Consider the following 86,318-nt stretch of genomic DNA (forward strand, 5'->3'; position numbering starts at 1 on the left):
CGAAGCCCAGAGGCGGATGCTGAGATAGAGCACCCAGACGACGGCGGCGACCTTGGCGATGAGCGAGGCCTGCGGATAGGCCTGGAAAAATGGGGCTGCCAGCGTCGCTACTGGAATGATGACCAGCAGATAACCGCCCAGTTCGCCAAGGATCAGAGGCAGCGCCCTTGCCCAGCCGCGCGCATAACCGCCGAGCGCCATCAGCGTGTTGGTCGGGCCAGGGGTGCAAAGCAGGAGCAAGATGGCGAGGGTGAATTGAAGCGGTGTCACGTCTGGACCTGAAAGTGATCACCGGCATGGCCCGGCACTATCAGCCATAACATGGGACGTCCGGCGCTCCTTGACATCGGTCAATGCCTCCCGGCCGACGAATTATTCACCGACCGGCACGATATCATCGGCCAAGCCCCTGCCCTTTCGGTTTGCCGCGCTAGATTGGTCCTTCCGCGCCCGCCGCACCACCGGAAAAAATTCAATGGCCGACAGCAAGCACCACTGGCTCCGCAAGGACGACAAGGATTCGACCAAGGCGAGTTTCCCGGAACTCTTTTTCGATCTGGTTTTCGTCTTCGCCCTGATCCAGCTTTCGGAAACGCTGGCCTCCGACTTTTCCTTCGGCATAGCCGCCGAGGCTCTGCTTTTCATTTTTGCGCTCTGGTGGGTATGGATCCATACGACATGGGTGACCAACCTGCTGGATGCAGAAATTGAGCCGGTACGGATACTGCTGTTCGTGCTGATGTTTTTTGGCGTGGTTCTGGCCATCGCGCTGCCAAAGGCCTTTACCGATCTGGGGCTGCTGTTTGCGCTTGCCTATTCCGGCATGCAGTTGTCGCGCTCGCTGTTTGCGCTTTATGCCTTTCGCGGCACAGATGACGAATCCTATCGCACGTTTCAACGCATTACATTGTGGCTGGTGATTTCCTGCAGCTTTTGGATCGCCGGCGGCCTGATGGAGCGCGAAGCGCGCGTGATCCTCTGGGCTGCCGCACTCGTCATCGAATATGTCGCGCCGATGGTCCGTTACTGGCTACCCGGACTTGGCGCCTCGCCACAGGAAACCCTCGACGTCAATGGCGAACATCTGGCCGAACGCTGCGCGCTTTTTGTCATCATCGCGCTCGGCGAAACCATTCTCACCACCGGCAAGACGGCTTCCAGCCATTTCGACAGCACGATGACGCCGCTGGTGCTGTTCTGCGCTTTCCTGTCGACTGTACTGATGTGGTGGATCTATTTCCATGACGGACAGGAACGCGCGGCCGACAAGGCGGAAGAAGACGCCGAGCCGCAGGCAACCGCCGATTACCTGTTTACCTATGGCCACCTGCCGATCGTCGCCGGCATCATCCTGACCGCTGTCGGGGAGGATTTTTCGCTATCCGATCCGTTTGAAAAGGGCGGCTACAATCATGCCATCGCCATACTCGGCGGACCAGCGCTTTATCTCGCCGGCACGCTGTGGATGAAAACCGTATCATCACGGATGTTGCCATGGTCGCATTGCGCCGGTATCGCCATTCTTCTGGCCGGCTTTGCAGCAGTGCCTTTTGCTGCCAACTTTATGATCCAGATTCTCGCCAGCCTGACACTTCTGATGGTGGCGGTCTGGGAATATCTGGCACTGAAACGGTTTCGACGCGATGCCGCCTGAACGCTATCCGCCTCAATAATGCGGCGGGCGGGTGATGGCAGGCGCTTCCAGAGAGCTTTCTTCAAGCGACAGAAAACGCTCGGTCAGACGATCCAGCTTGGCGCGGGTCTGTTCGACAACCTTCCACTGCTCGGCCAACTGATCCGACAGTTCCTCGATGACCTTGGCCTGATGCGCCGCCAGTTCTTCCAGTTTCAGCAACCGGTCCTCATTGCTCACGGCACTCTTCCTTTTTTGCCTTTTCATTCGGGTCATGCCTAACGCATCGGGCCGGAAAACGGAATGCCCTGATCAGGCTGGCCTATGACGGCTTCGGGCCACCTTCTGCTCGATCAGGATCAGTGTACCGGCAAGCAAAACCGCCAGGCACATGGCAAGGCCACAGGCGATCCAGTGCAGCGGCTTCATGAGAATTGCCGTCGCAGCACCGCTGATCGGCAAAAAATAGTGCGACGGCGACTGGCCGCGTCTGGACATAAAATCACGCAAAACATCGGTCCGATCTGAAAGATGGATTTTCAAAATGATCTGAAATTATCGCTGGGCGCCGGACATGCCTTGGCGCGATCTTTCTTTGCCTTGATCGGCCCGATGTCGCAATACGTGATTATTGATCGGTTTGTTTTGACATGCCACCTGTTTGAGGGCTCTTTCAGGCCCGTAAACGTGGTCGCTCCTGATACGTGTTCCGGGCTGAGCGGGTGCGGAAACGCGCGACCAGCGACGCAAGCGTGTGGGAGATGCCGACAAGGCTCTGGGCGGAGGCATTCGTCTCTTCCATCAGCGCCGCATTCTGCTGGGTGATCTGGTCCATGGCTCGCACCGAGGCGTTGATCTCGTCGATGCCCGACGCCTGCTCCTGTGCCGATTGCGCGATCGAGGTGATATGTTCATCGATCGCCTTGACCCGCGTGCCGATGCCCGTCAGCGCTTCGCCGGCGCGGTTGACGAGGCTGACGCCACGCTGCACGTCGCCGGCGGAACGGTCGATCAGTTCCTTGATTTCCTTGGCGGCGGCGGCGGAGCGCTGGGCGAGTTCGCGCACTTCCTGCGCGACAACGGCAAAACCCTTGCCCTGTTCGCCGGCACGGGCGGCTTCGACACCGGCGTTCAGTGCAAGAAGATTGGTCTGGAAGGCGATTTCATCGATGGCGCCGATGATCTGCGTCATCTTCTGGGAGGATTCGGCAATATCGCCCATGGCGGCGACGGCTTGTTCCACCACCTGACCGTTCTTCTGCGTTTCGGCCGCCGATTCACGGATGATCTGCTGGACATCCTTGGTGCGTCTTGCCGCCTGGCCGGAAAGCACGGTGATTTCCTCCAGAGCGGCGGCGGTTTCTTCCAGTGCGGCTGCCTGCTGCTCCGTGCGCTTGGCCATGTTGTCGGCAGCGGACGAGATATCGCCGACTTCGGCGCGAACCTGATCGACCGACCCGGTGATATCGCGCATGGCAGTGTCGAGCGAGGCCACCGAAGAATTGTAGTTTTCGCGCAGGCCTGCGAAATTGGCCGCCAGTTCCTGACGGACTTCGGAGGTCAGGTCGCCGTCGGCCAGAGCGCGCAAGGCGGTGTCGAGGGCATTGAGCGCCGCGTCCTGTTCGGCCTTGGCGACGGCCCGTTCGGCTTCCGCCCTGGCGCGCTCGTCGCTCAGGACCTGCAGATAGACCGAGATTGCATAGTCCATGTCGACCATGGCCGCCTTGACGACGGCAGAGAGGTGTTCGGAAAGGATTTTGGCTTTCCTCTCAACGAAGAAACCCTTCATTTCATCCTGAATGACGGCACGGATGATACCGTCGAGGATCATTGCATAGCCGCCGATATACCAGCGTGGCTCCAGACCGAGACGGGCATGGGTGCGACCGATAGCAGAGACGGCTTCGACATAGGTCTCGTCGTAACGGCCGGATGCAATGACATCCCAGTGGCTTGCCTGACGCCCCTTGGCATGGGCGATATGGGCATCATTGGAGAAAAATTTGGCGGTGTGCGGGTGCGCCTTGGCCTTGCGATAGAAATTGTCCAGCGCGCCATCGACCGCCTGTGCCACCAACGGCCGCACATCGGCAAGATGGCTGCGTTCTGTGGCACCGAGACCCACAAAATCCAGACGTTCGTTCAGTGCCGATTTATTGTCGCTCATAAAATCCCCCGTCAAAAAATCTGTTTGGCGCAACCTCTCCCTGGCGCCTGCCCTCGGCGCTATTTTTGGGAGCGAGTCATTAACGTGCCGTTAGCCATGCATACTGACCTTTCGTTAATTATGAGTTTTTGTTGTTTTAGCGGATGTAGATTTCTGGAAGGCAAGTCACGTTTCGGAACGGCAGGCAGAGTCCGCCCTTGGCGATCTTCGGTTTTCAATTTTTGCCCGCTGTCGTTTGCGGGTTATGCGGCCGGGGCACGTCCTGTGCCTCCTAATTTAATTTTATAATGGCGCACGACGTGCCCCGTTCGGTGGTTTTTCCGCGCAACTCCGGTCCTTCTGCGGCGACTCGCTGTTATTGGTTATTAGATCGAGCCGGTTTGTGTGCGACACACGCACGCCCCGCCATCTTTCAGGCGAGAGGAAGACCATTTTCTGCGCAGCCCCGCATGGATCACCTGCATCAGGGTGTCCCATGCGATCACCGGCTCTATCTCGCCGGCAATGCGGACCGGTGTAGCCGAAACAGAACGCGTTGAGTGTCGCACATTCTGGAAATGCGGGGATGAACTCGGAGTCAAGATATTGATATCATTGAATTGACCCCTCAAAACGTCCCCGGGCTTTTGCCAATTTCGGGTGTTTGCGTTTGGGTCAGCCCCTCACCCTAACCCTCTCCCCGTCAAACGGGGAGAGGGGACGTGGCTCACGCACCCTCGGTTCTCATGGCACAACGGCGCGGCATATCCCTTCTCCCCGCGCGCGGGGAGAAGGTGGCGGCAGCCGGATGAGGGGCAGACACACAGACAATGGCTGCCATTGCCCCAACACAAAACTTGCTATCCGGCGCGCAAATCCTTAGCTCCTTTGCAAAGACAAGCACGAATCGCGATGGCCGAAAAAACCTCCCTGTCCCGCCTGAAGCTGACCGACTTCCGCAATTATGCGCAAGCCTCGCTGTCGCTTGACGGCCGGCATGTGGTGCTGACCGGCAATAACGGAGCCGGCAAGACCAATCTGCTGGAAGCGGTCTCCTTTCTGTCCCCCGGCCGTGGCCTGCGCCGGGCCGTGCTTTCCGATGTGACACGTGTGGGCGCGACAGGCGGGTTCAGCGTGTTTGCCGATATCGAAGGCCGCGAGGGCGAGGTTGCGATCGGCACCGGGCTGGATGGTGACGGCGAAAGCCAGACGCGGCGGCTACGCCTCAACGGCACGCCGGCACGCTCAGTCGAAGAACTGACCGACCATCTGAACGTGTTGTGGCTGACGCCGGCCATGGACGGGCTGTTTACCGGCTCTTCCTCCGATCGTCGTCGTTTTCTCGACCGGCTGGTGCTGTCACTCGATCCCGCCCATGGACGGCGCGCGGCAGATTATGAGCGCGCCATGCGCAGCCGCAACAAACTTCTGTCCGAAGGAAGGTTTGATCCGGCATGGCTTTCGGCCATCGAGGTACAGATGGCCGAACTCGGCATTTCCATGGCGGCGGCGCGGCGGGAAATGCTGGGGCTGCTGACGGCGCTGATCGCCGAGAGCGATGCCTCGCCTTTCCCCTCGCCCGATCTGCAATTGAGCGGATTTCTGGACGAGGCGGATGATCGACCGTTTGCCGATCTGGAAGAGGATTTCTGCTTCATGCTGGAAGAGGGGCGTCGCCGTGATGCCGCCGCCGGCCGTACGCTTTCCGGCCCTCACCGGGTCGATCTTCTGGTGCGCCACCGCGACAAGGATATGGAGGCGGCGCGCTGTTCCACCGGCGAGCAGAAGGCGCTGCTGGTGGGTCTGGTGCTGGCGCATGCGCGGCTGACCGCCAACATGAGCGGATACGCCCCCGTTCTGCTGCTGGACGAGATTGCCGCGCATCTGGACGAAGGTCGGCGTGCGGCGTTGTTCGATCTCGTCCACGACCTCGGCGGGCAGGCTTTTATGACCGGCACGGACCGCGAGATGTTTTCAGCGCTTGGCGAGCGGGCGCAGTTCCTGACCGTCGAGCATGGCGGCATTGCGGGATGAACGCTATCCAAACGGCGCGCGGATGTTAGGATAGTTTTATGGACGCACTGACCACGGAAGAAATCGAGCGTTATCGCCGCCATATCCTGCTGCCGGAAATCGGCGGCACGGGGCAGCAGGCGCTGAAAAATGCGCACGTGATGGTGATCGGTGCCGGCGGCTTGGGCGCGCCGGTTCTGCTCTATCTCGCCGCCGCCGGCATCGGTACGCTGGCCTTTGCCGATGACGACCATGTTTCGCTCTCCAACCTGCAGCGGCAGGTGATCCATGACACCGGCACTATCGGCGAGGAAAAGACGGCGAGTGCGCGTAAAACGATCGCGCGGCTCAATCCGCATGTCCGTGTGGTGACCTATGAGGAGCGGTTTTCGACCACATGGGCTGCGGATCATCTCAAAAAATTCGATCTGCTGATCGACGGTTCCGACAATTTCGATACTCGCTACATGGCGGCCGATGCGGCTGAGGCGGCACGCATTCCATTGGTAACGGGCGCAGTCGGACGGTTCGATGGTTCGGTGACGGTGCTGAAACCCTATGAGACCGGGCCGGATGGCGTGTTGCTGCCGACCTATCGTGACCTGTTTCCGCAAAAGCCGCCGGAAGGGTTGATCCCTGCCTGTGCCGAGACCGGCGTCATTGGCGCACTGACCGGTGTGATCGGCACGCTGATGGCCATGGAGGCGATCAAGGTGATTACCGGCACCGGAGAGCCGCTCGTCGGCCGGTTGATGCTCTACGATGCGCTCTCGGCCCGGTTCGATACGATCAAATACAAACGTCGCCGGACGAAAGACGCCGCCGAATGACCGAGATTATCCGCGTCGAAACCGGTTTCCAGCGCTGGGACGAACTTTTTGCGCTGATCCTGTCTTCCTTCGCCTATATGGACGGGGTCATCGACCCGCCGTCTTCCGCCAACCGGCTGACGCTGGCGGCACTTGCCTTCAAGGCGCAGACCGAGATCGCGTTCGTGGCGATCAAGGACGGAAAGCTGGTGGGCTGCGTGTTCTGCAAGCCGGAAGAAAAATTTCTCTATATCGGCAAGCTGGCCATCGCCCCCGCGCTTCAGGGCAAGGGACTGGGCAAAAAACTGCTGGCGAAGGCCGAAGAGGTGGCGCGTGAAAAAGGTCTGCCGGCGCTGAGATTGGAAACCCGCATCGAGCTTGTCGGCAACCATGCCACGTTCGGCCGCTGGGGTTTTGAAAAGACCGCGGAAAACCGCCATGCGGGTTTTGACCGCACGACGTCCATCGAGATGCAGAAGCGGCTGGCCTGATCAGTCCCGGCCGGGAAGCACGCGGTTCGGCGGGCGATGCCCGTCGAAATAGGCGCGGATGTTGATGATCACCTTGTCGCCCATGTCGATGCGGCCTTCGAGCGTTGCCGAGCCCATATGCGGGAACAGCACCGCCTTGCCTTCCTTGGCAAGCTTCAGCAGTTTCGGGTTTATCGCCGGTTCGTTCTGAAAGACGTCGAGGCCGGCACCGGCAATCTTGCCGTCACGCAATAGCTGGATCAATGCCGCCTCGTCTATCACGTCACCACGCGCGGTATTGACGATGATCGAGGACGGCTGCATCAGCGCCAGGCGGCGTGCCGACAGCAGATGGAAGGTGGCCGGTGTGGACGGGCAGTTGACCGAGACGATATCGACGCGTGCCAGCATCTGGTCGAGGCTGTCCCAATGGGTGGCTTCGAGTTCGGCCTCGGTTGCCGGATTGATCGGCCCGCGATTGTGGTAATGCACGGAGAGGCCAAAAGCCTTGGCGCGGCGGGCAACGGCAGTGCCGATGCGGCCCATGCCGATGATGCCGATGCGTTTTCCGCCGATGCGTCGTCCGAGCATCCAGGTGGGCGACCAGCCTTCCCATTGGCCGGGCTTGTCCATCAGCACTTGCGAGCCTTCGACAAGGCGGCGCATGACGGCAAAGATCAGCGCCATGGTCATGTCGGCCGTGTCTTCGGTCAGCACATTCGGCGTGTTGGTGACGGTGATGCCGCGTTTGGCCGCCGCATCGACGTCGATATGATCGGTGCCGTTCGAAAAGCCGGCGATCAGCTTCAATTGCGGCCCGGCCTTTTCGATCAGCTCGGCATCGATCCGGTCGGTGACGGTGGGCACCAGAACATCGACTTCGGCCATCGCGGCGGCGAGCTGTTCGCGCGTGCGCGGCGTGTCGTCGATATTCAGTTCCGCATCGAAAAGCTCGCGCATGCGGGTTTCCACCGCATCCGGCAGTTTGCGTGTGAGATAGACCCTTGGTTTTTTCTTACCGATAGCTGGGGAAGTCATGCGGTCCTTCGACGGTTTGTTCAGAGGTCCTTAACCAAGTTTTGTGATCCTGTCTGGGTTAAGCGTTTTCTACCAGACCCGTCAGCGAAGACAAACGAAACTGTTTGGCAAAGGCCGTTTCGGTTCATCTGACTGTATCTGGAAGACGCGGGGGCAGGGTCATCGCCGGAACTTCTAGGACTAACAAACATATGCGTCGCGTCATCCGCAATTCCATTCTCGCCCTTACCCTTTGTCTCACGGCAGCAGCACCGGTCTTCGTGCAGCCGGTTCTGGCGCAAGGGGCAGCCAAGGGCGCCAGCGGCCTGCCGCTTCCCCGTTTCGCCAGCCTGAAATCCAGGAAGGTCAATATCCGCATCGGCCCGAGCACGGATTACGCCGTTTCGTGGATGTATATGCGCGCCGGCACGCCCATGGAAATCATTCAGGAATACGAAAACTGGCGCCGTGTACGCGATGCCGACGGAACCGAGGGCTGGGTCAACCAGGCGCTGCTTTCCGGTACCCGCACAGCCGTTGCGGCACCGTGGATGCGCGGCAAGGGCGACGACGTTTATGTCAACATGCGCCGCGGACCGGAAGGGTCGAGCGGCATCGTTGCCAAGGTCGAACCGGGTGCGGTTCTGACCATCGGCGAATGCAATGGCGACTGGTGCCACGCCGAAGTCGGCGAAGCAGAGGGCTGGGTCAACCAGGGCGAAATCTGGGGCGCTTACCCCGGAGAAGCCTTCAAATAAGAAGGCTTCAGATCAGGCCTTCGGCCTTTGCCTTGGGCTGCATCGATTCGAGCGGTCGCGGCCCAAGCTGCTGGATGACGATGCCGGCGGCAAGGCAACCGAGCTTGCCGCATTCTTCCAGCGACTTGCCACGCGTGTAAGCCACGAGGAAACCGGCAGCGAACAGATCACCGGCACCGGTCGTATCGACCAGTTCATCGATCAGCATGGCCGGAACCTTTACCCGCTCGTTACCACGCACGATGACGGCGCCCTTTTCCGACATGGTGACGGCGGCCAGCTTGCAATCGGCGCTGATCTTGTCGAGCGCCAGTTCAAAGTCGTCGGTTTCGTAAAGCGACATCGCTTCCTGTTCGTTGGCGAACACGATATCGACCTTGCCGGACCGCATCAGATCCAGAAACTCGTCGCGGTAACGGCCGACGCAGAACGTATCGGACAGCGTCATCGAGACTTCGCGGCCGGCTTCATGGGCGATGCGGCTGCACTCGAGAATGGCTTCTTTCGCGCGCGGCGGATCCCAGAGATACCCTTCGAAATAGGTGACCTTCGAATCCTTCACCACGTCTTCCTCGACATGTTCGGGACCGAGATCGACGCAGGCACCGAGATAGGTGTTCATCGAACGCTCGCTGTCCGGCGTGACGAAAATCATCGAGCGGGCGGTCGGCGGAAAGGTGCCGTCGGGCTTGGTTTCGTAATGGACGCCCTGGGCGCGGATATCGTGCTGAAAGATTTCGCCGAGCTGGTCGGCGGCGACCTTGCCGAAATAGGCGGCCTTGCCGCCGAGATTGGCGATGCCGGCCGCCGTATTGCCGGCGCTGCCGCCGGATGCCTCGTGGGCCGGGCCCATCAGCGAATAGAGAAGTTCGGCGCGCTCGGCGTCGATCAGATTCATGGCCGCCTTGGTGATGCCGTTGTCGGTGAGGAACTTGTCATCGCAACGCGCGATGATATCCACGATGGCGTTACCGATGGTGAGGACGTCGAACCTGCTCATGTGCCGATGCTTTCTCCGCGATTGGGTTTATCCCGTCATAGCCATTTCTGACCCGAAAGAAAGCAGAAAACCGGATGTTTGATGCCATGTTTGACCAGGGTCATATGCCTGTCATGGAAGCGGGATAGCTTTGTTTTCAACGGAGGCCGCGACGCACGGCCATGAAAGGCGAAAGCCGCCGTTACCGGTTTTGCGCCCGACCACGGATGTACTGGCGGAAGTTGAACCGGACACCCGGCAGGATCGGGACGGAAAGCGGGGGCTTCCCCCGCTTTTTTGTTGGATGCGGCCTGATGACGCCGGCACCAGATAATAACGGAACGGGACGCTGAATCGTTGGCAATGCATTTGTCGCGATGCTCGATATGCGCTAGACGCAATCATACTCCCGTCTCCCGAAAGCATTTTCTGTGTCAGCTGTCTTTTTGAATGTCGCCCCGGTCTTCCTTCTCATTCTTCTGGGCTGGACACTGGCACGCACGAAATTCGTCAGTTCGAAGGTGGGGGATGCGCTCGGCGAATTCGTCTTCAAGCTGCCGCTGCCGCTTTTGATCTTTCGCACGCTGGCCGAAGCGGATTTTCATGGCGCTTCCCCTTTCCGCCTTTGGATCGCCTATTTCACCGGCGTCGCCATTACCTGGACCGTGGGACATCTGGCGGCGCGTTATCTCTTCGGCCGTGATGCCAAGATCGGCGTGATCGCCGGCATGTCCTCCGCCTTTGCCAACAATGTCTTTATCGGCCTGCCGCTGGTCGGCCTGTCCGTCGGCAATGACGGTATCGTGGCGCTCTCCATCCTGATCGCCATTCACCTGCCGTTGATGATGGTGGTGGGCACGGTGCTGATGGAAAGTGCCGCTGCCAAGGTGGATGGCGGAGGGCGTCGCAGCATCGGCGCCGTGCTGAAGCAGGTTGGTTCCAACCTGATCCGCAACCCGCTGGTCATCGCGCTGTTTGCCGGGCTGATCATGAACGGCCTTGGCCTGACCCTTCCGTCGCTGGCCAAGAACCTTGTCGATCAGATCGCATCCACCACCGCACCTTTGGCGCTGATCTCGCTTGGCATGACGCTGACGCAATATCCGATCCGTGGCAATCTGGGCCTTGCCACCGTGACGGCTTCACTGAAGCTGATGCTGATGCCGGCCTGCGTTTTCGTGGTGGCGCGTCTGTTGGAGCTTTCTCCCGCATGGACGATGGCGATCGTGATCACCTCCTCGGTGCCGACCGGCATCAATGCCTGGCTTATCGCCATGCGGTTCCGGGCCGGACAGGGCATGGCGGCTTCCACCATCAGCATCACCACGCTGTTCGGTGTGTTCACCGTCAGCTTCTGGATGTGGCTGCTCGGCTGACCTCAGCGCAACAACCATGAAAAAGCCCGGCGTCGAACCGGGCTTTTTTTTGCATTCCAGCAAGGATCAGTTGGTGGCCGGTGGCGGCGCTGCCGGATCCGGCAGAGGTTCCGGCGTATCGGCCAGCGTACGCAGGTAGGCGATCAGGTTGGCGCGCTCCTCATCCTTCTTCACACCGGCAAAACCCATGGCGGTTCCGGCGATGTAGGCTTTCGGCGCTGCAAGGAAGTGGCTGAGGTGATCGTAGGTCCACTTTTCTTCGCCGCCCTTGGAATAATCCTTCATGGCAGCGGAATAGCTGAAGCCCTCATGGGTTGCGATCGGACGATTGACGAGACCGAAGAGATTGGGACCAACCTTGTTGGGCCCACCCTTGGTCGCGTCATGACAGCTTTGACACTTCTTGAAGGCGGTTTCGCCAGCCTTTGCATCGGCGCTGGCCAGAAGCTGAGCGATCGGCACGGCTGCCGGTGCTGCGGCCTCCCCGCCGCCTCCAGCTGCTGCTTCTTCCGCAACGATTTCGAAACCGGCCTTTTCAGGCGCAGGCGAATGAAAAAGACCTTCCGACGCGATCGACACCGACATCAGGACAAAGACCGAAGCCAACAGGGCCCCCACGCCCATATTCACATAGGGATTCACGACGACACCCTCCCACTTTACCGCCAGACTGCCGACGGACTATTGAAATTGCGGAGAAGCTATGTCTTTTGCACCACGCGTGCAATTCGAATGTAGCACTCGCAACTGAGACGTTTTGCCACTATTCGCACCAAATTTGAAGGGCTTACCATCATGACTTTGGCTTCCGACAAGACGCTGGTTCTGATCCCGGCGCGCATGGCGTCGACCCGTCTTCCGGACAAACCCTTGGCAGATATCAATGGCTTGCCGATGATCATCCAGGTTGCGAAGCGCGCCACCGAAGCCAATGTCGGCCGGGTGATCGTCGCCGTCGACGACCAGCGTGTGTTCGATGTGGTGGAAAAAGCCGGTTTCGAAGTCGTGATGACGCGTGCCGACCATCAATCCGGTTCGGACCGGATTTTCGAAGCGGTGCAGCTGGTAGACCCGGATGCCAAGGCCGAATTCATCATCAACGTGCAGGGCGACCTGCCGACAATCGAGCCCGAAGTGGTGCGCGCCTCGCTGAAGCCGATGGAAAACCCTGACGTGGATATCGCCACGCTGACGGTCGAGATCACCGACGAGCATGAAAAGGCCAGCCCGCATGTGGTGAAGGTGGTCGGCTCGCCGATCTCCGACACGCGGCTGAAGGCGCTGTATTTTACCCGCACGACTGCGCCCTATGGCGATGGCCCGCTTTTCCACCATATCGGCCTCTACACCTATCGCCGTGCTGCGCTTGCGCGTTTCGTTTCGATGAAACCGTCCACGCTGGAGCAACGCGAAAAGCTGGAACAGTTGCGCGCGCTGGAAGCCGGCATGCGCATCGATGTTGAAATCGTGCATTCGGTGCCGCTGGGTGTCGACACACCAGCAGATCTCGAAAAGGCGCGGGCGATCCTCGCCGGCCGTACCAAGTGAAGGACATATTGACCGTGACCAACCGCATTTCCTTCCAGGGCGATTATGGCGCCAATTCCGACATGGCCTGCCGCGACATGTTTCCGACCATGGAGCCGCTGCCCTGCCCGACCTTCGAGGATGCGTTCAACGCGCTCGAAAACGGCGAGGCCGATCTGGCGATGATCCCGATCGAAAACACGCTGGCTGGTCGTGTGGCCGATATCCATCATCTGCTGCCGGAATCGCGCCTCAATATCATCGGCGAATATTTCATGCCGATCCGGTTCCAGCTGATGGTGATGCCAGGTGTGCAGCGCGACGAGATCCGCACCGTGCACAGCCATATCCATGCGCTCGGCCAGTGCCGCAAGATCATTCGCAGCAATGGCTGGAAGGCCGTCGTCGCCGGAGATACGGCGGGTGCCGCCAAGCTGGTTTCGGAAACAGGCGACCGCTCGATGGCAGCCCTTGCGCCGCGTCTGGCGGCCGATCTCTATGGTCTGGATATTCTCGCCGAGAACGTCGAGGATTCGGAAAACAACGTGACGCGTTTTGTTATCCTGTCGCGGGACGAGGCATGGGCAACGCGTGAGGACCCGGCTGAGGTGATCGTCACCACTTTCGTCTTCAACGTGCGCAACATTCCGGCAGCACTTTACAAGGCGCTCGGCGGTTTTGCCACCAACAGCATCAACATGACCAAGCTGGAAAGCTACCAGATCGGCGGAAAATTCATCGCCACGCAGTTTTATGCCGATGTGCAGGGCCATCCGGACGATCCGGCTTTGCGCCGCGCGCTGGAAGAGCTGCGGTTCTTTTCGGAGAAGGTGCGCATTCTCGGCGTCTACAAGGGCCACGCCATGCGCGGCACGCTGTAACCGCTTCACATTGACGGGTTTGAAGAAGGCGGCGTTTTCGAGCGCCGCCTTCTTTCGTTTTATTCCGAGACGGCGCGGGCGTAGACGCGCAGGCGGTGGCCGTCCGGATCGGTGACCATGAATGTGTAGCCGAAATCCGCATTGACCGGCGTTTGCAGCACGCGCAGGCCGCGCGCCGTCCAATCGGCATAGATGCGATCGACGTCGGCGACGGTATCGACGCGGAAACCGATTTCCGAACCGCCGCTCTGCCCCGTGACAGGCGGCAGAGCCGTGTGGCGCGACCACAGGCCAAGCTTCATGCCGGTGGACAGGACGAACAGCGAGAAGGTGGGCGAGTTTTCGACGGGCTCCGCGCCGAGCAGATCACGATAAAAGGCCGTGCTTGCGGCTGTGTTGTCGACATAGACGATGACGAAATCAGGGTGGTTCATCTCAGTGCTCCTTGGTTGGGACTGAGCGGACCTTATGGGCACCTGCTGTCAAATCCTGTCAGCAGCCGCATCAGACTGCCGGAGCAATACCTTCCGCTTCACGCCATTCCTTCAAAAGGACCGCACGTCGGCGTGGATAGCGTTTTTCGGTGGAGACGGCGGAGACGATGCGATCGGTGCGAAAATGGCGAAAGCCGTTGCGCAACTCGCACCAGGCAATCAGCACCCGGACGCTATCGAAAAAGCCGAGCGCAAACGGCCAGACATGGCGCTGTGTTGGCGCGCCCTTTTCATCCGAATAGGCAAGATCAAGAATATGTTCGGCGCGGATCGCCTTGCGGATCAGCACCAGATCGGACTTGTCCTCCGGACGGCGCGGACCCGCGACCAGAAGAGTGGACGTGTCGATCTCCTCCCTCAGTTCGGGCGGCAGGACGGCGGCGATCTTCTGCAGCGCATCGACGGCACCGGCGGCGAGGCGGACATCGGCCATTTTTGCCACCCAGCGGGAACCGAGAACCAGCGCCTCGATCTCTTCGGGGGAAAACATCATCGGCGGCAGCATGAAGCCGGGTTTCAGCACGTAGCCGAGGCCTGCTTCACCTTCGATCAAAGCGCCCTGCGCCTGAAGGCTGGCGATATCGCGGTAAAGCGTGCGCAGGCTGACCCCGGTTTCCTGCGCCAGAATTTTTCCGCTGACGGGATGGCGGTAACGCCGCAGCACCTGCAGAAGCGTCAGAAGACGTTCTGAGCGGGCAATCGTCACGGCTGCGGCCACTCGATCCAGTCGCGCATCAGCCGATAGGCGATGGCGCCCGGATGCGGGGCGAAAAACTGGTTGTCCGGCCCGGCATCCAGCATGGTCGTGACTTCGGCGCGGGAAAACCAGCGCACATCCGACATTTCCTGTGGGTCGATCTTGATCTCCGACGAGGTCGCTTCGGCATAACAGCCGATCATCAGCGAATGCGGCATCGGCCACGGCTGCGAAGCGTGGTAACGCACGCGGCCGGTTTCGATGCCGGCCTCCTCGAAAGTCTCGCGCCGCACGGCGTGTTCGATCGTTTCGCCGGGTTCGACGAAACCGGCCAGACAGGAATACATGCCCTCCTGAAAATGGTGGCTGCGGCCGAGCAGGCAGAGATCCTTTTCGACATCCACCGTCAGCATGATGACGACCGGATCGGTGCGTGGAAACATCAAGTGGTCGCAGGCCGTGCAGACGCGTTTGTAGCCGCCGAGCCTCGTTTCCGTTGGCGCACCACATTTGCCGCAGAAGCGATTGGCGGCATTCCAGTTGAGCAGGCTGACGGCCTGCGCCACCTCGCCCAGAATCTCGCCTTCCAAAAGCGCATCGCGATACAGTGCGCGGGCATCGGCGGGTTTGAAATGGCTGGCGAGATCATCGGCGGCGATACCGACCGGGACGGCGATACGCGGCTCTCCGCTTTCCTTGTAGCCAAGCAGGATGGCGTTGTCGAAATCCGGCTGCAGATCGGCCAGTTCATAGGCCGAGAACAGCGGATCGAGCACCCGGTCATCGTGCTTGAGGATCAGCTTTGTGCCGGAAAACGCAAAGATATGCGTGCCTTCGATGGCAAAAGCCTTTTCTACGCAATCATCCGCCCGGTATTCGGCCTGGCGATCGAGCATATTTCCGGCAAAGGCCGTCAGACTGCCCGGTTCGGGATGCGGGGAGTCGGTATCGAACAGCGTTTTCGTCATGTCGGCCTTCGTATGATTGCGTGCGGAAAATCAGAGTGCGTCGGTGAGCGCCTTGATGAAATTTTCGATGTCAGCCTCGTTTCGCGGTTGAGCCGAACCAAAACCCCAGATCGGGCCGGGCCAGTTCGGGTCGCCCTCGGAACGCGCGACGATATGGACATGGAGTTGGCTGACGATGTTTCCAAGCGCGCCGACATTGATCTTTTTCGCACCCGTGATTTTCTTCAGCGCGGAGGCGACCATGTTGGTCTCGAAGGTCAGCATGGTCTGGTCGAGCGGCGTCAGCTCGAATGTCTCGGAAATACCGTTACGCTGCGGCACCAGCATGACCCACGGCCAGCGGCCATCCTTCATGACGCGCAGCTGGCACAGGCCGGTGACGGTGGCCAGCACCGTATCGCGGGCCAGCCGCTCGTCCAGTTCAAACGCTGCCTTTTGCAACGATGGCATGGGGGAAATCCTCCGGTATTTTCAGTCTTTTTCTGAGGGCGATCGATGCCGTGTGCAGATTTTTACAGGCTTGGCTTGCATTTACCAGCGATATTGACGATATGAGCGGTGGGAGGTTGGTGGTGGACGAGCCACTCGCCAACCGGGTCAGGTCCGGAAGGAAGCAGCCCTAACGAGCCAGGCACGGGTCGCCGTGCCAGCCTCCCACCCTCTCATCTTGGCCAGCGTCCGGTCCGGTCAAGAACCTTGCGGCCGGAACGGCCCGTAAGCTGGCAGGATTTATATGAGCGATACCGGCACCCCTTCGACGACCAATTCGACCACCGGCAGCGGTTACCGGGTACTGGCGCGCAAATATCGTCCGAAGGATTTTTCGGACCTGATGGTCGGCCAGGAGCCGATGGTCCGCACGCTCACCAACGCATTCGAGACCGGCCGTATTGCCCAGGCCTACATGCTGACCGGCGTGCGCGGTGTGGGCAAGACCACGACCGCCCGCATTCTGGCGCGCGGCCTCAATTACAAGACCGCCGAGATGGATCGACCGACCATCGACCTGCGTGAACCCGGCGAACATTGCCAGGCGATCATGGAAGGCCGGCATGTCGACGTGATCGAGATGGACGCCGCCTCGCATACCGGTATCGACGATATTCGCGAGATCATCGAGCAGGTGCGCTACCGACCGGTGTCTGCGCGCTACAAGGTCTACATCATCGACGAAGTGCACATGCTGTCGACGCAGGCCTTCAACGGCCTCTTGAAGACGCTCGAAGAGCCGCCGGAACATGTGAAATTCATCTTCGCGACGACGGAAATCCGCAAGGTTCCCATCACTGTTCTGTCGCGCTGCCAGCGATTTGACCTACGCCGGATCAGCGCCGCCGATCTGGTCGGCCTGTTTGGCACGATCGCGCAGAAGGAAGGCATTACCGCCGAGCCGGAAGCGCTCGCCATGATCGCGCGTGCGGCCGAAGGTTCAGCGCGTGACGGCCTGTCGCTGCTCGATCAGGCTATTGCCCATGGCGGCGGCAGCGTGCATGCCGATACCGTGCGCGGCATGCTGGGTCTTGCCGACCGCGCCCGCATCGTCGACCTTTTTGGCCATGTGGTGGCTGGCGACGTGACGGCAGCGCTTTCCGAATTCACCGCGCAATACGAAGCCGGCGCCAACCCGGTCGTGGTGCTGACGGATCTTGCCGACTTCACCCATCTCGTCACCCGTTTCAAATATATCCCCGACGCCGCCAACGATCCTTCGCTCAGCGAAGTGGAGCGCACGCGTGGTGCCGAATATGCCCAGTCGGTGGCCGTGAGCACGCTGTCGCGCATCTGGCAGATGCTCTTGAAAGGCATTCCCGAGGCGGAAAACTCTTCACGCCCGGCGGGTGCCGCCGAAATGGTGCTGATCCGCCTGACGCATGCTGCCCATCTTCCTTCGCCGGAAGAAGCGGCGCGGCGCATGCTGGATATCGCCAATGGTGGCGGCGAAGGTGCCGCTCCGCGTGGTGCGCCGAACGGCAATGGCGGCGGTGGATCGCAGGCTATGCAATCTGCACCGATGGCCAGCGCGCGCGCAATCGGCATGCCGCAGGGTATTGGGGGCAATGGCGCGACGGCGCGCCTCCATTCCGTGCCGATGCCGGAACGTCAGGAGATGCCGGTTGGGCGGATCGAGCAGCAACCGGCCGAAAAGCCGGCACCGCAGGTCTCCGTCAGCTCGCTGAACGACATCGTCGATCTGTGCGTGAAAAACCGTGACGCCAAACTCAAGGCATTGGTGCGCAACTTCGTGCGACTGGTGAAGGTGGAGCCCGGCCGGCTGGACATGCGCCTGACCGAAGGCGGTCCTGCTTCGCTTCCCGGTGAACTCGGCGTGAAGCTGAAGGAATGGACCGGCATTCACTGGATCGTCTCGCTCAGCCGCGAAGAAGGTTCGGCAACGCTGGTCGAACTCGACAATTCGGCGCGGGAAGTGCGCCTTACCGACGCTCGCTCCGACCCGGATGTCATGGCCATTCTCGGCCAGTTTCCGGGCGCCAAGGTTATCGACGTGCGCATTCGCGTCGACGACACATCCGACGACGACGAGACCGCGGCCCCACCGGCCGTGATCGAAACCGCCGAAGGCGATATTCTGCCCGGCGACGACATCGACACCGATCAATAAGGAAGATTACTGATGCGCGACATCATGGGCATGATGGGCAAGGTCAAGGAAATGCAGGCCAAGATGGAGAAGATGCAGGCGGATATCGCCCTTCTCGAAGTCGAAGGCACATCCGGCGGCGGTCTCGTGACCGTGCGCCTGAACGGCAAGGGCGAAATGCTCGGCCTGAAGATCGATCCTTCGCTGTTCAAGGAAGAGGAAGTCGAGATCCTCGAAGACCTGCTGATTGCCGCCCACAAGGACGCCAAGGAAAAGGCAGAGGCCGTGACCGCGGAAAAGACCCGCGAACTGACCGCCGGCCTGCCGATCCCTCCGGGCATGAAGTTCCCGTTCTGATTCTTTTGATGGGGTCGGGTGCATCTCATCCGGGATGCGCCCGACTTTCTCTTTGCCTGGAGGAGCGCGGCCGTGACACTCACATCCATTCTGGTTTTCGCAGCCGCTCTTTTCGTAGCCGCAGGCTCTCCCGGCCCGAGCATTGCAGCCCTTGTGGCGCGGGTGCTTTCCAAGGGATGGCGCAACGTTCTGCCCTTTATTGCCGCCATGTGGATGGGCGAGGCGATCTGGCTGTCGCTGGCCGTGGCCGGTCTTGCAGCCGTGGCGGAAAACTTTCAGCCGGTTTTCGTGGTGATCAAGTGGATCGGCGTTGCCTATCTTCTCTATCTCGCCTGGAAAATGTGGTTTGCGCCTGCTGAGGTCGGTGGTGAAGACCTGCCGGAAAGCCGGTCTGCGCTAAAAATGTTTGGAGCCGGTCTGACGGTGACGCTCGGTAATCCCAAAATCATGATGTTTTACGTGGCGCTTCTGCCCTCCATCATCGACCTTGCCGGCGTGACGCTGATCGGTTGGGCGGAACTGGTGGCGGCGATGATCGTCGTTCTGGCAACCGTGGACGTTGCCTGGATGGCGCTGGCGGCCAAGGCACGGCAGTTTTTGAAAAGCCCGCGTGCGGTAAAAATCGCCAACCGCATTTCGGCCGGCACCATGGCCGGTGCGGCAGCCGCAATCGCCGCGCGCTAAACTAAAGAGAATCAGAACTTTGCCGGTTTGCCGGCGATGATGGCTTCGCGCATGTCCGCATGAATCGGCGCGGCGAGGAAACGTGCGGCATCCGCTTCGGCCAGACGTTTTCCGAACTTCTCCAGCATTTCCGGGATCGGCACGGCTGCGCCGTCATGGGGAATGTGTTCGACACCATCGCCAGCCGTGGCCATGCCGGGCCGGAGGACACGACAGTAGATGCCGGGTCGCATGGCCTGCCGGTAGGTTTTCACGATCGACGGGTCACCCATGCGCGCGGCAAGCGTGGCGCAAGGCGTGCGGGCCGACGTTGCCTGTAGTTCGAGGCCATTTTCGAACACGAAACGATCGCCGGCGCTGACGTCGCGGTTGTCGAGGCCTTCGACAACAAAATTTTCGCCGAACGTTCCGGGCTCCAACGGCCGCCCAAGCGTCTGTGACCACCATTCCATCGTCAGCGATCCTTCCAGCAGCACGGCCTGTTCCGGGCCACCATGATATTTGCCGTTGCAGACGGCATCGCCGACAAGGCCTTCGCGGTCGATCATGACCGACGTGTTGACGGCGCTCTTGTTGATGCCTGTCTTGTAGGACTTGCCCGGCAGTTTTTCCGGATGACCGAGGCAGATCGCGAGAAGTTTCATGCAAGCGGCTCCTTCGGTGATTCCGTTTCACGGACATATGGGCTAAAAGCGGCGCATGGCAAAACGCGTGACCGGTCCTGAAATCGAAAAACTCATCCAGCTTCTGGCGAAAATGCCGGGACTTGGCCCCCGCTCCGCCCGACGGGCAGCGCTTCACCTGATCAAGAAGAAGGACCAGTTGTTGGGTCCGCTGGGATCCGCCATGGGCGAGGCCTATGACAAGGTGAAAGTGTGCTCGCGCTGCGGCAATGTCGATACGATCGACCCCTGCACCGTGTGCACCGACGATCGTCGCGACCAGTCGGTCATCATCGTCGTCGAGGATGTTTCAGACCTTTGGGCGCTGGAGCGGGCGGGCGTGATGAACGCCGCCTACCATGTGCTGGGCGGCACGCTGTCGCCGCTTGATGGCGTCGGTCCGGATGATCTCAACATCAAGGGGCTGATCGACCGGGTGAGCGAAGGCGGCATCAAGGAAATCATCATTGCGGTGAATGCCACAGTCGAGGGGCAGACGACGGCGCATTACATTACCGACCGGCTGGCTGATCTCGGTGTTGCCATTACCCGTCTGGCGCATGGCGTGCCGGTGGGTGGCGAGCTGGATTATCTCGACGAAGGCACGCTGAGTGCAGCACTGCGCGCACGCACGGCGATCTGAGGAGGAAGCCATGAAAACGAAACTGGCCGCACTGCTGACCAGCGCTCTCGCCCTCCTCCCCCTCCCCGCGCTTGCCCAGAACAAGCCGGATATCGAAAAACAGTTCCAGCGATGGATCGCCAGCGATCTTTCTCCGGCGGCAAAAAAGGCCGGTGTTTCCGAGCGCACGATCGAGGCTGCATTCGATGGCGTGTCGCTGAACTGGGATCTGCCGGATCTGGTGCCGCCGGGCACGACGCCACCGAAAAAGCAGGACCAGAGCCAGGCCGAGTTTTCCTCGCCGGGTGCCTATTTCAACGAAAAGCGCCTGCAGGGACTGGCGGCGACCGGCCGCGGTCTGGCGAGCACGTACGCCTCGACTCTGAAGAAGATTGAAGCCGCCTATGGTGTGCCGGGTGAAGTGATCGTTGCCATCTGGGGCCGGGAATCCGGTTTCGGCAAGGCGCGCCTGCCCTATTCGGCCGTAGAGGTTCTGGCGACCAAAGCCTTCATGTCCACTCGCAAGGACATGTTTCGCGAGGAACTGATCGCAGCCCTGCAAATGATCCAGCGTGGCGATGTCAGCGCTTCGACAATGAAGGGATCGTGGGCCGGCGCTCTGGGACAGCCGCAGTTCATGCCGACCAGCTATTTGAAATATGCCGTGGATTTCGATGGCGATGGGCGCGCAGACATCTGGAATTCGGTGCCGGACGCGCTCGCCTCGATCGGCCATTACCTGCAAAAGGAAGGCTGGCAGCGCAGCCGCGACTGGGGTTTTGAAGTCAGCATTCCACAAAACGTGTCCTGCGCGCAGGAAGGGCCTGATCTCGCCAAGCCGGTTTCCAACTGGGCGGGCATGGGCATTACTCGCATTTCCGGCAAGGCATTTCCGTCTGCCGACCTGAAGGCCGATGGCATGATGCTGGTGCCGGCTGGCCGTGGCGGACCGGAATTTCTGGTGACGCCGAATTTTTACGTCATCAAGGAATATAACAATTCCGACCTTTATGCGCTGTTCATCGGCAATCTGGCCGATCGCATCGCTCATAGTGCGGGGCCGTTCCAAGGAAACTGGGGCGATGTCGGCAAGATGCTGCGTTCCGATGTTCTGGCCATGCAGAAGGCGCTGGTGGCAAAAGGATATGACGTCGGCAATGTCGATGGCCTGCCTGGCTTCAAGACCCGCCGCTCGCTGGGCGACTGGCAGGCCAAGAGCGGATTGGCACAAACCTGCTATCCGGATGCTTCACTGAAGGGGAAGTTACGATAGGCTGAGTTTCAGCCCTTCGTGACTGGCGACAAAACCAAGCCTTTCGTAAAAGCGGATCGCATCCGGGCGCGTCTTGTCCGAGGTGAGCTGAACAAGACCGCAGCCACGCTGCTTCGCCTGTTCCACGGCCCATTCGATGAAACGAGAGCCGAGCCCGCTGCCGCGATGGTCCGCTGAGATGCGCACGCTTTCGATCTGCGCCCGCCACATGCCGGTGCGTGACAGGCCGGGAATGAAGGAGAGTTGCAGGCATCCAGCCAAGCTGCCATCGGCGCTGACGGCAACCGCCAGCAACTGGTTGGGATCGGCGGTTATGGCGGCAAAGGCTGCGGCGTAACGCGCGTCCACCGGATCGGACAGGATTTCGCGCGTCTGGCCAAGCTTGTCGTCAGCAAGCATGTGGATGATGCCCGGCAGATCGGTTTCGCTCGCCTTTCGAAAAGAAAAGCGCGTCTCAGGCATCGCAAATCCTCAGTGCTGCAGGTCGATCGGGGCTTTGTGAAAAATGTCGTCACGCGGCGGGATGGCCTGACGTTCGATCATGCGGTGAACACGCGGGCCGACCTCGCCGACATGCAGTTCGCGGATACGCTTCCAGACATCGGCATCCGCCTGGGTGCGGCGCTGGTTGTGGCGCACATAATCGGCCCAGGTGGCAGTGTGATAGGTTTCCGTCCAGATGTCCGGGTTTTCCAGATCGCGCATCAGCGTCCATTGACGCGCGCCATCGCGAATGCGGATGCGACGGCGCTGCGACATCAGGTCGAGGAATTCCGGCACATCCTTTTCGCCGATCGTATAATCAATCAGCAGCACGATCGGGCCGCTTCGCGCCTTCAGGTCGAGACGCAATGATGGTTCGTTGAATGTGCCCAGCGGATCGAGGTTGAGGCTCTCGAATTGCGGCAGCCGCATGCGCAAACCGATGACGATACCAAGCACCATAACGGCGGCGGAACAGAGGAAGGCGATCGGTGCGCCGTGGTTTTCGGCAATAACGCCCCACATCCAGCTGCCGCCGGCCATGCCGCCGAAAACGGCGGTCTGGTAGAGCGACAGGGCGCGACCGACGACCCAGCGCGGGGTCGACATCTGCACCGTGACATTGAACAGCGACAACGCCATGACCCAGCAGGCGCCGGGAATGAGCATGACGGCCGTGGTGACCCACGCATTTGTGCTGAACGCAGTGACGGCGGCGCTGATGGCAAAACCGCAAAACGAGATGCGGACGATGGTTTCCGACGAGAATTTTTCCCGCAAACCCGCATTGGCAAAAGCGCCACCGATGGCACCGATCCCGAAGGCGCCGAGCATGATGCCGTAGGTGAGCGGACCGCCCGAGACCAGATCGCGGGCGACGATCGGCAGGAGCGCCAGAATGATGCTGGTGGAAATGCCGAAAATGAAGGAGCGGAACATCACGTTGAGAATGTTCGGTGACATCGCCACATAACCGATGCCGGCGGAGATGGCGCGCAGCATGGTTTCGCGCGGCAGCTTCGTCTTGACATATTGCGGGCGCCAGCGGGCGAGTGCGTAGATCAGCGCGAGATAGCTGACCGTGTTGGCGGCAAAGGCGGCTGCAGCACCTGCGCCTGCGACGATGGCACCGCCGATAGCCGGGCCGACGCTGCGGGTGATGTTGAACCCGACACTGTTGAGCGTGACGGCGGCGGGCAGAATGTCTCGCGGCACCATGTCGCCGACCGAGGCTTGCCAGGACGGGTTGTTGAGCGCCACGCCGCAGCCGATCAGGAAGGTGAAGGTGAGCAGCGACCATGGCGTCAAGACGTCGAGATAGGCGCAGAGCGTCAGCAGGCATGAGACGACCAGCATAAAAATCTGCGCCGTCAGCATGATGCCGCGGCGATTGTAATTGTCGGCAAGCGCGCCCGAAACCAGCGAAAACAGCATGATCGGCAGCGTCGTCGACGACTGCACCAGCGCCACCATGTCTTGCGAATTGCTGATCGAGGTCATCATCCAGGCGGCACCCACCGCCTGTATCAGCCCGCCGAGATTGGAGGAGATGCTGGCGAACCAGACCGTGCGAAATGTCTGGTGGCTGAAAGGCGCGAGAGGCGACACCCGATCGGGCACTGTGCTGTTCCTGAATGATTCTTGTTATACGCTAACCTAGAGACATGGCGCATGAGGGCAAGCCGAAAGACGGACCGATGCCGATATGGTTTAGGCGGCACTAAGGCACTGATCGTACAACCCTTGCAATCCTGCGGCTTGAGGCGTATATAGCCTTTAAATTCTTGATCGTCTGATGAAGGGTGGGCCCGCAAGGACCCGCTCTTTTTTATTAGCCGGTCGCGGGAGAAGCTTCGCTTTTAAGCGATAACACGCCGGATAAAACATGCAGCCTACCGAACTGGAGCCGCGTCTCATCGTCGAGACAGGCCTTGACCTCAGGATCGCGGAAATCATCGAACCCACGCTGATCGGCATGGGTTTTCGCTTGGTGCGCGTCCGCATGATGAACCAGAACGGCATGACGCTGCAGATCATGGCCGAGCGCGAAGACGGCACGATGGATGTCGAAGGCTGCGAGGCCGTGTCCACCGCGATTTCACCCGTTCTCGATGTGGAAGATCCGATCGATCGGGAGTATCATCTGGAAGTGTCGTCGCCGGGCATCGATCGCCCCATGGTGCGCAAGTCCGATTTTGCCCGCTGGACCGGTCATCTCGTCAAGATCGAAACCTCGATCCTGATCGATACCAAGAAGCGTTTCCGCGGCAAGATCGGCGAGACGAACGAAGACGGCTTTGTGCTTGAGCGTGACCAGGTGGCCTACGGCGAAGAGCCGCGCGTGACCATTCCGTTCTCGGCGCTCGCCGAAGGCAAGCTGATCCTGACGGACGACCTGATCCGCGACGCGCTGAAGGCCGACAAGCTTGCCAAGCAGGCGGCCAACCAGAACGACGACGAAGACGAACAAGACGCAGAATAACAACGAAACCCTGCCTGAAACGGCAGACAGCATTTCGACCTACGGAGACCAACGACTATGGCAGTGAGTGCGAACCGGCTTGAACTTCTGCAGATCGCAGATGCAGTTGCGCGCGAAAAGGTCATCGACCGGGAAATCGTTCTGGCCGCCATGGCCGACGCGATCCAGAAGGCCGCACGTTCGCGTTACGGCTCTGAGACCAATATTCGCGCCGACATCAACTCGAAGACCGGCGAAATCCGCCTTCAGCGTCTTCTCGAAGTGGTCGAAGTTGCCGAAGACTACGGCACGCAGATCCCGCTGGAACTGGCCCGCGACCGCAATGTCGACGCCAAGCTCGGCGACTTCATTGCCGATCCGCTGCCGCCAATGGACTTTGGCCGCATCGCCGCCCAGTCGGCCAAGCAGGTCATCGTGCAGAAGGTGCGCGAAGCCGAGCGTGACCGCCAGTTCGACGAATTCAAGGACCGTATGGGCGAAATCGTCAACGGCACCGTCAAGCGCGTCGAATACGGTAACGTCATCGTCGATCTCGGCCGTGGCGAAGGCATCATCCGTCGCGACGAGATGATCCCGCGTGAAAACATGCGTTACGGCGACCGCGTTCGCGCCTACGTTTACGACGTGCGCCGCGAACAGCGTGGCCCGCAGATTTTCCTGTCGCGTACGCATCCGCAGTTCATGGTCAAGCTTTTCACCATGGAAGTGCCGGAAATCTACGACGGCATCATCCAGATCAAGTCGGTTGCCCGTGACCCCGGTTCGCGTGCGAAAATCGCCGTCATCTCGAACGATAGCTCGATCGATCCGGTCGGCGCCTGCGTCGGTATGCGTGGTTCGCGCGTTCAGGCCGTTGTCGGCGAACTTCAGGGCGAAAAGATCGACATCATTCCGTGGAGCCAGGATCCGGCTTCCTTCATCGTCAACGCCCTGCAGCCGGCGGAAGTCGCCAAGGTCGTTCTCGATGAGGATGCAGAGCGTATCGAAGTCGTTGTTCCGGATGAACAGCTGTCGCTGGCCATCGGCCGTCGCGGCCAGAACGTCCGTCTCGCATCGCAGCTGACCGGCTGGGATATCGACATCATGACGGAAGCCGAAGAGTCGGAACGCCGTCAGAAGGAATTCAACGAGCGCACCAACCTGTTCATGGAAGCCCTCGACGTCGACGAAATGGTCGGCCAGGTGCTTGCTTCGGAAGGTTTTGCCGCCGTCGAGGAACTGGCTTACGTCGAACTCGACGAAATCGCCTCGATCGACGGTTTCGATGAAGACACCGCCAACGAGATCCAGACCCGCGCCAAGGAATTCCTGGAGCGGATCGAAGCCGAAAACGATGCCAAGCGCGTGGCGCTCGGCGTTCAGGACGAGTTGAAGCAGATCGACGGCCTCACCGCCCAGATGCTGGTCGCGCTCGGCGAAGAAGGCATCAAGACGGTCGAAGACTTTGCCGGCTGCGCAGCCGACGATCTGGTCGGCTGGTCGGAGCGCAAGAACAACGAGACCAAGAAGTTCGAGGGCACGTTCTCGAAGTTCGACGTGTCGCGTGTCGAAGCCGAAAACATGATCGTTCAGGCCCGCCTGCTGGCCGGCTGGATCACCGAGGCTGACCTTGCAACGGCCGAAGAAGACGTTGCCGAGACCTCGGAGGAGGCGGAAGCCGCTGAACAGGAATGATTGCCGAGGCTTCTGCCAACGGTGATCACGAAGATCAGGATGCGGACGAAGTTTTCAACGACCGCACCTGCATCGTGACGCGTGAGGCCGGATCGCCTGAAACGCTGATCCGCTTCGTGGCCGGCCCTGATGGGACGGTGGTTCCCGACCTGAAACGCCAGCTGCCCGGTCGCGGCTGCTGGGTGAAGGCGGAACGGGCTCTGGTCGAAAAGGCCGTGGCCCGCAAGATTTTTGCACGCGCCCTCAAGAACAAGGAGGTGCGTGCGGAGCCTGAACTCGCCGCCCTGGTAGACCAGCTTCTGGTCGTTCAGGTGGCAGGCATGATGAACCTGGCCCGCAAGGCCGGGCAATTCATCTCTGGCGCGACGAAAGTGGATGCAGCTGTCCGCTCGGGCGAGGCTCTGGCCGTGTTTCACGCGTCGGATGCTGCCGCGGACGGCAAACGCAAGATCGACCAGGCCCGAAAGGCCTGGCGGCTCGGAAACGATCTGGAGGAGGAGATCCCTTCCTTCTCGTTGTTCACCGCAGCCGAAATGGACGAACTGATGGGCCAGAATGCTTTTATCCATGCCGTGGCGCTTGCAGGCCAGGCAGGTGAAGGTGTAGTGAAGCGCGCAACCATGCTCGAAACGTACCGTCATAACGGTCCTTCCGGAGCAAATGGCGGCGCTGGCCGGTCAGAGACATGACACGGTTACCGGCAAAAGCCGGCTGCCGCATTGAACGACGTGTATTGAAACACAGGGTCTGATGGTCTTCATCCGAGCCTGTGCGAAGGAACAGGAACGGAATGACGGACAACAAAGACGACAAGACAGCCGGCGTGAAAAAGACCCTCACCCTGAAACCATCAGGGATGAGCCAGGGTACCGTGCGCCAGGATATGGGGCGCGGCCGTACGAAGTCGGTCGTCGTCGAAACGGTAAAACGCCGCCCGACCCGCCCGCAGGACGAAAAGCCGATCACCCCGATCACGACGCCGGCAGCACCGCGCGCTGAAACGCCGGCTCCGGCATCTGCCGCTTCGACGGCGGCTTCAACTGCCCCGGCAGCGCGCCCGGCCGCTCCGGCAGCCGCTCCGCGTCCGGCAGCACCTGCCCCGGCTCAGACGCAGACCCGCGTTCATCAGCAGACACAGGCACATCGCCCGGCCCCGACGCCGGCTCGCCAGCCGGAACGCCCGCGCGGCGCCGTGCTGCACGACTTGTCGGCCAGCGAAATGGACGCCCGTCGCCGCGCGCTTGTGGAAGCACAGGCCCGCGAAGTCATCGAAGCGCAGAAGCGCGCCGAAGACGAAGCTCGCCGCAAGGTGGAAGAAGAACAGCGCCGTATCGAAGCCGAAGCGGAAGCTGCACGCATTGCAGCCCTGCCGAAGCCTGAGCCGGTCGCAGAACCCGTCGTGGAAGCGGCTCCGGTCGCTGAAAAGCCGGCAGCTCCTGCTCCGGCCGCAGCACGCACTCAGGAAAACCGTCCGCAGTCGACCCGTCCTGCGGCACCCGGCACTGCCGCCGCCGTTCCCGGTCGCCGCAATGCCGGCGAAGACGACGATCATCGCGGCCCGGCCCGTGGTGGTCCGAACCGCGGCAAGACACCTGTTGCCATTCCGGCAAAGGCCCCGGCACGTCCGAAGGCCGACGAAGGTCGCCGCCAGGGCAAGCTGACGATCACCGCAGCCAGCACCGACGATGACGGCAACAACCGTGGCCGCTCGATGGCTGCCATGCGTCGCCGCCAGGAAAAGTTCCGCCGCAGCCAGATGCAGGAAACCCGTGAAAAGGTTATCCGCGAAGTCATCCTGCCGGAAACCATCACCATTCAGGAACTGTCGCAGCGCATGTCCGAACGCGCCGTCGACGTCATCAAGTACCTGATGAAGGAAGGTCAGATGATGAAGCCGGGCGACGTCATCGACGCCGACCTTGCAGAACTCATCGCGTCCGAATTCGGCCATACCGTCAAGCGCGTTTCTGAATCCGACGTCGAAGAAGGCATCTTCGACAAGGCCGACGATGCCGGCGAAATGGTATCGCGTCCTCCGGTCGTCACCATCATGGGTCACGTCGACCACGGCAAGACCTCGCTGCTCGACGCCATCCGTCAGGCAAATGTCGTGTCTGGCGAAGCCGGCGGCATTACTCAGCATATCGGTGCCTATCAGGTCGAACAGAACGGCCAGAAGATCACCTTCATCGACACCCCCGGCCACGCCGCCTTTACGGCCATGCGTGCCCGTGGTGCGCAGGCGACGGATATCGCGATCCTGGTGGTTGCAGCCGACGACAGCGTGATGCCGCAGACGATCGAATCCATCAACCACGCCAAGGCGGCCGGTGTTCCGATCATCGTGGCGATCAACAAGATCGACAAGCACGAAGCCAAGCCGGACAAGGTCCGCCAGCAGCTTCTGCAGCACGAGGTCTTTGTTGAATCGCTCGGCGGTGAAGTGCTCGACGTCGAAGTTTCGGCCAAGAACAAGACCAACCTCGACAAGCTGCTCGAAGCCGTTCTGCTGCAGGCCGAAATCCTCGACCTGAAGGCCGATCCGAGCCGTACGGCCGAAGGTACCGTCATTGAAGCCCAGCTCGACCGTGGCCGCGGTGCGGTTGCGACCGTTCTCGTCCAGAAGGGTACACTGAAGCCGGGCCAGATCATCGTTGCCGGCGACCAGTGGGGCCGTGTTCGCGCCCTCGTCACCGACAAGGGCGATCACGTCAAGGAAGCCGGTCCGGCCATGCCGGTCGAGATCCTCGGCCTGTCGGGCACTCCGGCTGCCGGTGACCGTTTCGCCGTTGTCGAGAACGAAGCCCGCGCCCGCGAAATCTCCGAGTATCGCCAGCGTCTGGCGCGCGACAAGGCGGTTGCCCGCCAGTCCGGCCAGCGCGGTTCGCTTGAGCAGATGATGAGCAAGCTGCAGAATACCGGCTTCAAGGAATTCCCGCTGGTCATCAAGGGTGACGTGCAGGGTTCGGTCGAAGCGATCATCGCATCGCTCGACAAGCTCGGTACAGACGAAGTGCGTGCCCGCATCGTGCATTCGGGTGCCGGCGCCATCACGGAATCGGATATCTCGCTCGCCGAGGCATCGGACGCGGCGATCATCGGCTTCAACGTCCGTGCCAACGCACAGGCACGTACCCTTGCCGACCGCAACGGTCTCGACATCCGCTACTACAACATCATCTACGATCTGGTGGATGACGTGAAGGCCGCGATGTCCGGTCTGCTTTCGCCGGAACGCCGCGAAACCTTCCTCGGCAACGCCGAGATCCTCGAAGTCTTCAACATCACCAAGGTCGGCAAGGTTGCCGGTTGCCGTGTCGTCGAAGGCAAGGTCGAGCGTGGTGCAGGCGTCCGCCTGGTTCGCGACAACGTCGTCATCCACGAAGGCAAGCTCAAGACGCTCAAGCGCTTCAAGGACGAAGTGTCGGAAGTTCCGATGGGTCAGGAATGCGGCATGGCCTTCGAGAACTACGAAGACATCCGCGCCGGCGACACGATCGAGTGCTTCCGTGTGGAACACATCACCCGTTCGCTCTAAGCCGAACAGGAATGAAAACCAAAAAGCCGCCCGGGAATCTCGGGCGGCTTTTTTATTTGGGCATCCGCATTTCCCGGCACAAAAATTCGCAGCAGTTTTTACAGGAAGGCAGCAGCGGTGACCGCGCGAAAACTTGATTCGCACAAGCATATTTTACCGTGGCGCAGCAATTTATTGTTGCCAAGAGAAGTCAAGTTTACTATCGGGTAACCGAACGGTACGAGCGTCGCCTGGGGCATGTTCGCTGACGGATTGAATGCGAGAAGCATTCTCCCGGGCATGGCACACGATGGGATGCATCGTGCGAGCCTGTTTCGAGTCCGGAGAATTTTTGAATGTCCATTGCCGAGAATTGCGTTTCGACCATCCGTGGCCGTGGCATACACCTTCTATCCTGCACAGCGATCATCGCGGCAACGTTGATGACGGCATCCGCTCAGGCACAGACGCCGCCGGCGGAGGCACCGGCCGCGTCCACGACGCAGAACAATGCGCCTGCCACGCCGGCGCCAACACCGGCTCAGGGCCAGGCCCCGGCAACGTCGCCGGCTGCTCCGACGCAGAATTCCGCACCGACAGCGTCCGACGCCGCGCCATCCCAGACGGCACCAAGCGCGCCGACCGGTCGCCTGCCGCAGGCAGGCACTCCGGAACAGCCGGCAGCGACCGATAACAATGCCGCTCCTTCGAACACGCCTGCTCCCGCGACCACACCGGCCGCTTCGCAACAGCCCGCACCGGCGCAGGCAACCGGGGAGACACCCGCAACCAACGCTCCTGTTCAGACAAGCGCAGACCAGACACCGCAGGCAACCGAGATTGCCCCGGCAGCCAGCGAGGAAGCGCCGCGCGCCGACCTGCCGCACGACCTCTCCCCCTGGGGCATGTTCATGCAGGCCGACTGGGTGGTCAAAGGTGTGATGATCGGCCTTGCCATCGCATCGCTGCTGACATGGACCGTATGGTTTGCCAAGACGCTTGAACTGGCAGGCGCCCGCGCCCGCGCAAACAGGACCATCAAGGCCATCCGCAAGGCCCGTACACTGGCGGAAGCCGTGCAGGCGACGCAAGGACGCGGTGGACCGGCCGCTGCAATGCTGCGGGCGGCCGCTGAGGAAATGGAAGTGTCCGAAGCCGCTATCGAACATGCGGACGGCGACGGCGTGAAGGAACGCGTTTCTTCCGTACTGACCCGCATCGAAGCCTTTGCAGGACGCCGCATGGCGCGCGGTACCGGCATTCTGGCAACGATCGGCTCGGTTGGTCCGTTCGTCGGCCTGTTCGGGACCGTCTGGGGTATCATGAACTCGTTCATCGGCATTTCGGAATCGAACACGACCAATCTGGCCGTCGTCGCGCCCGGTATCGCCGAAGCCTTGCTCGCGACCGCGATCGGCCTTGTTGCCGCGATCCCGGCCGTCGTCATCTATAACCTGTTCGCGCGCTCTGTTACCGGTTACCGCCAGCTTCTTGCTGATGCCGCTTCCGGCGTCGAGCGCCTTGTCAGCCGCGACCTCGATTTCCGCAAGATCCCACCGGGCGGCCGTGCCAAGCCGGTTTCGCTCGTCGCCGGGGAGTAAGACCATGGCTGGCGGTATTCGCGAACACCACGGCGAGGAAATGGCCGAAAACCACGAGATCAACGTGACGCCGTTCATCGACGTCATGCTGGTCCTGCTGATCATCTTCATGGTGGCCGCACCTCTTGCCACCGTGGACGTCAATGTCGACCTGCCCGCCTCGACCGCCAAGCCGGCCGAACGGCCGGATGAACCGATGTATCTGACGGTCAAGGAAGATTTGAGCCTCAACCTCGGCAACGATATCGTCTCACGCGAGGAATTGGCCAACACGCTGGATCGCCTGACCGGCAACAAGCGCGACACACGCATTTTCCTGCGCGCCGACAAGATGGTCGATTACGGTCACTTCATGGAAGTGATGAACCTTTTGCGGGATGCGGGTTATCTGAAGATCGCGCTTGTGGGCCTTGAAAGCCTTCCGGCCCCGATGCCCGCGCAGGATGGCGCGGCACCGGCGGCCGCTCCGGCCGCACCTGCGCCTGCCGGAGGTGCCAATCCTTGAACCCGGTGACCTACAATCCAACGCCGGCCGGGCGTTTTGGAGAGGCTGCGCTCTGGGGCACGGCGGGTCTGGTCGTACTCGCCCTGCATATCGGCGCCGGCTTCTACCTGATGCAGCAGACCGAAGTGGCGGCTGGCGACAATGCACCGCCGCCGGCGATCATGATCGAACTTGCTCCGGAGCCGGAAGCGGCAACGCCGGAGGAAACGCAGATTTCCGAACAGACGGAAAACTCCGAAGAGATAAAGAGCGACACACCCGAGCCGGTGGAACCCCAGCCGGAAACGCCGCAGGAAGTGACGCCGCCAGAACCGCCGCCGCCGGAGCCTGTCGTCGAAGAACAACCACCGGAACCGACCCCGGAGCCGGTGCAGGAGGTGACCGAGACCGTGCCGGAAGAACCGCCGGAACCGCAGGTCGATCCGATCGTGGAAGAACAGATGGCAGCGCTCGACAATGTCGAAGTGCCTCTGCCGATGATGCGGCCACCGGAACCGGTGGAAAAGAAGCCGGAAGAACCGGTGAAGAAAAAGGTGGCCGAAAAGCCGCGCCCGAAAAAACAGGCGCCGGCTTCCAAGGCGAGCCAGGAAGCCAAGGTGGACGCCAACCAGTCCAATCGCACTGCCGCACAGCAGACGTCGACAAGCACATCCAGCGCGCCCTCGATTTCGCCGCAGCGCTGGCAGGGCCGCCTCGCCGCGCATCTGGAGCGCAGGAAGAAATACCCGGCGGCCGCGCGGTCACGGCGCGAAGAAGGAACCGCCTCCGTGCGCTTCCAGATCGACAGCAGCGGCAACGTCCTGTCCGTTTCGCTGTCGCGTTCTTCCGGTTCGGATGCGCTCGATCAGGAGGTTCTGGCGCTGCTGAAACGGGCATCACCTGTTCCGGCACCGCCAGCCGGCGTCAACAAGACGATCACGGTGCCTATCCGCTTCACCATCCGCTAAAAATTCCCACCGCCGCCTTGAGAGATCAAGTGCGGCGGTGGCGCTTTAAGTTGGCACTTGCTAACTTTGCTGCATCGCAACAGGTGCAGTTCCATGAACATTTCGCTGGCGGAAGCCGAATTCCTCATTTCATCCGTTTTCCAGGACAACGGTGTCGATACGCCCGCCGCACGTTCGGTGGCGCGGGCGCTTGTGCAGGCGGAAGCGGCCGACCAGGGCGGACATGGGCTGCGGCGCGTGCCCGCTTATGTAAGACAGGTGCGCACCGGCAAAGTGGATGGGCGCGCAGTACCTTCGGCATCACGTTCCAGACCAGGGGTGCTGGCCATTGATGCGGCACATGGTTTTGCCTATCCGGCGCTTGATCTGGCAGTCGATATGCTGCCGGCGATCGTGCAGGAACAGGGGATTGCGCTTGCCGCCATCAACCGTTCGCACCATGCCGGCGTGATGGCGCTGACGGTGGAGCGCCTTGCCGAGCAGGGACTGGTGGCGATGATGTTTGCCAATGCACCGGCGGCCATGGCGCCCTGGGGCGGCAAGACGCCGCTTTACGGCACCAATCCGATCGCCTTTGCCGTGCCGGTAGCAGGCGCCGATCCGCTGGTGATCGATCTGGCCCTTTCCAAGGTCGCGCGTGGAAAAGTGATGGCGGCGCACCAGAAAAACGCCAGAATTCCCGATGACTGGGCATTTGACGCGGATGGAAACCCGACCACCGACGCGGCGGAAGCGCTGAAAGGCACGATGGCACCGGCGGGTGGTGCAAAGGGCGCGGCTCTGGCGCTGATGGTGGAGGTTCTGGCAGCCGGACTGACCGGCGCCAATTTTTCCTATCAGGCCAGTTCGCTGTTCGATGAGCACGGCCCTGCCCCCTCACTCGGTCACATGATCATTGCCATCGACCCGAATGCCGCGGCAGGCGGCGCGACGGAACGGATGGCCGCCCTTGCCACGGAGATGGCTCGTGAAGAGGGTGTACGGCTTCCGGGGCGCCGTGGCCGCGGATTACGTCAGACGGCTCTGGAGGCCGGCCTGACGATCGAAGATGACGTGATGGCCGCGATTACCGCTCTTCGTTGAGGCGAAAGTCGGCTTTGCTCAGGCCCTGAGGGCCTGAGCCGGAGATTGACGATAGGCGAGCAGTGCCGGCACGGCGGCCAGCACAGCAGCAAAGCCGAGCAGGATCAAAGCCAACCGCACATCCTCGCGGGTAAAACCGACCGGCAGGATGACGCCGCTTTTGGCGGTGAACATCTGTGCGCTGACATGGGCAGCCCCCAATCCCACCAGAAAGCCGATGCCGACGCCAAGCGCGACGAGCAGGAAAAGTTCCAGCCAGACAATGAGGAAGACCGAACTGCGCGGCGCCCCGAAGGCGCGCAGGGCGCCGATCTGGCGTCGGCGTTGACCCACGTGAATCACGGTGACCAGAACGAGTGCAGCAGCGACCAGACCTTGCGAGCCGGCAGCGACGGCGCTCAACACCATCTTGGCGTCGCCGAGCGTCGCGTAAAGGCTGGTCAAAACCTCGCCCGGAAAGACCCCGAGCGTGGAGCCTGAGCGATACTCCTGACGCAGGCGATAGGCATCCGCGATGGTTTTGGGTTTTACGAGAATGGCCGGTAGTCCAGGTGTGGACGCACCAAAGGTTTCTGCGATCGGCGCATCGGGGTCGATGCTGCCGTGATGTTCTTCCTCGACATGCTTTGACGAGGCAGTACCCAGCGCAAAAGCATATTTCTGGCCCTGCTGAACTCCTGCAGCCTGAGCAGCCGATTCCGGCTGACTTGCCTCCCCATCGGCATGGGCATCGGCCTCTTCGTGATGCGCCTCACCTTCGGCGGAATGATCGTGACCATCCGCGTCGTGGTGCTCGCCCTCATGTTCCTCCTGATGACCATGCTCTTCGCCGAGGCCGTGGACATGCCAGACGGCCTGAATGGGCACGAGGATGGCGCGATCCCAAGGCGTGCCGGTGGGCTGCAGCTTGCCGACCACCTTGTAAGCCGGCCCCGCATGCGTATGGCCACCCGTTTCGGCAGTGCCGTGCATGGGTTTGATTTCGGCGCCGATGGACAGATCGACCGCCGCGCCGAGCACGGCCTCGCCTTCCAGCGCAAACATTTTTCCCTCGGAAAAACCGGTCGTGGTGCCGCCGATCAGGCTCGTCGTCGTGCCGATGATTGGATAGCCGGCAAAAGAATCCCCGAAACCGACCGGTGCCGCCCACGATACACGCGGATCAGAGGCGAGCTTCGTCAGAACCGAACCATCCACCAGAGGCAGCGGCGCGGGCTGCAGAAAGATGGAGGAGAGGATGAGCTGCGTTTCGCTGCCGGCGGCACCGACAACGAGATCGAATTTATCCGCCGCACGCGCGCTGCCGAGGCGAAGCGAGCGTTCCTGAAGGGTGACGGCGACACCGAGCGCGGTCGCCAGTGCCACAAGGACAATGACAACGGCGCCACCCAGCCAGAGGCGACGCAGATCGGCAAGAATGAAGCGGATCATGCCGCGATCTCCCCGGTCATCGTGTCCGCGATGATGCGGCCGCTTTTCAGCGACAGACGACGATCGAGCCGTTCAACGAGACGTTGGTCATGGCTGGCGACGATGAGCGTGGAGCCGGCATCGGCTGCGACTGACAAAAGCAGGTCACCGACTGCCTCTCCACTTTCCAGATCGAGGCTGGCGGTTGGTTCGTCTGCGATGATGACGCCGGGCTTGCGCAGCAGGGCGCGGGCGATGGCCACACGCTGCATTTCACCACGCGACATGGTTTCGATGTGTTGTTCCGGGCGTTTGAGACCAACGGTTTCGAACAGCGTGTGCGCGCGCGCGACCAGTTCGGCATTGGCGACGCGCGACAGGCGAGCCGGCAGCAGGATGTTCTCGAGGGCGGAAAGGCCTGGAAACAGATGAAAATCCTGCATGACCAGACCGATATTTTGGGCGCGCCATTGGTCGCGTTTGCCTTCGGAAAGATCGGCAAGGTTCTGCTCGCCCCAAAACACGCGTCCGGTGCGGATGCGCTCGAGCCCGGCAATGATGTTGATGAGCGTGCTCTTGCCGGAACCGGAACCGCCCGTCAGCGCCACATGGCTGCCGGCGACAATTTCAAGATGATCGATATCGAGCACCGGCACCGCCAGACCGGGAAAGGCGACGGCGAGATTTTCGATTTTCAGCGGCAGCATGTTGTCAAACCGTGGCGTATTCGGCCTGCCGGATGCGCAGGAGGCTGACAAAGCCGGTTTCCGGATCCGTCCAGGAGCCCATTTCCAGCTTGCCGCGCACTTCGATCGTCTGGCTGGGCTGGGTAAAGGTCTGCTTTTCACCGAGATAGACCACGACGATATTGTCCGGCCAGTCGCTATCGGTCGAGCAGAACGGGCAGATCGACATGGGGATTTCGGTGAGCACGAAAAACTGCGCTTCGGCCTTGAGCGGCGGGGCCATGAAACCGCGCATGGCGATATCCTTGCCGTTCAACTGTTTGACCTTGTCGGAAAATTCGAGGCCAAGCACGCTGATCTTGCCATACAGTTCGTCGAACGTGATATCGTCATTGGCCTTGGCGCGGGTGGCGGCGGCCAGAAGCGGCAGGCCGGCAATGAGGCCGAGGCCCATGGTCTGAAGGGTTTGGCGGCGATTGAAACGCGCCTGAACCGGCTTGTTCATGACCATTCTCCTTTTGGAAATGTCTCAGGCATCGTGCGCTCGACAGGACAGCGACACAAGAGCCGTGAAGGCAAGGGCACGCCATTGCAGCGTGCCCTCACGATATTCAGGTCTTAGTTGGTCTGCTTTGCGCCGAGAGCAAAGGCTTCAGCCAAGCCCTTGTAGACGTCGCTCTGTTCCATGTAGCCACGGAAACCTTCGGCACCCGGGCCTTCGGCCTGCAGAACGATGTCGTCGACAGCGTGCACGCCGCTGTCAGCGCTCTTCGGGATGATGCCCTGTACGAAGACGGCACCGGGCACGTCCTTGTACTGTTCGTTGGCAACATATTCCTTCTTTTCGTTCTGGATCGACGGTGCGAACGGACCATCGAGCTTCGGACGGAAGGTTTCGTAATGGTCCGGGCCGTTATTGGCGTTCAGGAACAGGCGGCGGGAAACGTCGACCTTATCCGGGAAACCATCGCCGTTCTTGTCTTCGTAGTTCGGGAAGCCGGCTTCGGCATAGGTGCCGACCTTTTCGCGCATCTCGGTGCCCGGCTTTTCGTCATCGACGGTGCCAATGATGGAAACGCCATGGGTGTGGTCGCCGGTGACGACGATCAGCGTGTCGGGGTTCTTGGCGGCGAATTCGCGGGCAACACCGATCGCCTGGTCGAATTCGATCGTGTCGACAACGGCGCGGTCCCAATCGAGCGGGTGGGACATCTTGTCGACATTGGCGGCTTCAACCATCAGGAAGAAACCTTCCGGGTTCTTCGACAGCGTGTCGAGAGCAACCTTGGTCATTTCGACGAGGCCCGGCTGTTCCGGGAATTTGCCGACCGTGCCCTTCTTCAGGAATTCGCGGTCGAGCGTGGTGTCGAGGTTGCCCGTGTGGAACAGGCCGAGGATCTTGCCGTCATTGGCGCCGGATGCCGTTTCCAGCTCGCCCTTGCTGGTTGCCAGCTTGTAACCGGCGTCCTGGAACAGTTTTACGAAATCCTTGTCGTCCTTGCGCTTCGAGCCGGCAGTCGACTGCGGCAGGAAGTAAGCGGAACCACCACCGAGAACGACTTCCGGCTTCAGATCGAACAGCATGCCGTTGATATCGGCCTTGTCACCGCGCTTGCGGGTGTGGGCAACGACGGCAGCAGGCGTTGCGTCCTGCAGTTCGGCCGTCGAAACGATACCGATCGACTTCTTGGTCTGGCGACGCAGCGCTTCGGCGATGTTTTCGACCTTCGGGTCATCCAGCGAAGCAGGCGTACGGTCAGCGTAAACGCCGATGGCGTTCACGGCGGTCTTGTGACCGGTCATGTAGGCCGACATGGTGTTGGCGCTATCGGTGGCAACGGCGTCGGTGGCGGAGGTGCCGATGAAGGCGACCGGCGGTACCTCATCCATGTTGAGGCGGCCATTGGCCTTACCCTCGCTCATGCCCTTGGACATGATGCGGGCAGCGGTGCGATGCGCAACCGAAAGACCGTCGGCGATCAGGAAGATGACGTTCTTGGCCTTGGCCTGCGACGGCGTGCCGTAGACATTCCAGGTGACGCTCTTGGTTTCCGAACCGGCCGAAACCTCGACCTTGTAGTCACCGGCATTGGCGATGGTGATGTCGCGCAGAATGACAGCAGAACCAAGAACCTTGTCCTTGTTCTTTTCTTCAGCGACGAATTCGACTTCCTTGCCGAGGGCGGCCTTGTAGTCCTGGCCGTTGACGGTGATCTTCACGTCTTCCGGCTTTACGACGGCATCGAACTCGACTTTGAAATCGAATGGCGAACCCGAAAGGATCGTGGCGCGATCGAGCGGGAAAACTTCGGCAGCCTGGGCGGCGCCGGCAAGAACGGTCGTAGCGACCAGAGCGGCAAGAATTTTGCGCATGGTGGAACCTCGCTGAGGAGTTGTGAAAGTGAAGGCGAGGTGGGTATATCGGCGGCAGATGACACTTACGTGACGTATGGCCGCAACGGATACCGATCAGAAAAATATCTGGAATAGCGCCCTTTAGAAACAAGGGGCTGAAAATGAAAAAGCCTGCCGCGGGAGGAGGTGCGGCAGGCTTTAAACTTGACCGACAACTGGGAGGAGGAGGATGTTGTCGATCCGTATCGGGCGACGCTGGGAGGAGGAGTGCGTCGCTTCGATGATTTGCTTATAGCCATGCATTAGTAGAAAGGGAAATCAATTTGTTGCAACGCAGCAATGCGTTTTGTGCAACCCTTCCCGAAATCCTGACTCCAAACGAGGCAAACCATTTAAAGATGGCAGGACTGTTCGCGTTTGCGGTATAGCGAGGAGAGTTTCGAAAGAGGATGTTCCATGGCCCAGATCCGTTACCACGAAGGCGACATTTCAGCCGCCGACGCCGTCCGCTACACCGGCGCGGTTGCGATCGATACGGAAACACTGGGACTGGTGCCGCGCCGTGACCGCCTCTGTGTCGTACAGCTTTCCCCCGGCGACGGCACGGCCGACGTGATCCGCATTGCCGCCGGCCAGAAAGAGGCGCCCAATCTGGTGGCGCTGCTGGCCGACCCGACACATGAAAAGATCTTTCATTACGGCCGATTCGACATTGCCGTGCTGTTTCACACGTTTGGGGTAACGACGGCGCCGGTCTTCTGCACCAAGATCGCCTCGCGACTGACGCGCACCTATACGGACCGGCACGGACTGAAGGACAATCTGCGCGAACTTCTGGAGGTCGACATTTCCAAGGCGCAGCAGCAGACGGACTGGGCCGCCGACGTGCTTTCGCAGGCGCAACTGGAATATGCCGCATCGGACGTGCTGCATCTGCACGCGCTGCGTGACAAGCAGGTGAACCGCCTCATCCGCGATAAGCGCATGGAACTGGCCGAAGCATGTTTCGCTTTCCTGCCGACACGCTCGAAGCTCGACCTTCTGGGCTGGGATGAAACCGATATCTTTGCCCATAGCTGACGCTGTTTCTTGCCATGGTTATTTAAGGGAGCGTTAAGCCTGCGCGCTTAGCCTTCCGGCAACCGTAGCGACGCGAGCGCAGGACAATGCTACTCCCGACACAGATCGCGGCCAGCACCGCCATCACCGACAGCATGCAGACGATACTCGACTCGATCGAGGAGCGGCGTCAGCAGGAGCAGGAAAAGAAAACGGGTCGCAAAGATGATCCGCTCCTGAAGGCACGCATCAGCGCCAGTTCTGAAGCCAAGCATGCGCAAGGCCGTATTGCCGAGGCGCTTTTCGGCATGAACAAGATCGATATCAACGAGTTGAAGATACAGCTGATGGATAAGCTCGGCGAAAAGCTGGGTATCAGCCGCGAGGACGGCACATCGAACTACGCCTATGGTCGCGCGATTGAAGATGCACTGAAATCCATCGGCACCGCGGGCATGGGCGACCTGGGCAAAGAACTGGGTCTGGACGAACTCGACATTTCCCTCACCGAACTCGTCAACGCCATCAAGTCGCCATGGGGCGAAGAAAACGAGCGGCTGGAAAAGGCGCTTGAGCGCCAGCACGGTGACGGCAGGACCACCGCCGACCAACGAGCAAAAATACTTCAACGTCTTGACGATGCCTCCGACCCGAAGACGCTGGAGGAACTGAAACTGGGGCCACAATACAGCGACCCCAGCCGCGTGGTGGATGAAGAAACCCGCGCCGAAGAACTTGAGGACATAAAGGCCAGGGAAGCCGCCGAGAAGCTCGATGACGTCAAGGATGTTCAGGACATCATGAAGAAGCGCCTTCGCGAAGACAGCGAGAGGAGCGACGGCGAACGAAATCCTGACAATATGGAAAGCAGCGATGACCTTCTGTTGCTGAGCCTGACGGCCGAAACGGAGATCGGCGAGCAGGCGGAGGACATATCGGTCAATGAGCGGGAAACATCGGAAGAGGCTGGAACCATCACCGACATTGCGACCAATGTTTCAGATGCTACCCATGAGGAAGATGTCGAGACGCTGGAAAAACTGACGATAGGCAAGGACGATACGGCTTCGGATGCACAAACGCTTTCGGCGCGGATGCTGGTGGACGATATCGGCCTCTATGACATCCTGAAACGCAGACATACGATGTAGTGTGCATTTCAGATGACCGGCGCATTAGCAAAACGTTAGGAATGTTTCGGGCATATTAAGCAGCATTATTCGGCATGAAAGACGCCATGAGGCGCCGCGGCCGCATCTGTTCAAGATCGCGGAAATTTTGACCGACGTCGCCGGCCTGTCCCATCAACTTGAGGATTGTCCTCCTTGACGTGAGCCGGCCATGCTGCCCCCTGTTCCTGCCACATCCGTCGCACTTCAAGCAAACCAGAGACAGGCTTCGCCTCCACGGGCAGAGACCGATGCGCCGGCTCAGGACATGACCGCAGCGCCAGTCGCCCTATCGCGCGCTTCGGCAGGCCCGACGTCCAGCGTCGAATTGCTCGGCCTTTCCGGCCAGCTACGACTGGGACAGAGCCTTTCCGTTTTTGCCGAAACGCTCGGCAGCCTGCTGAAGCTGCCACGTCGCGAAGGAGAGGCCCTGACGGATTACAGCAAGCGGCTGGCTGCAGCGATCAATGCGCTGAATGCCGTCGAGCGCGCAAAGCTGCAGATACAGCTGAACCAGATCATGCAGGGGGCAACCCTTCGCCTGCTGACCGAATTGTTGAAAGACCCGTCCGGCCCAGCCTCCGCGCGATTGGCCGTGCAGATCGAGATCGCCCAGTACCAGGGAAAGGATCTGGCCGCCGGTCATGCGGTCAATTCCTACCGACAGAACAATGGCAACGAGGCAGGCCACCTTCCGGCCAACGCCAATACGGCCACCGGATCGGCAAACGATCAGAGAGGCTCGACGATAAGCGGTGTTTCCGGCACGCCCGACCATAGCGATAACGATACGAGTGCAGAATCGCCGGCGCCCCCCCGATCGGCCGGAGAGGGTACAACATCCACAAAAGCCTCAATCGAACGCGACAATAGCGGCGCAATCAAACCCGGGGCGGATGCCGCACCCCAATCGTCGCCTGAAAAGCTTGTAGTATCTGGTCGCGACGGGTCGATAGGTAACGTGGAGGGTCCGCACCTCGCCGGCGATGCAGGCAATCCGCTTGCTCACCCCAGGACCGCCAGTGCAGAGACCATCGCGACGGGCGAACCAGAGTTGATTGCCGCCGAAGAACCCGGCGTAGACGCCAGCCCGCGCTCTGCCGCGCAGACGACGGAACGCAATGAAGCGACGAGTTCGAATGCAAAGACAGGCGCCGACACGCAGACACCTGCCCGAAATGATAGCGCTCCAAGGTCGGTCGGCGGCGCAATCTATGACGCGGCAGTCCTGATTCGGCGCGCGCATGACAAAACCGACATGCCGGGTTTGCCATCTCCCGAAAGAACGGTCGATCAATTCGTGTCCGAATGGGTTTCGGAATTACCGGTGGGGAAACCGGAACCGCGCGAATGGCGGCAGGGACTGACCTCTCAGGCCAATACGGCAGCCATGGGCGAGCCCCTTGCAACAGAATTCGTTCCTGAAGATGGCAATGAAGCGGGGCCACACATCCGTACCGCCCGTACGGCGGACGGCGAAGCGGTCATCCCACAGGCCAATGCCTTTCCGACGTCGGCAACGGCGCCAAACGCGGCAACCATTGCGCAACAGACGGACGCGGCCTTCGAAAAAGCTCTGCTTGGCATGATGATGCTGCCAGCCCGCGAACCACCTGCACATCCGCTGGTGCCACATGTCGCTGCTCAGGAGTTCGATGACAGTCAAGAGCACGACATCAAACGAAAGCCGGCAGTCGGAGACGACGGCCAGCCATCGCGTCAGGGTTCTGGCGGCGGACATTCCTCGCAAGGCGAGGAGCAGACGGCACAAGACGAGGTTGCGGCGGAAACGGTGCTCTCCCAGATCTCGACAGATGCCCCCGTCGAGCTGGATATAACTCCGGTCAAACAGGACCTTCGGGCGGCACCACGTCAGCACCTGTCGAATCATCCGGCACAAAATGCCGAGGATTTTTATCGGCGGCTGGCGGTTCTGGAATAGATTTACATGGAACACCGGACTGCCGACGAAAAAGGCCGCCGGATCATCTCCGGCGGCCTCTTCATTTCAAAAGATCGAAGCTTGACGATTACTCGTTGTTGCCGCGGTTCTTCAGGGCGGCGCCCAGGATGTCGCCGAGCGAAGCGCCCGAGTCCGACGAACCGAACTGAGCAACGGCTTCCTTCTCTTCTGCGATCTCGAGAGCCTTGATCGACAGCATGACCTTACGGTCCTTTTTGGAGAAGTTCGTGACGCGAGCGTCGAGAACCTGGCCAACCGAGAAGCGCTCCGGACGCTGATCGTCGCGATCGCGAGCGAGGTCAGCGCGGCGGATGAACGAGACGATGTCTTCGTGCTCGACCAGCTTCACTTCGATGCCACCGTCGTTAACGGCGATGATTTCGCACGATACGACAGCGTTCTTGCGCAGTTCGCCGGAAGCGGCAGCGTCGCCGACCGAGTCCTTGCCGAGCTGCTTGATGCCGAGCGAGATGCGTTCCTTCTCGACGTCAACGTCCAGAACAACAGCCTTGACGATGTCGCCCTTATTGAACTCTTCGATGACCTGCTCGCCCGGACGGTTCCAGTCGAGATCCGACAGGTGAACCATGCCGTCAACGTCGCCTTCGAGGCCGATGAACAGGCCGAATTCGGTCTTGTTCTTGACTTCGCCTTCGACTTCAGTGCCGGCCGGGTGGCTGAAGGCAAATGCCTGCCACGGGTTCTCGAGGGTCTGCTTGAGACCGAGCGAGATACGGCGCTTGGACGGATCGACTTCGAGAACGACGACGTCGACGTCCTGCGTGGTCGAAAGGATCTTGCCGGGATGAACGTTCTTCTTCGTCCAGGACATTTCGGAGATGTGGATCAGGCCTTCGATGCCCGGCTCCAGTTCGACGAATGCACCGTAATCGGTGATGTTCGTGACGGTACCGGAAATCTTCTTGCCGACCGGGTACTTGGCCGAGATGCCATCCCACGGATCCGACTCGAGCTGCTTCATGCCGAGCGAGATGCGGTGGGTTTCCTGGTTGATGCGGATGATCTGAACCTTGACCTGCTGGCCAATGGACAGGATTTCCGACGGATGGTTCACACGGCGCCATGCCATGTCGGTGACGTGCAGCAGGCCGTCGATGCCGCCGAGGTCAACGAACGCACCGTAATCGGTGATGTTCTTGACGACGCCGTCAACAACCTGGCCTTCTTCGAGGTTCTGAACGATTTCAGAACGCTGCTCGGCGCGGGACTCTTCGAGAACCGTACGGCGCGAAACAACGATGTTGCCGCGACGCTTGTCCATCTTGAGGATTTCGAAGGGCTGCGGGTTGTGCATGAGCGGGGTAACGTCGCGGATCGGACGGATGTCGACCTGCGAACGCGGCAGGAAGGCAACGGCGCCGTCGAGATCGACGGTGAAACCACCCTTGACCTGGTTGAAGATAACGCCTTCGACGCGCTCGCCAGCTTCGAACTTGACTTCGAGCTTGACCCAGCTTTCTTCGCGGCGAGCCTTTTCGCGCGACAGAACAGCTTCGCCAAGAGCGTTTTCGATGCGCTCGACGTAAACTTCAACTTCGTCGCCGACCTTCAGCGAGCCGTCCTTGCCCTTTGCACCGAATTCCTTCAGCGCGATACGGCCTTCGACCTTGAGGCCGACGTCGATGACGGCAACGTCCTTTTCAATCGCCGTGACGATACCCTTGGCAACATAGCCTTCGGCGAGATCGGTCTTGGCAAAGGATTCTTCCAGCAGGGCTGCGAAATCTTCGCGCGACGGGGTAGATACTGACATGAAATCTCCTGGGCGTGTCCATTGGACACTGGGCGCCGGGGGTTCGAGTTAAAAATACCCGAAGTTAAAGTCCGCTTCCCTTAAGTTGAGAAGCAATCCGGCGCGGGGACTTGAACTGCGGGGCATGCCGGCAGCCGGACAAACCGGCAAGCCATCAATTTCGGTTCAGAGCAGCATCGACAATGCGTTTTGCCGCCTGAAACGCGGCTTCTATACTCATTTCCGAGGTATCTAGCAAGACCGCATCATCCGCCGGCCTTAAAGGGCTGTCGGCGCGGTTCATGTCGCGATCGTCGCGCTTCTTCACATCCTCGACGATAGCATCGTAATCGGCCGGCTGTCCGGCAGCGATGATCTCATCATAACGTCTTCTGGCACGCACTTCTGGCGAGGCGGTAACATAGAGCTTTACCGCCGCCTCCGGGCAGACAACCGTACCGATATCGCGGCCATCCAGTACGGTGCCCGGCGCCCTTTTCGAAAAGGCGCGCTGCGCTTCAACCAGCGCCCGGCGCACCGATGGCATGACGGCAATCTTCGAGGCAGCCTCGCCGATCTCGTGTTTCGCCAAAACGGAACGATCGAGACCGGCAAGATCGACATTGAGCGCCATCGTCCCGGCGACCGCCTCGTCATCGAAGGGCAGGCCGGCATCGATCAGGGCCTTTGCGGTGGCGCGGTAGGTGAGGCCGGTATCGAGATGATGAAAACCATAGGTCTCCGCCAGACGACGGGACAATGTACCCTTGCCGGCGGCGGCGGGTCCATCGATGGCGATCGTGATGTGTATCAAGAGAAAATCTCCCGCTTGTCCGGCTGCAAACCACATTTTTGCCGGCCTTAGCATGTGGCGCCGCGTCGGTCATGCAACATGTTGCAGAATCGGCCGATTTTGCTGCATGCTGCGGAATGGCGGGATTTTGCCGGGTCAAATTGCCTTTGACATGCCAATGGACAACGACTAAGGGGACCGGCTAGCATTTTCACCTGAATATGACGACCGCAACAATGCGGCATTGCCGATACTATTCGGCCCATTCTCACGAGGCTTTCGACAGTGGCAAAAGCGGAACTTGGTACCAAACGCGTAGACCCGGATACCGGCAAGAAATTCTACGACCTCAATCGTGACCCGGTCGTGTCGCCTTACAGCGGCAAATCCTGGCCACTTTCCTTCTTCGAAGAAAACTCGGCAGCCGCCATCATGGAACAGGCCGAGGAAGAGGACGTTCAGGAAGTCGATACCGAAAACAACGAAGCCGAGCTCGTGTCGCACGACGACAACGACGACGGTGCGGGCAACGACGACATCCCGGATGATCTGGGCGATGACGACGTCGAGCTCGACGGCGACGACGACGACACCTTCCTCGAAACCGAAGAAGACGATGACGACGACATGTCGGGCATCATCGGCGTCGGCGGCGACGACGAAGAAGGCTGATCTTCTTTTAAAATGCGGCCCGGACGAGATTTTTTCACCGGGCCGCATTTTTCGGCTTGCGCTTCTCGGAAACAGGAAGTACTTAGCCGCCACTCCCGAAGCGAACGCGCCGACGGAGTTTCCCAGGACCGGAAAATACCGGACCACCCTGATGGGGCTATAGCTCAGCTGGGAGAGCGCTTGCATGGCATGCAAGAGGTCAGCGGTTCGATCCCGCTTAGCTCCACCAATCTTCCCAAACACTTTTGCCTGACACGAGATCGTCTAACACCCTTGTGTGTCAGATCTTGAACACCTCTTCCCCACAGAACAAGATCACGTAGCCGCCCGATGGTTCGGCTTTTGCCGACCATGATTCGAGCTGGCTGCGATAGGGTTCGCTTCGCCAGATTTCCGGATGATCGGGATCGGCGAGAACCGTGATCTGCGGCCCCTGCTCATAGATCATCATTTTCGAGACTTTCGGGTCCCATTCAGGCGGCAGCGAATCATCGGTTCGCCAGAGGCAGAGAAAGTCGCGACAGAGCGACGGACGTTTCGCATAGATCGAGCAGCCCTGCCCTTCGATGCAATGGCTGCACCACGCATTCGCCGGCTTATCGAAATGGTCGATATCGGGCAGCCGGCAACAGAGCGTGCAGGTGCCGCAGCTGCGGTTTTCCGTATTTTCCATGATGGCAGACATGCGCCAGCCAATAACACCAGCGCGGCCCGGACAGAAGCGACTATTGGCGATGGACGCAGTTGCCGCCGATAAAGGTGGCGTTCATCGACAGGTCACCGTTCAGAACCACGAAATCCGCATCCATGCCGGCCAGCAAGCCACCCTTGTGCGAAATGCCGACCGCTTGCGCCGGATATACCGTCGCCATGCGCACCGCCTCTTCCAGCGGCAGGCCCAGCTTTTCATGCACGAACAGGACCGAGGACAGCATGTCGATATCGGCGCCAGCGAGCGTGCCGTCAGCGAGCGTCAGGCGACCGTCCTTGCGCAGGATTTCGCGGCCATTGAGGGTGAAGCTGGTGACCTCTGTGCCAATGGGCGACATGGCGTCGGTGACGATGAAGATGTGGCCCTGCCCCTGCTTGGCGCGCAGAGCGACCGACATGGAAGGTGCAACGACGTGGATACCGTCGGCGATCAGACCGCAATGCACCTCGGTGCTTTCCAGCGCCGCGCCGACGAGGCCGGGTTCGCGATGGCCGAGCGGGCTCATGGCATTGAACAGATGCGTGACCATGCGCGCGCCTGCTTTTTCGTAAACCCCGGCCGTCTCGAAACTCGATTCGGTATGACCGAGACTGACGATGATTCCAGCATCCGCCAGTTTTCGAACTTGCACCTCGGTGACGTTTTCTGGTGCCACCGTGGTCAGCAGCACACCGAGATCTTTTGCCGAAGACAAAAGCAGAGCGAGATCAGCCTCTTCCATGGGACGAATCAGCGACGGGTCGTGCGCGCCCTTGCGCGCAACGGACAGATGTGGGCCTTCGAGATGCAGGCCGAGGAAGCCGGCAACGCGTTCGCGCCTCGCCTGTTTGCCGGCCTCGACCGTGGCGCGGGTGGTTTCCGGCGTATCGGTGATCAGCGTCGGCAGAAGTGCCGTCGTGCCGAAACGGGCATGGGCGGTGCAGATGCGTGAAATGCCTTCGACAGTCGGCGCGTCATTGAGCATGACGCCGCCGCCGCCATTGACCTGCAGGTCGATGAAACCGGGGAGCAGAACGCCACCTTCAAGCGCAAGCCTTTCCGCGTCATCCGGCAGCGCCGTAGCAGGTACAATCGCATTCACCTTGCCGCCAGAAATCACCAGCGCCGAATCATCATGCCAGACCTCGCCGTCGAAAATGCGGGCGCCCACATATGCCTTGTCGGTCATCGTGTTTCCGTTACCTTCTTGAGCGCCACCGGCGCATCCGGATTAAAACCGCGGCTACGCGACCAGGATTCGACAAAGCCGTAGAAGGGCAGGATCAACGCCAGCGCATCGGTGAGTGCATGGCCGGTTGCCACGAAAGGCAGCGGGCGTGCTGATTTGACCTTGTCCGAGGTGGCAAAGGCGAGCGCGCGTTTGCCGGCAAGGCTTTCGACGATCTCTACGACCGAATTTTCGGCTGCGTCCCGTGCAGCAAAGGCGAGAAGCGGAAACTTGTCTTCCACCAGCGCCACCGGCCCATGCAGCACTTCAGCCGCCGAATAGGCCTCGGCATGCATGTTGGACGTTTCCTTGAATTTCAGCGCCGCCTCGCTGGCGATCGCAAGTGCGGGACCGCGGCCGAGCATATAGAGCGATTCGACATCGCCGAGTTCCGCGGCAAAATCGTCCCATTGCAGGGTGACGGCCTTACCAAAGATTTCAGGCAGATTCTGCAAGGCATTGCGCAAACCGGCGTCATCCGTCCATTCGCTGAGCAGCGCCAGACCGGCGACGATGGAATTGACGAAAGATTTGGTGGCGGCGACGGCGAGTTCAGGTCCGGCCTGGATATCGAGTGCATGGGTGCAAGCCGACGCGATGGGCGACGGCAGCGTATTGGTCAGCGCCACCGTGACCGCACCGGCTTCGGTTGCCGCTTCAGCCATGGCGACGATATCCGGGCTTTTGCCGGATTGTGAAATGGCGATTGCCGCACCACCGGCCAGTTTCAGTTTCGCGCCGTAGATGGAGGCGAGCGACGGGCCGAGCGAGGCCACCGGTCGGCCGGCGGTCAGTTCCACCGCGTATTTGATGAATGTAGCGGCGTGATCGGACGAACCGCGGGCAATGGTGACGAGAAAGGCCGGATCCTTTTCGCGTAGCGCGAGGCCTGCGGTTTTAAGGTCTTTCGCCGAGCGATCCAGAAGGCGGGCAACGGCATCGGGGATCTCGTCGATCTCGCGGCGCATATGGGTCTGGGTGGTCATCGTGGTCTCCCGGTTTCAGCGGTCGCCGAGCGTCAGCTCGGCCACGAAATCATAGGCATCGCCCCGGTAGAGGGAGCGCGTGAACTCCACCACCCGGCCGGAACCGAGATAGGAAATACGTTCGATCGACAGACCAGCTGCACCGACCGACATCTGCAACAGGCCCGCATCCGGGTTTTTCACGTTACAGGCGGAAATGCGCTGGATGGCGCGTATCGGCCGCGTATGGGTCTTTTCCAGTTCGGCATACAGCGACGTGGCGACGCGGGTCGGATCGGGCAGGAATTCGGCAGACAGACTGGCACGTTCGATGGCGAGCGGCATGTCATTGGCGATGCGCAGACGGCCGATGCGGGCAACCAGCGTGCCGGGCGCAAGGCCGAGCATGACGCTTTCTTCCGGTGAGGGATGATAAAGCCCGCGCTCCAGCCATTCCGAGCGGGTGACGAGGCCGCGACGGGCCATGTCCTCTGTGAACGACGTCAGATGCGAAAGTGGCTGCTCGACACGCGAAACCGGCTTGACCACAAAAGTGCCGGAGCCGTGACGGCGCATGAGCAAACCGTCTTTCACCAGATCATCCACCGCCTTGCGCACCGTGACGCGGCTGACGCTGGCGTAATCGGCAAGATCGCGTTCGGCCGGAAGGGCGGCCCCATGGGCAAGCCGGCCGGAACGAATGGCATCTTCCAGCGTCTGACGCAGTTTCAGATAAAGCGGGCCAGCGCTTGCCGCCTGAAAACCGTCGAGCGGCAGAAGGGCGGAAAGCGCTTCCGTCATCGCTCAAATCCCTCGGGCGTGAGTTCAGACGCAGCGAGCGAAACGGCACCCGTGAGCGCATCGGACAATGGTTCGGACAAGCGGCTGCGATGCCGTTCAGCAAGGTAAGGCGGGTAAAGACCGGCAAGACCACCGAGCAGGCACAGACGTCCCTCGCCTTCCATGACAGCCACCACGGCATCGAGTGCGGCATCGACATCGGCGGCGGCCGCGTGAAGAATACGCAATGCCGTTTCATCTCCGCGCTCCGCTGCAAAAAATACCCGCGGTGCATATCGACCAAATTCGCCGGGGCTTGCTTTGCGGGCAAACCCGACCACCTGCTCTGGATCATTGCCAAATTCGGCCAAAAGTTCGGCGGAAAGCGGCGTTACCGAACGAACGCCATCATGCGCCAGCAGGCATTCCTGCAAGGCCGCGTGACCAAGGCGAGCACCGCTGCCGAGGTCGCTGACCTGAAAACCCCAACCACCAATGGAGGTGAGTTTTTTGCCGCGACGCGCAAGGCAGATCGTGCCGGTGCCTAAAATGGCGATGGCGCCGTCTTCGCTGCCGACTGCGCCTTCAAGCGCGATCAACCCGTCATTGACGATCCTGGAACGCTGAAACGGCAGGCGGGCGAGAACATAATTGACAGCATCACCGACATTGTTGCCTGCAAGTCCCAGAAGAGCAGAGGAGTATCTGACCAGATTTTCCGACAGACCGGCGTCGCGGAACGCCAGACGGGCGGCCTCATCAATATGGCGCAGCGCGTTGTCGGGATCAGACAGGATATTGGAGGCACCGCTTTTACCACGGCCGAGAATGCGGCCATCGGTATCCGCTACCGCCGCGCGGCAGCTGGTTCCACCGCCATCGATCCCGAGAATATAGTCTGGCATACGCACCTCCGGCCAAAACAATACCAAAAAAGTACCAATAGCCAAGCGCGATTTGCAATGCGCATTTTGACTTGATCGCAATTTATTGAATTTGCGTAGTATTTTTGCGTATCGTCACATCGCGAGAAATTCAACTTATCCGATCGTTAATTTGCATCTGGACAATTGGTATTTTTTTGGCATCATTTCCGTCGAGGGAGAATTCGGATGAGCAAAAATGCCACCGAGGCCAGAGATGACAAGGCGATCGGGCTCGATCAGCTTGAGCCGGCGGCTGTGCTGCGGTTGCTGGCGACCGGTCAGCAGTCGGCAGCGCGCGCGGTAACAGATGCCATTCCGGCGATTGCTGCCGCTGCAGAACTGACGGCTGATGCACTGCGCAATGGCGGACGATTGATCTATGTGGGCGCCGGCAGCTCCGGCCTGATGGCCGTGGCCGATGCGCTGGAACTGCCCGGAACCTACGGCATAGCGCTTGACCGGATCGTGGTGCTGATGGCCGGCGGCATAACCAGCCTGGCCGATTTGGCGGGTGGTCCGGAAGATGATGTGGCTCTCGCTGAAAAAGACGCGGCTGTGATCACCGCCGCGGACTGCGTGATCTGTGTTTCTGCAAGCGGCTCAACCCCGTACTCTCTGACCATTGCGAAGATCGCTGGCGCGCGTGGGGCAAAGGTGATCGGCATTGCCAACAATGCCGGCGCACCGCTGTTCGACATTGCCGATGTCGCCGTTCTTCTGGCGACGCCGCCGGAAGTGGTGGCCGGATCGACGCGCATGGGTGCCGGCACCGCCCAAAAGATCGCATTCAACATGCTGTCGACGCTCACCGCCATCAAGCTCGGCCATGTGCATGACGGGTACATGGTGGATGTACGCGCCGACAATGAAAAGCTGCGCATCCGTGCCACGCGTATCGTTTCCGAAATTGCCGGCATCGACATGAATGCCGCGGACAAAAGGCTGCAAAGTGCCGATGGTTCTGTGAAAGTCGCAGTTCTACTGGCCGCAGGCGCGAAAAATGCCGCGGCGGCGCAGGCGGCCCTTGCCCGTTCGGGGCAGGTCCTACGGCAGGCACTTGCCGAATTCGAAAGATAATAACTGGGAACTGAAAACGCGCCCGCGGGCGCAAACAGGGAGAACGACATGACCCGCATGCTGAAAGGTTTGATGCTTGCCACGACCGTACTGGTGCCTGCGGCACTGGCCGGCGCCGTACAGGCAGCCGATACCGCGCTGACCATCGAAAGCTGGCGCAACGACGACCTGTCGATCTGGCAGGAAAAGCTGATCCCCGCCTTTGAAGCCAAAAACCCCGGCATCAAGGTGACATTCGCGCCGATGGCGCCGACCGAATACAATTCGGCCGTCAACGCCAAGCTGGAAGCCGGCACGGCGGGCGACCTCATCACCTGCCGCCCGTTCGACCTTTCGCTTGCCATGTTCGAAAAAGGCCAGTTGGCCGCTTTGAACGACCTCGACGGCATCAAGAACTTTTCCGACACGGCAAAATCCGCTTGGACCACGGACGATGGCAAAACGACGTTCTGCGTGCCGATGGCATCGGTCATTCACGGCTTCATCTACAATAAAAAGGCGTTTGAAGAGCTGAAGGTCGAGGCGCCGAAGACCGAGGACGAGTTCTTCGCGCTGCTCGACAAGATCAAGACGGACGGCAACTATATCCCGATGGCCATGGGCACCAAGGACCAGTGGGAAGCCGCCACCATGGGCTATTACAATATCGGCCCGAATGACTGGAAGGGCGAGGAAGGCCGCAAGGCTCTCATCGCCGGCACCCAGAAGCTGACAGACGCCGACTGGGTCGAGCCCTATAAGACGCTTGCCAAGTGGAAGCCCTATCTCGGCGACGGCTTTGAGGCCCAGACCTATCCGGACAGCCAGAACCTGTTCACGCTCGGTCGTGCCGCCATCTATCCGGCCGGTTCCTGGGAAATCGCGCCGTTCAAGGCGCAGGCCGATTTCGAAATGGGCGCCTTCCCGCCGCCGGTGAAGAAGGCCGGCGACACCTGCTATATTTCCGACCATAACGACATCGGCATCGGCCTCAACGCCAAGGGCAAGAACCCGGAAGCGGCAAAGAAATTCCTCGCCTGGGTCGCCTCGCCGGAATTCGCCACGCTTTACGCCAATTCGCTGCCGGGCTTCTTCAGCCTGAATTCGACGGCCGTGAAGATGGAAGATCCACTGGCGCAGGAATTCGTTTCCTGGCGCCAGAATTGCAAACCGACCATCCGCCCGAGTGCGGCAATCGTCGGCCGTGGCAAACCGAACCTCGACCTGGAAATGTGGCGCGTGTCGGCCAATGTCATCAATGGCACGCAGACACCGGAACAGGCAGCAGAAGAGACCCAGAAGGGTCTGGACAGCTGGTACAAGCCGGCGAAGTAACGCTCGTCACGAACTGTAGCCCCTCACCCTAACCCTCTCCCCGTTTTGACGGGGAGAGGGGACTTGGCTCACGCGACGTTGTGATGGGGCTGAGACCATGCGGCATATCCCTTCTCCCCGCTAGCGGGGAGAAGGTGCCGGCAGGCGGATGAGGGGCACACCCCACACCCACGAAGCAAAAAAACTGCAGCAAAACACCGGAACCAACCCATGAGCGACATCAACAGCGCCGATCCCGCGATCGCGCCGATCAGACGGCCCACCCGCTGGCATATCGCCGTGTTTCTGGCGCCGGCGGTGCTTGTCTATACGGCAATCATGATCCTGCCGCTGATCGAAACACTGCGGCTGTCGCTCTATAATCTGGTCGACGGACAGACGGCATTTGTCGGCCTCTCCAACTTCGCCACGCTGTTTTCCGATCCGCGGCTTTCGGCCAGCTTCTGGAATGCGCTGTGGAACAACCTGATTTTCTTCGTCATCCATATGGTCGTGCAGAACCCGCTGGGCATCGCGCTGGCGGCTATGCTCTCCATCTCAAAACTGCGCTTCGCCACCTTTTATCGCACCGCAATTTTCGTACCGACGCTGCTCTCCTTCGTCATCGTCGGTTTCATCTGGAAACTCATTCTGTCGCCGATTTGGGGCATTGCGCCGGGCATGATGGATTGGGTGGGGTTGAAATGGGCGTTTGCGCCCTGGCTCGGCCGCCCGGACAGCGCGTTGATCACCGTCTCGCTGATTTCCGTATGGCAATATGTCGGCATTCCGATGATGCTGATCTATGCGGCGCTGCTGAACATTCCCGAAGACGTGCTGGAGGCGGCCGAATGTGACGGCATTACCGGCTGGAGCCAGTTCTGGAAGATCAAGCTGCCACTGATCCTGCCGTCGATCGGTATCATCTCGATCCTCACCTTCGTCGGCAATTTCAACGCCTTTGACCTGATCTATACGGTACAGGGGGCGCTGGCCGGACCGGATGGCTCAACCGACATTCTGGGCACTCTGCTCTATCGCACCTTTTTCGGTTTCCAGAACCAGATGGGCGACCGCTCCATGGGCGCCACCATCGCCACCGTGATGTTCCTGATCATCCTCGCCGGCGTTTCGCTTTATCTTTTTGTCATTCAGCGGCGCATGCGCCGTTACCAGTTCTGAAGGAGGCGATCATGGCCAAGGCGCGTACTTCGCTTGTCCGCAGCGGACTGATCCATCTCGCTCTCATCAGCTACACGCTGATTGCGCTGTTTCCGGTGTTCCTGACGCTGGTGAATTCCTTCAAAAGCCGCAATGCGATCTTCCGCGATCCGATGGCGATCCCTACACCCTCAACCTTCGATCTCGTCGGTTATCAGACCGTGCTCGCACAGGGCGACTTCTTTGGTTATTTCCAGAACAGCCTGATCGTCACCGTTCTATCGATCGCTCTCGTGCTGCTGTTTGGCGCCATGGCGGCGTTTGCGCTGTCGGAATACCGGTTTCGCGGCAATCTGCTGATGGGGCTTTATCTGGCGCTCGGCATCATGATCCCGATCCGGCTTGGCACCGTCGCCATCCTGCAGGGTATGGTCGCTGCCGGTCTCGTCAACACGCTGACGGCGCTGGTTCTGGTCTATACGGCGCAAGGGTTGCCGCTTGCCATCTTCATCCTCTCTGAATTCATGCGCACCGTGTCCGATGACCTCAAGAATGCCGGCAGAATCGACGGACTTTCGGAATATGCGATCTTCTTCCGGCTTGTTCTGCCGCTGGTGCGCCCGGCCATGGCGACGGTTGCCGTTTTCACCATGATCCCGATCTGGAACGATCTGTGGTTCCCGCTGATCCTCGCCCCCGGTGAGGAGACCAAGACGGTGACACTGGGCGCTCAGATGTTCATCGGCCAGTTCGTGACCAACTGGAATGCAGTTCTCTCCGCCCTATCGCTCGCCATTCTGCCAATACTGGTTCTTTACGTCATCTTTTCACGCCAACTGATCCGCGGCATTACCTCGGGAGCCGTCAAATGAGTCCCAATACTCCCCTTCGCGTGCTTATCGCGGGCCTCGGCAATATGGGCAAAAGCCATGCATTGGCCTATCACAACAATCCGGGCTTCGAGATCATCGGCCTCGTCAACCGCAGCAGGCCGGACCTGCGGGCAGAACTTGAAGGCTACCCGTTCTTTAACGATTTCGAGGCGGCACTCAACGAACTGAAGCCGGATGTCTGCTCGATCAATACCTATTCCGACAGCCATGCGGACTATGCCATCAAAGCATTCGAAGCCGGTGCCCATGTGTTTTTGGAAAAACCGCTGGCGACGACGGTTGCCGACGCCGAGCGTGTGGTAACCGCCGCCAAGGCGGCTGGCAAAAAACTGGTGATCGGTTATATCCTGCGTCACCATCCCTCTTGGATACGGTTGATAGCAGAGGCGCGAAAACTCGGGCCGCCATACGTTTTCCGCATGAACCTCAACCAGCAGTCCTCCGGCGCCCATTGGGACGTTCACAAGGCGCTGATGCAGACGACGGCGCCGATCGTCGATTGCGGCGTGCATTATCTCGACGTGATGTGCCAGATCACGGACGCGCGCGCCGTGGAAGTGCGTGGCATGGGCCTGCGCATGACCGATGAGATCGCCGCCGATATGTATAATTACGGCCATCTGCAGGTGATGTTCGAGGATGGCTCGGTCGGCTGGTACGAAGCCGGCTGGGGGCCGATGATGTCGGAAACGGCATTTTTCGTGAAGGACGTGATGTCGCCCAACGGGTCGGTGTCCATCCGCGTCGATGAAAACGCCAGGTCTGCCGATATCGACACGCATACGAAAACATCCGTCATCCGCGTGCACCGCGCCGAAACCGGGCCGGATGGCCGCTTTCTGACACCCGACGAGGATCTCAAGATGGAAGGGGAACCCGGCCATCAGGAGCTCTGCGACCTCGAACAGGCCTATGTGCTGAAAGCCATCCGCGAAGACATCGACCTGACACGGCATATGGACGATGCCGTGCAATCGCTGCGCCTTGCGCTGGCGGCCGACGAAAGCGTGCGTACCGGGCTGCCGGTCCGTTTTTGAGATTACATGAAGGAACAAGCCCTTGGGTTCGCTGAAACTGACATCCATCCGCAAGGCCTTTGGCACGCACGAGGTGCTGAAGGGCATCGATCTCGAGGTCGAGGACGGGGAGTTCGTGATCTTTGTCGGCCCGTCAGGCTGTGGAAAATCCACCCTGTTGCGGGTCATCGCAGGCCTTGAGGATGCGACCAGCGGCAGCATGCAGATCGACGGTCAGGAGGTCGCCACCGTGCCGCCGGCCAAGCGCGGTATTGCCATGGTGTTCCAGTCCTACGCGCTTTATCCGCACCTGACGGTGAAGGACAATATGGGGCTTGGCCTCAAACAGGCTGGAGCACCCAAGCAGGAGATCGAGACACGTGTCGCCGAAGCGTCGCGCATGCTGTCGCTCGGGCCTTATCTGGCGCGGCGCCCGGCAGAGCTTTCCGGTGGCCAGCGCCAGCGTGTCGCCATCGGCCGCGCCATCGTGCGCGAGCCAAAACTGTTCCTGTTCGACGAGCCGCTGTCCAATCTCGACGCGGCTTTGCGCGTGCAGACACGACTGGAAATCGCACGGCTGCACCGGCAGCTGAAGGCGACGATGATCTACGTGACGCACGACCAGGTGGAAGCGATGACGCTGGCCGACAAGATCGTGGTGCTGAATGCCGGCGCGATCGAGCAGGTCGGATCTCCGATGGAGCTTTACAACAGACCGGCCAACACGTTTGTTGCCGGTTTCATTGGGTCTCCGCAGATGAATTTTATCGAGGCCGAACGTCTAGGCGACACACAGGCGAAAACCATCGGCATACGCCCCGAACACATCGCCCTGTCACGCGAGAGCGGCGACTGGAAAGCAAAGGTCGTACATGCCGAACATCTTGGTGCCGACACCATTCTTTATCTCGAAAGCGAAGCAACCGGCCTTTTGACTGTCCGCCTGTTCGGTGAACATCGATATGGCCCAGATGACATCGTTTTCGCCACACCAGACAAGAGCCGCATGCATCGCTTTGATGCAGATGACAAGGCGATTGCCACGGCCTGAACCGACATTTTGGGCTTGCCGGCATTCACAGGCAGGACGATATGCTTGCCGATGATGAACGGTGAGACATGATGGATTTGCAGCGTTTTTTCGACCGCTCGTCCGTCGAGGTCGCGCGTGACCTGATCGGTGCGGAACTGGTGTTTTCCGATTGCGGCGGCGTGATCGTCGAAACGGAAGCCTATGAGCCGGACGATCCGGCATCGCACAGTTTTCGCGGCATGACCGCACGCAACCGCACCATGTTCGGCCCGCCGGCACACGCCTATGTCTATAGTTCCTACGGTATTCACTGGTGTTTGAACTTTGTCTGCAAACCCGGCAGCGCGGTGTTGATCCGAGCGTTGCAGCCGACGTCTGGTCTTGGCGAAATGGAGACCCGACGGCGCCAGACGGATCCGCTCCTTCTCTGCTCCGGTCCGGGGCGGCTTTGTCAAGCGCTGGCGATCGGCAGTGAGCAGGATGGATTGCCGCTATCGCTGCCCCCATTTGCTCTGGGACTTCCGGCGATTTCGCCCATAGTCGTGACAGGCAAGCGTATCGGCATATCCAAGGCGACGGACTACCCTTGGCGTTTTGGATTACGTGATTCCGCACATGTCAGCCGAAAGTTTCGTTGATGGATTCGGCCCATGCATCAGGCGATATCGATGTATTGCCATCCACCGAAATAGCCAATGACGTTATGATCTGTGAAATTTACCCGCTTTATACCGAATAAAACACAGTATTTAACCCAGACAACTACTGTATTTTCGTAAAACTTGATGCAATATTCCGCGCAAGCTGCGTGGAGAATTCCAATGAATGACATAACCAGAGCTGAAGGAGCGGCTCAAGACCTGGCGGACCTCGCTTTGTCCGAAGATGCATTGACGGCATTCGAATGGTCTCTCTGGCGCATTTCTGCCGCCTTCCTGCGCTGGCAGTCGGAATGCTGCAGCGACCTGGCCGATACCAGCATCAGCGGACTGGAAACAGCGGTTCTACATACGATCCGCTATCGCCAGAAGCCCAAAGGATTGAGCGAGATCTGCCGTTTGCTCGGCCGCGACGACACCGCCAATGTGCAATACGCCATCAAGAAACTGCAGGGTCTAAAAATGATCGAGCGCGTCAAGGGCCGTTCGCGCAAGGATACGCTTTACATCCCGACGTCGGCAGGCGAGCAACTGACTCAGGATTATCGCGCGGTCCGCGAAAACCTGCTTGTGTCGATGATTCAGCGGATCGATCGCTCTGACAATAGCCTGCAATCCACGACCGAGATGCTGGAACTGCTGACGAGCTTTTACGAAGCCGCCACCCGCCGCGTGGCCAGCAGCACATTGCCGGTAGGCCATTCTTCCCAATCCTGAGCTTTTCTAACTCCACATGCGTGCTACGCTGCCGCGATCGAAATGTATCACAACAGGCACGCTCATGATTTTTCACGCGGTTTCCGACTGGAATGACGCCTACGCCAATGGGCCGAATATTCCGGACGGCGGCGCCTGGCCACAGGCATGGGCAGAGCCGGCCAAGGCCTACAGGGAGACGTTGACGGCCTACGGTCGTGCCGAGATCGATGTTGCGTACGGGCCAAAGCCGCGACATCGGCTTGATCTTTTCCTGCCTGACGAAACGCCGCGGGGTCTGGTCATCTATGTTCATGGGGGCTTCTGGCAAAGCCTCGACAAATCCTACTGGTCGCATCTGGCCCATGGCGCCGTGACACGCGGATATGCCGTAGCCATGCCGCAATACACGCTCTGCCCGCAAGCGCGCATTTCCGATATTACCCGTGAGATTTCCGAGGCGATCACATTGGTCGCGAACCGGTTCAAGGGCCCTGTGCAGCTAACCGGGCATTCCGCAGGCGGGCATCTGGTATCTCGCATGGTGTCAACGACATCGCCACTTGCGCCGCATATCCGCGCGCGCATCCGCAACACCGTCTCAATTTCCGGCGTACATGACCTGCGCCCGCTGCTCACCACGCGACTGAACGACAAGCTGCAATTGACGCCGGAGGAAGCAAATCGGGAAAGCCCGGCGCTTTTGATGCCGGACGAGGGCACACGCCTTTTTTGCTGGGTGGGCGCCAATGAGCGTGCGGAATTCATCCGCCAGAATGACCTTCTTGCCAATGTCTGGACGGGGCTTGGCGCTGCCACCGGCCGTTATCACGAGCCCGACCGTCACCATTTTACCGTGGTCGATGGATTGGCCGATACAAATCATCCGCTGACGATGACGCTGCTTTCCTGACATTCATCAAGACCCGCATGCAGTCACCGTTCATTTTCGCCTGATAGGACCTGCGCAAAGGAACAGCGACAATGACCATTCAAAGGCGACGCCGGATCATTCGCACCAGACGCACGAGCCTGGGCATTACTCTTGTGGCGGCAATATCCTTCCTGGCGGGGCTGACCGATGCAATCGGGCTGCAGCTTTCCGGCGATTTCGTCTCGTTCATGACCGGCAATACGACACGCGCAGCGATTTCCTTCGAACAGGGAGACTACGGTCATGCACTCGTGCTCGTCGGCGCCATCGTTACGTTCGTGTTCGGCAATGCGCTCGGCATTGTCGTTGCGCATCTGTTCGAACGGCGCATCTTCGCTGTTCTGACAACGGTTGGGTTGCTTCTGGCGATCGCTTCGGCGCTGGCTGCACCCGAACTGGTGATCTGGCGTTTCAACGCCGTCGTTCTGGCTATGGGACTGGTGAATGCGGCGGTCGAGCATATCGAGGGTTTGCCGATCGGGCTGACCTATGTCACCGGTGCCCTCTCCCGCCTTGGTCGCGGCATAGGCCGCATGATCCTCGGCGAGCGCAGTTTCGGCTGGACAGTACAGATCGTTCCTTGGCTTGGCATGGCGACTGGAGCGCTTTGTGGCGCAGCGCTGGCCATCGGACTTCCAGAGCATGCTCTGCAAATCGCGGCCTGGCTGACGCTCGGTTTTGCGGCCGTCACGCTGTTCATTCCTCGCTCGCTGCAGCATCGCTACAATCAGCGTCCGACGTCACGCCACAATGGTTCGACACCAGCAGCCTGACTATTTCTTCGATATGGTGACGAATTTGGCGCCGCGCACACGCACCGTCATCTGGCAGGGATCGCCACCGTCGCGATCGCAATATTTCGGCGCCATCTTGAACACGAAGACCATGTTGCCGAAACGCTTGATGAAATCGTAGGAAAAGATGCGGGCGGTGGCGATCATGAAATAACCGCCCTCCTTCACCTGCAGGTAAAAATTATAGGGGCAGCCTTCTTCCGCGCTGCAAGCCGGTCCCTTGGTGCCATCACAGGTGTAAGCGCCGTGATTGGCGATCGCATCGATCAGGCCATCATTGTTGATATCCAGCCGGGTGATGAAATCGGCACCGAACTCGGCCGTCTTGCACTGCTTGCGGAAATGATCTTTTTCATAGATTTCCGGATCGCTCAGCAATTGCTGCTGGGCAGACACCGGCACCGCTGCCACCAGAAAAAGCAGCGCAGAGACAATGGACAATAGCTTCATCGAAATAACCCCGGGAAACGGCAGGCATGAAAAGTCATGCGCACCGGCCTCTCGACCGGCGGCTTTGGCCCATAATCCCAGATGGTGCTTGCGTGGCGCTTGCGGGAAGCGCGCACGGGTTGCGATCAGATTTTCTTTTCGCGGAGACGGATGATCACGTCGACATGCGCGATTTCCATACCTTCAGGCGGAGCCGGCAGGTTGTCGATCGCCAGATTGTTGATCGGGATATCCAGCACTTCATTTCGTCCTTCAACGAAGAAGTGATGATGATCCGATGTATTCGTGTCGAAATAGGTCTTTGCGCTTTCGACCGCGAGAACGCGGATCATACCGGCCTCGGTGAACTGGTGCAGGGTATTGTAGACGGTGGCGAGCGAAACCGGCACGCCGGCGGATGTCGCCTCCTCATGCAATTCCTCGACCGTCAGGTGGCGGTCACCCTTGGCAAACAGGAGATCTGCGAGTGCGATACGTTGCCGCGTCGGACGCAGCCCGCATACCCGCAATCTCGTTTCCACGTCCATGCTGGCTTCAGCCATCATGCAAGCAAACTCCTGTCAGCTTTGATAAAGTTCAACACCCGATATAACTTTAGCGACGAATGGTTTCAATAGCGCACGTGTTCGCGCCGCCGCCTACGCCCTTTGCATCCGGGAAAAAACGCAGATTCGGCGTTTACGCCTCTGGTTTGGCGGCTTCGCTTCCTATATGCCCACGTGATCGAATAGGGCAGCCCCGATTGATCGGCGATAAGCGGATTGGGTCAGCTCTCTTAATTTTGTGCCGATCCTGCTCTATAGCTTCGGATGGCCGAGACAGACGGAGTAATGGATAATCCTGATGGCAACGAGACAGTCCAGCTACAGCTACGAAGAAATCATCTCCTGCGCACATGGTGAACTCTTCGGACCCGGTAATGCGCAATTGCCGTTACCGCCCATGCTGATGGTCCACCGCATCACGGATATTTCCGAAACCGGCGGCGCCTTCGACAAGGGCTACCTGCGGGCCGAATACGACGTGCGTCCGGACGACTGGTATTTCCCCTGCCATTTCGAAGGCAATCCGATCATGCCGGGCTGCCTCGGCCTTGACGGTATGTGGCAGCTGACCGGTTTCTTCCTCGGTTGGCTGGGCGAACAGGGCCGCGGCATGGCGCTTTCGACCGGCGAAGTAAAGTTCAAGGGCATGATCCGCCCGACGACCAAACTTCTCGAATTCGGCATCGACTTCAAGCGCGTCATGAAAGGCCGCCTCGTGCTGGGCACAGCCGACGGCTGGCTGAAGGCGGACGGCGAAACCATTTATCAGGCAACCGACCTGCGCGTCGGTCTGTCCAAAGACAAGACGGCCTGAACCGCTTTTCAAAAGCGGTCGACGAAAACAACAAAGGTTTGATCACATGAGACGGGTAGTAGTCACGGGCCTGGGGATCGTGTCCTCGATCGGTAACGATGCTGGCGAAGTCACCGAATCCCTGCGTCAGGCAAAGTCCGGCATTTCCTTTTCCGAGGATTTCGCCGAGCACGGTTTCAAGTGCCAGGTCTGGGGCAAGCCGAACATCGATACGACGGACCTCGTCGATCGCCGCGCCATGCGCTTCCTGTCTCAGGGCGGCGCGTGGAACCACGTCGCGATGAAGCAGGCGCTGGCCGACAGCGGTCTGGAAGAAAAAGACTACGCCGAAAATGAGCGTGCCGGCATCATCATGGGTTCGGGTGGTCCTTCCACCCGCACGCTGATCGAAGCCGCCGACATCACCATCAAGAACAACAGCCCGAAGCGCATCGGCCCGTTTGCCGTGCCGAAGGCCATGTCCTCGACGGCATCGGCAACGCTTGCCACCTGGTTCAAGATCCACGGTGTCAACTACTCGATCTCGTCGGCCTGCTCGACCTCGGCACATTGCATCGGCAATGCCGCTGAAATGATTCAGTGGGGCAAGCAGGACATCATGTTCGCCGGCGGCCACGAAGATCTCGACTGGACCATGTCGAACCTGTTCGACGCCATGGGCGCCATGTCCTCGAAATACAACGACAATGCCCCTAGCGCATCGCGCGCTTACGACGTTGATCGCGACGGCTTTGTCATCGCGGGTGGCGCCGGCGTCCTGGTTCTCGAAGAACTGGAGCATGCCAAGGCTCGCGGCGCCAAGATTTATGCCGAAATCACCGGCTATGGCGCAACCTCCGACGGTTATGACATGGTTGCTCCGTCTGGCGAAGGCGCGATCCGCTGCATGCGTCAGGCACTTTCGACCGTGAAGGGCGAAGTCGATTACATCAACACCCACGGTACCTCGACGCCAGTTGGTGACTCGAAGGAAATCGGCGCGATCCGCACCGTTTTTGGCGACAAGATCCCGCATATCCAGTCGACCAAGTCGCTGACCGGGCATTCACTGGGCGCTGCCGGCGTGCAGGAATCGATCTACGGCCTTCTGATGATGCAGGCCGGCTTTATCGGCGAAAGCGCGCATATCCAGAACCTCGACCCGGAATTCGACGGCGTTCCGATCGTGCGCAAGCGCATCGACAACGCCAAGATCGACACCGTTCTTTCCAACTCGTTCGGGTTCGGCGGCACCAATGCCACGCTCGTCTTCCAGCGCTACAACGGATAATCCCATGACAGGTATCATGCAGGGCAAACGCGGCCTGATCATGGGCGTTGCCAACAACCATTCCATCGCCTGGGGCATTGCCAAGGCGCTGGCGGCGCAGGGCGCGGAACTGGCCTTCACCTACCAGAGTGATGCGCTGGGCAAGCGTGTGAAGCCGCTGGCGGCCGAAGTCGGTTCCGATTTCGTCATTCCTTGTGACGTCGAAGACATCGCTTCCGTCGATGCCACTTTCGACGTCATCAAGGAGCGCTGGGGTTCGTTCGATTTCATCGTCCACGCCATCGGCTTTTCCGACAAGAACGAGCTGAAGGGCCAGTACGCCGAAACCACGCGCGAAAACTTTTCGCGCACCATGGTGATCTCGTGCTTCTCCTTCACCGAAATCGCCAAGCGCGCAGCACCGCTGATGACCAATGGCGGCTCGATGCTGACGCTGACCTATAACGGCTCTCAGCGCGTCATCCCGAACTACAACGTCATGGGTGTTGCCAAGGCTGCTCTGGAAGCTTCCGTGCGCTATCTGGCGGCGGACTTCGGCCCGCAGGACATTCGCGTCAACACGATTTCCGCAGGCCCCGTGCGTACACTCGCCGGCGCCGGCATTTCGGATGCCCGCGCGATCTATTCCTGGAACAAGGAAAACGCACCGCTTCGTCGTACGGCCACCATCGAGGATATCGGTGGTTCCGCGCTTTACCTGCTCTCTGACCTGTCGCGTGGCGTGACCGGTGAAGTGCACTACGTCGACGCCGGCTACAGCATCACTTCGCTGCCGACGCTCGACAAGCTGCGCAAGGCAGACGTCGAGTAATCGACTACATAGCTACTGGTTCAATTCAACGGCCGCCTGGACATTCCCGGCGGCCGCTGCTTCTTTCAGCAGCTGTTTCGCACGCTTGGGATTTTCGTCGGCCACCAGATGGGCGAGCTTCCATTTGGCCCAGTGGTCATCCGTCCGCGGCAGGCTGCGTTCGAAATAGCGCTTTGCCAGTTCTATGTCCTTCTTCACGCCCTCACCATCTGCGAGCATGAATGCCAACATATGATAGGCCCAGACATTGTCGTTTTCGGCCGCGGCGCGATACCAGATTGCCGCGATCTGCGGATCGGCTTGAACGCCGATGCCCTTCTGGTAACACCAGCCGATTTTCAGCTGCCCGTGCTTGTCGTTCCGGGCCGCCGCGCGCATATACCAGTTGAAGGCTAGGAGCGGGTCTTTTGCGACACCAATACCGTTCTCGTAAATCTCGCCAAGCTTGTAGGCGGCTGCCATATTGCCTTTCTCGGCAGCGAGGCGAAAATAATGCGCCGAAAGCCGGAGATCATCGTATCCCTTGAGCTTCCCGGACTGATAGACTTCGGCGGCATTATACCATTCCCAGGTGATCCTGGCCGGTTCGGCACGCGCATGTGACATGCCGGCCAAAAACATTCCGCAAGCAATCGATACCCGGCGCATCCAATTGCTCCCCAGCAACAACCGAACACAACCATAGACTGTAATTTTCAGATATCAATGACGGGTACTTACCCCTGACCCACGATATCGGTGGCTTCGGCTTTCATCGGCTTGTATTTGAACGCCGCGCAAACGATGCCGTGGTCGTTCGTCCCGCTTTCCTTGTGATCGTCGAAATGCAGGTGGTCGTTGTTGATGGTCAGGCCATCGAACATCCAGATACGTCGGCGGCTGTTGTCGTAAAACTCCTCGCTGACAAAGATGTGGTCGAGCGATTCCATCATGTCCTGATGGATATGGGTGTAATAGATATCGCGGGTGCTGCGGTATTCCTGCAGCGTCTGCGCCGTGTAGAGCGCCGTATCACCGCCGCCGAGGCTGTCTCCCACCAGGAAACGCGGCTGACCGGTCAGGATATTGGCGGTATTGCTGAGCTGGCCGTCGTTGACGTCGCCGAGAACCACCACGGACTTGCGGTTGCCCTTCATCTGATCCGTCAGCAGAAAACGCAATGCTGCAGCCTCCGCCGTGCGGCGGATCGTCGATATGGCAGCGCCTATTGCCGTCGAATGCTTGCTGTAGAAGGTCTTTTCGTCACGATACCAATCCTCGGCATCGATCCGTGTCGGCGCCTTGGACTTGAAATGGCAGACATAAACATGCGCGTCTTCATGGTCGGCATGCGGCTTGATGGTGAAATGCAGGACGGGGCGGGAGAAACTGTCGATGGAGACGGAGATCGCCTTCGTCTGCGGGTCGTCACCAGAACTTTCGAGGCGAAATTTGTCCGGAAAATTTTCGATCCATTCCGGCGTGCCAGTCAGCAGGCCTTTCCGGACGATGGCGGCGCAGACGATCCTTTTTCCGTCCGTATCCGGCGGCACGATGAGATCGTAATCATCGGCAAGGCCGGATGTCTTCAGCGCCTTTTCAAGTGAGGCGACGTGCCAGACTTCCTGAAACCCGAAAACATCAGGCTTCAGCTGGCTGATATTGCGTGCCGTCCAATCGATCTTGCGATCGTATTGTTCGTCTGTCCAGCCGGCGCCCGTATAGATCGGCAGGCCCGGCTCATTGAGATTGAGAAGATTGAAAGTCCCGATCGTCAGTCGCTTGAGCGCCATCACACATCCCCCTCCACGAATTCTCCACCGTGAAGGGAAATGTGCGACCTGATTTCAACAGGATGATGACGCTGGCTGGCGGGCTCGGTTACTTCTTCGCCCAGAGAACCTTGAACTTCGAATTGCGGCAGGTCTCCCCGCTTTCCTTGAAAGCTTCAGCCAGGACCGGCTCGTAGGTCAGGCCGCGATTGGCCACCATCAGCAGCTGGCCACCACTGCGCAGCGAACTGGCCGCTGCGCGGATCATTGTCTTGCCAAGCTCCGGATCAGCCGCCTGCGCCTCATGGAAGGGCGGATTCATGATGACGAGATCGTATTTTTCCTTCGGCGGCTCGGTGCCGAGATCCTGCCAGAAGAAACGGGCGCTAAGATCCGGGCAATTGGCGGCGAGGTTGCGCTTGGCGAATTCCAGCGCCTTCCAGTCGGCCTCGAACAGGTCGATGCGGTTGGTACGGCGCGATTTTTCGGCCAGCATGATGGAGAGATAACCCCAGCCTGCGCCGAAGTCGGCGGCATTGCCGTCGAAATCGCTCGGCAGGCGGCTTGCGAGCAGTTCTGAGCCCGGATCGACGTGATCATGGGAAAAGATGCCCGGAATGGTCTCGAAGCGTCCCTCGACCATGCCTGCGGTCTTGCGCAGAGCCTTGATGCTGGCCGAGGCATCTTCCGGGCGGCCGAACCAGATGGCAACGCCATGATATTTGGGCGCGTAGTCGAGAATGATGCCGAGCTTCAGCAGCGTGGTGCGGAGCGACTGGATGCCATCTTCCTTGCCACCGGCGATGACGATCACGCCGCCAACTTTTACGCGGGCCAAAACTTCGGCGACGCGGTTTTCATTCTCGCCGCGATGTTTGCCGCAGAGCACGAGACCGAAATCATAGTCCTCGCCATCCGCCTCCGGGAAAGCATTATCGCCCAGCGAACGGAACAGCGGCCGGAACGGCTGCACGGCGGTGATATCGCCCAAGAACTCCGACGGCTTAGCATGGCCTGCCTCGGCGCCAAGGAAGAGCACGCGCTCGCCCTCGCCCGGCATCGGCACCTGATCGGTGGCAAAGGGATGGAAAAGCGTCTTGAGGGCGTCTCGGCTCATGGTGTCGGACCTTGGGGTTTCTGGGCAGTGTTGTTGCTTGAACAGATAAAGAAAAGGGCGCGGAAGACAAAGCTCCCGCGCCCGGATCCTGCGATCAGCGAAAGCTTATTCGGCTGCTTCGCCTTCGGCCTTCTTGATTTCCTGGCCGGTGGCCTGGTCAACGACCTTCATCGACAGGCGAACCTTGCCGCGCTCATCGAAGCCCATCAGCTTGACCCAGACCTTGTCGCCTTCCTTGACGATGTCGGAGGTCTTGGCAACACGCTCGGAAGCGAGCTGCGAGATGTGGACCAGACCGTCGCGAGCGCCGAAGAAGTTGACGAAGGCGCCGAAATCGGCGGTCTTCACAACCGTGCCTTCGTAGATCACGCCGACTTCCGGCTCGGCAACGATCGAGTGGATCCACTTGCGGGCCGCTTCGATTTCCTTGCCCGAGGACGAGGCGATCTTGACGGTGCCGTCGTCTTCGATGTTGATCTTGGCGCCGGTCTTTTCGACGATTTCGCGGATGACCTTGCCGCCCGAACCGATGACTTCACGGATCTTGTCGACCGGGATGTTCATCACTTCGATGCGCGGAGCAAATTCGCCGAGCTGCGAACGGCCTTCGGAGATGGCATTGGCCATTTCGCCGAGGATGTGGGTACGACCGCCCTGTGCCTGGGCCAGAGCGACCTTCATGATCTCTTCGGTGATACCGGCGATCTTGATGTCCATCTGCAGCGAGGTGATGCCGTCGGCAGTACCTGCTACCTTGAAGTCCATGTCGCCGAGGTGATCTTCGTCGCCGAGAATGTCGGAGAGAACGGCAAAACGGTCACCTTCGAGGATCAGGCCCATGGCGATACCGGCAACCGGCTTTGCGAGCGGAACGCCGGCGTCCATCAGAGCGAGCGAGGTGCCGCAGACGGTTGCCATCGAGGACGAGCCGTTGGACTCGGTGATTTCCGAAACGACGCGCAGCGTGTAGGGGAACTGCTCAGCCGACGGCAGCATCGGACGGATAGCGCGCCATGCGAGCTTGCCGTGACCGATTTCGCGACGGCCCGGGGAACCCATACGACCGGTTTCACCAACCGAGTAGGGAGGGAAGTTGTAATGGAGCAGGAAGCGCTCCTTGTACATGCCGGTCAGGCTGTCGACATACTGCTCATCTTCGCCGGTGCCGAGCGTGGCAACGACGATCGCCTGCGTTTCACCGCGGGTGAACAGGGACGAGCCGTGGGTGCGCGGCAGGATGCCGACTTCCGAGGTGATGGCGCGAACGGTCGACAGGTCGCGGCCGTCGATGCGGCTCTTGGTGTCGAGGATGTTCCAGCGAACGATCTTGGCCTGCAGGTGCTTGAAGATCGCGCCGATGACTTCGGCAGTGTACTTCGGCTCGACACCTTCCGGGAAGTAATGTGCCTTGACCTTGGCCTTGACGGCGTCGATGGCGGCGTAACGATCAGCCTTCTGGGTGATCTTGTAGCCTTCGCGAAGCTCGGCTTCGAAATGCTTCAGCATGTCGGCTTCGAGTTCGGAATGATCTTCCGGCTGGAAATCACGCGGTTCCTTGGCGGCGACTTCAGCGAGCTTGATGATCGCGTCGATGACCGGCTGGAAACCCTTGTGGCCGAACATGACGGCGCCAAGCATGATTTCTTCGTTGAGTTCCTTGGCTTCCGATTCAACCATCAGGACGGCGTCCTGGGTGCCGGCGACAACGAGGTCGAGCACGGACTCGTCCATCTCGTCGAGATGCGGGTTCAGAACGTATTCGCCGTTGATGTAACCAACGCGAGCGCCGCCGATCGGGCCCATGAACGGAACGCCCGACAGCGTCAGGGCTGCGGACGTGGCAACCATGGACAGGATGTCCGGGTTGTTTTCAAGGTCGTGCTGGACGACGGTGACAACGACCTGGGTGTCGTTCTTGTAGCCTTCCGGGAAGAGCGGGCGGATCGGACGGTCGATCAGGCGCGAAACCAGGGTTTCGTTTTCGCTTGGGCGACCTTCGCGCTTGAAATAGCCGCCCGGGATCTTGCCGGCGGCGTAGGTCTTTTCCTGGTAGTTGACGGTGAGCGGGAAGAAATCCTGACCCGGCTTCGGAGCCTTGGCCGAAACGACGGTGGCGAGAACGACAGTTTCACCGTAGGTCGCGAGGACGGCGCCGTCTGCCTGGCGGGCGATCTTGCCCGTTTCCAGCTTCAGCGGGCGGCCAGCCCATTCGATTTCGACAGAGTGGGTATTGAACATATGTTGTCCTTCAATGCGGGAATGACGTGAACCCGTTTAAGGGCACCGGCACAATCGACCGCAGATGTGACACATCACGGGCAAGACAACGAGAAGCTCCTATCCCTTGAAAGGGAAACATTGGCCAAGATTTATCAAAAATCTCGGCCAACAAAGCATCCGGCAATCCTGCCCCATGACAGGTCGGGGTTAATCTGGTGAACCGGCCCATCCGGTCTCACCGACAGTTTTTCGCACACATCATGCGCGCGACAGGCATGGTCAGTCGGGCAATGGCCCTTAAAAGAGGTCCGGCGGGCGCTCTTGTCGAACGCCCGCCGGGAGATATTAGCGACGTACGCCCAGGCTGGTGATCAGCTTGGTGTAACGGGCTTCGTCCTTCTTCTTGAGGTAGTCAAGAAGCGAACGACGGCTCGAAACCATGGTCAGAAGGCCACGACGGGAGTGGTTGTCCTTCTTGTGGCCCTTGAAGTGTTCGGTCAGATTGTTGATCCGCTCGGTGAGGATAGCAACCTGGACTTCCGGGGAACCGGTGTCGCCTTCGACAGTTGCGTATTCCTTGATGAGGGCGGCCTTGCGCTCTGCAGTGATCGACATCGTATGATCCTTTATGTGAAGAGGAATAGGGGTCGCCAAAGGCCGGGATGTCGTCCAGCCTAGGCCGTGAATGCGAAGAAAATGCCAATAGGCAGCCCTTAGCTGGCGCTGCCTATAGACTATTCAGGCTTCAATTGGAAGAGGCAGGCGACGGATCAGCCGAACACCCGCTTCGGACGGAACTCACCCTGAGCGATATCGCCAATGGCAACCAGACGCCCCTTTGAGGTGGCATACACTTCCGGCGCCTCCAGCGGAGCATCGCGCCCACGCACGATGACCGGGTTGCCCATGCGGATACGATAGGCCTGGTCGTCACTGAGCGGCAGATGCGGCAGGTCGGACAATGCCTCGACCGTATCGACCATCAGCGCATCCAGGGCAGCCAGACGTTCGTCGCGATCCTCGATGCTTTCCAGTGCGACGAGATCAGCCAGCGGCACCATCTTCTCTTCTACAAACGGAGCGACAAAGGTGCGGCGCAGATTGGAAATGTGGCCGAAACAGCCAAGATCGCGGCCAAAGTCGCGCGCCAGCGCGCGGACGTAAGTGCCCTTGCCGCATTCGACTTCGAAATGTGCGCAATTCTCTTCGGCACCCAGCAGCGTCAGGCGAAAGATCTCGACTTCGCGCGACGGAATCTCGACGACTTCGCCTTCGCGGGCAAGATCATATGCGCGTTCACCGGCAATCTTGATGGCCGAAAACTGCGGCGGGATCTGGCTTATGACACCGGTATAGTTGGGCAGGATATCGCGGATATCCTGTTCGGCCGGGCGCAGTTCAGAGCTTTCGATCACTTCGCCTTCAAGATCGTCCGTCGAGCGCTGCTCGCCCCAGGTGACGGTGAATTCGTAGATCTTGCGGCCATCCATGACGTAAGGCACGGTCTTGGTGGCATCGCCCAGCGCGATCGGCAGCATGCCGGAAGCCAGCGGATCGAGCGTTCCGGCATGGCCGGCCTTCTGGGCATTGAAGAGCCACTTGATCTTGGAAACGGCCTCGGTGGAGCCGAAATCGACAGGCTTGTCGAGGATCATCCAGCCGGAGACCGGCCGGCCCTTGGGTTTACGCGGTTTGGACATTCTTCTCTATTCTTGTTCGTCGCCGGAAGCCTTAGGCTCAGAATTGGCCTCGAGATCGCGCTGCACTTCAGGCGATTTCAAAAGCTCGTCGATCTTCTTGTAATTGTCGAAGCTGGTATCGTCGCGGAAACGCACTTCGGGCATGTATTTCATCTGGCGCAGTTGACCGCCAAGGCGACCGCGAATGTATTTGGCATTGCGGTTGAGCGCTTCGATCACTGCCTGATGATCCGGCAGGCCGAGCGGCGTTACGTAAGCGGTGGCGATCTTGAGATCCGGCGACATGCGGACTTCCGATACGGAAATCACTGTCTTTTCGATCAGATCATCGCGCACTTCGCCACGCTGGAGGACCTGCGTGATGGCGGCGCGTACCTGTTCGCCCACACGCAGCATCCGCTGCGAAGGCGCGGAAGACGTTGCTTTGCTCATGTGTTGTTTTTCTTTCTTTTCATGTCCGCTTCGATGCTGATCCTATCAGAAGGATCGTCGTTTGGCGCGGGCAGGCGTGCTCCATGCCTTTTTGGCGGGCAAAGGTCAAGCTCCGCGGGTGATTGGCACGAGCTGGTGGTGACCGATCGGCTGATCATCAAACATTAGGGATCACCGTGCCCGCCCTCTTGACGAAAAGTTGAAAACAGCCAATTTTTATAGCGTCTTCGCGCGCATTACCGAGCCCGCGAAAGAAACCTGGTGCCGGGCCCCTCTGGCGAGAGTTTTTACGGCGCTCTCGCGATGTCGGTACCGCCTGCAAAACAGCCGGCGGATTATTATGTCATGACACAATCCCATCTTTTGGGGATGGATGCCGCATGCGGCATGTCCATCTCTTCCATGCCCGTTCTCCCCACCAGGGGGACACGCGCATGAGCCAGTCCACCACCACAACGCTCGGCTATTTCCGCTGGGCTTTCATCGTCACCGCGCTCGGCCTGATCCTCGGCGGCGTGCTTGGCTGGCAGTCGACCGGCACGGTCGGCGGCACGGCAACCATCTTCTTCATCTGCGTCGTTCTGGCGGTTCTGGAAATCTCGCTGTCCTTCGACAACGCGATCGTCAACGCCAACAAACTGAAGGACATGACCCCGGAATGGCAGCATCGCTTCCTGACCTGGGGCATCATCATTGCCGTGTTCGGTATGCGTATCGTCTTCCCGCTGCTGATCGTCGTGATCGCCGCCAATATCGGTCCGATCGAAGCGATCGTTCTGGCTGCCAGCCAGCCGGAAGAATATTCGCGTATCATGCACGACGCGCATCTGCCGATTGCAGCCTTTGGTGGCACGTTCCTGATGATGGTGGGCTTGTCCTACTTCTTCAATCAGGAAAAGGACGTACACTGGATCCCGTTCCTCGAAACCCCGATGGCCCGCTTTGCCGGCATCAAGGGGATCGAAATTGCCGTGGTTCTTTTGCTGATCCTTTTTTTCTCTCGTCTTCTGGATGGCGAAGACTCGGTCACTTTTGTCTATTCGGCCATTTACGGCCTTGTGACCTTCCTGATCGTGGAAGTTATCGGTGGCCTGCTCGATGCACAGCAGAAAACAATGTCTGAAGCTGCCAAGGGTGGCCTCGGTGCGTTCATCTACCTGGAAGTGCTCGACGCCAGCTTCTCTTTCGACGGCGTCATCGGCGCGTTTGCATTGACCCATAACCTGTTCATCATCGCGATCGGCCTTGGCATCGGTGCCATGTATGTTCGTTCCATGACGATCATGCTGGTTGAGAAGGGTACGCTCACGCATTACCGTTATCTGGAACACGGTGCCTTCTATGCCATCCTGATCCTGTCGGTGATCATGTATGTGCAGACGATGTTCCACATTCCGGAGGTCATCACCGGCCTCGGTGGCGCGACCCTGATCGGTATCTCGCTATGGTCGTCGATCCGCTACAACCGTCGCCATGTCGAACAGGACAAGCGTGAAGGCACATTGGATCGCCCGGTGGAAGCGAAACCGAGTGAAGCCTGATCCAGACGGATCGGTAATCTGAAAGATGAAACGGCCGGACATCACAATGTCTGGCCGTTTTTTTTTCGTTCACGACCGATATCAGTTCGCTCGGTTGAGCCCGGAACGTCGCGAAGCCAGGCGTTCGCCGAACAGTAGCGTGTCGTAGATCAGCACGGCCAGTGCTGCGACCACAATTCCACCTTGCAGGACAAAGGCAAGATTGTTGGATTGCAGGCCGGCGATGATCACCTCGCCCAATGTGCGGGCAGCCACCGTCGAGCCGATGGTGGCGGTGGCCAGACTGATGACGATCGACAGGCGGATGCCGCCGAGGATCAGCGGAAAGGCTAAAGGCAATTCAACTTTGATGAGCCGCTGCCAGCCGGTCATACCGGTACCGCGTGCCGCCTCCATGACCGAGGCAGGCAAGGTCGTCAGCCCCGTGAGAGTGTTTTCAAAAATCGGTAGAAGACCATAAAGAAAGAGCGCGATCAGCGTCGGCCACTCGCCAAAACCCAGCATCGGCACCGTCAGAGCCAAAACGGCGACAGGCGGAAATGTCTGGCCAATGTTCACCAGACTGCGCGAGAGAGGCAGAAATTCCGCACCCGATTCACGTGTGACGAGAATAGCCAGTCCGACAGCGACGATCGTGGCCGCAATGGTGGCGGCAAAGACTACCAGAAGGTGCGACAGGGTCAACGACAAGAGACTGGCCTGGACATAGATCGACGGCGCGCCGTTTTCTGTCAAAGGCTGCAGAAGCGAGGCGAACAATTCCGGCTTGACCAGAAAGGCCACCAGCACGAGCAGAACTAATAGCCGGATAATAAACGCCGGGCGGACCCTCATGCCGGCCTCGCCGCTTGTTTCAGCAAACCATCGACAGTCACCCGTCCGAGGACCTTGCCATCCTTGCTTACGACCGGCAGTGCCGGACGGCCGGACCACAGCAATTCCGCCAGAGCATCACGCTGACTGACATCGGCCTCGATTGCCATGCCTTCAGCCGCGCCTGTTTCCACGGCGGTTTCGACGCGGTTCAACGACAGAAGCCGGAATGGTCGCTCCGTGGTGCCGATCAGCGACGCCACAAAGTCCGTTGCCGGGTTAGCAAGCATTTCGGCAGGCGTTGCATATTGCAGCAGGCGTCCGCCATCCATGACGGCAATCTTGTCGGCAAGGCCAAACGCCTCTTCCATGTCATGCGTGACGAGAATGATTGTGGTGCCAAAGTGTTTCTGGATGGCGAGGAGATCATCCTGTGCCTTGGCGCGAATGATCGGATCCAGTGCGCCGAACGGTTCGTCCATCAGAAGCAGGTTGGGTTCAGCGGCAAGCGCGCGGGCCACGCCGACACGCTGGCTTTGACCACCGGAAAGCTCATGCGGAAAACGCGGACCAAAAGCAGCGGGATCGAGCTGGAACAGGTTCAGGAGCTCTTCCACACGCGCGTTGATACGCTCTTGCGGCCAGCCCAGCAGTTTTGGCACCGTGGCGATATTGTCGGCGACGGTGCGATGGGGAAACAGGCCGTGGCCTTGAATGGCGTAGCCAATGCGGCGGCGCAGTTCGTGCGGGGCAATCGCGCCATTGTCCTCACCATCAATACGAATGATACCGCTGCTCGGCTCCACCAGCCGGTTGATCATGCGAAGCAGCGTCGTTTTGCCGGACCCCGATGTTCCGACGATGACGGTGACCGACCGGGCCTCTATCGTCATTGTCACATTATCGACCACCGTGGCTTGTCCATAGGTCTTGCTGATGCCGTCGATCTCGATCATGCGGTCGCTTCCTTTCTGCCGGCATTCGTGTTTTTCGGCGCCGTCAGTTCAACCACCGCATCGAGAATGACCGCCGCGGCAAAGGCGAGCGCGACGGTCGGCACGGCACCGAGCAGGACCAGATCCATCGCCGTCTGCCCAAGGCCCTGGAATACGAAGACGCCAAAACCGCCGCCGCCGATCAGCGCGGCGATAGTGGCAAGTCCGATATTCTGTACGAGAACGATGCGGATGCCAGTGAGGATGACCGGAAAGGCGAGCGGCAGTTCGACCTGGACCAGTCGCTGGCGATCGGTCATGCCCACACCACGAGCCGCGTCGTTGGCATCACGCGGCACGCTGGCGAGGCCGCCCACCGTATTGGCTACCATTGGCAGAAGCGAATAAAGAAACAGCGCTACAAAGGCTGGCGCCGTGCCGATGCCACGAATGCCGAGATCGGCAGCACCCGGCACATTGATTGCCACCCAGGACAGTGGTCCGATGAGAATACCAAAGAGTGCGATCGACGGAATGGTCTGGACGATATTGAGCAGATTGAGAATAGCTGAACGGACAGGTTTCACGCGATGGCAGAATATGCCCAGTGGAATGCCTGCCAGAGCGGCAACGACGAGTGATCCCAAAGCAAGCGTCAGGTGCCGCCCCGCTTCAATCCAGAACGTGTCGGCGCGCGACGCATATTCCTTCATGATCGACAGTCCGCTCCACAATCCCGAGGTCAGAACGAGCGTTGTCGCGGCTGCCGTTGCTGCGAGGAATGCTATGCGCACCCACGCACCTGGCCGCATGCGGGCAAGTGAGTCCGCTGCCAAGAGCGCGAAGGCGGCGCTCAGCATCCAGAAACCGGAACCGGGAGAGACGCGCGCATAGCCATTGCCCTCTGGTGTCAGAAATGACGCGGCACTGCCGACGGCGATGGCCAGCACCGCAAGCAGGACAAAACTGGCAACCAGCCGGACCAACAAGGGCAAACGCAGAAGCGCTACGACGATGCCGGCGATAGCCAGTCCCAGAAGAACCATGCCGTGCATGGGTGGGAGTGAATCGAGCAGCGAACGCCCCTCCCCCTGCACGATGCGATTGGCGCGAAACAAGGCAAAGGGTGCAATGAGGCCATAGGCAGCAATCAGCGCGACCACCACTCCAACTCGGTCTATCCGGCTCAGGCCAAGCCTCATGCGTTTCCCTGCCCTTTGGCGGTTGGCGCTTCCATCGGCTTACTTCAGAAAACCGTTCTTCTTCAGAAAGTCGTCCGCGACCGCCTTGGCCGGTTCCCCGCCCAGCTGAACACGACCGTTCAACTCCTGCAGCGTGACGAGATCAAGCTTTTCGAAGACGGGTTTCAGCAGGCTCTCAATCTGCGGATTTTCCTTCAGCACGGCTTCACGGATGATCGGCGCCGGTTGATAGACCGGCTGGACACCCTTGTCGTCTTCCAGCACGACGAGGCCGGACGGAGCGATGCCGCCATCAGTACCGTAGACCATAGCCGCGTCGGCGCCGCTCGTCTGGTTGGCGGCAGCGGCAATGGTGGCCGCAGTATCCCCACCCGAAAGGGTGATCAGCTGGTCGGGCTTGAGGGTAAAACCATAGGTCTTCTGAAAGGCCGGCAGCGCTGCTGCCGAATTAACGAACTCGGAGGAAGCCGCAAGCTTGACCGTGCCGCCGCCGGCGACGTATTTGCCGAAATCGCTCAATGTGACGAGCTTGTTGGCGTCCGTGACATCCTTGCGCAGCGCAATCGCCCAGGTGTTGTTCGCCGGCGAGGGCGTCAGCCAGACAATCTTGTTGGCATCGTAATCGAGTTTCTTGGCCTGTTCATAGGCCTTGGCGGCATCGTTCCACGAGGTATCGCCGCTCTTTTCGAAAAAGAAGGCGGCATTGCCGGTATATTCCGGATATATATCGATCTCGCCTGCGGTGATCGCCTTGCGCACCACCGGTGTCGCACCGAGCTGGATGCGATCCGTGGTCTTGATACCGTTGGCATTCAGCACAGACAGAATGATATTGCCCAGCACACCGCCTTCGGTATCGATTTTCGAGGAGACAACCACCTGTGCCTGCGCCTGACTGACGGCAAGAGAGGCTGCGAGAACGGCTCCGGCAAGTAGTTTCGTGATCATACGCATAACGCTTCTCTCTCCCTGTGAGGCCATGTGTTGCACATCACCATTCGACTACGGACGCGCAGTGGCGTCGCGGCATGGTTTTGCAATTAGGTCTTGGCAAGAGAAAAAACAGGGCGTGCTAACGTACAGACCCGAAAAAGGATCATCGGGTCCCGCGATCCTCCGGTTTGTCGTCGGACAAAATCCGCCATGCAGCGCCATCCAGGTCCTCATACTGGCCGGAGCGCAGTGACCAGAGGAAAGCACCCAACCCTAGGGCGCCCAAAAAAAGTGCGACCGGAATGAGGTAGATCAGCATGTTCATGCGGCTCGAGCCTCCGGGGATATATCGAGATCAGCGCTCTCTGCCCTGATCGCCTCTTTTTCGCCAGCTTGTATGTGATTGAGCCGCAACGCATTGGCGACGACGATCAGCGAAGAGGTGGACATAGCAACAGCCGCAATCAAAGGCGTGGCATAACCGGCCAAAGCGATCGGCACCGCGATAACGTTGTAGCCGATGGCAAGTCCAAAATTCTGGCGGATCAGGCTGCCGGCCCGACGCGACATTTCATGCGCGAATGGCACGGCCGCCAAACTTTCATGCATGAAAACAAAGTCCGCCGCCTGACGCCCGATATCGGCCGCGGTCGCCGGTGCCATCGAGACATGGGCTGCACGCAAGGCCGGCGCGTCATTGATGCCGTCTCCGACCATCATCACCTTGTGGCCCGCGTCAGCGAAAGCAGTGACGGCATCGGTCTTGCCGCGCGGTGAGAGATCAGCCTTCCAGGTGTCCAGTGACAGGCGTTTTGCCAAGCGCTCGACAACTGCGGCACGGTCGCCGGATAGAATGACAGTCGAAAGATTTTCGGAATGAAGATCGCGAACAGCCATCTCGGCTCCGGCACGCAGCCGGTCCTCGAAACGGAAGGTCGCCAGTTCGATGCCATCGACGGCCAAAACGACTTCCGAGGAAACGGCACCGCCGACATGTTCCGTGCCGCAGGCGAAGCGCCGGCTACCAAGCCGGTAGAGCCGGCCATCGATGCTCCCCTGCAGACCTTCGCCGGGTCGCTCCTCGACTGTTTCAAACGACGGCACGGCACCGGTATGACGGGTATAAAGCGTCTGTGAAAGCGGGTGACGCGAGTGTGCGGCAAGTCCTGCGGCCAATGTCAGGTTTTGGGGCGTGATGTCACCGGCATTGAGAAGACGTGGCCGCCCGATCGTCAATGTGCCGGTCTTGTCGAAAACCACCAGATCGACATTGGCAAGCCGTTCCATCGCGGAACCGTCCTTCACCATGATGCCGCTCTTGAACAGCCGGCCGGCCGCAACGACCTGCACGACCGGAACCGCCAGCCCCAGAGCACATGGGCAGGTAATAATCAGCACCGCGATGGCAATCAGCATCGCGTGTTTCCAGTCACCTCCGAAAACACCCCAGGAGAGAAAAGCCATGATCGCCAGAAGATGCACAATCGGCGAATAAAATTGCGCAACCCGATCGGCGAGACGTCGATAACCGGCACGGCTGCCTTCCGCCGCCTCCATCAACGCCATGATTTCGGAGAGAAAGGAATCCCTGGCAGCAGCTGTCGCCCTTAACACAAGCGATCCGGTGAGACTGAGCATGCCTGCCTGCACAGCAGCACCAACGACAACCGGATGCGGCGCGCTTTCGCCGTTGACGATGGAAACGTCTAGGTCACTCGCACCACTTTCGACAATGCCATCGACGGGGATGCGTTCACCAGCCGCAATCGCGATCCGGTCGCCTGGACGGATATCCGAGACAGGACGATATTCGCGACTGTCATCCGCGCCCAATACCATGGCTCCACGTGGAGACAGGCGCGCAAGACCACTGATCGAAGCACGGGCACGTTCCCGCATGAGATGATCAAGCGTGCGGCCGATCAGCAGAAAGAACAGCAGAGATACGGTCGCATCAAACCAGGCATGCTGGCCGTGATGCATGGTTTCCCATAGCGACACGGCATAGGAGAGCGTGATCGCGAGAGCGATCGGCACATCCATATTGGTGCGACCGCGACGAACGGCATTCCAGGCCGATTGGTAATAAAAACGTCCGCCATAGATCAGCGCCGGTGCGGCGATCATCGCCGAAATCCAGTGGAACATGTCACGCGTCGAGGCATCGGCGCCAGACCAGACAGAAACCGACAACAACATGATATTGGCGGCAGCAAAACCGCAAACGGCAACGCCGCGCAGAAGCTTTGCCTTCATGGCGTCGGCGGCTTCTTCCGCATCGTTGAACAAATGCGCCGAATAACCTGTGGCGGTGATGATGGTGCGGACGATATCGACCGGATCGGTCACCTCGTTGCCCACGACCTCGCGCCAAATCACCGACACCCGCCTGGTCGACAGGTTGACTCGCGCCTTTTCGACGGAGGGCATCGCATGCAGGGCTTTTTCGATCGTGGCGATACAGGCGCCGCAATAAACCTCCGGCACACCGAGATCCGTCTGCCTGCGCCCGCCACCAAGGTCGCGTGCGGACAACATCAGTTCCTCTTTTGATGGCAACGCGCCCAAGAGATCAACGACACCTTCGGTTCCCGGCGCACAGCAACTCATGACCGTTCTCCATGGACCGAAATACGGCGAGTCTGGTGAAGGACGGGCGTGCCGTTGCGCGCGGCAATCGCTTCCACGATCCAGTGACCGGGACCAACCTCATGTCTGACGACAAAGATGCCCTCCTCCTGGGGCGCCAAGGTGAGCGAGAAGTCCTGCTGATCGCCGACCGGCCGGCGGAACGCCAGGATCAGTTCATCTGCGGCAACCAGGCCGTTCGGACCGCTGATTTCGTAGCGAACGACTGTGCCGTCGATGGTTAGCTTTCCTGTCACACCCGTCGCCGCCAGGGCTCGTTCGGCAGCGACCTTGGAATTGAACTGCTGGCTGGCAACATAAGTATTTTGCACCACCAGGCCGCTCCAGCTGCTCACCGCCTGATAGGCCATGAAGAAATTGACGGAGATGATGACGCCGAAGAACGACAGCATGATCGCCAGCATATGCCATCCGGTAAAGGTGAAGGGCTTCTTCTGAACTTGGATCATCTCTTTCCTCCTGGCAGATTGAACGTGGCCTTGTAGGCATCACTTTCGTGGCTTGAACGATCTTCGGCAACAAAGCGGAACTCGGGCTTGGATTGCGGTTTGGCATCGCGGCTGGGCGGGAGCGTCACGAACACACGCAGGGCCATTGCCTTGTCCGGTTCTGCCTGGATGGCGACGACCTGACCCGGGACATCGGAGACCCCGACCACCTTCATCGTCGCCTGCGGCAGACCATCAAGCGACAGCATGATAGTGCGTTGCTCCGGCACCATGTTGAGAAGCCGGATCGTGTAGCCGTTGCGAATCGAGCCATCCGACTCCAGCACGAATTGCGGATTGCGGTCATGGACAACATTGAGCTGGAGCCGGTCACGCGCCAAAAGCGCATAGACCAGACCCAGGCCGATCAAGGCCCAGATGCCGAAATAAACGAGCGTACGGGGACGGAAAATAACCTGCCACCGGAACTGGCGAATCCGATCTGCAAACGAGCCGTCCGGATTGCGGACGCGAGCCGGCTCGATCGCCGTCCGGCCGCCATTGGTGGCGAGCGCCATGTTGCTATCGTATTCATCCAACGTCGCATAGGCGATCAACCCGCGCGGTTTGCCGAGCTTGTCCATGACATTGTCGCAGGCATCTATACAGAGCGCACAGGTGATGCAGGCCATCTGCTGACCATCTCTGATGTCGATACCCATGGGACAGACTGCAACACAGGCATCACAATCGACGCAATCGCCGACAGGCTGGCCGGCGGCAGCCGCCTTCTTGGCATGTCGGCTGCGCGGTTCACCCCGCCAGTCATTATAGGTGACGACAAGCGAATGTTCGTCCAGCATGGCGCCCTGAATACGAGGCCAGGGACACATGTAGATGCAGACCTGCTCACGCATCAGGCCGCCCAGAATGTAGGTCGTTGCTGTCAGGATCGCGACTGTCCAATAGGCGACCATAGCCGCCTGACCGGTAGCAAAATCGAACGCGAGACCGGGCGCATCGGCGAAATAGAAAATCCAGGCGCCGCCAGTCAGAACGGCAATCAGCAGCCAGACCGCATGTTTGCTTGTCCGCTTGAAAATTTTAGCGAAGCTCCATGGGCCGGCATTCAGCTTGATCTGAGCGTTGCGATCTCCTTCGATGAAACGTTCGACGGCCAGGAAGAGATCAACCCAGACCGTCTGGGGACAGGCATACCCGCACCAGGCGCGCCCGACAGCCGATGTCAAGAGAAACAGTCCCAAGCCCGCCATGACCAGCAGACCGGCGACGAAGAAGAACTCCTGCGGCCAGATCTCGACGAAGAAAAAATAGAACCGCCGGGCCGACAGATCGATCAACACGGCCTGATCCGGCGCATGCGGACCACGATCCCAGCGTATCCAGGGCGTCAGGTAATAGATGGCGAGCGCCACGACCATGAATAGCCATTTGAACCGCCGGAAACGCCCCTTGACGCTTTTCGGGAAAATCTTCCGGCGCTTTTCGTATAGCGGTTCGGATGGCGGCACCGAACCGGAGCCGCTTCCCGCGCTGTTCCCGCCTCCTCCGGCACCGCCAGCAGGTTGAAGGTGATTGGCCGTATAGAGATTCATGGGACGATCCACTTCCTGTTCCGTCCTTGTCCCACCCGCCCGAATGGCAAACCTTGACCTAGGTCAAGTTTCAGGTGCGACAGAATTGACAAATGAAAGGCCGCGCCTTTCTGCAAAGCGCGGCCCCAGGGATTGCAGTAGAGAAAGATCCGTTTCGTTGCGGACTTACTCTCCGCCGCCCAGCGAGTGGACGTACACGGTCAGCTGTTTGACGGTATCGCTGCTCAGACGGGCCTGCCAGGCCGGCATGACGCCGTGCTTGGGGGCGCGAACCTGTTCGGCGATTTCCGCCTCACCATTGACCTTGAGCCAGATCGCATCAGCGAGATTGGGCGCACCAAGCTCACGATTGCCCTTGGCATCCTCACCATGACAGGACGAGCAGTTGTCGAGAAAAATCTGCTTGCCGGGTTCGACCATGGCAACATCTCTCGGCGTCCCCGTCAGGCTGACGACATAGGCCGCGACCTGGCGGATTTCATCAGGCTGAATTACATCAGCGAAAGGCGTCATATCGGCAATCCGGGTATCCGGATCGACGGCATCACGGATGCCGTGCGCGATAGTCTGCTGCAGCGTGTCGAGATCACCACCCCAGATCCAGTCGTCATCGTTCAGGTTGGGATACCCCTTGCTGCCTTCCGCGCCGGAGCCATGGCAGGTGACACAGTTGACCTTGAAGGCGGATGCGCCGCCGGCGATTGCAAACTGGTTCATCTGCGGATCGGCAACGATTTCCTGAAGCGTCGACTTCGAGATCTTTTCAAGGATACCGCCCTGCGCGATCTTGGCACCCGCACTCTCGGCCGCGTATTCGGCACGGCTGGAATAACCGAGAATGCCCGGAGTTGCCTCGGTCAGCATTGGCCAAGCCGGATAAAGAACCGTATATCCGAGCGCCCAGATGATGCAGGCGTAAAAGGTCCAGAGCCACCAGCGTGGAAGCGGATTGTTCAGTTCGCGAATGCCGTCCCACTCATGGCCGGTGGTTTCGACACCGCTGATTTCATCGACATGTTTTTCGGCCATGGCTTAGTCCTCATCCTTCAGAGGGATATGCGCAGCCCTGTCTGCCGATGCCTTGCCGCCCGGACGCAGGGTGAAGAAAATGACGCCGACAAAAAACAGAGCCATGGCAAGCAGGCCCCAGCTGTCAGCGAAGTGACGCATTGCTGTGTAGGTTTCCATGAAAGCCCCTCCTCAGCGATAGCCGGTGGCATCGTCATAGGTCGAGAAATCGACCAGCGTGCCGAGCACCTGCAGATAGGCAACCAGAGCATCCATCTCGGTCAAACGATTCGGATCACCGTCGAAATTGCCGATTTTTGCCTTTGGATAGCGGTCGAGCAGGCCGGACGTATCCGAATCGGGATTGGCCTGCGCCTCCAGGTCAGCCTTCGCACTGGCAAGCATGTCATCCGTGTAGGGAACTCCGACATGTTTGTTGGCGGTCAGTTCCATGGTGGCATCCGTGACCTTGAGGTTCGTCTCCTTGAGGAAGGCGTAGCTCGGCATCACCGATTCAGGCACCACCGACCGTGGATCCGACAGATGCTGAACGTGCCAATCGTTGGAATAGCGCTCACCGACTCGCGCCAAATCGGGACCTGTGCGCTTGGACCCCCACTGGAATGGGTGATCGTACATGGATTCCGCCGCAAGGCTGTAATGGCCATAACGCTCGACCTCATCGCGGAAAGGACGGATCATCTGGCTATGACAGGCGTAACAGCCTTCACGGATGTAGATATTACGGCCGGCCAGTTCGAGCGGTGAATAGGGACGCATCCCCTCCACCTTCTCGATTGTATTTTCCAGATAGAAAAGCGGCGCGATTTCCACGATGCCACCGATCGATACGACGAGCAGCGAGCCGACCAGAAGAAGAGTCGCATTGCGCTCGATGAACTGATGTTTATCCATCAAAGACATGAGTTTCGTCCTTATTCGGCGGGCTGCAGGTTGGCCGTAGCCTGACCGGGAAGCCGTTCTTCGCGTTCATGGCCGAGAATGGTCATGGTGACATTGAAGGCCATGATGATGCCGCCGGCGAGATACATGGCACCACCAAGTGCTCGCAGCAGATAGTAGGGGAACATCGCAGAGACGGTCTCCGCGAACGAATAGACGAGAAAGCCTTGATCATCGTATTCGCGCCACATCAGGCCCTGCTGGATGCCGGCCACCCACATGACGGCGGCGTAGACGACGATGCCGAGGGTTGCGAGCCAGAAATGCCAGTTGACCATGGCGAGGCTGTAGAGGCGCTTGCGGCCCCACAGTTTGGGCACGAGGAAATAGACGGCACCGAAGGAGATCATGCCGACCCAGCCAAGAGCACCGGAATGCACGTGACCGATGGTCCAGTCGGTATAGTGGCTGAGCGAGTTGACGGCTTTCACCGACATCATCGGCCCTTCGAATGTCGACATGCCATAGAAGGCGATTGCCATGACCATCATGCGCATGATCGGGTCGGTACGGATCTTGTCCCAGGCGCCCGAGAGCGTCATCAGACCGTTGATCATGCCGCCCCAGGACGGCATCCACAGCATGATGGAGAAGACCATGCCGAGCGTCTGCGCCCAGTCGGGCAGCGCCGTATAGTGCAGGTGGTGGGGACCGGCCCAGATATACATGAAGATCAGCGCCCAGAAGTGGATGATCGACAGGCGATAGGAGTAGACCGGGCGTTCGGCCTGCTTGGGCACGAAATAATACATCATGCCGAGGAAGCCGGCCGTCAGGAAGAAGCCGACGGCATTATGCCCGTACCACCATTGTGTCAGGGCATCCTGAACGCCGGCGAAGGCCGAGTAGCTTTTAATGCCGAGGAAAGAGACCGGTACCGCCAGATTGTTGACGATATGCAGCATTGCGATGGTCACGATGAAGGCGAGATAGAACCAGTTGGCCACATAGATATGGGGCTCCTTGCGCTTCAGGATCGTGCCGAGGAAGGTGATCAGATAAGCGACCCAGACAATGGTCAGCCAGATATCGACATACCATTCCGGCTCTGCATATTCCTTGCCCTGGGTGATGCCGAGAAGGTAACCAGTCGCTGCCATGACGATGAACAGCTGATATCCCCAGAACACGAACCAGGCCAAACCACCACCGAACAGGCGAGCGCGGGAGGTGCGCTGGACGACATAAAACGAGGTCGCGATAAGCGCATTTCCGCCAAACGCGAAAATGACCGCCGACGTATGCAGCGGCCGCACGCGACCGAAAGTCAGGAAGGGCTCCAGGTTCAAGGTTGGAAAGGCGAGCTGCAATGCCACAAAAACGCCGACCAGAAAACCAACGACGCCCCAAAACACCGTGGCGATGGTTCCATACCGGATGACTTCGTCGAAATAGCCGGATCGATCATCCCGGCTGTTCGCCCGGCCTGCGCCGGAAAAATCAACACGTCGCAAAACCACGACCGTGCTGATGGCAAGACAGAAGAAGAGCACCCACATATGGGCGCCGAAAAGTTCATCATGGGCAAAACCGGCTGCCAGAAGCGCAAGAAACGCCCCGGCAACAAGGCCACCGATGGTAATGGTATTGTTCATCGCGAACATCCCCCTGAAGCATATGACGGGTAGCCGACTCCAATGGCCGGGCCCCGCTCTCAGGCAGAAATGTCATTTGATGTGTTTGGAGACCTTGATTCAGATCAAGGTACAGGCCGCAGTTTAGAGGGGCTCTATCTTCGCTGCAGCGACAGGCGACCGTCGGCGTCTACATGCGTGGTGAGATCGCGGTAGTCAGCAATGGTCAGGTGGCCGGTTTCCATCGGATGCGCATGCGTGTGGCTAATGACGGCCACATCCGCGCCTGCCGCTTCACCGGCCTTGACGCCAGCCATGACGTCTTCGAATACAAGCGACCGGGCCGTGCTGACACCGACACGCTCCGCTCCCAGAATGTAGCATTGCGGGTTTGGCTTGCCGATCTTCACGTCTTCCGCCGTCACGATGAAACGCGGCTCGTTGATACCGGCTGCGGCCAGCCGACGCTTGGCCAGCGTGACCGGTGAAGACGTGACGATCGCCCATTTTTCCGGCGGGATGGATGCCAGAAACTCGATGGCGCCCGGGATCGGCACGACACCTTCGACATCATCGATTTCACCCTGCAGGATGATCGCAGCTTCAGCCGCCGGATCGATACCCGGCAGATTCAGTTCGGTGATCGTATCGATGCCGCGCTTGCCATGCATGGTGGGCAGAAATTTTTCGACATCCAGTCCGTGGCTCAACGCCCAGCGTCCCCAGACCCGCTCGGCGGACGCCAGAGAATTGAGGATCGTGCCATCCATGTCGAACAGGAAAGCGTCATAGGTTTTTTGCGGCAGGGATTGGAACATGCGGAAAACACCTCAGCGAGACAAAGTTGCCGTTCTGATTACCGGCCAACCGGTCGAGATGCAAACGCGGGAGACGTTACTTATCCGCGCAGTCTGGCGCCGTCATGAGTGCAAATCGCCTGTTTTGCATAGGCATAGCTCGTCGACCTAAGGCGGGTCGCAGCGGATCCGCACCACTCTGCCGCGAGGGATTTTTGCCAGGGCAGAGGCCCGGTCCCTTTCGGGGTTGCCTGACACGGGCCGCCTGTCGGTTCAGCCGGTTGAATATCCGATTTAGTCTAAGCCAGCAGAACAGTGCAGTTCAGCTGCGGCGCACTTAAGCATTCTTAATTTTTTGGATTTGTTTTGGTTGCGGGGGCAGGATTTGAACCTGCGGCCTTCAGGTTATGAGCCTGACGAGCTACCGGGCTGCTCCACCCCGCGTCACCAAGTGTCGGGCGTTTTGGGCCCGGAAGCAATTGTGTC

86 protein-coding genes, 2 tRNA genes and 1 other RNA gene (1 of these 89 running past the window's edge) are annotated in these 86,318 nt (G+C 59.8%); 41 read left to right on the forward strand and 48 right to left on the reverse strand.

Annotated elements, in window-relative coordinates; translation table 11 throughout:
* On the reverse strand, window positions 1-270 hold the 5' portion of the coding sequence (locus tag ACRQ1B_RS11465; protein WP_432293687.1) for a LysE family translocator. It extends 315 nt beyond the left edge of the window; 270 of the gene's 585 nt are visible here — the first part of the coding sequence; the start codon lies at window positions 268-270; the stop codon falls past the left edge of the window.
* Window positions 271-475: 205 nt separating this feature from the next.
* Between ACRQ1B_RS11465 and ACRQ1B_RS11470 the strand changes: the two genes are divergently transcribed.
* Window positions 476-1,654, forward strand: coding sequence for a low temperature requirement protein A (locus tag ACRQ1B_RS11470; RefSeq protein ID WP_432293688.1), 1,179 nt, complete (start codon window positions 476-478; stop codon window positions 1,652-1,654).
* A 12-nt stretch (window positions 1,655-1,666) separates the two neighbouring features.
* On the opposite strand, the gene ACRQ1B_RS11475 is transcribed toward ACRQ1B_RS11470, so the two are convergent.
* The 3 genes from ACRQ1B_RS11475 to ACRQ1B_RS11485 form a co-directional block, all read right to left on the reverse strand.
* Entirely contained in the window at window positions 1,667-1,873 is a 207-nt protein-coding gene (locus tag ACRQ1B_RS11475) for a SlyX family protein (RefSeq protein ID WP_432293689.1), read from the reverse strand.
* Window positions 1,874-1,945: 72 nt separating this feature from the next.
* On the reverse strand, window positions 1,946-2,131 hold the full coding sequence (locus ACRQ1B_RS11480; protein ID WP_432293690.1) for a hypothetical protein: 186 nt from the start codon (window positions 2,129-2,131) through the stop codon (window positions 1,946-1,948).
* Window positions 2,132-2,306: 175 nt separating this feature from the next.
* Window positions 2,307-3,800 carry a methyl-accepting chemotaxis protein gene (locus ACRQ1B_RS11485; RefSeq protein ID WP_432293691.1) on the reverse strand — a complete coding sequence of 498 codons (1,494 nt, stop codon included), beginning with the start codon at window positions 3,798-3,800 and terminating at the stop codon, window positions 2,307-2,309.
* An 891-nt stretch (window positions 3,801-4,691) separates the two neighbouring features.
* On the opposite strand from ACRQ1B_RS11485, the gene recF reads away from it, so the two are divergent.
* The 3 genes from recF to ACRQ1B_RS11500 are packed head-to-tail and all read left to right on the forward strand — an operon-like array spanning window position 4,692 to window position 7,092.
* On the forward strand, window positions 4,692-5,813 hold the full coding sequence (gene recF, locus ACRQ1B_RS11490; protein WP_432293692.1) for a DNA replication/repair protein RecF: 1,122 nt from the start codon (window positions 4,692-4,694) through the stop codon (window positions 5,811-5,813).
* A gap of 38 nt (window positions 5,814-5,851) precedes the next feature.
* Window positions 5,852-6,622, forward strand: coding sequence for a molybdopterin-synthase adenylyltransferase MoeB (locus ACRQ1B_RS11495; RefSeq protein WP_432293693.1), 771 nt, complete (start codon window positions 5,852-5,854; stop codon window positions 6,620-6,622).
* Window positions 6,619-7,092, forward strand: coding sequence for a GNAT family N-acetyltransferase (locus ACRQ1B_RS11500; RefSeq protein WP_432293694.1), 474 nt, complete (start codon window positions 6,619-6,621; stop codon window positions 7,090-7,092). The genes ACRQ1B_RS11495 and ACRQ1B_RS11500 overlap by 4 nt, the downstream gene beginning before the upstream one ends.
* Here the strand turns inward: ACRQ1B_RS11500 and ACRQ1B_RS11505 are convergent, their stop codons facing one another.
* Window positions 7,093-8,109, reverse strand: a complete 1,017-nt coding sequence (locus ACRQ1B_RS11505; RefSeq protein WP_432293695.1) for a 2-hydroxyacid dehydrogenase — start codon at window positions 8,107-8,109, stop codon at window positions 7,093-7,095.
* A gap of 191 nt (window positions 8,110-8,300) precedes the next feature.
* Between ACRQ1B_RS11505 and ACRQ1B_RS11510 the strand changes: the two genes are divergently transcribed.
* Entirely contained in the window at window positions 8,301-8,846 is a 546-nt protein-coding gene (locus tag ACRQ1B_RS11510; protein WP_432293696.1) for an SH3 domain-containing protein, read from the forward strand.
* 7 nt (window positions 8,847-8,853) lie between these two features.
* Here the strand turns inward: ACRQ1B_RS11510 and ACRQ1B_RS11515 are convergent, their stop codons facing one another.
* The gene (locus tag ACRQ1B_RS11515) at window positions 8,854-9,846 is read right to left on the reverse strand and encodes an adenosine kinase (protein WP_432293697.1); all 993 of its coding nucleotides are present in this window, start codon (window positions 9,844-9,846) and stop codon (window positions 8,854-8,856) included.
* Between the two features lie 410 nt (window positions 9,847-10,256).
* Here ACRQ1B_RS11515 and ACRQ1B_RS11520 point away from each other — a divergent pair, with 410 nt between their 5' ends.
* Window positions 10,257-11,201 carry an AEC family transporter gene (locus ACRQ1B_RS11520; RefSeq protein ID WP_432293698.1) on the forward strand — a complete coding sequence of 315 codons (945 nt, stop codon included), beginning with the start codon at window positions 10,257-10,259 and terminating at the stop codon, window positions 11,199-11,201.
* 66 nt (window positions 11,202-11,267) lie between these two features.
* Here ACRQ1B_RS11520 and ACRQ1B_RS11525 read toward each other — a convergent pair whose 3' ends face one another.
* Entirely contained in the window at window positions 11,268-11,843 is a 576-nt protein-coding gene (locus ACRQ1B_RS11525; RefSeq protein WP_432293699.1) for a c-type cytochrome, read from the reverse strand.
* Window positions 11,844-11,996: 153 nt separating this feature from the next.
* On the opposite strand from ACRQ1B_RS11525, the gene ACRQ1B_RS11530 reads away from it, so the two are divergent.
* Both ACRQ1B_RS11530 and ACRQ1B_RS11535 read left to right on the forward strand, forming a co-directional pair.
* Window positions 11,997-12,749 (forward strand): 3-deoxy-manno-octulosonate cytidylyltransferase, encoded by a 753-nt coding sequence (locus ACRQ1B_RS11530; protein ID WP_432293700.1) that lies wholly within the window; start codon window positions 11,997-11,999, stop codon window positions 12,747-12,749.
* Window positions 12,750-12,754: 5 nt separating this feature from the next.
* Entirely contained in the window at window positions 12,755-13,609 is an 855-nt protein-coding gene (locus ACRQ1B_RS11535; protein WP_432293877.1) for a prephenate dehydratase, read from the forward strand.
* Window positions 13,610-13,668: 59 nt separating this feature from the next.
* Here the strand turns inward: ACRQ1B_RS11535 and ACRQ1B_RS11540 are convergent, their stop codons facing one another.
* The 4 genes from ACRQ1B_RS11540 to ACRQ1B_RS11555 all read right to left on the reverse strand — a co-directional run bounded on the left by ACRQ1B_RS11540 (window position 13,669) and on the right by ACRQ1B_RS11555 (window position 16,218).
* A complete protein-coding gene (locus ACRQ1B_RS11540; protein ID WP_432293701.1) occupies window positions 13,669-14,043 on the reverse strand; it encodes a VOC family protein in 375 nt (124 codons plus the stop codon).
* Window positions 14,044-14,113: 70 nt separating this feature from the next.
* Window positions 14,114-14,809, reverse strand: a complete 696-nt coding sequence (locus tag ACRQ1B_RS11545) for a helix-turn-helix transcriptional regulator (protein WP_432293878.1) — start codon at window positions 14,807-14,809, stop codon at window positions 14,114-14,116.
* Complete coding sequence (nudC, locus tag ACRQ1B_RS11550) at window positions 14,806-15,768, reverse strand: NAD(+) diphosphatase (protein ID WP_432293702.1); 963 nt, start codon at window positions 15,766-15,768, stop codon at window positions 14,806-14,808. The genes ACRQ1B_RS11545 and nudC overlap by 4 nt, the downstream gene beginning before the upstream one ends.
* A gap of 30 nt (window positions 15,769-15,798) precedes the next feature.
* Entirely contained in the window at window positions 15,799-16,218 is a 420-nt protein-coding gene (locus ACRQ1B_RS11555) for an HIT domain-containing protein (RefSeq protein ID WP_432293703.1), read from the reverse strand.
* 111 nt (window positions 16,219-16,329) lie between these two features.
* Here ACRQ1B_RS11555 and ffs point away from each other — a divergent pair.
* The 4 genes from ffs (at window position 16,330) to ACRQ1B_RS11575 (ending at window position 19,408) form a co-directional block, all read left to right on the forward strand.
* An RNA gene (ffs, locus tag ACRQ1B_RS11560) (signal recognition particle sRNA small type) lies at window positions 16,330-16,426 on the forward strand.
* Between the two features lie 75 nt (window positions 16,427-16,501).
* The gene (locus tag ACRQ1B_RS11565) at window positions 16,502-18,388 is read left to right on the forward strand and encodes a DNA polymerase III subunit gamma/tau (protein ID WP_432293704.1); all 1,887 of its coding nucleotides are present in this window, start codon (window positions 16,502-16,504) and stop codon (window positions 18,386-18,388) included.
* Window positions 18,389-18,400: 12 nt separating this feature from the next.
* Complete coding sequence (locus ACRQ1B_RS11570; protein ID WP_432293705.1) at window positions 18,401-18,724, forward strand: YbaB/EbfC family nucleoid-associated protein; 324 nt, start codon at window positions 18,401-18,403, stop codon at window positions 18,722-18,724.
* 72 nt (window positions 18,725-18,796) lie between these two features.
* Entirely contained in the window at window positions 18,797-19,408 is a 612-nt protein-coding gene (locus tag ACRQ1B_RS11575; protein WP_432293706.1) for a LysE family translocator, read from the forward strand.
* An 11-nt stretch (window positions 19,409-19,419) separates the two neighbouring features.
* Here ACRQ1B_RS11575 and ACRQ1B_RS11580 read toward each other — a convergent pair whose 3' ends face one another.
* Window positions 19,420-20,052, reverse strand: a complete 633-nt coding sequence (locus ACRQ1B_RS11580; RefSeq protein ID WP_432293707.1) for an MOSC domain-containing protein — start codon at window positions 20,050-20,052, stop codon at window positions 19,420-19,422.
* Between the two features lie 55 nt (window positions 20,053-20,107).
* Here ACRQ1B_RS11580 and recR point away from each other — a divergent pair, with 55 nt between their 5' ends.
* Together recR and ACRQ1B_RS11590 are read left to right on the forward strand one after the other, a co-directional pair.
* Window positions 20,108-20,713: a recombination mediator RecR gene (gene recR, locus ACRQ1B_RS11585; protein WP_432293708.1), complete on the forward strand. Its 606-nt coding sequence runs from the start codon at window positions 20,108-20,110 to the stop codon at window positions 20,711-20,713.
* Between the two features lie 10 nt (window positions 20,714-20,723).
* On the forward strand, window positions 20,724-21,965 hold the full coding sequence (locus ACRQ1B_RS11590) for a lytic murein transglycosylase (RefSeq protein WP_432293709.1): 1,242 nt from the start codon (window positions 20,724-20,726) through the stop codon (window positions 21,963-21,965).
* Here the strand turns inward: ACRQ1B_RS11590 and ACRQ1B_RS11595 are convergent.
* Together ACRQ1B_RS11595 and ACRQ1B_RS11600 are read right to left on the reverse strand one after the other, a co-directional pair.
* Window positions 21,957-22,427: a GNAT family N-acetyltransferase gene (locus ACRQ1B_RS11595; RefSeq protein WP_432293710.1), complete on the reverse strand. Its 471-nt coding sequence runs from the start codon at window positions 22,425-22,427 to the stop codon at window positions 21,957-21,959. The two genes, ACRQ1B_RS11590 and ACRQ1B_RS11595, sit on opposite strands and share 9 nt — an antisense overlap.
* Before the next feature lie 9 nt (window positions 22,428-22,436).
* Entirely contained in the window at window positions 22,437-24,068 is a 1,632-nt protein-coding gene (locus ACRQ1B_RS11600; protein ID WP_432293711.1) for an MFS transporter, read from the reverse strand.
* A 265-nt stretch (window positions 24,069-24,333) separates the two neighbouring features.
* Between ACRQ1B_RS11600 and rimP the strand changes: the two genes are divergently transcribed.
* The 8 genes from rimP to ACRQ1B_RS11640 all read left to right on the forward strand — a co-directional run bounded on the left by rimP (window position 24,334) and on the right by ACRQ1B_RS11640 (window position 34,257).
* Complete coding sequence (gene rimP, locus ACRQ1B_RS11605) at window positions 24,334-24,930, forward strand: ribosome maturation factor RimP (protein ID WP_432293712.1); 597 nt, start codon at window positions 24,334-24,336, stop codon at window positions 24,928-24,930.
* Window positions 24,931-24,987: 57 nt separating this feature from the next.
* Entirely contained in the window at window positions 24,988-26,604 is a 1,617-nt protein-coding gene (gene nusA, locus ACRQ1B_RS11610) for a transcription termination factor NusA (protein ID WP_432293713.1), read from the forward strand.
* Window positions 26,601-27,293 carry an RNA-binding protein gene (locus tag ACRQ1B_RS11615; RefSeq protein WP_432293714.1) on the forward strand — a complete coding sequence of 231 codons (693 nt, stop codon included), beginning with the start codon at window positions 26,601-26,603 and terminating at the stop codon, window positions 27,291-27,293. Before nusA ends, ACRQ1B_RS11615 begins: the two co-directional genes overlap by 4 nt.
* Before the next feature lie 101 nt (window positions 27,294-27,394).
* A complete protein-coding gene (gene infB / locus ACRQ1B_RS11620; RefSeq protein ID WP_432293715.1) occupies window positions 27,395-30,142 on the forward strand; it encodes a translation initiation factor IF-2 in 2,748 nt (915 codons plus the stop codon).
* 422 nt (window positions 30,143-30,564) lie between these two features.
* Window positions 30,565-31,722, forward strand: a complete 1,158-nt coding sequence (exbB, locus tag ACRQ1B_RS11625; RefSeq protein ID WP_432293879.1) for a tonB-system energizer ExbB — start codon at window positions 30,565-30,567, stop codon at window positions 31,720-31,722.
* 4 nt (window positions 31,723-31,726) lie between these two features.
* Window positions 31,727-32,227 (forward strand): TonB system transport protein ExbD, encoded by a 501-nt coding sequence (gene exbD, locus ACRQ1B_RS11630; RefSeq protein WP_432293716.1) that lies wholly within the window; start codon window positions 31,727-31,729, stop codon window positions 32,225-32,227.
* 5 nt (window positions 32,228-32,232) lie between these two features.
* Entirely contained in the window at window positions 32,233-33,174 is a 942-nt protein-coding gene (locus ACRQ1B_RS11635) for an energy transducer TonB family protein (RefSeq protein WP_432293880.1), read from the forward strand.
* 93 nt (window positions 33,175-33,267) lie between these two features.
* Window positions 33,268-34,257 (forward strand): Ldh family oxidoreductase, encoded by a 990-nt coding sequence (locus tag ACRQ1B_RS11640; protein WP_432293717.1) that lies wholly within the window; start codon window positions 33,268-33,270, stop codon window positions 34,255-34,257.
* An 18-nt stretch (window positions 34,258-34,275) separates the two neighbouring features.
* Here ACRQ1B_RS11640 and ACRQ1B_RS11645 read toward each other — a convergent pair whose 3' ends face one another.
* From ACRQ1B_RS11645 to ACRQ1B_RS11660, 4 genes are all read right to left on the reverse strand, one after another.
* The gene (locus ACRQ1B_RS11645; protein ID WP_432293718.1) at window positions 34,276-35,688 is read right to left on the reverse strand and encodes an FtsX-like permease family protein; all 1,413 of its coding nucleotides are present in this window, start codon (window positions 35,686-35,688) and stop codon (window positions 34,276-34,278) included.
* Window positions 35,685-36,374 (reverse strand): ABC transporter ATP-binding protein, encoded by a 690-nt coding sequence (locus tag ACRQ1B_RS11650; protein WP_432293719.1) that lies wholly within the window; start codon window positions 36,372-36,374, stop codon window positions 35,685-35,687. Before ACRQ1B_RS11650 ends, ACRQ1B_RS11645 begins: the two co-directional genes overlap by 4 nt.
* Before the next feature lie 4 nt (window positions 36,375-36,378).
* Entirely contained in the window at window positions 36,379-36,807 is a 429-nt protein-coding gene (locus tag ACRQ1B_RS11655; RefSeq protein ID WP_432293881.1) for a hypothetical protein, read from the reverse strand.
* 164 nt (window positions 36,808-36,971) lie between these two features.
* Window positions 36,972-38,726, reverse strand: a complete 1,755-nt coding sequence (locus ACRQ1B_RS11660) for an alkaline phosphatase (RefSeq protein ID WP_432293720.1) — start codon at window positions 38,724-38,726, stop codon at window positions 36,972-36,974.
* 438 nt (window positions 38,727-39,164) lie between these two features.
* On the opposite strand from ACRQ1B_RS11660, the gene ACRQ1B_RS11665 reads away from it, so the two are divergent.
* The 3 genes from ACRQ1B_RS11665 to ACRQ1B_RS11675 all read left to right on the forward strand — a co-directional run bounded on the left by ACRQ1B_RS11665 (window position 39,165) and on the right by ACRQ1B_RS11675 (window position 42,878).
* A complete protein-coding gene (locus tag ACRQ1B_RS11665) occupies window positions 39,165-39,788 on the forward strand; it encodes a ribonuclease D (RefSeq protein WP_432293721.1) in 624 nt (207 codons plus the stop codon).
* Window positions 39,789-39,874: 86 nt separating this feature from the next.
* Window positions 39,875-40,918, forward strand: a complete 1,044-nt coding sequence (locus tag ACRQ1B_RS11670; RefSeq protein WP_432293722.1) for a hypothetical protein — start codon at window positions 39,875-39,877, stop codon at window positions 40,916-40,918.
* A 286-nt stretch (window positions 40,919-41,204) separates the two neighbouring features.
* Window positions 41,205-42,878 (forward strand): hypothetical protein, encoded by a 1,674-nt coding sequence (locus ACRQ1B_RS11675; protein ID WP_432293723.1) that lies wholly within the window; start codon window positions 41,205-41,207, stop codon window positions 42,876-42,878.
* An 88-nt stretch (window positions 42,879-42,966) separates the two neighbouring features.
* On the opposite strand, the gene rpsA is transcribed toward ACRQ1B_RS11675, so the two are convergent.
* Window positions 42,967-44,673: a 30S ribosomal protein S1 gene (gene rpsA / locus ACRQ1B_RS11680; protein ID WP_432293724.1), complete on the reverse strand. Its 1,707-nt coding sequence runs from the start codon at window positions 44,671-44,673 to the stop codon at window positions 42,967-42,969.
* A gap of 154 nt (window positions 44,674-44,827) precedes the next feature.
* On the reverse strand, window positions 44,828-45,457 hold the full coding sequence (cmk, locus tag ACRQ1B_RS11685; protein ID WP_432293882.1) for a (d)CMP kinase: 630 nt from the start codon (window positions 45,455-45,457) through the stop codon (window positions 44,828-44,830).
* 273 nt (window positions 45,458-45,730) lie between these two features.
* Between cmk and ACRQ1B_RS11690 the strand changes: the two genes are divergently transcribed.
* Both ACRQ1B_RS11690 and ACRQ1B_RS11695 read left to right on the forward strand, forming a co-directional pair.
* Window positions 45,731-46,117 (forward strand): TIGR02300 family protein, encoded by a 387-nt coding sequence (locus ACRQ1B_RS11690; RefSeq protein ID WP_432293725.1) that lies wholly within the window; start codon window positions 45,731-45,733, stop codon window positions 46,115-46,117.
* Window positions 46,118-46,270: 153 nt separating this feature from the next.
* A tRNA-Ala gene (locus ACRQ1B_RS11695) sits at window positions 46,271-46,346 on the forward strand.
* A gap of 51 nt (window positions 46,347-46,397) precedes the next feature.
* On the opposite strand, the gene ACRQ1B_RS11700 is transcribed toward ACRQ1B_RS11695, so the two are convergent.
* The 5 genes from ACRQ1B_RS11700 to ACRQ1B_RS11720 are packed head-to-tail and all read right to left on the reverse strand — an operon-like array spanning window position 46,398 to window position 50,686.
* A complete protein-coding gene (locus tag ACRQ1B_RS11700) occupies window positions 46,398-46,802 on the reverse strand; it encodes a hypothetical protein (protein WP_432293726.1) in 405 nt (134 codons plus the stop codon).
* A 40-nt stretch (window positions 46,803-46,842) separates the two neighbouring features.
* On the reverse strand, window positions 46,843-47,997 hold the full coding sequence (nagA, locus tag ACRQ1B_RS11705) for an N-acetylglucosamine-6-phosphate deacetylase (RefSeq protein WP_432293727.1): 1,155 nt from the start codon (window positions 47,995-47,997) through the stop codon (window positions 46,843-46,845).
* Window positions 47,994-49,022, reverse strand: a complete 1,029-nt coding sequence (locus ACRQ1B_RS11710; RefSeq protein ID WP_432293728.1) for an SIS domain-containing protein — start codon at window positions 49,020-49,022, stop codon at window positions 47,994-47,996. Before ACRQ1B_RS11710 ends, nagA begins: the two co-directional genes overlap by 4 nt.
* A gap of 15 nt (window positions 49,023-49,037) precedes the next feature.
* Window positions 49,038-49,802, reverse strand: a complete 765-nt coding sequence (locus ACRQ1B_RS11715; RefSeq protein WP_432293729.1) for a GntR family transcriptional regulator — start codon at window positions 49,800-49,802, stop codon at window positions 49,038-49,040.
* Complete coding sequence (locus ACRQ1B_RS11720) at window positions 49,799-50,686, reverse strand: glucosamine kinase nucleotide-binding domain-containing protein (protein ID WP_432293730.1); 888 nt, start codon at window positions 50,684-50,686, stop codon at window positions 49,799-49,801. Before ACRQ1B_RS11720 ends, ACRQ1B_RS11715 begins: the two co-directional genes overlap by 4 nt.
* Before the next feature lie 207 nt (window positions 50,687-50,893).
* On the opposite strand from ACRQ1B_RS11720, the gene ACRQ1B_RS11725 reads away from it, so the two are divergent.
* The 10 genes from ACRQ1B_RS11725 (at window position 50,894) to ACRQ1B_RS11770 (ending at window position 60,242) form a co-directional block, all read left to right on the forward strand.
* A complete protein-coding gene (locus ACRQ1B_RS11725) occupies window positions 50,894-51,784 on the forward strand; it encodes an N-acetylmuramic acid 6-phosphate etherase (RefSeq protein ID WP_432293731.1) in 891 nt (296 codons plus the stop codon).
* 48 nt (window positions 51,785-51,832) lie between these two features.
* The gene (locus tag ACRQ1B_RS11730) at window positions 51,833-53,098 is read left to right on the forward strand and encodes an ABC transporter substrate-binding protein (RefSeq protein WP_432293732.1); all 1,266 of its coding nucleotides are present in this window, start codon (window positions 51,833-51,835) and stop codon (window positions 53,096-53,098) included.
* Window positions 53,099-53,308: 210 nt separating this feature from the next.
* Complete coding sequence (locus tag ACRQ1B_RS11735; protein ID WP_432293733.1) at window positions 53,309-54,259, forward strand: carbohydrate ABC transporter permease; 951 nt, start codon at window positions 53,309-53,311, stop codon at window positions 54,257-54,259.
* A gap of 11 nt (window positions 54,260-54,270) precedes the next feature.
* Window positions 54,271-55,110, forward strand: a complete 840-nt coding sequence (locus ACRQ1B_RS11740; protein ID WP_432293734.1) for a carbohydrate ABC transporter permease — start codon at window positions 54,271-54,273, stop codon at window positions 55,108-55,110.
* On the forward strand, window positions 55,107-56,168 hold the full coding sequence (locus tag ACRQ1B_RS11745; protein ID WP_432293735.1) for a Gfo/Idh/MocA family protein: 1,062 nt from the start codon (window positions 55,107-55,109) through the stop codon (window positions 56,166-56,168). Before ACRQ1B_RS11740 ends, ACRQ1B_RS11745 begins: the two co-directional genes overlap by 4 nt.
* 22 nt (window positions 56,169-56,190) lie before the next feature.
* Window positions 56,191-57,198 (forward strand): ABC transporter ATP-binding protein, encoded by a 1,008-nt coding sequence (locus ACRQ1B_RS11750; protein ID WP_432293736.1) that lies wholly within the window; start codon window positions 56,191-56,193, stop codon window positions 57,196-57,198.
* Between the two features lie 68 nt (window positions 57,199-57,266).
* The gene (locus ACRQ1B_RS11755) at window positions 57,267-57,818 is read left to right on the forward strand and encodes a DNA-3-methyladenine glycosylase (protein ID WP_432293737.1); all 552 of its coding nucleotides are present in this window, start codon (window positions 57,267-57,269) and stop codon (window positions 57,816-57,818) included.
* Window positions 57,819-58,001: 183 nt separating this feature from the next.
* Window positions 58,002-58,556 (forward strand): winged helix DNA-binding protein, encoded by a 555-nt coding sequence (locus tag ACRQ1B_RS11760; protein ID WP_432293738.1) that lies wholly within the window; start codon window positions 58,002-58,004, stop codon window positions 58,554-58,556.
* A gap of 64 nt (window positions 58,557-58,620) precedes the next feature.
* Window positions 58,621-59,448: an alpha/beta hydrolase gene (locus ACRQ1B_RS11765; protein WP_432293739.1), complete on the forward strand. Its 828-nt coding sequence runs from the start codon at window positions 58,621-58,623 to the stop codon at window positions 59,446-59,448.
* Between the two features lie 71 nt (window positions 59,449-59,519).
* Window positions 59,520-60,242: a YoaK family protein gene (locus ACRQ1B_RS11770; protein ID WP_432293740.1), complete on the forward strand. Its 723-nt coding sequence runs from the start codon at window positions 59,520-59,522 to the stop codon at window positions 60,240-60,242.
* On the opposite strand, the gene ACRQ1B_RS11775 is transcribed toward ACRQ1B_RS11770, so the two are convergent.
* Window positions 60,243-60,713 carry a hypothetical protein gene (locus tag ACRQ1B_RS11775; RefSeq protein ID WP_432293741.1) on the reverse strand — a complete coding sequence of 157 codons (471 nt, stop codon included), beginning with the start codon at window positions 60,711-60,713 and terminating at the stop codon, window positions 60,243-60,245. It lies immediately after the preceding gene.
* A gap of 125 nt (window positions 60,714-60,838) precedes the next feature.
* Window positions 60,839-61,255, reverse strand: coding sequence for an iron response transcriptional regulator IrrA (gene irrA, locus ACRQ1B_RS11780; protein WP_432293883.1), 417 nt, complete (start codon window positions 61,253-61,255; stop codon window positions 60,839-60,841).
* 301 nt (window positions 61,256-61,556) lie between these two features.
* On the opposite strand from irrA, the gene fabA reads away from it, so the two are divergent.
* Genes fabA through fabI form a run of 3 tightly spaced genes read left to right on the forward strand, consistent with a single transcriptional unit; the run spans window position 61,557 to window position 64,153 of the window.
* Window positions 61,557-62,072, forward strand: a complete 516-nt coding sequence (gene fabA / locus ACRQ1B_RS11785) for a 3-hydroxyacyl-[acyl-carrier-protein] dehydratase FabA (protein ID WP_432293742.1) — start codon at window positions 61,557-61,559, stop codon at window positions 62,070-62,072.
* A gap of 46 nt (window positions 62,073-62,118) precedes the next feature.
* Entirely contained in the window at window positions 62,119-63,342 is a 1,224-nt protein-coding gene (gene fabB, locus ACRQ1B_RS11790; protein ID WP_432293743.1) for a beta-ketoacyl-ACP synthase I, read from the forward strand.
* Window positions 63,343-63,346: 4 nt separating this feature from the next.
* The gene (fabI, locus tag ACRQ1B_RS11795; protein WP_432293744.1) at window positions 63,347-64,153 is read left to right on the forward strand and encodes an enoyl-ACP reductase FabI; all 807 of its coding nucleotides are present in this window, start codon (window positions 63,347-63,349) and stop codon (window positions 64,151-64,153) included.
* Between the two features lie 12 nt (window positions 64,154-64,165).
* Here the strand turns inward: fabI and ACRQ1B_RS11800 are convergent, their stop codons facing one another.
* The 7 genes from ACRQ1B_RS11800 to rbfA all read right to left on the reverse strand — a co-directional run bounded on the left by ACRQ1B_RS11800 (window position 64,166) and on the right by rbfA (window position 71,373).
* Window positions 64,166-64,801 (reverse strand): tetratricopeptide repeat protein, encoded by a 636-nt coding sequence (locus ACRQ1B_RS11800; RefSeq protein ID WP_432293745.1) that lies wholly within the window; start codon window positions 64,799-64,801, stop codon window positions 64,166-64,168.
* A gap of 68 nt (window positions 64,802-64,869) precedes the next feature.
* On the reverse strand, window positions 64,870-65,925 hold the full coding sequence (locus ACRQ1B_RS11805; protein ID WP_432293746.1) for an endonuclease/exonuclease/phosphatase family protein: 1,056 nt from the start codon (window positions 65,923-65,925) through the stop codon (window positions 64,870-64,872).
* A gap of 88 nt (window positions 65,926-66,013) precedes the next feature.
* Window positions 66,014-67,021, reverse strand: a complete 1,008-nt coding sequence (locus ACRQ1B_RS11810) for a class I SAM-dependent methyltransferase (protein WP_432293747.1) — start codon at window positions 67,019-67,021, stop codon at window positions 66,014-66,016.
* Between the two features lie 105 nt (window positions 67,022-67,126).
* The gene (gene pnp / locus ACRQ1B_RS11815) at window positions 67,127-69,259 is read right to left on the reverse strand and encodes a polyribonucleotide nucleotidyltransferase (RefSeq protein WP_432293748.1); all 2,133 of its coding nucleotides are present in this window, start codon (window positions 69,257-69,259) and stop codon (window positions 67,127-67,129) included.
* Window positions 69,260-69,586: 327 nt separating this feature from the next.
* Window positions 69,587-69,856: a 30S ribosomal protein S15 gene (gene rpsO / locus ACRQ1B_RS11820; protein ID WP_432293749.1), complete on the reverse strand. Its 270-nt coding sequence runs from the start codon at window positions 69,854-69,856 to the stop codon at window positions 69,587-69,589.
* 155 nt (window positions 69,857-70,011) lie between these two features.
* Window positions 70,012-70,941: a tRNA pseudouridine(55) synthase TruB gene (truB, locus tag ACRQ1B_RS11825; protein ID WP_432293750.1), complete on the reverse strand. Its 930-nt coding sequence runs from the start codon at window positions 70,939-70,941 to the stop codon at window positions 70,012-70,014.
* A 6-nt stretch (window positions 70,942-70,947) separates the two neighbouring features.
* Window positions 70,948-71,373 carry a 30S ribosome-binding factor RbfA gene (gene rbfA / locus ACRQ1B_RS11830; protein WP_432293751.1) on the reverse strand — a complete coding sequence of 142 codons (426 nt, stop codon included), beginning with the start codon at window positions 71,371-71,373 and terminating at the stop codon, window positions 70,948-70,950.
* 434 nt (window positions 71,374-71,807) lie between these two features.
* Between rbfA and ACRQ1B_RS11835 the strand changes: the two genes are divergently transcribed.
* The gene (locus ACRQ1B_RS11835) at window positions 71,808-72,914 is read left to right on the forward strand and encodes a DUF475 domain-containing protein (RefSeq protein ID WP_432293752.1); all 1,107 of its coding nucleotides are present in this window, start codon (window positions 71,808-71,810) and stop codon (window positions 72,912-72,914) included.
* Window positions 72,915-72,995: 81 nt separating this feature from the next.
* Here ACRQ1B_RS11835 and ACRQ1B_RS11840 read toward each other — a convergent pair whose 3' ends face one another.
* From ACRQ1B_RS11840 to ACRQ1B_RS11905, 14 genes are all read right to left on the reverse strand, one after another.
* Window positions 72,996-73,748, reverse strand: coding sequence for an ABC transporter permease (locus ACRQ1B_RS11840; protein ID WP_432293753.1), 753 nt, complete (start codon window positions 73,746-73,748; stop codon window positions 72,996-72,998).
* Window positions 73,745-74,683 (reverse strand): ABC transporter ATP-binding protein, encoded by a 939-nt coding sequence (locus tag ACRQ1B_RS11845; RefSeq protein ID WP_432293754.1) that lies wholly within the window; start codon window positions 74,681-74,683, stop codon window positions 73,745-73,747. The genes ACRQ1B_RS11840 and ACRQ1B_RS11845 overlap by 4 nt, the downstream gene beginning before the upstream one ends.
* Entirely contained in the window at window positions 74,680-75,864 is a 1,185-nt protein-coding gene (locus tag ACRQ1B_RS11850; protein WP_432293755.1) for an ABC transporter permease, read from the reverse strand. The genes ACRQ1B_RS11845 and ACRQ1B_RS11850 overlap by 4 nt, the downstream gene beginning before the upstream one ends.
* Window positions 75,865-75,903: 39 nt before the next feature.
* A complete protein-coding gene (osmF, locus tag ACRQ1B_RS11855) occupies window positions 75,904-76,818 on the reverse strand; it encodes a glycine betaine ABC transporter substrate-binding protein OsmF (protein ID WP_432293756.1) in 915 nt (304 codons plus the stop codon).
* Between the two features lie 142 nt (window positions 76,819-76,960).
* Window positions 76,961-77,122, reverse strand: coding sequence for a cbb3-type cytochrome oxidase assembly protein CcoS (gene ccoS / locus ACRQ1B_RS11860; RefSeq protein ID WP_432293757.1), 162 nt, complete (start codon window positions 77,120-77,122; stop codon window positions 76,961-76,963).
* Entirely contained in the window at window positions 77,119-79,407 is a 2,289-nt protein-coding gene (locus tag ACRQ1B_RS11865; RefSeq protein WP_432293758.1) for a cation-translocating P-type ATPase, read from the reverse strand. The genes ccoS and ACRQ1B_RS11865 overlap by 4 nt, the downstream gene beginning before the upstream one ends.
* Window positions 79,404-79,895 (reverse strand): FixH family protein, encoded by a 492-nt coding sequence (locus ACRQ1B_RS11870; RefSeq protein ID WP_432293759.1) that lies wholly within the window; start codon window positions 79,893-79,895, stop codon window positions 79,404-79,406. The genes ACRQ1B_RS11865 and ACRQ1B_RS11870 overlap by 4 nt, the downstream gene beginning before the upstream one ends.
* A complete protein-coding gene (ccoG, locus tag ACRQ1B_RS11875; protein ID WP_432293760.1) occupies window positions 79,892-81,490 on the reverse strand; it encodes a cytochrome c oxidase accessory protein CcoG in 1,599 nt (532 codons plus the stop codon). The genes ACRQ1B_RS11870 and ccoG overlap by 4 nt, the downstream gene beginning before the upstream one ends.
* 165 nt (window positions 81,491-81,655) lie before the next feature.
* On the reverse strand, window positions 81,656-82,519 hold the full coding sequence (gene ccoP, locus ACRQ1B_RS11880) for a cytochrome-c oxidase, cbb3-type subunit III (RefSeq protein ID WP_432293761.1): 864 nt from the start codon (window positions 82,517-82,519) through the stop codon (window positions 81,656-81,658).
* Window positions 82,520-82,522: 3 nt separating this feature from the next.
* The gene (locus ACRQ1B_RS11885) at window positions 82,523-82,678 is read right to left on the reverse strand and encodes a cbb3-type cytochrome c oxidase subunit 3 (RefSeq protein ID WP_306836262.1); all 156 of its coding nucleotides are present in this window, start codon (window positions 82,676-82,678) and stop codon (window positions 82,523-82,525) included.
* A gap of 12 nt (window positions 82,679-82,690) precedes the next feature.
* The gene (ccoO, locus tag ACRQ1B_RS11890; RefSeq protein ID WP_432293762.1) at window positions 82,691-83,422 is read right to left on the reverse strand and encodes a cytochrome-c oxidase, cbb3-type subunit II; all 732 of its coding nucleotides are present in this window, start codon (window positions 83,420-83,422) and stop codon (window positions 82,691-82,693) included.
* An 11-nt stretch (window positions 83,423-83,433) separates the two neighbouring features.
* Window positions 83,434-85,056 carry a cytochrome-c oxidase, cbb3-type subunit I gene (gene ccoN / locus ACRQ1B_RS11895; RefSeq protein ID WP_432293763.1) on the reverse strand — a complete coding sequence of 541 codons (1,623 nt, stop codon included), beginning with the start codon at window positions 85,054-85,056 and terminating at the stop codon, window positions 83,434-83,436.
* A gap of 134 nt (window positions 85,057-85,190) precedes the next feature.
* A complete protein-coding gene (locus tag ACRQ1B_RS11900) occupies window positions 85,191-85,853 on the reverse strand; it encodes an HAD-IA family hydrolase (RefSeq protein WP_432293764.1) in 663 nt (220 codons plus the stop codon).
* A 346-nt stretch (window positions 85,854-86,199) separates the two neighbouring features.
* A tRNA-Met gene (locus ACRQ1B_RS11905) sits at window positions 86,200-86,276 on the reverse strand.
* Window positions 86,277-86,318 lie beyond the last annotated feature (42 nt).

Origin of the sequence: Endobacterium panacihumi (genome assembly GCF_050847465.1) — a bacterium.
In the GTDB taxonomy this organism is placed as follows: domain Bacteria; phylum Pseudomonadota; class Alphaproteobacteria; order Rhizobiales; family Rhizobiaceae; genus Neorhizobium; species Neorhizobium panacihumi.

Bases quoted from the DNA above. Each gene is read 5' to 3' on its own strand.
- ACRQ1B_RS11765 (WP_432293739.1), top strand. From the start codon at position 58,621: ATGATTTTTCACGCGGTTTCCGACTGGAATGACGCCTACGCCAATGGG.
- ACRQ1B_RS11580 (WP_432293707.1), bottom strand. From the start codon at position 20,052: ATGAAACTTCTCGCGATCTGCCTCGGTCATCCGGAAAAACTGCCGGGC.
- ACRQ1B_RS11720 (WP_432293730.1), bottom strand. From the start codon at position 50,686: ATGCCAGACTATATTCTCGGGATCGATGGCGGTGGAACCAGCTGCCGC.
- ACRQ1B_RS11900 (WP_432293764.1), bottom strand. From the start codon at position 85,853: ATGTTCCAATCCCTGCCGCAAAAAACCTATGACGCTTTCCTGTTCGAC.
- ACRQ1B_RS11565 (WP_432293704.1), top strand. From the start codon at position 16,502: ATGAGCGATACCGGCACCCCTTCGACGACCAATTCGACCACCGGCAGC.
- exbD (WP_432293716.1), top strand. From the start codon at position 31,727: ATGGCTGGCGGTATTCGCGAACACCACGGCGAGGAAATGGCCGAAAAC.
- ACRQ1B_RS11645 (WP_432293718.1), bottom strand. From the start codon at position 35,688: ATGATCCGCTTCATTCTTGCCGATCTGCGTCGCCTCTGGCTGGGTGGC.
- ACRQ1B_RS11800 (WP_432293745.1), bottom strand. From the start codon at position 64,801: ATGCGCCGGGTATCGATTGCTTGCGGAATGTTTTTGGCCGGCATGTCA.
- exbB (WP_432293879.1), top strand. From the start codon at position 30,565: ATGACGGCATCCGCTCAGGCACAGACGCCGCCGGCGGAGGCACCGGCC.
- ACRQ1B_RS11500 (WP_432293694.1), top strand. From the start codon at position 6,619: ATGACCGAGATTATCCGCGTCGAAACCGGTTTCCAGCGCTGGGACGAA.
- irrA (WP_432293883.1), bottom strand. From the start codon at position 61,255: ATGGCTGAAGCCAGCATGGACGTGGAAACGAGATTGCGGGTATGCGGG.
- ACRQ1B_RS11655 (WP_432293881.1), bottom strand. From the start codon at position 36,807: ATGGGCCTCGGCCTCATTGCCGGCCTGCCGCTTCTGGCCGCCGCCACC.
- nagA (WP_432293727.1), bottom strand. From the start codon at position 47,997: ATGACCGACAAGGCATATGTGGGCGCCCGCATTTTCGACGGCGAGGTC.
- ccoG (WP_432293760.1), bottom strand. From the start codon at position 81,490: ATGAATCTCTATACGGCCAATCACCTTCAACCTGCTGGCGGTGCCGGA.
- ACRQ1B_RS11660 (WP_432293720.1), bottom strand. From the start codon at position 38,726: ATGCGCAAAATTCTTGCCGCTCTGGTCGCTACGACCGTTCTTGCCGGC.
- ACRQ1B_RS11710 (WP_432293728.1), bottom strand. From the start codon at position 49,022: ATGACCACCCAGACCCATATGCGCCGCGAGATCGACGAGATCCCCGAT.
- ACRQ1B_RS11665 (WP_432293721.1), top strand. From the start codon at position 39,165: ATGGCCCAGATCCGTTACCACGAAGGCGACATTTCAGCCGCCGACGCC.
- fabI (WP_432293744.1), top strand. From the start codon at position 63,347: ATGACAGGTATCATGCAGGGCAAACGCGGCCTGATCATGGGCGTTGCC.
- ccoO (WP_432293762.1), bottom strand. From the start codon at position 83,422: ATGTCTTTGATGGATAAACATCAGTTCATCGAGCGCAATGCGACTCTT.
- ACRQ1B_RS11570 (WP_432293705.1), top strand. From the start codon at position 18,401: ATGCGCGACATCATGGGCATGATGGGCAAGGTCAAGGAAATGCAGGCC.
- ACRQ1B_RS11870 (WP_432293759.1), bottom strand. From the start codon at position 79,895: ATGATCCAAGTTCAGAAGAAGCCCTTCACCTTTACCGGATGGCATATG.
- rpsA (WP_432293724.1), bottom strand. From the start codon at position 44,673: ATGTCAGTATCTACCCCGTCGCGCGAAGATTTCGCAGCCCTGCTGGAA.
- ACRQ1B_RS11670 (WP_432293722.1), top strand. From the start codon at position 39,875: ATGCTACTCCCGACACAGATCGCGGCCAGCACCGCCATCACCGACAGC.
- ACRQ1B_RS11805 (WP_432293746.1), bottom strand. From the start codon at position 65,925: ATGGCGCTCAAGCGACTGACGATCGGGACTTTCAATCTTCTCAATCTC.
- pnp (WP_432293748.1), bottom strand. From the start codon at position 69,259: ATGTTCAATACCCACTCTGTCGAAATCGAATGGGCTGGCCGCCCGCTG.
- ACRQ1B_RS11675 (WP_432293723.1), top strand. From the start codon at position 41,205: ATGACCGCAGCGCCAGTCGCCCTATCGCGCGCTTCGGCAGGCCCGACG.
- ccoP (WP_432293761.1), bottom strand. From the start codon at position 82,519: ATGGCCGAAAAACATGTCGATGAAATCAGCGGTGTCGAAACCACCGGC.
- ACRQ1B_RS11650 (WP_432293719.1), bottom strand. From the start codon at position 36,374: ATGCTGCCGCTGAAAATCGAAAATCTCGCCGTCGCCTTTCCCGGTCTG.
- truB (WP_432293750.1), bottom strand. From the start codon at position 70,941: ATGTCCAAACCGCGTAAACCCAAGGGCCGGCCGGTCTCCGGCTGGATG.
- ACRQ1B_RS11505 (WP_432293695.1), bottom strand. From the start codon at position 8,109: ATGACTTCCCCAGCTATCGGTAAGAAAAAACCAAGGGTCTATCTCACA.
- ACRQ1B_RS11480 (WP_432293690.1), bottom strand. From the start codon at position 2,131: ATGTCCAGACGCGGCCAGTCGCCGTCGCACTATTTTTTGCCGATCAGC.
- ACRQ1B_RS11595 (WP_432293710.1), bottom strand. From the start codon at position 22,427: ATGCCTGAGACGCGCTTTTCTTTTCGAAAGGCGAGCGAAACCGATCTG.
- infB (WP_432293715.1), top strand. From the start codon at position 27,395: ATGACGGACAACAAAGACGACAAGACAGCCGGCGTGAAAAAGACCCTC.
- ccoS (WP_432293757.1), bottom strand. From the start codon at position 77,122: ATGAACATGCTGATCTACCTCATTCCGGTCGCACTTTTTTTGGGCGCC.
- ACRQ1B_RS11835 (WP_432293752.1), top strand. From the start codon at position 71,808: ATGAGCCAGTCCACCACCACAACGCTCGGCTATTTCCGCTGGGCTTTC.
- ACRQ1B_RS11530 (WP_432293700.1), top strand. From the start codon at position 11,997: ATGACTTTGGCTTCCGACAAGACGCTGGTTCTGATCCCGGCGCGCATG.
- ACRQ1B_RS11515 (WP_432293697.1), bottom strand. From the start codon at position 9,846: ATGAGCAGGTTCGACGTCCTCACCATCGGTAACGCCATCGTGGATATC.
- rimP (WP_432293712.1), top strand. From the start codon at position 24,334: ATGCAGCCTACCGAACTGGAGCCGCGTCTCATCGTCGAGACAGGCCTT.
- ACRQ1B_RS11590 (WP_432293709.1), top strand. From the start codon at position 20,724: ATGAAAACGAAACTGGCCGCACTGCTGACCAGCGCTCTCGCCCTCCTC.
- recR (WP_432293708.1), top strand. From the start codon at position 20,108: ATGGCAAAACGCGTGACCGGTCCTGAAATCGAAAAACTCATCCAGCTT.
- ACRQ1B_RS11470 (WP_432293688.1), top strand. From the start codon at position 476: ATGGCCGACAGCAAGCACCACTGGCTCCGCAAGGACGACAAGGATTCG.
- rpsO (WP_432293749.1), bottom strand. From the start codon at position 69,856: ATGTCGATCACTGCAGAGCGCAAGGCCGCCCTCATCAAGGAATACGCA.
- ACRQ1B_RS11510 (WP_432293696.1), top strand. From the start codon at position 8,301: ATGCGTCGCGTCATCCGCAATTCCATTCTCGCCCTTACCCTTTGTCTC.
- nusA (WP_432293713.1), top strand. From the start codon at position 24,988: ATGGCAGTGAGTGCGAACCGGCTTGAACTTCTGCAGATCGCAGATGCA.
- ACRQ1B_RS11615 (WP_432293714.1), top strand. From the start codon at position 26,601: ATGATTGCCGAGGCTTCTGCCAACGGTGATCACGAAGATCAGGATGCG.
- ACRQ1B_RS11495 (WP_432293693.1), top strand. From the start codon at position 5,852: ATGGACGCACTGACCACGGAAGAAATCGAGCGTTATCGCCGCCATATC.
- fabA (WP_432293742.1), top strand. From the start codon at position 61,557: ATGGCAACGAGACAGTCCAGCTACAGCTACGAAGAAATCATCTCCTGC.
- ACRQ1B_RS11700 (WP_432293726.1), bottom strand. From the start codon at position 46,802: ATGTCTGCCATCATGGAAAATACGGAAAACCGCAGCTGCGGCACCTGC.
- ACRQ1B_RS11865 (WP_432293758.1), bottom strand. From the start codon at position 79,407: ATGAGTTGCTGTGCGCCGGGAACCGAAGGTGTCGTTGATCTCTTGGGC.
- ACRQ1B_RS11760 (WP_432293738.1), top strand. From the start codon at position 58,002: ATGAATGACATAACCAGAGCTGAAGGAGCGGCTCAAGACCTGGCGGAC.
- ACRQ1B_RS11810 (WP_432293747.1), bottom strand. From the start codon at position 67,021: ATGAGCCGAGACGCCCTCAAGACGCTTTTCCATCCCTTTGCCACCGAT.
- ccoN (WP_432293763.1), bottom strand. From the start codon at position 85,056: ATGAACAATACCATTACCATCGGTGGCCTTGTTGCCGGGGCGTTTCTT.
- ACRQ1B_RS11715 (WP_432293729.1), bottom strand. From the start codon at position 49,802: ATGACGGAAGCGCTTTCCGCCCTTCTGCCGCTCGACGGTTTTCAGGCG.
- ACRQ1B_RS11540 (WP_432293701.1), bottom strand. From the start codon at position 14,043: ATGAACCACCCTGATTTCGTCATCGTCTATGTCGACAACACAGCCGCA.
- recF (WP_432293692.1), top strand. From the start codon at position 4,692: ATGGCCGAAAAAACCTCCCTGTCCCGCCTGAAGCTGACCGACTTCCGC.
- ACRQ1B_RS11755 (WP_432293737.1), top strand. From the start codon at position 57,267: ATGATGGATTTGCAGCGTTTTTTCGACCGCTCGTCCGTCGAGGTCGCG.
- osmF (WP_432293756.1), bottom strand. From the start codon at position 76,818: ATGCGTATGATCACGAAACTACTTGCCGGAGCCGTTCTCGCAGCCTCT.
- ACRQ1B_RS11735 (WP_432293733.1), top strand. From the start codon at position 53,309: ATGAGCGACATCAACAGCGCCGATCCCGCGATCGCGCCGATCAGACGG.
- fabB (WP_432293743.1), top strand. From the start codon at position 62,119: ATGAGACGGGTAGTAGTCACGGGCCTGGGGATCGTGTCCTCGATCGGT.
- ACRQ1B_RS11640 (WP_432293717.1), top strand. From the start codon at position 33,268: ATGAACATTTCGCTGGCGGAAGCCGAATTCCTCATTTCATCCGTTTTC.
- nudC (WP_432293702.1), bottom strand. From the start codon at position 15,768: ATGACGAAAACGCTGTTCGATACCGACTCCCCGCATCCCGAACCGGGC.
- ACRQ1B_RS11775 (WP_432293741.1), bottom strand. From the start codon at position 60,713: ATGAAGCTATTGTCCATTGTCTCTGCGCTGCTTTTTCTGGTGGCAGCG.
- ACRQ1B_RS11845 (WP_432293754.1), bottom strand. From the start codon at position 74,683: ATGATCGAGATCGACGGCATCAGCAAGACCTATGGACAAGCCACGGTG.
- ACRQ1B_RS11725 (WP_432293731.1), top strand. From the start codon at position 50,894: ATGAGCAAAAATGCCACCGAGGCCAGAGATGACAAGGCGATCGGGCTC.
- ACRQ1B_RS11840 (WP_432293753.1), bottom strand. From the start codon at position 73,748: ATGAGGGTCCGCCCGGCGTTTATTATCCGGCTATTAGTTCTGCTCGTG.
- ACRQ1B_RS11740 (WP_432293734.1), top strand. From the start codon at position 54,271: ATGGCCAAGGCGCGTACTTCGCTTGTCCGCAGCGGACTGATCCATCTC.
- ACRQ1B_RS11730 (WP_432293732.1), top strand. From the start codon at position 51,833: ATGACCCGCATGCTGAAAGGTTTGATGCTTGCCACGACCGTACTGGTG.
- ACRQ1B_RS11885 (WP_306836262.1), bottom strand. From the start codon at position 82,678: ATGGAAACCTACACAGCAATGCGTCACTTCGCTGACAGCTGGGGCCTG.
- ACRQ1B_RS11485 (WP_432293691.1), bottom strand. From the start codon at position 3,800: ATGAGCGACAATAAATCGGCACTGAACGAACGTCTGGATTTTGTGGGT.
- ACRQ1B_RS11770 (WP_432293740.1), top strand. From the start codon at position 59,520: ATGACCATTCAAAGGCGACGCCGGATCATTCGCACCAGACGCACGAGC.
- ACRQ1B_RS11745 (WP_432293735.1), top strand. From the start codon at position 55,107: ATGAGTCCCAATACTCCCCTTCGCGTGCTTATCGCGGGCCTCGGCAAT.
- ACRQ1B_RS11555 (WP_432293703.1), bottom strand. From the start codon at position 16,218: ATGCCATCGTTGCAAAAGGCAGCGTTTGAACTGGACGAGCGGCTGGCC.
- ACRQ1B_RS11850 (WP_432293755.1), bottom strand. From the start codon at position 75,864: ATGAGGCTTGGCCTGAGCCGGATAGACCGAGTTGGAGTGGTGGTCGCG.
- rbfA (WP_432293751.1), bottom strand. From the start codon at position 71,373: ATGAGCAAAGCAACGTCTTCCGCGCCTTCGCAGCGGATGCTGCGTGTG.